The organism is Agrobacterium sp. rho-8.1 (assembly GCF_033957725.1).
Taxonomy (GTDB): domain Bacteria; phylum Pseudomonadota; class Alphaproteobacteria; order Rhizobiales; family Rhizobiaceae; genus Agrobacterium.
In genome coordinates this window covers 57672-143585 of the sequence record NZ_CP192792.1, presented here as the reverse complement: position 1 = coordinate 143585, position 85914 = coordinate 57672, and the positions used below count along the sequence as shown (strand labels likewise).

Here is an 85914-nt window from a genome sequence, read left to right as displayed (position 1 = left end):
GACTTCCTCTCGTACACACGGTAATTTTCGTAAACACACCTATTTACCGTGGATAGCACAACCGATTCCAGCACGGTTTGCAAGATATTTAAAGTTAATCAATAGTTAACGCGTTTTCGTTGTATCAGCGGCTTATCCCGATTCTTTGATTTGAATCTGTCACTTACATCTGTTTGCGCAAGTCGATCGCGTTAGGGCGAAATGCAGATTTGCACATGAATCTCCTCGTCGTAACTCACCACGCGCTGAAATTCTAAGAGGCGGGCCAGCGACTCGCTAGAATCACCTGAGGTGCAGATCTGCACATAGGCACACGTTGAAGGAGATGATCTCTGTCCGCATGACCTTGTTCAAGCGGAGATCATCATGCGGATATTGACCGTCGCGCCCGAGAAATACGAGCGCCATCGCGACTTCCTGAGACAGATGCACCGTCTTCGCGCGACGGTATTTGGCGGACGTCTCGCCTGGGACGTTTCCGTCACGGCGGGAGAAGAGCGCGACCAGTACGATGATTGCAGACCGACTTATGTTCTGGCAATTGCCGACGGTGGAACGGTCGCAGGTTGCGTTCGTCTCCTTCCAGCTTCTGGTCCCACAATGCTGGAACAGACCTTCCTCCAGCTTCTCGATGCAGGTTCGCTTCGCCCTCATCCTGGGATGGTCGAGAGTTCACGCTTCTGCGTCGATACCTCACTTATCTCGCAGAGGGAGGCGAGCCAACTGCATCTTGCGACGCTCACCATGTTTGCCGGGATCATCGAATGGTCGATGGCAAGCGGCTACAGCGAGATCGTCACGGCCACCGATCTCCGCTTCGAGCGCATCCTGAAGCGAGCGGGATGGCCGATGCAGCGTCTCGGTGAACCGGCCACAATTGGTAACACCATCGCTATCGCCGGAAGCCTGCCGGCCGACCGTAGCAGCTTTGAGCAGGTTTGCCCAAAGGGTTACCATTCGAACCCGAAGATCGATGGGTCATTGCTCAGGAGCGCTGCGTGACCCACCTCCGCTCCCATCCCCGCCTGGTCCGCAAACTACAGGACGCGCTTGGCGACCAACTGTGCACCGCCCTCGATGACGCAACCGTCGTCGAAATCATGCTCAATCCGGACGGACGCCTCTTCATCGAACGGCTGGGGCACGGCGTGGCACCGGCCGGCGCAATGAGCACCGCCGCAGCTGAGGTCGTCATCGGCAGCGTTGCGCATGCCCTGCAGTCGGAGGCCGACGACGAGCGGCCGATCATCTCTGGCGAACTTCCGATTGGTGGACACCGCTTCGAGGGGTTATTGCCACCGGTGGTATCCGGACCGGCATTCACGATCCGCCGTCGTGCCTCGCGTCTCATTCCACTGACAGAGTATGTGAAATCGAAGGTGATGACGCAAGCCCAGGCGTCCGCCATTCGAAGCGCGATCGACGCTCGGATGAACATCGTCATCTCGGGTGGCACGGGCTCGGGGAAGACCACACTCGCGAACGCCATCATCGCAGAAATCGTCACTGCGTCCCCGGACGATCGAATGGTCATCCTCGAAGACACCGCCGAAATCCAATGCTCGGCCGAGAACGCAGTGTCGCTGCACACCAGCGATGCCATTGACATGGCCCGCCTCCTCAAGAGCACGATGCGCTTGCGTCCCGACCGTATCATTGTCGGCGAGGTCCGCGACGGCGCGGCACTGACGCTGCTCAAGGCCTGGAACACCGGCCATCCCGGCGGCGTCACCACGATCCATTCCAATACGGCGATGTCAGCCTTGCGCCGGCTCGAGCAACTGACGGCGGAAGCCAGCCAGCAGCCGATGCAAGAGGTCATCGGAGAGGCCGTCGATCTCGTCGTCTCTATTGAGCGAACGGGGAAGGGGAGGCGGGTCCGTGAGGTCATCCACGTCGAAGGATACCGCAACGGCCGCTACCAGACCGAACATTATGCCCAGATCGATGAGGACAGCCATGTCGCATAAAACCTCCATTCTTCTCAGCGGCGCGACGCTTGTCGTCGTTTGCCTCAGCCTCACAGACTCCGCACTCGCTTCCTCGGGAGGCGGCGGTCTTCCGTGGGAATCGCCGCTGCAACAGATCCAGCAATCGATCACGGGGCCAGTCGCCGGGTTTATCGCGCTGGCTGCTGTCGCCATTGCCGGCGCCATGCTGATCTTCGGCGGCGAGCTGAATGATTTCGCGAGACGGCTTTGCTATGTCGCGCTGGTGGGCGGGGTACTCCTCGGTGCTACCCAGATCGTTGCTCTCTTCGGCGCCACCGGAGCCTCCATCGGCGAGGCTCATGCACAGGCCGAGCAAAACACTCCTGAACCGCCGATAACGGCGGCCACTGCGGGGGAGGGGGCTCATGGCTGAGGCCGGCTCATCTCTGGCACGCTCGCGTGTGCACAGGGCATTATCGCGTCCGAACCTGTTGATGGGTGCTGACCGCGAGCTCGTGCTGCTGACGGCGCTGGCCGCCATCATCCTGATCTTCGTCGTACTGACCTGGTACGCGGCACTGTTCGGCATCGCGTTCTGGCTGGTCGCGGTCGCGGCACTCCGCATGATGGCCAAATCCGATCCGCTAATGCGCCGAGTCTATCTCCGGCATATTTCCTACAAGAACTTTTACCGCGCGACGTCGTCGCCGTGGCGCAAGTTCTGAGGGATTGGAGATGGTCGCCCTCAAATCATTCCGCCATTCCGGACCGTCATTCGCCGATCTGGTGCCTTATGCCGGCCTCGTCGATAATGGGGTCATCCTGCTGAAAGACGGCTCCCTGATGGCGGGTTGGTATTTCGCGGGCCCCGATAGCGAGAGCTCGACCGATGCCGAGCGCAACGAGGTGTCGCGACAGATCAACGCCATCTTGTCGCGGCTGGGTTCCGGATGGATGATCCAGGTCGAGGCTATCAGGGTGCCAACCGGCGATTATCCGACTGAGGCCGAATCCCACTTTCCCGATGCGGTAACGCGCGCCATCGACGACGAGCGGCGAGCGCATTTTCAGAAGGAGAGGGGGCATTTCGAGAGCCGGCATGCGCTGATCCTGACCTGGCGACCGCCGGAGCCGCGACGCTCAGGCCTGACGCGGTATATCTATTCGGATGCGGCCAGCCGCTCGGCCAAATATGCAGACAAGGCAATCGAAAGCTTCCTGACCTCGATCCGCGAGGTCGAACAGTATCTCGCCAATGTCGTCTCGATCCGCCGGATGATGACACGGGAGACGCCGGAGCGCGGCGGCTATCGCGTCGCGCGCTACGACGAGCTGTTCCAGTTTATTCGCTTCTGCGTCACCGGCGAGAACCATCCGGTTCGCCTGCCGGACATCCCGATGTATCTCGACTGGCTGGCGACCGCCGAGCTGCAACATGGCCTGACTCCAATGGTCGAGAACCGCTTTCTTGGTGTGGTGGCGATCGACGGTCTGCCAGCCGAAAGCTGGCCAGGAATTCTCAACACGCTCGACCGCATGCCGCTCACCTATCGTTGGTCTTCCCGCTTCGTCTTCCTCGACGCCGAAGAAGCACGGGCAAGGCTCGAACGCACCCGCAAGAAGTGGCAGCAGAAGGTGCGGCCGTTCTTCGACCAGCTGTTCCAGACGCAGTCACGCTCGGTCGATCAGGACGCCATGATGATGGTGGCGGAAACCGAGGACGCCATTGGCGAAGCCTCCTCCCAGCTCGTCGCCTATGGTTATTACACGCCGGTCATCGTGATCTTTGAAGAAGGTCCGACCCGGCTCCAGGAAAAGTGCGAGGCGATCCGCCGCCTGATCCAGGCGGAAGGTTTTGGTGCCCGGATCGAAACGTTGAACGCCACGGATGCGTTTCTCGGTAGCCTGCCCGGGGTTTCTTACGCCAATATCCGCGAGCCGCTGATCAACACCCGCAATCTCGCCGATCTCATCCCGCTGAACTCCGTCTGGTCGGGCAGTCCGACCGCGCCTTGCCCGTTCTATCCGCCGGCCTCGCCCCCCTTGATGCAGGTGGCATCCGGCTCGACGCCGTTCCGGCTGAACCTGCATGTCGAGGATGTCGGACACACTCTGATCTTCGGGCCGACCGGTTCTGGCAAATCGACGCTGCTGGCGCTGATTGCGGCGCAGTTCCGGCGTTATGCCGATGCCCAGGTGTTCGCCTTCGACAAGGGCGGCTCGATGCTGCCGCTGACGCTGGGCCTCGATGGCGATCACTACCAGATCGGCGGCGATATCGGCTCTTCGGCAAATGGTGAGGTGAAGGCGCTCTCCTTCTGCCCGCTCGCAGAACTGTCGACCGACGGCGACCGCGCCTGGGCATCCGAGTGGATCGAGATGCTGGTGGCGCTGCAAGGTGTGACGATCACGCCGGACTATCGCAACGCCATCTCCAGGCAGTTGGCACTGATGGCGGAATCCCGCGGCCGCTCGCTATCGGACTTTGTCTCGGGCGTGCAAATGCGCGAGATCAAGGACGCGCTGCATCACTATACCGTCGACGGTCCGATGGGACAGCTGCTTGACGCCGAGCAGGACGGCCTAGCGCTTGGCGCGTTCCAGTGCTTCGAGGTTGAGGAGCTGATGAACATGGGCGAGCGCAATCTCGTCCCCGTTCTCACCTACCTGTTTCGCCGTATCGAGAAACGCCTGACCGGCGCACCCAGCCTGATCATCCTCGACGAGGCCTGGCTGATGCTTGGCCACCCGGTGTTTCGCGACAAGATCCGCGAATGGCTGAAGGTGCTGCGCAAGGCCAATTGCGCCGTAGTGCTCGCCACCCAGTCGATCTCGGATGCCGAGCGGTCCGGGATCATCGATGTGCTGAAGGAATCCTGCCCAACGAAAATCTGCCTGCCGAACGGGGCCGCACGCGAACCGGGCACGCGCGAGTTCTATGAGCGCATCGGCTTTAACGAGCGGCAGATTGAGATCGTCGCGACCGCCATTCCAAAGCGCGAATATTACGTCGTCTCACCGGAGGGCCGAAGGCTCTTCAACATGGCGCTCGGTCCGGTCGCACTCTCGTTTGTCGGGGCGACCGGCAAGGAAGACCTCAAGCGCATTCGCAGCCTGCATTCCGAACACGGGGCCGTATGGCCTCTCCATTGGCTCCAGCAAAGGGGGATCGCCCATGCCGAGACACTTTTCCCGACATCTTGAAACCGTACCTATGGTCGTCGTCGTTGCGAGCGCCCTTGCGATTGCTTTGCCAGCTCCGGCCTCGGCCGGTGGTGTGACGGGTCAGGCGACCGAATGGACGCAGATCGCCAACAATACCGAGCTGATCTCACTGGTCGGCAAGTCGGCCGAACAGGTCAACAACCAGATCACACAGATCTCGCAGCTTGCCGAGCAGATCCAGAACCAGATCAACATCTACAACAACATGCTGCAGAACACGGCGCAGTTGCCAAGCCACATCTGGGGCCAGGTCGAGAATGACCTCAAGAACCTGCAGAACGTCGTGGAGCAAGGGCAGGGCGTCGCCTTCTCGATGGGCAATATCGATGATGTGCTCAAGCAGCGTTTCCAGAGCTTTGCCGAGATGAAGAGCAACCTGCCTGATGCAGCAAGTTTCTCATCGACATACCAGAACTGGTCCGACACCAACCGCGATACGATCAGAGGCACACTGAAAGCCGCAAACCTGACGGCGGACCAGTTCTCGAGCGAGGAGAGCACGATGTCGTCGCTGCGGTCGATGTCAGAGACGGCCGACGGGCAGATGAAGGCGCTGCAGGTCGGACACCAGATCGCCGCCCAGCAGGTCGCACAAATGCAAAAGCTGCGGGGTCTGGTTTCCCAGCAGATGACGATGATGGGCACCTGGTTTCAGTCGGAGCAGGCGCAAAAGGATCTCGCCCAGGCGCGCCGGGAAAAATTCTTCAGCGGAAGCGAGCATGATATCCGTGGCGGGCAGACGATGGAGCCCCGCTGGTGAGCCCGCGCCTTGTCATCATCCTTGCTGTCGTGGGGACCATCGCGTCCGGTGTCGGCATCGCCAGGTGGATCGTCCAGCCGGGACCGACTCCCATGTCTGGACCGGAAGAAGCATCGCCAGAGGCTCCATCTGACGCCGACCGCCGGGCTCACCGGGAAAAGTTCTTTGGCGGCAACGCCGAGCGCGACATTCGCGGCGGCCAGGAGATGAAGCCAAGATGGTGATCGTTCATCCCTCCCGGTGCATCGAGCCCGCCCTTATCGCGATCGGCCTCGTCCTGGTCGCGAGCACGCCGGCCTTGGCGCAGCAAGGTCAAGTGCTGACGACCCTGGAAAACTCCGTCGTCGCGGCCGCTAAAGGCTGGGAGACGACGGTTATGAACGCGGCGCGGTCTTTGTTCTGGATCCTGGCGGGCATCGAGGTCGGCATCGCCGCTGTATGGCTGGCAATTAACGCCGCATCGCTCGACAGCTGGTTTGCCGAGTTGGTGAAGCGCATCATGTTTATCGGATTGTTCGCCTTCATCCTCGACCGGGGGCCGGCCTTCGCCAAGGCGGTCGTCGATAGTCTCTACCAGATTGGTGCTGGCGGCGGCTCGGCCTCGCCCGCCAACATTTTCGACGCCGGCATTCGTGTTGCGACCAAGATGTCGGAACAGGCGAAGTTCGGGCTTTGGGAAGATAACGCGCTGGCGATCGCCGCCGTCTTCGCCATGGTCGTGGTTGTCGTCTGCTTCTCGCTTGTCGCTGCCATCTTCGTCTCGGTGATGGTGGAAATGTATGTCGGGCTGCTCGCCGGCATGATCATGCTCGGATTGGGTGGTACGTCCTATACCAAGGACTTCGCCATCAAATATCTGGTCTATGCCTTCTCTGTCGGCATGAAGCTGATGGCGCTGGTGATGATCGCCAAGATCGGCTCCGACATCCTGCTGGGCCTGGCCGAGGCACCGACAGCAACATCAGAGCAGTTCATCACCACGCTGGCGATCGCCGGCATATCGGTCGTGGTCTTCGTCATCGCCATGTATGTGCCGCCAATCCTGCAAGGCGTGGTCCAGGGTGCCTCCGTAACCAGTGGCATGGAAGCCATCCGTCATGGCGGACAGGCCGCATCCTTTGCGGCGGGTGCCGGCTTTTTGGCGACGGCCGCAGCCAGCAGAGGTTTTCAGGCAGCAGGCGCGGCGAGGGCAGGGGGAGCATCCCTTGGCGGTGCCGCGATGCGCGGCATGGAGGCAGGCATCGGCGGTGCGGCAGGTGCCGTCGGTTCGGCCGCGAAGGAAAAAGCGGTCGGGTCACCCGGCGCCTATGCCGGATCCCTACTCGGGCTCGCCAATGCCAAACTCGACCAGCAGCCGGGTCGTACCGCATCGCCGCCTCCACCGCCGCCCCTTAACGAGACCAAATAACTGGAGGCCGATCCGCCATGACTGGGCCCAATCCGCTCGATAATCCCGATTTTGCCAATCCGTATATCGCCGCCCGCAACGAATGGAACGAGCGTTATGGCTCCTATGTCAGATCCGCCGCCGCTTGGCGCATCGTCGGCATCGCCGGCATGACCATGGCCGTGATCGGCTTTGGCTACGCACTGTACCAGAGCACGCAGGTCAAGCTCGTTCCCTATATCGTCGAGGTCGACAAGCTCGGCACGGCCGTCAATGCCGGCTTCCCCCAACAGATCGAATATGCCGATCCGCGCGTGGTGCGTGCGACCCTCGGCAGCTTCGTCTCCAACTTTCGGAGCGTCACGCCCGACGCGGTCGTGCAGAAGCAATATATCGACCGGACCTATGGTCTGCTGAGGACATCCGATCCGGCGACCGAGAAGGTCAATGCCTGGTTTCGCTCGAACTCGCCCTTCGAGAAAGCGAAGAACTCCACTGTCGCCATTGAGGTGAACAACATCGTCGCGTTGTCGAACCAGAGCTATCAGATGGACTGGACAGAATTCGAGCGCGACCGTCGCGGCAAGGAAACCGCAGTCCGCCGTTTCCGCGGGATCGCCACCGTGACACTGACGCCGCCACAGGACGAGGGGGGCATTCGCTTGAACCCCATCGGTCTTTATCTCCGCGACTTCGACTGGACAGCACAGCTTTGAAAGGCATGGCCCCGAACATGATCATCCCGCGCACAAGAACACGGGCCACGCTGACGGGCGTTCTCGCCTCGGCACTGTTGGCGTCTTCATTGGTTGCTCCTCTGCGTGCTTTTGCGGCAGACGGCGTCACCGCCAACGAAGCAAAGGGCATGGGGATCTCGACCCAGTGGCGCGGGTCGCGCGGCTTGGTGACCAAGGGCGCCGATGGAAAGGTGATCTTCCTCTACGGCGAGGTCCAGCCCTCTGTCGTCTGCTCGCCGCTACAGGTTTGCGATATCGAACTGCAAGGCGGCGAGGTGGTCCGCGACGTGCTGGTCGGCGACACCGTGCGTTGGAAGGTAGAGCCCGCGACTTCGGGTGCCGCTGGCGGGCAGGCCATCCATCTGATCGTCAAACCGTCGGAGCCGGGTCTTATGACGTCGATGGTCGTGACGACATCCAGGCGGACCTATCACATTCAGCTCAAGTCCCATCCGACGCAGTATATGGCGCGTGTCGGCTTCGAATATCCGGAGGATGTTTCGACAAAGCTCGCTGACATCAATGCGCGGCTCGAGGCGAGCACCATCCCTGGCGCTGGCGTTCCGGCCGAGCAGCTGAACTTTTCCTATTCGGTCTCGGGCAGCGCTGGTTGGCGACCAACACGGGTTTATTCCGATGGGCTCAAAACCTACATTCAGTTCCCCCGCTCGATTTCTGGTCAGGATGCACCCGTTCTGTTTGTCACCTCCGGCGGACAGAACCGGATCGTCAACTATCTTATGAAGGGCGACATGATGGTCGTCGATTACCATGTCGATCGCGCGGTGCTTGTGTCGGGGGTCGGTTGGAAACAGGAAAAGATCACCATCAAGCGGGGAGGGCGGTAATGAACATTCCTCTCTCCCATTCGCGCGCCTTGCAACGCCTCCGTAATTTTGCCGCAGCCTACGCCCTAGCCGCCCTTCTTTCCGGATGCCAGTCGACCGGAACAGAAGGGCTCGTTTCCAGCACTGCGCCACCGGAAATCTCCGGTCCCGCCGCCAGTGCAATCGCCGGCGACATGGTGAGCCGCCTTGCCGAACAAATCGGGCCGGGAAAAGCGACCGTTGCGCTCAAGACTGGTACCTCGCCGTTCGGACAGGCGGTGGAAGCAGCACTGAAGGGATGGGGCTATGCCGTCGTCACCGACCAGAAGACAGATACCGGCGCGACGGTCATCCCGCTCGCCTATGTGATCTTAGACGTCGATGGTCAGGTGCTGGCCCGTCTATCGACAAATAGCGTCGAGCTCGGCCGCGCTTATTCCGTCACGGCAAGTGGCGCGACGCCAGCGAGTGCCTTGTCGCTCATGCGGCGCGGGTGAGGGAGGAACATATGGTGCAATCTCTCAATCTCGGCGGCGCCCCAAACAGCCAGGCCCCATCCACTATCCGGCGGATCAACCGCCTGCCGATCATCGTTATTGTCGTCTTGGCCGTCACGTTTCTTGGCGTCATCTTTTATGGGCTTGCCTCGCGCGGACTGTACTTCGGCAAGGACACCGGCCCGGAGACCAGTTCGGGCAACCCGGCCTCAACCTTTGCCGACCAGATCAAACGCGGCGTCACCGACGGAATTATCGGCGAGCCACAGCAGCAGACCATCTTCCAGCCGACGCCCGTCGAGACGAAACAAGGCGACGAAAAAGCCAGCAATCCCTTCACGCCACAGCCAGGGCAACGCGAGGTGCAGCAGCGCGGTCAGGACCTCGAAGCGGAAGCGGTCTGGCGGGCTCGTCTTCAGCGAGAACAACAGGAACAGCTTCTGCGTGAGCAGCAGCGCCAGCGGATGGCCCGCCTGCAGGCGAACAACGCTGCCTATGATGCGCCGCTTGCCATCAATCGCGGCAAATTGGATGGGCGTGCTGAAACGCATGATGCGACCGCGGACACGGCTGCAAGAGCCGCAACGACGTCGACAAACACTGTAAGTGGTCCTGATCTCTACGCGGCCGCGTTGCGCGCCGGGCTCGGTGGTCAAAACGTTGATCCCAATGCCCAAGGCGCCAAGGAGGACTTCTTCAACGCGGACTTGAAAGAGCTTGGCTACTTGCCGAACCGTGTCGTGCCCCAACAATCGCCCTTCGAGCTCAAGCGCGGCTCTGTCATTCCGGCAACTCTGATCACAGGCATCAATTCAGATCTGCCGGGGCGGATCACCGCCCAGGTGAGCCAGAGCGTTTACGACAGCGCGACAGGCCATCGTCTGCTCATTCCGCAAGGAACGAAGCTGTTCGGCCGTTACGATAGCAAAGTGTCATTCGGACAGAAGCGCGTGCTCGTTGTCTGGACCGACATCATTTTCCCGAACGGCTCGACTTTGCAGATCGGCGGCATGTCGGGGACAGATGCGCAAGGGTACGGCGGTTTCAGCGACAAGGTGAACAACCATTATTTGAAAACATTCGGCTCGGCGGTGCTGGTCGCCCTGATCGGGACAGGTATCGATATGGCCGTTCCGGAAAGTTCGACGCTCGCGACCCAGGACACGGCCTCGGATGCGACGCGGCGGAATTTCGCTGAAACATTCGGTCGTGTCGCAGACCGGACCATCCAGCGTAACATGGACGTTCAGCCGACGCTCGAAATTCGTCCCGGCTACAAGTTCAATGTGCTGGTCGATCAGGACATTGTGTTCCCGGGCAATTACCGAAATTAACCGCTGGCGGGGTGGACCTTGCCGCGGCCAATGGCGCGTCTAAGCGGCAGTGCTGTTAGTCAGTTAGTCAGTATCATCGACGGATACGCAGCACCCGTCGTATCTTATCAAATCGTGACAAGAGCATGGTGGATCTCCTCCAGCCGCGTGCTGGCTCGAGGAAGACGACATCGTTTTTGAAACTGCACCGGTACCATATAACGATCGGAGGTAGCCAAGTCATGGTCCGAAGCTAGGGAGGACGCCTCCATTTCCCGGAAGCCGTACAAGAACCGCGTGGTCCAAAACTCGGCTCCTCCGTCAAATTCCGCGTGTATCGTTCAAGGGTCTGTCAATTTCGTTCCAGAGATAGTCGCCGGTCAGGGCGATGTGAGCCCATGGCAGCGGTGCGACCTGGGAAAGTAGCTCATCGGGAATGACGATGCCTTGGCCTTGGACATAATCCACTGCCCGGCTGAGATAGACTGTATTCCATGGGACGATGGCGTTGATGACTAGGTTGAGGCCGGACGCCCGGTTAGCCATGGTTTCAGCGACCCGGTTGCGCAGTTCGCCGAGTTGGTAAAGGAAGATGGCGCGTGCGAGGGCATGGCGGCTTTCTCCCTTATTAAGGATGGCGTGGGACCAGCGTCGAACTTTGGTATAGAGCAGTCAGTCGCAGATAAAAGTCGAGCGCTCGATCCACCCCATCTCGCGCAGTGCCAGATTGAGCCGGTTTTGTTTGGGGGATGCCGCCAGCTTCTTCAGGATGACGGATGACGGATGACGGCACCAAAGATCACGACTGGTTTGTCGGTGACCGTTCAGTTGATGCTCAAGTCGGCGGCAGTCCACGGTGTCTCGCAGCCACCGAGAGTGCGCCTTCGCGACTAAGGCCCCAGTCTCCGTCGGTGCTGCGGATGTGAAGGCCCACTTTTGAGATTCTGGATTCAAGATCGCTCCTCGGCGGAGGCGTCCATTGCGTCGGCGCGATCCTGGCGAAAATCCGTCGGCCGGCGTTTAATTTGACCTGACGCTGCGGCTCGCTCATCGATGTGTTGCGATACTGAAGGCTTTCTTCAGCGCCTACCCAGATCGCCGGATCCGTCTCGCTCGCTGGTTGCCAAACGATTGCGGAGAGCGCTGCTTGTGCTGGCACCTGGGCTGCAAGGATTGGCTGAATATGTGCCTTGAGGACGTCGGCAAACCGCTGTCGCTCGGCCTTGATCTCAGCTTTTGTCGCCCCATCGGCCAGCGTGTATGTTTTGGCGCCACTGCGATGACGCCAGTCGAAGGGGAGCGCTTCTGGCCCAGGATAGTGAGCCGCGTTGGCGACAAGAACTATGCGTCCTTTTGTGATCGCGCGCTCGGCGTAGCCGAGTTCCGACATGACATTCGGGTTCTGAAGATATTTGGGCTCGGGTCGCTTATCGGGGACGACACTAGGCTGCAGGGCAGCCGGGTCTGTGATGCCAACTGGTGTCATGTCCGCGACAAAGACATTCGCTGACGCGATCTTGGAGAGAATGGTCGACGCAATGTCCTCTGTACCGGGCACATTTTTCATATCATGGTCGACTTCCGGCCGTTCTGATTCCTGATAGTCGGGATCGCTTGCGATCAGCTTGCATGCATCCTTCAGGGAATCGCGAACAAAATAGTGGTGGAGCGTCTGATCACGGTCGCTCTGCCAGGACCAAAATACCTTCATTCCCAATCCTTACTCCATTGCGAGCGCACGTCGTGCTGGGCAATATCAGCCGCGAGCCCAATTTTCTTGCAGCTTGACTTGGGCCTGGCCAAATCCATCCAACTGCCATTGCTCCAGTATCCGGTCGCCGATCTGCGGCATTCCCTTGACCAGCTGTCGAACCCAGACAGCTGCGATAATATCCAAGTCGGAAGAGCCCGACTTTCAACATGGACTGGCCAATCATGCCGACGACAGCAGATCAAGCTCAAACACAGACCGCTGCCCCGATTGAACTCGAAGCAGTTTCCGTCTCGTTGTCAGTCACCTACCGCCCAACTTGTGACAGTTCGGTTCATCGTCGAGCGGTGAAGTTCTGACTGCGGCAAATGCCCTTCTGTTTCCAGCAGGCCTAACTAAAATTTATGTTCAGCTTGTCTTTGTACACGCCGATCCGCTTTCGCGCGCGATCCACCACATCATCAAAGAACAAAATCTCCGAATACGTCTCGCCGAGTTGTTGTCGCGACACGGGGTCACGCAACTCGCCGGATTGGAACCAGCCTTGACCGACCGGAAACTGGGTCCAGCCCGGCCCCATCCGCAGTGGGTTCAACGTATCACCGATCAAGTAGCAGTAGAACCGCTTCAGTTTGCCGCCAGACTTCGCCGCGAGCAGATGTGCGTATTCAGTTAGATCACCGATGTGGTCATCCATCGCGACGCCGGGCGCCTTGAATTCAACGATAATCGCCGACCCCTCCTGACTGAACAGTGCAATATCCGGGCGCTTCTTGCTGTTGTCGTCGGTGCGCTTGGCGAGAATCTCTTGGAAGCTCACATCGATGTCCTCGTCGAAGACCTTCTCGCCCCCATTCCAGGTGATATTGGCCAGCGGCATGTCCGATGAGATGTAATCGTAGTAGTGATACTCCTCGCTAAGTAACCAGATATCGTGATCAGACACACCAGCACTGTCCTTCTGCATCGGGAAGAAAATGCTATGGATGATGCGTTCATCTTTGCGCCGTTCACCTTTCACCACCGCCTGAACCAACAGTTCCTTCTTGCAGGCGAGGCTCAGAATTTCCACGATCGCTGTCCGGCGAACGATCAGCTGCGACAGGTTAGCCATATCAAAATTCTTGAGCGAGGCGGTATACTTCCAAGATAGCTCATGAACCTTGGTTCTGAACTCCTCTGAATCCGGCTCGGCCTTTAATATCTCTTCCTTTAGCGAGAAAATCTCTGCCGTCTCGTCGATTACACGCTCTTGATACTTTTTTAGGACGCGTTCGACGACCGCTTTAGCTGGCTCTCCGTATCGAATCCGGGTCGTAGTGTCGGCGAGCATCGCCTCGTTCAAGCCGAACTGCTCACTGATTTCGTTAAGCACCTCCTCCTTATTCCAGTCTGCTGGGACAACCATTTCTTCGATTATTGGATCGATTGCTGCATGGATGTCGGCATATGATATGCGATCGGAAGAAAACATGTCTGACGGAATCTCGTCAGGGATGTTCTCGAAGTCGTCTCGCTGCTCGTTGACACGATCGTCAAGAAACGGGCTCTCCACAAGCACAATGTGATGGAAACCGCTTACCGGATTATTCTGCTCGGCTCGGGTGCGAAGATAATGGGCCGTGATGTCTCTGACCGGCGATGACTTCGCGCATAGTGCGATCGCGTTCTTGGGAAGGTCATACTGACTCGGATCGAGCTGGTAGTGCGAAAGGTCGAACGTTTGAAACGTGGTGAGCCCGTTGCCGGTTAGCGGGTCCCGCTCCTCGACCAGCACAGATCGCTGCGCCGTGACCTCGGGCAAATTGGTTCGACGCAGGTACTCGGTCTCCACCTCTTCTTTGTCCCAGCGCTTTGAGGTGAAAACTATCTCGAATTCGCCAAGGCGGGTTTGAAGTCCCACCAAGCGCTGAAGAAATGCGACGAGCATCTCCCTCTTCAGCGCAGGCGCGGAATACAGTGCACTCGGTGCTTCCCCGCGCAATGCTCGGCTTCGCGCGGAGTCCTTGAATTCGCTAAGCCTAATCTCTGTACCGATATCGGATTCATCGCCGACGCTGTCTGCGAAATCACCGAAGTCGATTTGCTTCTGCGGTTCAGCATACCGCATCTGCCGACGGACAATAGCGTCGTCGCTTGGGAAATTGCTGTCGATCGAGAGCTGGGCGAAATGATGGAAGAACTGGATTCGGCCCGCCCCCTTGCACTGGGCGATGCCGGGAATGTCCAAGTCATCCTTGTAGGAAGTGTCCTTGGTCAGGAAAGCTCGAAGCTGGGGGTCGCCAAGGCCACACCCGTTGTCTGTGCATGAGATGGCAAGCCCCTCATGGTCTCCGAGTAGATCGCCGCGTGTAAACTCAACCTTGATGGCTACCTTCAGCTGAGCCACCGACGGCTGGGCGCCTTTGCGTATCAAGAAGGAGTCAATCGCATTTGAAAGAAGCTCTTCGAAAACGACATACGGATTCGAGCTCAGCTTGGTGTTCTTGATGCTTCCCCTGATATCAAGTGTCATGTCGTTCGATAATTCCCAAAAAACTGTCCCCGCATCTTTGGCCAGTGGCGACTGCGCGCGTCAAGATACTGCAGCGTAATATCTGCGCTATCCCTTGCTCGCCGTCGCGCTCCCGATTTTAGCGTCGCACTGACGGTTCGTACCTAACGGATATGTGGCGAACGTCAGCGTGTCTCAATACAAGGTAGTGCAATCGTCGCATTTTCTGGCAGCGCGACGTGATCTTTGATCCAATTTGGATGCGAGAACGCTTGGCGAGCCTTTGTAGCATCAAGGACGTCATTGGTCGCACCGGCATGGTCCTCGAACACGAAGCACAAGTCATCGACTGCCCACCACGGGTCGGGCGAAGCGTCAACTTCGCGCTTAGGCCTGTCCGGCCTGCCTCTGCCGATGCTGAGACCCGAAAGCGCTCTCCTGCTGGAAATTGAGCCTGACACTCGAAAGCTGACCCCATGAGCAGCGAGGGAGGTCTAGGTCAACCTGATTTCAAGGGACGCCACAGTGAGCTCATTCTGCGCCTAAAGACCGACGAAGAATGTGTCCGGCAAAAGCTCCCGGCCTTTCGTGAAGATATAACCCCACAGAATACATGCCAATAAATTTCGACTTGGACTAATGGCTCTAATTGAGAAAAATTAGGGATCAAGAAGAGACATGGCCAAGTCGTGGCTGGTGAGGGGTTTGTATGCGCAGAATTGGAATAGACGTAGGCGGCACATTCACTGACTTCGTCGTGCAGAATACAGCTGACGGGACTGTCCAATACTACAAGCTGCCGTCCACTCCCTCTGACCCGTCTGAGGCGATCCTTACCGGTCTTGCCCGGATCGTGGAAGATTTCGGTTTTGCGGCCAGTGATGTCGAATATATTGGCCACGGCACGACCGTAGCAACCAATATGATCATCGAGGAGCGAGGAGCCGCAACGGGTCTCCTCACCACACGTGGATTCAGAGATGTACTCGCGATAGGAAGGCAGAACCGCCCGTCGCTCTACGATACCTCAGTACCGAAAGCCTCTCCCCTCGTTGAGCGATATCGGCGTCTTGATGTGGACGAACGAGTGGCTGCGAACGGGGAAGTGATCGTTCCGCTTGACGAGGAGCAGTTGCGAAGTCAGGCGGAGCGTCTGGCACGATCAGGGGTCGAGGCAGTTGCGATCTGCTTTCTGCATTCCTATCGAAACCAGGATCACGAAGAAAAGGCTCTGGCCGTTGTCCAGAGCGTCATGCCCGACGCTTACATCAGTATCTCGTCCAAGGTTCTCCCTGAGTTCCGGGAATATGAGCGAACCTCCACGACTGTTCTCAATGCCTATATCGGTCCGAGGATGGACCGGTATCTCAGTCGATTGAGCGGGGGCATCAAGGAGATCGGCATTCCGGTCGAACCGATGACGATCCATTCGAACGGTGGTGTGCTGTCGCTCGACAGTGTTCGACGCCTGCCGGTGGCTACCTGTCTCTCCGGGCCTGCGGCGGGCGTGGTCGGTGCCGCGACGGTCGGTGTTCGCGCCGGCATGCCCAATCTTGTCACATTCGATGTCGGCGGAACCAGCACTGACGTCGCACTGATATTGAATGGCCGTGCCCTTTTCACTTCGGGTCGTTTGGTCGCAGATCATCCTGTAAAGCTGCCCATGGTCGACATCCATGTCATTGGCGCGGGCGGCGGGAGCATCGCCGGCGTCGACGATGCTTCGGCGCTCAAGGTTGGGCCGCGAAGCGCTGGCGCTGCTCCGGGTCCTGCCGCCTACGACAGAGGCGGTGTGGTGCCAACGTTGACCGATGCGAACATCGCGCTCAATCGCCTCGACCCCGTCGCGCTGCTGCGCGGCAGGATGCCGATTAATCGTGAGCTGGCACTAAAGGCAATCAAGGAGAATGTTGCCGATCCGCTGGAGCTAACGGTCGAAGAAGCCGCTTATGGCATTCTCCAGGTGGTGACCGCGAACATGAGCCGAGCCATCCGGGCGGTCACAACCGAACGGGGCTACGATCTCGACGACCTGACCCTGTTTGCGTATGGCGGCGCTGGTCCGCTTCATGCGACGGAGGTCGCCAGGGAATGCGGTATCAAGCGCGTTCTGATCCCTCAGGAGCCCGGCACCATGTGTGCTCGGGGGGCGCTCCTGTCGGATGTCAGCCTTGATTTCGTGAGAACGTGCCTGACGGTGGTCGATACAGTTAGCTGGACAGAGGTCTGGACCTTGTTGCGTGAACTGCGGCGGGATGGCGAAACCTGGCTTGCAAGCGAAAAAGTTCCCGAAGAAAACCGGCGATACAATCTCGCCGTTGACGCCCACTATCGAGGCCAGAACTTCGAAATCACCGTCCCGGTCAGCGATCTCGATGAAAATGGACTGGAGATATTCAAGAAAACGTTCGGCGCCGCCCATGAGGCAGAATATGGCTACGACATTCCAGGCCGGGACATCGAAATTGTAAATTGCCGCGTTCAGGCGGTCGGCGTCACAGCCAAGTTCGAGCCTGCAACTCATCGTGGCGGCACATCTTTCGAAGAAGCAAAGATTGGGCAACGACAAGTCTATTTTGGCAGCAGCGGTTGGGTCGATACGCCCGTGTACGAACGATCGGCGCTTCCGGTAAATCAGTCGCTGGCAGGACCAGCGGTCATCGACGAAATGAGTTCGACGACGATTGTGCTTCCGGGCCAACAGGCTTCGGTCGACTCCTCCGGCAACATCATCGTTCAAGCATAGGCGGCGCTCATGACTTCGGCTCTCAACACTCACACTCCGGCACGCAAATTCGACGCGATCGCCATGGAGATCTTCACAAACCGCCTGCTCTCAATCACGGAGAACATGGCAATTAACATGATGCGGGCGTCGTTTTCCACGCAGATCAAGGAGCGCCGCGACTTTTCGGTGGGTCTCTTCGACGCGCGCGGCCGCCTTCTCGCCCAGGGGACACATATCCCGCTACATCTTGGATCGCTTATGGGAAGCATGCAGGCCGTCCTGGATGCCTTCCCGATCTCCGAAATGATCGAAGGCGATGCGTTCATCTGCAACGATCCCTATCTCGCGGGCGGAACCCACCTTCCGGACATTTCCGTGGTCACCCCGATCTTTATCGATGGCGTCGTCCGGGCGTTCGCGGCCAATATCGGGCATCATTCGGATGTCGGTGGCGCGGTGCCCGGATCGACCTCGGCGAAATCAGCCACGATCTTCGCGGAGGGCATCCGGATTCCAGCGATGAGGGTTGTCCGGGGAGGAACGGTCGATCACGGCCTCATCCGGCTCATCGCAGCGAATTCCCGCTTGCCCGAAGAGCGCCAGCTCGACCTTAACGTCCAGATCGCCGTCAATCTGAAGGGTGGCGCTGCGGCGAGCGCCCTGTTCGTGAAGATGGGACTGGATGAAGTCGACCGCGCGATCGACGATGTCCTCGACTATACCAATCGGCGCTTGCGTCGCCGCATCTCCGATCTAAAGCACGGTCGCTACACCTTCTCAACGCAACTTGACGACGACGGAAATGGCGGTGATACCGTACCCATTAAGGTAACCGTCACGGTTTCGGACGATCAACTTCACTTCGACCTCGATGGCACGGGACCACAGGCCCGCGGTGCGTTAAACGTCTCAACCAGTGCACTTCGCGCCACGGTTTACTACTGTGTCAAGGCGCTTCTGGATCCGGAATTGATGCCGAACAGCGGCATGTTCGAAGCGATCACGATCGATGCTCCGGCGGGATCCATCGCTAATCCCATTCATCCTGCAGCCTGCGGTGCGCGATCAATCACCTGTCAAAAAATCGCCGGTGCCGTGTTTGGAGCTTTCCGCGGGCTTTTGCCGGAAAACAAGATTATCGCTTCCGGTAACGATGTTCTTCCGTCCATTAATTTTTCAGGGGCGCGAAGTGGAAGCAATAATCTCTATGTCTGCGGCGAGGCTCTTGGCGGCGGCGGGGGGGCGAGAACCGATCGCGACGGGATGGACGGAGCACATGTCCACGTAACCAACAGCCTGAACATTCCAACGGAGGCTCTCGAGAACGAGTTCCCTCTTCTGGTCGAGGAGTATGGGCTTGTAGAGGATTCGGGGGGCGCCGGGCGCCATCGCGGTGGATTGGGGATTGCCCGGCAGATCCGGGTTTTCCAAGACGGAACGATCTTTTCGGCACGATCCGACAGCCACAAACAGGGCGCCGAAGGCGCGCTTGGGGGGCTTGAGGGCGGTAGGGGTACCTTGAAGCGAAACCCTGGCCGGGAGAGCCAGGACATCCTTCCGTCCAAGGTTGCCCACGTCGTGCTTCAGGCGGGCGAAACCATGCGGATGGAGACGCCTGGTGGTGGAGGTTTTGGCGTCCCGGCCGAACGCCCCACGCCGGATCTTGCCAGGGATCTTCGCGACGGCGTCGTTTCCGAAACTTCGGCCATTCGGGATTACGGCAAGGAGAAAACCGAGGAAGCTCTGCGCAGCTTGCAGAGCGTTTGATTGAGCGCCGGCCTTTGGGCCGAGGCTGACTGGAAACGAAACACAAAAACAAGGAGTGGAACGATGTCGCATGCTCTCTATGACCCAACCGGGAGGTTTCTTTCAAACCGCCGCACTTTCCTTCTTGGAAGCGGCGCCGTCGGCGCAGGCCTTCTTGCACCGGGACTGTTTGCTCGCCCTGCACGAGCGGCCACTCCCGGGACTGTCACCTATGCTCTCTCGGCCTATCCGCCCAACCTCAGGCCATTCGAACACTCCGGCGCGGCATCCCGCACCGTCAAGATGCTCCTGTTTCGGGGGCTCGTCACCTTCAACAGTGAGGGGAAGGTCCAGCCGGAGCTCGCCGAGAGTTGGGAACTGACCGACCCGCGCACCTATCTGTTCAAACTTCGCGCCAATGCAACCTTTCAGAACGGGGAGCCGGTCACGGCGGACGACGTGAAAGCCTCGTTCGACGCGATCCGCGCCGAGAAATCGACGGCCTATCTCCGCCAGTATTTTCAGGAGATCGAGGCGATCGAGGCCGTCAATCCCAAGACGGTTCGCATCACCCTGAAACGGCCCACTCCTTCCTTCGCCGCGATTCTCGCCAGTCCCCATGCGCCTATCGTCTTCTCCAAACAGATGGACAAGCCGGACACAATGATCGGTGCCGGCCCGTACAAGCTCGAAAGCTCCGAAAAGGGTGTGTCTTTGATCTTCAAGGCTCGCACGGACTTCTACAAACCGGGCCTTCCAAAGACCGAGAACCTTCGCTTCGTCGTTTATGCCGATGACAGCCTGCGTGTCGCAGCTCTCGATGCCGGCGATGTCGACATCATCGAATACGTGCCCGCCCAGAGCATGAAAAGTCTGTCCGAGAAGCCCGGCATCCAGATGCAGTCGGCGCTCGGGCTTTTCATGTACGTCGTGTTCAACCTGAAACAAGGACCTTTCACCAATCCCCTGGTTCGCCGCGCGGTCGCCCATGCGATCAATCGTGATGACTTGGTTAAGGGGGCTTTTCTCGGTTTCGGCAAGGCCCTCGATGGCGTGCCGCTTCCGGAGACCTCTCCATACAGGAGCAAGGAACTCGAGCATCTGTGGCCGTACGATCCGGATCGCGCCAAGGCGCTTCTGAAGGAGGCCAATGCTGAGAACCTCCAGGCAACCCTTCTGGCCACGAGCACCTACAGCTTCCACAAGGACCCCGCCGAGATTATTCAGGCGCAGCTTTCGGCGATCGGCATGGACATCAAGCTGAGCCTTCCCGAATGGGGCGTGCGTGTCAGCCAGGGCAACGAAGGGCGCTATCATTTCGCCATTAATGGCGGAGCATCGGAGCTTGGCGATCCAGACGAACTGACATCCCTTCTGGGTTCCGGTGGAGATTCCTATCGCCGTTCCGTTGGACTTGCCGATCCGAAGCTGGATGACCTTTTGCTGCGCGGCCGCTACGAGGCGGACCAGGCCAAGCGCGTTCAGATATATGGCGATCTGCAGCGGGCTGTCCAGGAAATCACACCTGTGACATTCCTCAACTATCGTTCGCAGGCCTATGCCCTGCATGACGGTGTAAAAGACTTCAAGAGCTTGCCTGATTTTCTGATCAACCAGTCCGGGATCGCATTCGACGAAGTCTATATTGGGTGAGCACGCGCTCAGAATTGGAGGAGCGCGATGCTCAGTTATGTTGTGAGAAGATGTGCGGTGGCGGCCGTAATGATTTTTCTGGTCGCCACTGCCGTCTTCATGATCCTGCATGTGGTCCCGGGCGATCCGGTCGAGGTGATGTTGTCTGCGGACGGCATGGCGCCCGATCCGGAGGCTGTTGCCGAGATGCGTTCGCGTCTCGGCCTCGACCAGCCATTGCACCAGCAATATGTGAACTATCTGTCGAGGCTGGCCCGAGGCGACCTCGGCACCAGTTTCCAGGACGACGAGGACGTTTTGGGCAATATCGCCCAGCGGTTGCCGAGAACGCTCGAGCTGATCGGCATGGCGACGCTTCTGTCGCTGATCGTCGGCATTCCGCTCGGCGTGCTCGCGGCCAGAAATCGGGGCGCCTGGATCGACCGCATCCTTAGTGGAGCCACCAGCGTTGCGCTTTCGATCCCGACATTCGTGCTCGGAACCGTGTTTGTGCTGGTATTCGCCCTAATGCTGCGCCTCGTTCCCGCAGGTGGGTTCGTGCCGTTCAGCGTCTCGCCCCGCGCTCATCTGATCCTGCTGCTGATGCCCTCGGCAGCGATTGCCGTCGGTTTCTCGGCGGTCATCATTCGCATGACCCGATCGACCGTTCTGGATGTTCTTCAGCAGGACTGGGTTCGCACAGCGCACGCCAAGGGACTGCATGAGAGGCGGGTCCTGCGCCGGCACGTCGTGCGCAATGCGCTCGGCCCGGTCCTGACGGTGACCGGCTTGCAAATGGGCACGATGCTCGGAGGCACCGTGCTTGTCGAATACATCTTCAATTGGCCCGGGATGAGCGGTTTCCTCGTGCGGGCGGTCGAGAGCCGGGATTATCCGGAGGTTCAGGGCATCGTTCTGGTGACGGCATCGCTGTTCATCCTGCTCAACCTGCTCGTGGATGTCCTCTACTCCCTTCTCGATCCACAGGTGCGCAAATCATGAGACGTCTTTCCTCGATCTGGCACAGCGCCAAATTCCGTCACCTCGCACTGCCATCGATTGCCCTTTGCCTGCTTGTGCTCGTCGCCATTTTGGCGCCCGTCATCGCTCCCTCCGATCCACTCGCCATGGATATTAGCGGCCGTCTCGGTGCACCGTCGACAAGCCACTGGCTCGGCCAGGACGAGTTCGGCCGCGATGTGCTGAGCCGACTGCTCTATGGCGCCCGCGTCTCGCTCAGCGTCGCGATCGCGACCGGCGTCGTGGCGGCCGTCATAGGGATTGCCGCCGGCATGGTCGGCGGTTACTTCGGCGGCCTTGCCGAAGTCCTGACCGTTCGCGTCGCCGAGTTCATGCTGTCGTTTCCCCCGATTCTGCTGGCGCTCCTCGTCATCGCCTTCACCGGTCCGGGTACGATCACGCTCATTGCAACGCTTGCCATCTTCTATGCACCAGAGTTTGCACGTATCGCCTATGGCGAGGTGCGCTCGGTAAAGGAGAAGGAATATGTCGAGGCGATGCGGTCACTGGGTGCGGGACCGTTGCGCATCATGCGCAAGACGATCCTGCCGAACATCGCCGCCCCCCTTTTCGTCCAGTTCTCGCTGGTGGTGGCGTCCGCGATCGTGGTGGAGTCCGGCTTGAGCTTCCTCGGGCTTGGCATCGTCCCGCCCACGCCGTCCTGGGGCCTGATGATCCGTGGAGCGCGAAGCTATCTTGAGCTGGATCCGATGGGTCTCGTCTGGCCCTGCGTGGCGCTCGTCATCACGATCTTCATCGTCAACTCGCTGTGCGATGCGGTGCGCGACGTCTTCGACCCGCGCACGACCAAGCTCAAGCCCTTTCCCAACAAGGCACGTGAGAGCAAGGCCTCCGAAGAGGCAGGAAAGTCCATGCCTTCCGACGTTCAGCTGTCAGTCGAAGGTCTTCGAACTGAGTTTGCCACGCCGTCCGGCACCTTCGCTGCGGTCAACGGCATATCGTTCGATCTGATCCGGGGGGAGACATTGGCTGTTGTCGGCGAATCCGGCTCCGGTAAGTCGGTTACAAGCTTATCAATCATGGGCCTGTTGCCCCAGAAGGTCGCGCGCGTCGCCGATGGCAGGATCAAGTTCGCCGGCAGTTCCGGCAAGGTTCATGACCTTGCGCGTGTGCCCGACGAGACGGCACGCTCGCTGCGGGGCGGCGACATGGCGATGATCTTCCAGGAACCCATGACCAGCCTGAACCCGGTCTACAAGATCGGGAAGCAGATCGCCGAGGCCATCCTGGCGCACCGGGACTGTTCGCGCGGCGAGGCGCGACAGATCGCGCTCGAGATGTTGCGCAAGGTCCATATCTCCGACCCGGAGCGGCGTCTCGAGCAGTATCCCTTCGAGCTTTCGGGAGGAATGCGCCAGCGCGTGATGATCGCAATGGCGCTGGCCTGCAAGCCGAAGCTTCTGATTGCCGATGAGCCGACGACGGCGCTCGACGTGACGATCCAAGCCCAGATCCTCGAACTCATCAAGGAACTGCAGAGACAAGAGGATATGGCCATCCTCTTCGTCACCCATGACATGGGCGTGGTCGCTGAGATCGCCGACCGCACCGTGGTGATGTACAAGGGCGAAGTGGTGGAGGCTGGCCTCACGGCCGATATCTTCGCTCAACCGAAGCACCCTTATACGCGTGCCCTGCTCTCGGCGGTGCCCAGGATCGGCTCGATGGAAGGGCGCAAGCATCCGATGCGTTTCCCGGTCGTCAACCGTATCACGGGCGAATCCGACGTCCCGATCGAGGTGCCGGACACCGTTCAGGAAACCGGACGTCCCGTTCTCGAAGTCAAGGGTCTCACGACACGCTTCGACATCCGCTCCGGGGTATTCTCCTTAGTCAAGGGGAGGGTGCACGCCGTCGAGAATGTCTCGTTCGACCTCAAGGCCGGTGAGACGCTGGCTTTGGTCGGAGAATCCGGTTGCGGCAAATCGACGACCGGCCGTTCGATCCTGCGCCTCGTCGAGCCGCACTCCGGCTCCGTTATGCTGGACGGCATCGACGTCCTGAAGCTCGGCGCGACTGGCCTTCGTGAGCAGCGCAAGCGGATGCAGATGATCTTCCAGGATCCCTTCGGCAGCCTCAACCCCCGCCAGAACGTCGGATCTGCCATTGCCGATCCGCTGATCATCAGCAAGCTCGCGACACATGCCGAAGCGCGGGACAAAGTAGCGGAACTGCTCAGGCGAGTCGGATTGCAGCCCGACATGGCCAGCCGCTTCCCGCATGAGTTCTCGGGCGGCCAGCGTCAGCGCATCTGCATCGCACGGGCGCTCACCCTGGAGCCGCGTTTGATCGTCGCCGACGAAGCCGTCTCCGCGCTCGACGTCTCGGTCAAGGCGCAGGTGGTGAACCTGATGCTCGATCTTCAAGCTGAGATGGGCCTCGCCTATCTCTTCATCAGCCATGACATGGCCGTCGTCGAGCGCGTCAGCCACCGCGTGGCCGTAATGTATCTCGGGGAGATCGTCGAAATCGGACCGAGAGCGGCGATCTTCCAGAATCCGCAGCACCCTTACACGAAACGACTGCTCGCCGCTGTCCCGATTGCCGATCCGGCAAGGCGTCTACAAAAGCGCCCTATCTCCAATGCCGAACTCAGGAGCCCTGTGAGGCCGGCAGATTACGTGCCACCTGTCCGGCAATATCGAGAGGTTTCGGCGGGGCATTTTGTCATGAACTGGGGCAATGAGTGGGAGTAGCCTCATAGCCAGCGCGACGCAGGTCGCGCTGGCTGACCGAACGATGTTACAAGCACAATGGTGAAGCTTTCCCGGTCCAACCTAGCCAGCGTTGCTCTTAGACCTCAGAGATGTGCCTCGACCTCGACAATCTCGGAAAATACGCGCGCGGTGGCAAGTCGGGCCTGCGAGATGAATGCGTCGACGAGCTTGACATCTCGGGCTTCACGAGACCGGCACAGAACCATCCCGTAGGAGATTTCCGGACGAAATGGACGCGTCGTGACCCGGCCACTTACCGGGTGGGCGAGCAAGGGATGGACAATTGAGATGCCGCGGCCGGCGGCAACAAACTCACACACGGTTGGCGCGGTCCCGGCTTCCACAACCACGTCCACCCGAATGTTGTGCGCGTCAAGACTCGCCTCCACCAACTGCCTCGTCTGACTTTCCGGAGCGAAGGAAATAAACCGCTCTCCGTTGATGTCCGATGGCGAGATTGTTTCCTTCGCCGAAAGGCGATGTCCCAAAGGCAAAATGCAGGCCATCGGACTATCGAGCAGCGGGCTGGATGTCAGGTTCGGGTTGTCGAAGCGCTCACTTATGATACCTATATCGATCTGCCGGGTAGCTACCCAATCTGCAATATATCTCGAAGCGCCGTCCTTGATGATCACATAAGTCTCTGGATACGCGAGCAGAAAATCTGCGACGACTCGTTGAATGAACTGGCCCGACAGGCCAGGCATTACGCCGATCGTCAATCGCCCCTGTTCCTCACGCCGAATGGTCTCGGCCGCGCGCTCCACTTGTCTGATGCCCGCAAAGATTCGCTGCACTTCATCATAAAAGCGCATGCCTTGCTTGTTTGGCAAAAGTCGGCCGCGCTGCCTGTCGAAGAGGCTTAAGCCGACATCATCTTCGAGATGGGCGAGTAGCTTGCTGGCCGCGGGCTGTGATATTCCCATGAGTTCGGCCGCCCGGCTGACGGAACCGCATTCGATCGTCGCTTTGAACGCCTCGATCTGACGTAGATTTATCTGCCGGACCATTCCATCTGCCTTCTAATCATATGCTAGGAAGGCCGTGCAACGAGCTCGGCATACTCCACGAACGGAAGTATGCCCGGCATAGGGTTGTCCGCGCGCCAGGCGATTCCGATGGAAATTTCCTGGCCAAGATCTTCTACCCTTCGCAAAACGACATCGCTGCCAACGATACCTTCGATCCACTCGGGGAGAAAAGTAATACCCAGTCCGGCCGCCACCAACGCCAGCGCTGCTGTCGTGTTTGACACCTTGATTCCTGAATCCAGAACAATGCCCGTATCAACGATCTGGTCGTGGATTGCCCTGAAACTTGAAAGCTCAAACCGGTCGAGAGTGAAAACGTCATGCCCGACAAAGTCCGAAAGTCTCAAAGTCGATCGGCTAGCCAAAACAGATTGCTTCGGGATGACGGCGACAAAACGATCCGACATCAGAGGTCGGTAGCGGATAACATTGCCGTTGCTCGGCGGCCTCATAATCCCCACATCATATTCGCCGCGCTCGAGGGCACGAAGTATCTCGGATGAATCGAATATCCGGACATCGAGCCGCGTTTCGGGGAAACGCTTTCGGAACCGACGCAGAATAAGGGGAAGCAACCTGTGAACAGCCGGATCTATCGCGCCAATTTTGAGCTGTTCACCTCCGGGGGACATGCCGCCGGCGGCAAGCTTGGAAAGGAGCACAGCCTCGTCCAGCTTGGTCAAAGCTTCGCGCGCGAGCGGCAGGAACGTTACGCCGGAGGGCGTAAGCTCGACACTTCGCGTCGAACGAATGAACAGTTGGACACCAAAATGGGATTCCAGCTTCCTGATCTGCTGACTGAGCGTAGGCTGGGTCATGTTCAAGCGCTTCGCGCCGCGACCGAAATGTAGTTCCTCGGCGAGCACGATAAAACACTTCATACTCCATAGTTCCAGCGACTGACTCATAATAAGTTGGCCATGCTCCATCGTCATTGTGGGTCGTCAGGGCGCGCGCCTTGATCGTTCAAGCAGGTTGGGAGAACCGTCCGAGGCCTGTAACGAGATAGCGTTTAGACATAGCTGTCAAAGTCGAATTTTTAGGGGGTATATTCTCTACGGTTATAGAACTGTACGGCGCGATTAAGAAGGCATCTGAAAACGCAGCGCGCCCAACGACAGACGGACTGGCTTCATACAGTCTCGGCCAAGGAGGGCGGATGGCATGGCGGGCGTTCTATTGGCCCGCCATGGTTTTGGTTCAAGCGGATTAAGGCGTGTGTGCCCGATTTCCGGAAAGGCGAGCGGCCTCCTCCTGAACAACACTCTGTAGTGTGGCGTCATTCACCTGAGTTCCACCAGCGAGCATGCGTTTGTGAACGTTGCCAACGAGTTGGCTCCGAATGCGAAGTTCATACGAAAGCGCCATCGTGGCGAGTTTGCGGCGCACGGCCATAGGCCAGACGTGATCCTGGCGCTCACGCTCCGCACAAAAGGTGAAGTCGGGCAGGTCACGCTTTTTTCTTTCCCTCCGTCTCGCCTCGGTTCCAGCTGCATCAATCTGCCCCTGAGCGTCAAAGACGACAGCATACGCGTCGATCGCTCGCTCTTTCGACAGCATGCCGTTTTCGATCTCTCTGGCGATCGCGCCAAGATCGCGTTCCATCGGATCTCCAAAGCCGCCTCCCGTCGGACTCGTGATCCTGACCACGTCACCTTGTCCCATTTCCAGCACCGAGATCTTGCCGATCGACCGCTCGTCCGGCTGGCCCGGGTTAACGATGGTCTGTCCGAGAAGGCCTTGCTCTCCACCTCGGAAGCCCCACGGGGCAAACACGAAACGGTTCATGTTGCGGACCGTCATGACAGCACGGTTGGCTGTGTTTTCCATCTCCATTTCGAGTGATGCGCCGCTTGCAAAGCGTCCGGCGCGCCGGCTGTCAGGAACGATCCGGATCGCCCGCATGATCATCGGTGTTTCGACTTCGATCACTTCAACGGGCACCATGCGTTGTGAATAGCGCACCTCGGTTCCATCGACACCATCGCTGATCCGACGACCACCACCGCCTCCGTGGATCGTGTTGATGACGTTGACCCGGTCGCGACCCGTCCGGGGGTCGGGAGCAGAAACGACGATAACCCCCGCCATACCTGCACCGGCCGCGCCGACACCCTCGGGGAGCGCCTGGTTCAGGCATCCCATGATAATGTCGTACGCACGTGTCGCCGACGCTGCACGCGAACCACCCGATGCAGGGAAAACGGCGTTCAAGACAGAGCCACGGGGCGCGTGGGCGTGGATCGCGCGCAGGATTCCCGAATTGCGTGGCGTGAGCGGATCCATGGTGAGGATGAAGGTGATCAGGCACTGCACGACGTATGGATGGGTGGTGGCACCCGTGACGAGATTATAGGCAGCGGCGAGTTGGGGATCCGTTCCGGTGAAGTCGACATCGAGTTCACCGTCTCGCACCGTCAGGGTGACGCTGAAATAAGCAAGCTGTCCCTCATTGATCCCCTCGAGATAATCCGCGAAGCTATAAACACCTCGGGGAATTTTCCTGATCACCTCGCGGGCCTTCGTCTCGGCATAGCCAATGACGTCAAGCATCCCTTCTTCCACCATTTCACGGCCGTAGCGGTCGCAGAGCTCGTTGATGCGCCGGTCCATGCTCTTCAGGCCGGAGATCATAGCCTGAATATCACCCCAAAGCTCCGCCGGAATGCGGCTATTGTCCTCGAAGATCGATTTGATCGTCTTATTGAGGACCCCTTCCTCATAAAGCTTTGTCGGTCTTACTCTCAGACCTTCCTGGAAAATCTCGGTGAATGCGGGGGAAATACTCCCAGGCACGGCCCCCCCGATGTCCGAGGCATGGACAAAAGACCAGCCCACCGCAATCAGCTTGTCGTCGCGGAAAATTGGATAGAGGAGTGTGACGTCCATAAGGTGTGTCACAAGCCCTCCCGTACTGAAGGGATCGTTGGTTATGATGATATCGCCGGGCTTCAGATTTTCGCGGCCGATCGCGTCAAGCGTCGGACGAAGCGGAGAGCCGATGAAAACGTTCACCCCCGACATCATCGGATAGGCAAACATGTCTCCTTCCGCGGTAGCCAATGCGCACTGGTAGTCCTGCACCAGCTTCACAAAAGTCGTATGAGCGGTGCGGTAGATCGCGGCCGAGGCCTCTTCGACAATTGCATTGAAACGGTTGCTCATAATGGCAGTTCGAACAGCGTCCATAGTAGTTTAGCTCCGGCTCATGAAAATCGCGCCGTAGGCGCCAGTACGGGCGATGAAGTCCGGCGGAACGACGATCGTGGCTTCTGCCTGTTCGATGACGGCAGGTCCGTGGACAGCCTCGTTGAGACCCAGATTCGCCCTCTCGTAAACGCAAACCTCGGGATAGACGCGGCCCTGGAAACGCATCGGTCGGACGCCCTTCACAGGGTCTCCGGTCGTCACCGATTTCGGTGATGCAGGCTCGGGAATGGCCATCGCCCCCCGCACTCGCATACGCAGATCGACAAACTCGACCGGCGCCGCCGGATCGGCATGGCTGTAGATGCGTTCGTGCTCTTTGTGGAATGCATCGTGCATCGCCTTGATGTCCTTGTTCTCGACGGCGGAGTCGGGAAGCCGTACGTCGACCTGGAACGACTGGCCCACATAACGCATTTCGGCCCAGCATTCGAACCTCTGCGATACGAGGCGATCGGGAGATGCCTGCCGCCCCAGCCATTCCGCTGCTTGCTGTTTGAGAGCCGAGAACTTCCGCGCGATCAATTCGCCGTTTACATCGAGCCCGTGAACGGTTTCCAGCGTGTCATTGCTCAGCTCGGACACAAGTCCGCCGAGCGCGCAGAAAACAGATGGCGTGCTCGGGACAAGAACACGGTTGACGCCGATCTCTGCGGCAAGAAGAGGCCCCTGGATGGCTCCAGCTCCACCGTAGACAAGCAGAGTGAGCTCCTCGGGATCAACGCCTTGCCGTGCAAGATATGGCAGTACGCCGGCGACCATATTCGAGCTGGCGACCGTAACGCACATCTCCGCGGCCGTTGCCACATCCGTCCCGAGCCTCTCGGCAATCGATCCCATTGCTTTCTCGGCGGCATTCCGATCCAGCTCCATCGCACCACCAAGGAGCGTTTCCGGCAGATAGCCCGCCAGGAGATAGGCATCGGTAAGCGTCGGGGCGGTCCCGCCGCGACCAAAGCAGGCAGGACCAGGGAAAGAGCCCGCGCTTTGCGGTCCGATCCGCAGGACACCACCGTCGATCGATGCGATTGAGCCTCCGCCCGCTCCAATCGCCTCTATACCGGTGACCGGCATGACGACCGGGAAATCACCAACCTCTGCAGCCGTTGACGTAAGAGCTTCTCCGTCGCGGACAAGCGAAATGTCCGTGCTGGTACCACCCATATCCATCGTCAGGATGTTCTGTTCACCGATCGATCGACCGAGATACTGCACGGCAGTGACGCCCGAAGCAGGGCCAGAAAGAAGAGTGTGAATGGGGAGAGTGCGAGCTTCGGCCGCTGCCATTGCCCCACCATTGGAACGAGTAACGAAGAGCTGCGATCCTGGCAGCCTGTCAGCAACGTAGCTTTCCACCGCGCCGATATACTCGTTCATGCGGCGACGCACGAACGCATTGAGGACGCTGACGGTTGCCCGCTCGTATTCGCCGATCCGTGGCCAGATTTCGCTCGAACGACTGACTTCTGCCTCTTTGCCGGCGACGCGTCGGATCGCGCGTTCGACGACTTTTTCATGATGAGGATTGGCGTAGCTATGGAGAAGAGCAACCGCGAAGCCGGCAGCACCGGCCTCTACGGCTTGTTTTGCGAGGACCTCGACCGCGTCTTCATCGATGGCTGTCTCGACGGCGCCGCCTCGAAGGAGCCGCTCCTCGACCTCGAAGACCATTGCACGGTCAATCAGCGGCTTCGTGCGATTCTCGAAAATATTAAGAGGATTGCGTACGCCCATCCGCTGGAGCTCGAGCAAGTCCCGGTAGCCTTTCGTCACGAAAAACGCAATTTTCGGGCCTTTACGCTCGATCACCGCATTCGTGCTAACGGTCGTGCCGTGCATAACCAGTGCGCGCTCGCCGCTTTCAGGGCTGAGGCGTTCAAGCAGGCGCTCAAAGCCCTGTTTGAACCCGTTTTCAAAATTTGGGGGAGTGGAAGGGACTTTAAGACTGATGATGTCTTTTTCACCTTCACGCCATCCGCAGAAGTCGGTGAATGTACCGCCAATGTCGACGCCGATCCTAAGCATATCTTGCTATTTCTCCTTGTACGAAGCGCCTCGCTGGCGTTGGAGAAACCTTAGCTTTCCTTCTTTTGGCGAGAGAAGTTGCGATTTACCAACATTGATTTGCGCTTCGAATAAGTCGGCCCGAAGCAACTGCTCGCCTCCAGCGGAATACGCCCGTCAAATGGCTCAGGTAGACCTGATCGATTTGGAGGTGGAGAGTTGGCCGTTGCTTGCAGGAAGCCCCCGTCGCGGCACTGAACCCGGCTCTGCGATGTCGCCAAGCAAGATCCGCTACGTCGGAGAACGACGGCGAACTTGTTTTCTGCCGTCTGCAATTACCGAAGATTACTTCAGCGCTTGCCCTCACAGGCATTAGCGATCAGACGGTCGACGGCTTCATAAAGCAGCACCACGCCCTGACTTTCTATAAGCGCCGTAGCCAATGCCGAGCGGATTTGCACCCCTGCCAGACGTTCGTGTTTGGCGAGTACCCCGGCTTCGTCTAAGCTGAGGTTCGCCAAGTCAGACGGGTCGCTCGCCTTGACGTCAACTTTGAACGGTCGACCTTTTGTCGTAGTCACCGTCAACGACCTCTCTTCAGAAAGATGGAAAGCAAACCTGCTTTTGTAACGAAGTTCGGGAGAGCCGTTTTCGACTTCATCCCACTGCGAGCCAGGTTCCACATTTGAGATCAGGAGGCTGAAGGTTGCCGGCAAACTGAAAGCCACATCCGCTGGCGAAAATACCTCCTGCTGGCAAAACTTCTCGATCTCGGCGGGACCGGCGACCTCGATTGCTACGATTTCCTCGTTCTTGGTCAGTTGCTGCAAGATGGAAGATAACGCTTTTAGATATTCCTGCAGGTGCCAGCATGCGGGGAAGTGCTTGAAGCCGACGCGCAAAACAGCAGGTAGATTCTTGCGCGTCTTTGTCAGTTCCAGTTGATCGGAGCCGGCCATCCGCCACATTCCCGAGAGCCCATCGAGCGCGTTCGAAACACCAGTCTGCCCTGCCTGGACAAGATCGAGAGACATAACCGCGCCAGCCGCAGCCCAACCGAGATTATTCTTCAAAGCCGGCACCGGGCGTTCGTACCATTTTCCGGTATAGGGGAGCAGCGAGTGAGAGACCGCCACACCGATGAGACGCTCGATATACTCGGAGTTCCTTCCCAATGATACGGCGGCTCCAATGCTGGCCGCGACCGTATCCCAGACGCCAACGGAGCGCACCAACGCTGCTCTTTCACGCGAAGGGATTGACGAGGACGCGAGGATCCAATGCGCCTCGTAGCCTGCTGCGATACCCCGTAGCAGTCGATCCATTGAGAGGCTTTGCCTCGCGCCTACGGCGAGGACGGCGCCTATGATCGGAGCGCCGGGGTGGCCAAGCAGTGTGTCATCGTAATCCAGCGCATTCGCGGCCTGGCCGTAAAGATAAGCAGTCAGAAACGGTGAGGCGCGGATGCCGCTATTGCTGCCAAACAATGAAGACGCGACAACGGCGCTTGGCTTGAAATGCTTTAGCCCAAGGCCGGACGAAAAACAGGTGATACTGTCAATGAGGCACAATTCGGTCCGCCGGCGTGCGGCAGTATCCCAGTTGGCATTCAGAAAGTTGCCAGTCCGATTCAGGAGCTCGGCAATAACGGTAGCTTCGCTCACGAGAGGTCCTCCATCGTGATTGTCTGTTGCGAGCGGCTCTCATCACGATGAGGAGCACTACGCACTCCTGGTCACGTCGAGCCGCGGATCCAGACGGTCACGCAATTGCTCACCGAGAACGTTTACGAGTGCCACTGTCACCACAAGTGCGGCCCCGGGCAGGGTCGCGATCCACCAGGCTGTACTGATCAGCGCGCGGCCCCCTGCCGCCATCCCTCCCCATGAGGGTTCTGGCGGCTGAACGCCCAGCCCGAGGAAAGACAAGGATCCCTCCGTCAGCATCATCAATCCGAGGTCGAGGCTGGCAAAGACGATGACGGAGGGAATAATGTTGGGAAGGACGTGCTTGACGATGATGCGAAAGTGCGATGCGCCAAGCAATTGCGCGCTGGCGATATACTCCTGTCTTCGGACGACAATGACCTGACTGACGACCAGACGCGCATAAAGAATCCAGCCGGTGATCGCCAGAACGAGGATGACGTTGGCCGTGCTGGGTCCGAGCGCTGCGATCACGCCGATGGCGAGAACGAGTGTCGGCAGGGCCAGTTGGATGTCACCAAGCCGCATGAAAAAGGTCAGGACCGGCCCGCCGAAATAACCGGCTACGAGACCGATAATCACACCGGAGACCATTCGGCAGATGACGGCGATGGCTCCGATGCTGAGCGAGACCCGCGCGCCATACATGATCCGCGTCAGGACATCTCTTCCAAGGTCGTCCGTCCCCAGAAGGTGTTTGGTGGATCCGCCCGCTTGCCAGAATGGCGGCAGGAGACGCGCCGAAAGATCCTGAGTGTTGGGGCCGTAGGGGGAAATCCAGGGAGCCAGGCAGGCAATTACCACGATAGCCCCCAACAAGGCAGCCGGAATCAGGAGCCGTAGATTGATCGGTCGAGCCCTTGATGACGATTGCGGGTCAGGACTCTGGGACAAAGAGGCGGCATCAGTCATTATCTTGCTCCCCTCGTGCGAGGATCGAGAATTACATAAAGCATGTCGATCACGAGATTGGTGATGACAACCAGGATACCAACGATGAGAACAAAAGCCTGAATGACAGGCATATCGCGCGAGGTAATCGCCGACAGCGCCAAAGTGTTCACACCTGGCCAGCTAAAGACTGTTTCGGTAACAACCGCCCCGCCGTACAGACCGCCTAGTTCGAGTCCGATGACGGTGATGATAGGCAAAGCTGCGTTCGGAAGCGCGTGGCCGAACACGACGGACGCGGCTGACGCCCCTTTCGCGCGCGCGGTGCGGACGAAATCGGAATCGAGCACTTCAAGCATGGAGGAGCGCACTATCCGCGCGAAGGTTCCCACCTGAAAGGTGGCAAGTGTCACCGCGGGCAGAATGAGATATGTCGGCCCACGAAATCCCGACGTTGGAAGAAGCCGGAGCGTCGCGCTGAAAATGAGTATCATCACAATTCCAAGCCAGAATGACGGCAGCGACTGAACGAAGACCGATCCCATGATGACGCAGCGGTCAAATTTGCTGCCGCGGAACGTTGCTGCCAAAACACCAACGATCACACCGATTGAGGCCGACAACGCCAGCGCGCAAAAAATCAACAGAAGCGTGTTGGGCAGGGCCTGAAGTACGAGTTCCAACGCGGGGCGCTGGCTTTGATAGGAGACACCCAAATCTCCCCGAATGGCGTGCCATAGCCAGTCGAGGTACTGGACAACGATAGGTCGATCGAAACCATATGTCTGTCGGATCTGTTCGATTTCTGCTGCGGTTGCATCTTCAGACGCGAGGAGAGCGGCAGGATCACCAGCCAGGAACATCAACAGAAACGTGATGGCCGAAACTCCCAGCATCACGAGGATGCTGAAGATGAGACGGTTCATAAATCGGCTGCGCATATTACTCGCTCCCCTCGCGTTCAGATCAATGGCTCTTGTTGACGTTGGCGAGATAGATCGCGCCGTCAGGCCTGGGCTTCCAATCGATCCGTTTGCTGACCCCGTATATCGAGTTCGTGCTATAGAGGAACGTGACCGGAGCAAGGCTATGGAGGGTTTTGTTGAGCTCGTCGTACGCGACCTGCCGTGAATTAACGTCGGCTTCACCACGGGCTTTGGCGATCTGCGCATCCGTTTCGGGTGAGTTGAAATACATTCCACGGCGGGTGCCATCAAGCTCCAACCCAAGAGCGAAATCAGCATCCATCAAGAGATTGTTGTTCGATCTTATAATTATCTGGTTCCGACCCATTTTCCCCGGCTGCCATGTATCGACGAAGAAGTTGGGGTCAAATCTCGTCGTTACACCGACACCGACATCTGCGAGGAAAGACGCGATGCTTTGCTGGACCGGATTGAGTTCGGCACGGAAATTATAAAACTCCAGCTTCAAAGGTTTGGAACTGCCATATCCCGCTTCACTCAGAAGGCTTTTCGCCTTTTCCGGGTCGAATGGATATGGAGACACCGCTTTCGTGTACCCGAAAACACTTTCTGAATAGACTTGACCGACAGGGGTCGCAAACCCACCAAGAAGTTGTTCCGCAATTGCAGTTTTGTCTATTGCGTAGTTGAGTGCCTGGCGGACTTTTGGATCGGCGAGCGGTCCGTCTTTCGTATTCATGCTCAGCCAGAATGTCTGGTTGCCATCGATCGACTGAACGGCCACATCGCTCGAAGACTTCAAGGCAGCGGTCAGATCCGAAGTGACCTGCGTCGCAATGTCGATTTCGCCACTCTGGAGGGAACTGATCTGCGTCGCCGGCTCCGAGATAAAGCGGAATTCGACCTTGCTCGGTATTGGCTTGTCACCGCGATAGTCGCAGTTGGCCGCGAGAACGACGCTGTCTCCGACGTTCCAGGCCTCAAACTTGAATGGTCCTGTCCCAACGGGCTTCTTGCCGAACTCGACATTGCCGAGTTTCTCGATCGCGGACTTTGGCGTGATATAAACGATTGTCGCCAGGGTCTTGATGAACGAGCTGTCCGGCTGTTTCAGAACGAACCTGACCGTATGGTCGCCTTCTGGCGTCACTGATTTGACATTGCTCACGTAGCTACGCTGCTTCGAAGCAAGCTTCTGGTCGTTCACGATGCGGTCGAATGTCGAGACGACATCTGCGGATGTGAACGGTGTTCCATCATGAAACACGATGTCTTTTCGCAAATCGATTTCGTAGGTCAGATTGTCAGGCTGCTTGTAGCTTACCGCCAGGTCGGGCTGGATCTTCATGTTGTCGTCGAGCCGGAAAAGCCCATCGAACATGTTTCGGCTGATTTGTGCGAACATGACGAGAGTTTCGACATTCGGATCCAACGTGTTCGGCTGCGTTGGCCAGAGAAGATTTACGCTTACGGTTTGCCCGGATCCGCAAGCGGCACCAGACTTCGTATCTTGTGCTTGAATATGAGTTGCGGCCCCGGCTGCGAGAACCACGATACTGGCGGCTGCGAGCCATTTTTGTTTTGGCATAATTTGTTACCCCCTTTTCTTAAGCGTTAAAGTGCTGCCTTCGACGGTCTGGTCTGGATGTCCGCGCCCAGGTTGGAGGACGCCGGTAGTGCAATCTCCTCGGTCTTTCACCGGTTGTGTTCTGTTTGGACTGGGTACGAACTGTGTGAACTGACAGCCAGGTTCGCATTGTTTCGTCCGTGCGATCGGACCATGAAACCGATGCAACAAATCCGGTTCGTGCGCTTTTCACGGGCATCACTCTGTCGCCTTAGCTCCGTTGTTGCGATTGAATTCCAGCGGCATCTCCGGTACTGCGGCCCGCAGCGCCTTGGTGTAATCCTGGGTTGGTCGATCAATCACAGCAGTTGCTTCGCCCGCTTCCACAACGCGACCCTGGTTCATCACCACGACGCGGTCTCCGATCTGCCGCGCCAGAGCGATGTCGTGGGTTATGAACAGGTAGGCAAGACCCTCGCGGTCCTGAATATCCGTCAACAGTTGAACGATCTGAGCCCGCACCGAGACATCCAGCGACGTGACAGGCTCATCGCATATGAGCAGCTTCGGTCGAAGGGCGAGTGCCCGAGCGATCGCGATACGTTGTCGTTGACCGCCTGAGAACTGATGCGGATAGCGATCACCGTGAGACGCTTTCATGCCGACCATTTCGAGGAGTTCGGTCGCGCATCGACGCAGTTCTGACTTCGAGGATGTAATGCCGTTGATAAGGAGACCTTCGGCAACAAGCTCCGCGACCTTCATTCGAGGGTTGAGTGACGCATAGGGATCCTGGAAAACCATTTGAATGTCGCGGCGAACACCACGCCATACTTTCGCGTCGGCACCTACGAGCTCGTGACCATCGAAAAGAATGCTTCCGTTGTCCGGTGCGATGAGACCTGCAACGCATCGCGCCAGGGTCGATTTCCCGCTGCCGGATTCTCCCACCACGCATACGGTCTCTCCTTCCCGAGCGGAGAGTGAAACGTCGTCAAGGGCAAACGGTGCGATCTTTCCACCATTCCCCCAGATGAAGGAGTGCCTGACACTGCTCACCTTAAGAAGATCTTTGCTGGATGAACGACCGTCAGTCCGACGCGTGGCGAGGGCTGGCCGCAATGGTGCCCGCAACGTCGGGGTCGCTTTCCAAAGCTGTTGCGTGTAGGGATCAACCGGATTCCGTACGACCTGCTCAGTCGCCCCATACTCGACGACCCTGCCATGGCGCATGACGACGATTTCGTCTGCCAGGCTCGAAACGAGTGCGAGATCGTGACTTATAAAGAGCAGGGATGTGTCGAATTCACGGACGGCTTCGCGAAGTAGATCGACGATCTGCTTCTGAACAATGACGTCCAGGGCGGTCGTTGGCTCATCCGCCACCAAGAGGGCCGGCCTGCATGCTAGGGCCATCGCGATCATCACGCGCTGGCGCATGCCTCCGGACAGCTCGTGTGGATATTTTTCGAATATCCCCCGGCTCCGCGGTAACCCAAGTCGCTCGAAAAGTTGCTCGACCCGTTCACGCACCTGGTCGCGGTCAATTCTACCCTCGTGGATCCGAATCGCTTCTGTGACCTGGTCACCGCATCGCCGCACAGGGTTCAAAGCGGAGAGCGGGTCCTGAAACACATAGGAAATGCCAGCTCCTCTTATAGAACGCAGATCGCTTTCCGGCATCGAGATGAGATTTCGGCCACGAAACTCAATCGCGCCACCGATGACGACCTTGGCGGACTTGGGGAAGAGGCGGGTGATCGCGAGCGATGTTACGGACTTCCCAGAGCCGCTTTCTCCAACCACACCTAAGGTCGCCGAGCGGGCGACATCGAAGGAAACGTCGGAAACAGCGCTCCCCTCGCCAAACCGCACAGAGAGGTTCCGGACGGACAAAAGCGGGGGCGCTGGATCCGGGTTCGAAAGCTTTGTCGCAGACATTCTAATATCCATATCCCCGTTCGTTCTCCCTGCTTCATCCAGCAAAGGTCGCCTGAAGGCATCCGGGAGAGGTTTTGCATCCCGCTCCTGCATTGAAGGTCAAAGCCGAAAGGCCCGCTGTAAGATCATTGAAGATGTGAATATTATGCGGATCCGCCGGATTAAATGACCGGCAGTACAAAGTAGAACGATCATATTTGGCACGCTGATCGCACGCATAAGTTCATCCTCTCATTCGTTTTTTGTTAAGAAAACCATACAGAACAGTGCGCCACAGCAACCAATTGGAATTCGGCTGCATTGATAGAGGACGCTTATCAATAGAGGCGGAAAGGTCGTCAGCGATCCTGTCTTCTCGCATCTAACCGACTGAGATATCTTTATTTTTACCGGTTCGGAGGCAACGGCGGCAGCGCTGACACCTTGGCAATGCCGTCATCCTCCTGCGGCATCCTCGTTCGACCCGTGCGAAGGGACGCTGCCGCCCAAGATGGCAATCTGCTCGACCAAACATCGCAGGCCCGGTCGCGAATTGCATCGCCGAACTCGTCGTGGTCGCAAACTTGGGTGCACAACACCGACGACGAGAAGCGCGGTCCCGTAGTGGTGATGAAGGTCGAAAAGCGGCCAGAGAAATAAGGTCATGACGGTGGCTTTCCAGGCCGAAGGTCGATCCCCACGCTATAACCTGTACAAATATACCTCTCAAAATATCGACTTTGACACTTATAGAAAACTCCAATTAATTCGCTCAGAAAATAAACAATGGAGCGGAACATGGCTTACAAAATCGGGAAGAGCATACTCGCGGCATTCGCAACATCGGCGTTCTTAGGTCTTGCATTGTCGGGCACGGCCGATGCGGCATCGCTCCGCGTGGGGGTCAATGCCGCTGACATTGCGACCCTCGACCCTGCCAGGGCGAGCAATACCCAGGACATGGCAATTGTATCGTGGGTCTTCAACGGCCTTGTTCGCTTCGCCCCCGGCAGCGCCGACCCCACCAGGATCGAGGCCGATCTAGCGGAGAGCTGGACAAGCTCCGAGGATGGATTGGTCTGGACTTTCAAGCTTCGCAAGGATGTCAAGTTTCACGGCGACTACGGGACACTCACCGCTGACGACGTTGTCTTCTCCTTGCTGCGTGCCAAGAACCCTGACACGTCGTCCTATTCGAGTGACTATGCCGGATTTAAGTCAGTCGAGGCGATTGATGCGTTGACAGTCCGCATTACACTGAGCGAACCCGTTCCTGGCTTCCTCGGCCTCGTTGCCAACTACCATGGTGGTAACATCGTCAGCAAGAAAGCCGTGGAAGCTCTCGGCGCCAAGTTCAAGGTGAACCCGATTGGCACAGGCCCCTTCATGTTCGACAAGGCTGTCACACAGCAGTCAGTCTACCTCAAAGCCTTCCCAGGCTATTTCCGGGGGACGCCGAAAATCGACGACATCAGGGTTGACCTTATCCCCTCGGATTCAAGCCGCGAACTTGCGTTCCGATCGGGCGAGCTCGACCTTATCCATGGCAAGCGCGAACAGCGCTGGGTTGAGCAGGCTAAAGCCTGGGATAACGCCGTTGTCGATATTTTCGCCCCGGGCGAATATCGTACCGTCTTCATAAACATGGCCCGAAAACCGCTCGATAACGTCAAGGTGCGCGAGGCCATCGCTCAGGCGATCAACGTGGACCAGATTGTGCAGTTCGTCGGCGCTGGCGTGGCTGTAAAGGGCTGCTCGGTCGTGCCTAACGATTATCTGGGTGAAGACTGCAGCTGGACCTACCAATACGATCCGGAAGCTTCGAAGAAGCTGCTGGCTGAGGCCGGCTTCAAGGACGGTCTAACCTTGTCGGCGGTTGTCTCATCCAACTCTGCTCAACAGCCGATCATGGAGGTTATTCAGGCCCAGCTTGCCGAAGCGGGTATCAATATGCAGATGCAGGTGGTTGACCATCCGACCTATCACGAGCAGATCCGCAAGGATCTAAGCGACGTGGTGTTCTATGGCGCTGCGCGCTATCCAGTGGCCGACAGCTATCTGAGCCAGTTCTACCACTCGGATGCGTCGGTCGGCAAACCGACTGCGGTAACGAACTTCGCCCATTGTGACGCGGCTGATGCGGATATTGCGGCCGCTCGGAAAGCCACGACGGACGCTGAGCGTCTGAAACTCTGGTCGGCTGCCCAAAACAAGATCTACGATCAGGTTTGCAGCGTTCCTCTCTTCAGCCTGATGCAAGTCTGGGTTCACAGCAAGGCCCTGAACTACGGTTACGAGCTGAAGGGCTCGCTCAACCTTGCTCCGCCCATCACTGAACAGACGACCCTCAGTCGCTGAGCGGTTTCCCCGCCTTGCCCCGACTAAGGCAAATCGAATGTCGCAATTGGTCGGGGTACTTCTTCTTACAATGCGATCTTCGGCGTCTTTGCCGCGTTATGTATTTCTTCAACGAAGTCAGCGACGAGATGCCTGTTTCTGGCGCGGACGGGGTGGATAAGTACGTAGTCAAAATCGATGACGGGCGAAAACGGGCGCGGTGTAATCCGGCCGGCGACATGCTCCAGCGCTAGCGGGTCGGCCACCGTTACGCCCAATCCCGCCGCGACTAGCTCCGCGACATTCGGGGCGGTCGTCGCCTCGATGGCGACATTCGGCTTCAGCCCGAACTTTTCAAAGGCGGCATCGACCTTGTGACGCATTGTTCCGGTCGACGCGAATGCGATGAACGGTTCGTCCTTGAGATCGATCGGAGACAGCTCGGACTTCTCCGAAAGCCTGTGTCCTGGCGGCAGTGCCACCACGGCCGGCGGACATTTTACCTGCTCGACCTGAACCGACGAGTGTTCGAGGCCGCTGATTACAAGAGCCAAATCGAGACGACGAAGCAGGACAGCTTCCGTCAAAAACTGGGAGCTGCGCGCTTCAATGGAAATAAAGACATCCGGATGTCGCTCCTTAAAACACGCAATCACTCGCGTAATGAACGGTCCTGACAAAGCCGGCATAGCGCCGATCAGCAGGTGCCCATGTTCCTCACGCCGGATTGCATCCACCGCGCGCGCTAACTGGTGGACACCGCCGAAGATGCGTTCGACTTCTTCGTATAGACGCATTCCACGGCCTGTTGGCACGAGCCGGCCACTCTCTCGCTCAAATAGCTGCAGCCCGGTATCGGCCTCGAGATCCTGGATAAGCTTGCTCGCGGCCGGCTGCGAGATGTGCAGCACGTCGGCCGCACGGCTCACCGTGCCGGCTTCCACGACAGCCATGAGCGCCTCAAGTTGCCTTAAGCTTGGATCTCTCATCAGCTATAACCTTTACGAATACGCTATCGAACTAAACGACTTTGACTTTCTATCCTTGTTTCCTAATCTCGACAATAACGAATGGAGATAAAGGTGGACGCAGAAGTTATCGTTATTGGGGGAGCCGTCGTAGGTGCCGCGCTTGCCTATGGATTTGCCAAACAGGGACGCCGAGTGGTTGTCCTTGACGGGGAAGACCAGGACATGCGCGCAGCACGGGCCAATTTTGGGCTGGTCTGGGTTCAGGGAAAGGGATCGAACGCCCCAGCTTACCATCAACTGAGCCGGCAAAGTGCAGACCTTTGGCCAGTCTTTCTTCGCGAGCTCACCGAAATGATCGAGATGCGAGTCGATTATTCTCGCCCCGGCGGCATGACTTATTGTTTGAGCGACGCTGAATATGAAGCTCGCGAGGCGCTGAACAAGCGGACACACAACTACGTGCCGCAGAACGACACGCGGATGGTCGATCGCCGCGAACTCGAACGAATGATGCCGACAGTCGCCTTCGGTCCAGAGGTCGTTGGAGCCAGCTTTTGCGAGGCCGACGGCCATGTGAACCCTTTACAGCTTCTCGCCGCTCTCCAGCGAGGTATCGCGGCTGCGGGTGGAAAGATTATTTTTCGTAACACAGTCTCATCGATCAAACCGGGCGCGAATGGTTTCACCGTGACGGCAGCGCTTGGCACCTACACGGCGCCACGCGTCGTGGTTGCCGCCGGACTGGCAACGCCCTCTCTGACGGACCCTCTCGGCTTCAAGATCCCCTTGAGATCAGAGCGCGGTCAGCTTCTCGTCACCGAACGGCTTGAACCCTTCCTGCCTTATCCCGGGAGTGGACTGAGACAAACGGCAGACGGCACCGTCATGATCGGCGCGACGAAGGAAGATGCGGCCGATCGCGGTGTGACGGTTGCTTCCGCGACAAAACTGGCCCTTCGTGCGACGAGAATAATTCCAGCGCTGGCATCGGCGCGTCTGGTCCGCCAATGGAGCGGCTTTCGCGTCATGCCACCCGACGGTTCACCAATCTATGCCGAATCCGCGGACTACCCCGGCCTCCTTGCGGCGGCTTGTCATTCCGGCGTGACGTTAGCAGCGGCTCACGCCGCGATTGTGGCACCTGCGATGCTTGAGGGAAGGCTGTCGACAGACCTTCCCGCTTTTTCAAATGGAAGATTCGATGTTCAAAAGTGTGCTTGAGCGGCCAGGCAAGCCGTCTGATATGACGGTGCTCGTCAATGGTGTGGAGACGCCCGCCTGGGATGGCGAGACCGTCGCCAGCGTGCTGTTACGCGTCCCGAACGCGGGGCGCAGGTCTCCCGTCAGCGGGAAGCCGAGGCTTCCTTATTGTCAGATGGGGGTATGCTTCGAGTGTCTGGCGATCGTGGACGGCATCTCGTCCACGCAGGGCTGTCTGGTTCCCGTTCGTCCGGGGATGCAAATTGAAAGCCAGCGCGGCCCACGGGAGATTTCGCGATGAGCTACGATGTCGCAATCGTCGGGGCAGGCCCGGCCGGTATGAGTGCCGCGATACGTCTGCGCGAGCTCGGCGCTTCCGTGGTTGTCATTGATGAACAACCCTCACCGGGGGGCCAGATTTTCCGAGGGGTCGAGCGGAATGTCTCAAGTCCGCTTTTTCCCGCGCTTGGCACGGATTATAAAAAAGGACAGGCGCTCACGGCCGCCTTCCGCTCCTCTGGAGCTGAATACTTCGCGTTGACACAGGTCTGGCAGATCGAGGACAGCTGGAATCTGTTTCTGACGTCGGAGGGCAAAGCACGGCGTATCACCGCTCGCGCGGTATTGCTTGCCAACGGCGCGCAGGAACGGCCGGTACCATTCGCAGGCTGGACGCTGCCGGGCGTGATGACGGTCGGAGCCGCCCAAATCCTTCTTAAGTCCGGTGGGATGTTGCCCGAAGGCAAGGTCTGGATTGCCGGAGCGGGGCCATTACCGCTTCTTTATGCGACCCAGCTCCTCAGCCTCGGCGGACGAATTGCCGGCTATCTCGATACCTCGGCATCGCCGAGATTGTCGGCGCTGAGCCGGTTGCCCCGAGCCTGGCGTGATTTCGGCAGTTTGCTCAAGGGACTGCGCTGGCTTCGCGACGTGAAACGCAGCGGCATGATGGTGCGAGGTTTCTCGGACCTGCGGGCGGAGGGCGACCAGCGTCTCGAACATCTCACATGGGAGACAGGGGGAAAACGTCATCGCGTCGAAGCCGACGTGCTGCTGGTTCACGAGGGCGTCGTGCCGCGTATCCATGAGACGCTGGCGCTGGACTGTGCACATCAATGGAATGACGAGCAAGGATATCTGGCGGCGAAGCTCGACCGATGGGGAGAAACCAGCCGTGAAGGTCTTTTCGTTGCAGGTGACGCGGGCGGTATAGGCGGCTGGCTGGCCGCGACCATATCCGGAGAGATTGCGGCGCTCGGCATTGCCGGCCGGCTTGGAATCTCGTCCGAGACCGACAAGCTTCGCCAGCGGGCGCATCTCGATCAACGTCGTGACAGGGCCATCGCATTGCGGCCGTTCCTCGATGCTGTGTATCCGCCTCCGCGAAACCGCCTCGCCGATGAGGTTGTGGCGTGTCGGTGCGAAGAAATCACCGTCGGCACCATCCGCGCTGCCGCCCGCAACAGCCCTGCCGATCCGAGCGCGGTCAAGGCTGCGACACGCTGCGGAATGGGCCCCTGCCAGGGACGCCAGTGTGGCTACACGGTTCAGGCGCTGCTGGCGGAGGTCCATGACCTTCCGATCGGAGACGTGAATTTCTTCCATATCCGTCCGCCGCTCAAGCCGATCACTCTTGGCGAAATCGCTTCGCTGGAAAACGCGGAGGGCGCGACATGAATGCCGACGTTCTGATCATAGGAGGCGGCCTTCACGGCCTTTCAGCTGCTCTGCAAGCAGCACGTCGAGGTGTATCTGTGCAACTCGTCGAGCGGCATTTCCTCGGACGCCATGCTTCTGGGGCAACTGCCGCCGGCGTGCGCACACTCGGGCGAGATATGGCGGAACTGCCTCTCAGCCTCGAGGCAACTGAAAACTGGCATAACATGAAAGATCTCGTCGGCGACGACTGCGGTTTCGTCGCCTGCGGCCAGTTGCAGGTTGCCGAAGACGAACATGCGCTGAGCAAGATCGAGATGCGCGTCAAGCGGCTTCAGGCCATGGGCCATGTCCATGAGCAGCTTGTGGATCCCCACGAGATGCGAAGCCTCCTGCCTGGTATATCTGCCCATTGCCTGGGCGGGGCATGGGTGTCGAGCGACGGGTCGGCAGACCCGCATCGAACCATCCGGGCCTTTCGGGATGCGGCCATCGAGGCCGGCGTGAAGATCACCGAAGAATGCCTCGTGACCGCCTTGGCTCGATCCGCAACGGGTTGGCGTGTCCAGACCACGCGTGGGATATTCGAGGTCAAACTCGTCGTCAATGCGGCAGGCGCCTGGGCAGACCATGTTTCGGCTCTCGCGGGAGATTCCCTACAGCACGCGATCCGCACCTCGATGATGATCGTGACCGAACGCACCGCCCCCAAGATCAAACCCGTCGTCGGCTCGTTCGGCAAGAAGCTTTCATTGAAACAGACATCCCAGGGAACGCTTCTCATCGGTGGAGGGTCGCAAGGCAAGCTTGCCGCGGACAGGCAATCAGCAACTGTTGACGTCGTCGCGCTGGCGGCATCGGTTCAAGCGGCGGTCCGGGTGTTCCCCGAACTGCAGGGAGTACGGATCGTCAGGACCTGGGTGGGTATGGAGGCAATGACTTCCGACCACCGTCCGGTCATCGGATTTTCGCAAAAAATCGAGGGCCTGATCCATGTCTTCGGCTTTTCCGGACATGGGTTTCAGCTTGTACCGTCCGTTGGGCGGGTTGTCGCCGACCTGATCTGTCAGGGTCATACAAACCACAATCTGGACGCCTTCTGCGCAAGCCGCGTCTCCATCGAAAGGGTTGCCGCATGATAGGCTATGCGATCCGAAGACTCCTCCTCGCGATCCCGACATTGATTGCGATGCTCACCATGGTTTTTGTTCTGGTGCGCCTGGTGCCCGGCGACGCCGCCGTTGCCATGCTCGGTGACCGTGCCAGCGGCGCCGCTCTCCAGGCGTTGCGAACACAGCTCGGCCTCGACCAGCCCATCGGTGTTCAATACCTGCACTTCATCTCGGACATGCTGACCGGAAAATTCGGCACGTCGATGGTGAGCGGCCGCACGGTGCTTGAAGAGGTGGCGCTGGTCCTGCCCTATACACTCGAACTCGCCGCAGCCGCGATGATCATCGGGACGTTGCTCGGAGTACCACTAGGAGTGATAGCTGCCGTTCGCCGCGATCAATGGCCGGACTATCTCAGCCGCATCCTGTCGCTCGTTGGCTTGTCCTTCCCGGGGTTCGTCTCCGCGATCCTGATGCTCCTGGCTTTCGCGGTTTGGCTACAGTGGCTGCCGGTGATGAGCCGCGCTACCAGCGACCCGGTCGATCATCTTCGTAACCTCTTGCTTCCCGCGCTGAACCTCGGGCTGATCATGACGGCTTACATCGCACGAGTCACCCGCTCCTCCATGTTGGACGTCATGGGCGAAGACTATATCCGCACCGCCCGCGCCAAGGGTGTCCGCACACGAAACCTCATTCTCCGGCACGCCCTTGGCAACGCCCTCATTCCGATCGTAACGGTTGTAGGTCTGTATTTCGGCACCCTGATAGGCAATTCGGTTCTGACCGAGATCGTCTTCACCCGCCCCGGCCTTGGCAAGCTCATCCTGGGCGCGCTGCAGTCTCGTGACTACACGATGCTCCAGGGACTGATGGTCGTTTTTGCAACCTTCGTCATCATCGTGAATACGATCACCGATCTCATTTACGCCCTCGTGGATCCCAGAGTGAGTCTTGCCCAATGACCGACGTCACTGTTTCTCAAGCCGCGCCCGAGCGGCAACCAAACCCGGTCCTGAAGGCATTCCGTCGAAACCGCTTTTCGTGGATCGGCATTGGCCTTCTGACCTTGATTATTTTGCTCGCCGTTTTCGCGCCGCTTATCGCGCCATACGATCCCTTGAAGCAGAATATTCTTCATCGACTGACCCCGCCGTCCGCGGAGTTCTGGCTCGGAACCGACAGCTACGGCCGGGATGTCCTTTCCCGCCTTCTTTACGGAGCGCGTATCTCGCTATCCATCGGATTCCTTTCCGTCATGATTGCCATGGTGGTCGGATCTGCCCTTGGGATTCTGGCGGGCTATATCGGCGGGATATTCGATCAGATTGTGATGGGTATCGTCGACGTGATGCTGTCGTTTCCCACCCTTCTGCTAGGTTTGATGGTCGCCGCGATGCTCGGTGCCAGCTTCGAAAATCTCATTATCGCGATCGCCATCACGGAGACTGCTCCGTTCGCTCGTGTCGCGCGGGCGCCGACAATTGCCATGAAACGACGGGACTTTGTCGAGGCGGGCCGGTCGCTCGGCTTTTCGCCGCTCCGGATTATGGGCGTTCATATCCTCCCGAACATCCTGTCGGACATTGTGGTCGTCGCGTCGCTCTGGATGGCCTCCGCCATTCGAACGGAGGCGTCGCTGGCCTTCATCGGCCTTGGCGTCCTTCCGCCGACCGCTACATGGGGCGGCATGATCCGCGAGGGTTTCGAAAACATCCTGAGCGGATGGTGGCTCGTGGTGTTTCCTTCGCTTGCCATTCTCCTGACCGTACTCGCCCTCAACATACTTGGTGACGCGCTCCGTGACGCGATCGATCCGAAAACAAGGAGCGCGCAATGACCTTTGCAATTGCAGAAACCGTCACTGGCCGAACACCGCCATCCTTGGCCCCGATTCTCTCTGTCCAGGACCTCACAACCTCGTTCAAGGTCGAAAATGGCTGGAAGGATGTCATTCGGAATATCTCGTTCGATATCGCACCGCGCGAGACAGTCGCGATCGTCGGAGAGTCCGGATCCGGCAAATCCGTCACTTCGCTTTCCATCATGAGGCTTCTGGCGGCACGATCGAGCCGAGTAGAAGGAAAGGTCATGCTTTCCGGAAGGAATCTCCTCTCGCTTCCGGAAGAGGAGATGCGTCAGGTCCGCGGCAACGAAATCTCTATGATCTTTCAGGAGCCGATGACCTCGCTCAACCCGATCATCCCGATCGGCAAGCAGATCGCGGAGGCGCTCACTGTCCATAAGGCAATTTCCACGGCTGAAGCGAAGGGCGAAGTCCTGAGATTGCTCGAGAAGGTTCGGATTCCCAACGCCAAGGGCCGGTACGACGAATACCCGCATCAGTTCTCGGGGGGCATGCGTCAGCGCGTTATGATCGCCATGGCGCTGGCCTCTAAACCCAAGCTGCTGATCGCCGACGAGCCTACCACGGCGTTGGATGTGACCATCCAAGGCCAGATTCTTGATCTCATCAAAACCTTGCAGGAAGAGGAAGGGACGTCGGTCCTCTTCATCACCCACGATATGGGTGTCGTTGCGGAAGTGGCGGACAGAACGATCGTCATGTTCCGCGGAGACGCCGTGGAAACGGGACCGACTGGCGACATCTTCCATCGAGGAAAACATCCTTACACGCGTGCGCTGCTTTCGGCTGTACCGCGGCTTGGCTCTATGGCGGACCGGAAGCTGCCGTTGAGGTTCCCGATCGTCGACAACAAGACTGGAGAAGAGCAGCCGCTCGCTGAGGTGAACGATACTGTCGCCCGGCACAAGGCGCCGATCCTCGATGTCAAAGACCTGACTATGCGATTCAATATCCGCTCTGGCCTCTTCAGCCGAAAAGCAGGTGCGGTGCACGCGGTAGAGAAGGTCTCCTTCAACCTCTTCCAGGGTGAAACCCTTTCGTTGGTCGGAGAATCGGGGTGTGGCAAATCGACGACCGGTCGATCAATCACACGTCTGGTGACGCCGACCGGCGGAAACGTCGTCATTGATGGTCACGACGTCATGAAGCTCGATCATGCCTCGCTTCGCAAAATGCGTCGCTCGATACAGATGGTGTTTCAGGATCCGTACGCCTCGCTCAATCCGCGACTGAGCATCGACAGCGCTCTCGTGGAGCCATTCATTCAGCATCGGCTGGGAACGGCCTCGCAAGCCCGCGACAAGGCCGCCGCACTGATGGAAAAAGTTGGGCTGTCGCCCGACATGATGCGGCGCTTTCCCCACGAGTTTTCTGGCGGCCAGCGTCAGCGCATCGCCATTGCCCGCGCGCTCATGCTGGATCCCAAAATCATCGTTGCCGACGAGGCGGTTTCCGCGCTCGACGTGTCCATCAAAGCGCAGGTTTGTAACCTGTTGCTTGACCTGCAACAGAGCCTCAACCTCGCCTTCCTGTTCATCTCCCACGATATGGCGGTCGTCGAGCGTGTGAGTCATCGCGTGGCGGTCATGTATCTGGGCGAGATCGTCGAAATCGGCCCGCGCGCGGCCGTATTTGAAAATCCGCAGCATCCTTACACCAGAAAGCTTATGGCGGCGGTGCCTGTCCCGGATCCTGCCCGACGCAGGATCCGGCGGGGCATCGCAGGTGACGAGCTAAAGAGCCCAGTTCGACCGATCGGGTATGAGCCGCCTCCAAGGCAATATCGTGAAGTGTCGGAAGGGCATTTGGTCAGGATCGATGAGACGAACTGATATGACCTGCCCATCGAAGGGTGCGTCAACACCATGAAATCCGAGACACAGACCGACCACGGGATATCGTGGTCGGTCTGTGGTCAGAAAGGTCTTTTTTATCCAATGAAGGTATCAATCGCCGGGGCAGGCGCAATCGCCATGGGGTATGCCGCGTTTCTGCAGCAGCGTGGCCATGAGGTCACTGTTTGGTCTCCCTCGGGCCAAAGGACGAAAGCGCTTGCCGAAGGTGCCCCGTTGAAAGTCACCGGTGCGATCACCGGAGAATTTCGCCCGAATGTTTGCCGTGATGCTAAAGAATTGGCTGAGAGCGACGTCATTGTCCTGGCCCTACCTGCTTACGGCCATCGCTTCGTTCTCGACAGCGTGATCCCTCACCTTGAGCAACGACATACGGTCATAATCAGTGCACACCTCTCGTTCTCGGCTCTTTATCTTTCGAAGAAAATGGCAGAGCGCGGAATTGTGATCCCCGTAATTGTTTGGAACACGACCGTTCTGACATCCAAAGCCCAATCTCCGACCGAAATAAAGGTTGGGGCTATTCGTAACAAAGTCGACATCTCGACAGTCCCCGCATCGCTTGCTTCCCCCTCCCAAAAGACATGTGTGGAGCTGTTCGGCGATCGCTTTGTCGTCAAGGACGACATCCTCACGATCGTTCTGAGCAACATCAACCCTGAAAGTCATCTTGCAACGGCTCTTTGCAATCTCACCCGCATAGAGCGAGGTGAGCCCTGGGGGCAGCGCACAAATGTGACTCCAACGGTCGGCAGGCTTGTCGAAGCTCTCGATCGGGAACGCCTGATGATTGCAGAAGCGTTCGGAAAACCAGTCCCGTCCATCCTGGACCATTTTTCGAAGTCCTTCGGTCTCGCTGCGGGAAGCGTTGCGGAAATTTCCGCCATTCTTGTAGAGCGCGGCAATGATCCAATGGGACCGAAAGATATCGACACTCGGTATGTGCTTGAAGACGTTCCGTTCGGTCTCATTCCTGCGCTTAAACTTGCAGAAATGGCTAATGTCGACGCACCTTTGCACAAAAGCGGCGTCGAAATTCTGAGTGCCTGCTATGGCCGGAACTTTATTGACGACAACGACCTGCTCGGCGAGCTCGATCTCAGGGACGCCGAAGCGATGCAAGATCTGATTGTGAAAGGCTACGAGCCGTTGACGCATACCAGCGGTAGAGAACCCTGAACGCCGACCCCGAAAGCAAGATCGATCCCGAACGGGTGCCTCGGTTTCCGCGATTGGCGGACCACGAGAGACCGAAACCCGAGCGCCCAGCTATAATTGGTGAGCCTGAAACCGATGACTAGAGTTCCACAACCTTTGAGGTCGATTGACTGTCGGTGATTATAGCAAAGGGCGAGATACCGACAACGCTCAAAGGAGATAGAGAATGCAGCACTGGCTGGACAAGCTGACCGATCTCGCCGCAATCGAGGGCGACGAATGCATCCTGAAGACTGGGCTCTCCGACTTCGCCGAGCATTTCGGCTTCTCAGGTTATGCCTATCTCCATGTCCAGCACAGGCATATCACTGCGGTGAGCAATTATCATCTTGAGTGGCAGTCGGTCTATTTCGACAAGAAGTTCGACGCGCTCGACCCGGTGATCAAACGCGCAAGATCCAAGAAACACGTCTTCGCCTGGTCCGGTGAGCGGGAAAGGCCGACCCTATCGAAGGAGGAACGCTCCTTCTACGCCCATGCGGCCGATTTTGGCATCCGCTCCGGCATCACTATTCCGATCAAGACTGCCAACGGCTCGATGTCGATGTTCACCCTGGCATCGGAAAAGCCGGCCGTCGATCTCGATCGGGAGATAGATGCAGTTGCAGCAGCGGCGACTGTCGGCCAGATCCATGCCCGCATTTCATTCCTTCGCACCACGCCCAGTGCCGAGGATGCCGTATGGCTCGATCCCAAGGAAGCGACCTATCTGAGATGGATCGCCGTCGGCAAGACGATGGAAGAAATCGCCGACGTGGAAGGGATCAAATACAACAGCGTCCGCGTCAAGCTTCGCGAAGCCATGAAGCGCTTCGACGTTAGGAGCAAGGCTCATCTAACCGCGCTCGCAATCCGAAGAAAACTGATCTGAACCCTTGGCGATTTCTAACCAGCTCAGTTCACAACGATTTTCGGAATAAATCCGAGAATGCTGATTAGCGTGCTTACGGCGCTCATCTGCGCATGCATCTCGATGCTCGCTTCGATGTAGCGGATATGCTGAGGACCGCCAGCTTCTTTTCCCGTTTTGTAGGCTTCAGGAAGCGCCTGAAACAGTTCGTCAGCTTTCTCCACCAAATGCCGGTGCGTCCGGATAGCATCAATCGTGATGGTTTCCAACTCCGCCGGAGGTAGTCCGCGCGTCAGCCCGACCAGCGGGCGAAGCTCAACCTTTTTCGTCAATGTTGCATCTTTCGATTCCATTCGTGACCTAACCCTGGTTTTGTCCGCGGTGCGCCCCCGCTGACGTTGAACCCTGTGAACCCTTGCCCGGGGGTTAGAATCCGAGATGAATCGGCCCTGCGACCTTTAGCCGGAGCCTGGACATACGTCACAGGCCCCCGGACACAAGGTCAGAGGGTTCCTGGCGCCATTCCGGTCAGCGCCAACCGTTCATCTGCGGATTCTAAGCCGCAATGCAGCACGTACTGCATGCCCCTCTTATAAGAAAAATTTCAGAACGACGCCAGTGAGGATCGAAATCGCCGTGGTGCAAATCTTCACGTGCGATCTTCTGCTAAAGGCATCCTAGACCATGCCACGCTCTTATGGGACAAACCTGTTCCATCCTTAGGACAAGAGATGGACATTCCTTCTCATCTGAACTGGACATTGACTGCGGTTGAAGAAACACACCATTTCGCCGGGCTCTACTGCCGCATACACAGTCTCGCCGCCGCAGCGCCGGCTGGTGAAACGCGGGCGGGCGTGAATTATCGCGATGGCCCAAGGCAAACGTTCAACGCTAAGTGACCGGGACCAACATTTGTGCTAATGTGGGTTTGTGACAATATCAGGAGCTTGTTGTATGAGCCGACTGACAATCGATATTACCGACCAGCAGCATCAAGATCTGAAGGCAACTGCCGCTTTACAGGGAAAAACGATCAAGCAATATGCGCTCGAACGCCTGTTTCCCGGGGACGCGGATGGTGAAGTGGCATGGCAGCAGTTGAAATCGCTGCTGAGCGATCGCATCGGTGAAAGTCTGGCGGGAAAAGTGTCCACCCGTAGCGTAAGCGAGGTTCTTGACGAGGAACTGGCTAAGGATAGCCGCGGTTGACCACAACCTATGTTCTGGCGAATGGCGCGGAAACCGACATGCGCGAAATTATCCGATACACGCGCAAGCAGTGGAGCGATGCGCAGGTGCGCCGCTATATTACCAAGCTAGAGCAAGGTTTTGTCGCACTTGCCTCGGGACAACCACCTTTCAGGGACGTGGGCGTGCTTTACCCCACGCTACGCATGGCACATTGCGAACACCATTATGTGTTCTGCCTGCCGCGCGACAACGCGCCCGCGCTGATTGTCGGGATTTTCCACGAGCGCATGGACCTGATGACGAGGTTGAGCGAAAGACTGGGTGTGACCACCACATAAAATCCAGGGCCAATCCTATGGTTTGCGAGCGCCAATCCCCGACAGATCGATGCGAATGCCGGCACTGTTCGGATCGGACGGAGCATCGTCCTGTTTTGCTCGTTCGACGTCGTCACCGGCCGGAGCCTCAATGCTGGCCGGCTCAGTTCCGTCCTTTTTCACAGGCCCTGGATCGGCAAGTTTCATCTTACCGGGATCCTCCGCCCGAAACACCGCCGTTCCCTCGAAATATCCCGTCTGCCAGGCGATGATCGAATCGTTGAACACTTGCGGTAGAACATCGCTGGCCGTCGGATACCCATACCATTTGGTGACAATACGGTAGACCTTGGCGAACAATGCAGTGCCCATGCGAATGTTCTCGCAAGCATCGACCAGGTCCGGCTTCATCTGGCCCGCCTCCACGATGCCGAGCCCGGCGGGATATTGTGTGATCCCGACGCGAACGGTATTGCGACCGACGTTGTTTCTGATAAGCACCAACGCCTCCTCCGCTGTCTTCGGCCTGGGCACCATTATGACGCGGTTTCCGGAGCGGACCGTGACCGCGAGCGGGTCCGATGCCCCTGCTTGTTTGATGAACTTTTCGACAATCGCCGGCTTCAGGCCGGGATCGCTGCATTCCTTGATGAGGGCGGCATCGACCATCGCAAACAATTCCTTATCTGTTGAAAGCCGTGACGACGGGCAGTCCGAACAGCTTCGCCCAAGCGATCACGCTCGCGTTCTGAATGGCGACGATCGACGTTCCCGCGGTCCACCATCCGTTGCCCGGGGCAACGAGCGCGGTCGGGGAATGCAGCATCGACTGCAGGACCGGCCAAAGGAGGAGCTGTTCGTAGCAGATCAGCGCGGCGAGCTTCTGGCCGTCGCTTTCCACAACTGGATTACCGAAGAGGTTGGCGCGGGCTCCACCGCCCTGCCCGGTCCATGCCCGCCATGGCTGCCACATGGACACCGGGACCGGCATGCGTTGGCGATAGAGAATTCGTGCTTCGTCAGCCGAAATTGCCACCAAGACATTGTCGTAGCCGCCCGGATCGATGACATCAGCGCCGGCGATCACAGTGATCTCCGAGCCTCGCAAACCTTGGCTCCAGAGCTTTGCCACGGTCGGCGTCAAGAAACCGAGTGCACTTTCGGGAAGAACGATGAAGCGGGTTTTCACCGAGGCCGCCGCGCGCACCGTTGCGATCAGAACACGGTGGTAGTCGAGAGAGCCGTCTCGTCCGAGGCTCGGGCCCTGTTCGAGGTCGACGCCCTTCCATCCCTCGGGTATATCAGGTAATGTCCACGTAGCGGCGGACCAGAGCCAGAACCCTCCCAGGACGATGGCGGCAGCCGGCCAATATCGCGATGTCATCATCGCGAGGCCGGCTGTCATCGCGACCAGCCCCCACCATCCCGATCCCGGAAAGAGCACACCAGTAGCGGTGAGCGGATGTGCCCAGCCGATTATCCCGAGTGGCGGCAGGCCTAAGAGCATCGCTGCCGCCAGATAGCGTGGCGCCATTTCCGTTCGACCTTCTCCCGGAGACTTGCCTTCGGGTCGCCCCTTCCAGAGCGCTGCATGCACGCCGGCGAAGGATAGCGACGCAGCTATCCAGAGCAGAAGCCCAGGCCAGAGATCGGCGGCATAGAAGTTGGCGACGCCCTGCGGCAGCCCACGCGAGGCAGCCAGAAAATATCCGGCCGACACGAGCACCGCCATCAGCCGCGACGGCGACATCGCCCAGAGCGTCGGGAACAACACAGCGACAGGAAGGGCCAACACATGACCGCTCCAGGCAGTCCAGCCGCAAGCGACGGATACCGCAATGAGCAGGCAGGAACGCCACCAGTTATGGTTCGAACGTGAGGACCGGCCGCGCCAGGCCGAGAAGGCCCGTGTCGGGAACCGGCCCAAAGTACCGACTATCATAGGAGCTCGCAAATGATGAGTGAAGAAACAGATTTCTCAGTGGCACGATGCCGGTTTTGAACGGTGTGATCGGCCTGCCTTCTCCATCGCTCGCGCGAACGATCGATGAGGCAAGAGGCGTGCGATCGACAGTGATATTCCCGCCGATTTCGACATGCTGTCCGGGAAGTGCCACCACTGTCTTGATCAGCGGCGCATAGCCACCAGGGCAGAGGCCACGCCTGACATAGCCGCGGTGCCGTGCCTCCTCGAATGAGGCGGTCGCCGGTGGGCAGATGAACACGAGATCGCCGGCCTCGACCCGACGCTGCAGGGTCACGATACGCCAGAGCCCAAGCGGCTCGCTCGGCGTCAGGTTCAACCGAAAGCCGCCGAAGTATGCGATTGCCGCCAGAGCGGCGATCATCCCGCTCAAGCCGGCCGGGAATAGGAGAACGCGCCGCCTCATTGTTTCATCACCGGAGTCTGGCGCTGGGCGAGATGCAAATCCTCGACTTGGCGCAAGGTCTGGACGGTGCGCTCGTGAGCACTAAGCTGCTGAGCCGTGCGCATAACCGGCCAGGCTTCTTTCAGCCGCTCCTTCAGGTCTGCCTGCATTCCGTCGGAGAGTTTGTCGAAGAGTTTTCCGGACGGTTCACGCGCGGCATTGGTGAGCAGTGTGCGTTCCCCGAACCGCTCAGTGACGGCCTGGTTGAACCCGTCGATCTCAGTCTTGGTTTCGCGATTACTGAGTGCATAGGCCATGGCCGCCGGCAGATCGTTGCGGTCGATCGCATCACGCACACGCTCCAGCACCAGATGTGCTGCCGGCGACAATGCTGGGATGTCGATCGACACGCGCTGACGCAATACCTGCTCGTCAGCCCGCAGCCGCTGCGCGGCGGTCTCGCGCATCCTCAGATACTGCTCAAGATCGCGCTTCAAGGCCGGAACATTGAGGTCTGCGACACGGCGGTCCTCGCGCTCAGTCTTGCTGGCAAGAATGCCGGTCTTGCCCCTTAGCGGTCCGATCGACGCCGGGGCGGTCGTCAGCGTCTGAAGCGCCAGTTTGGCCGTTTCCTTATCCTCTAGCACCGCATCGAAGTTCATCGCCCGGAAGGCGGCCTCGGGATCGGCAAAGACGTAGGCAAAACGGGTCGAAACCTCTTCCCATTGTCGTCTGAGGGCTGGATCGGTGTCGAGCTTGTTCTCTACAGTGTCTTCAACGGAACCGGAAAATGTCTTGATGCCTGCGACCATGGGCACGGCCTCCATCGTTTGGGTTTTTAAGGGGTGGTGCAGACCGAGACGCTCTGCAAAGTCTGCAAGGCGCTGGCCAAGCCCGACCAATTTCGTCTTCTGGCGTAGCGTCCAGTCGAGCCGGTCGCGCACGAGCGTGCGGGCCACCTGGACGATGTTAAGGCCGCGACTTTCCGCAAACCGCAGCGCCTCGCGGTAAAGCTTTCCGCGCTCATAATCGAGCGTGGTCTCCTTGGCTTGTCTTCGGGAGAGTACCTTGGCCAGGCCACCATTGAAGGCGAATGACCGGCGTCCGTAGTAGAGCTGCAGATCCTCGCGATGGCGGGTCATCGCAACATAGGTCAGATGCCGGTCCAGCGAGAGGCTTGCCAACACCTTCACGCGGTCGACGGTAGCGCCTTGGCTTTTATGGATCGTCGTAGCGTAACCATAATCGAGATTGCTGTAGAAGCGTTGCTCGACGATGACCTGCCGCCGCTGATCACCCTCTCCGATGACAGCAACGATCCTGTTCGGTGCGGCCTCAGTGACATGAGCGATCATGCCGTTCTTGACGCCGAGCGAGGTCTCGTTCTTCAAGAAGACGATCTGGTCGCCTGCATCGAACTGGCGAATACCGTCAGCCGTCTTGAAGACGTGGCCATCACCCACAATGCCGCGCTCGACCAGTTTTTCGCGGGCCATGACGTTCAGCATGCGGACATCGCGGCGCAGATGCGCGAGGATCAACGTTGTCTTCGTCTGATCGTAGTCGTGGTTCCAGTCACCGATCAGCCGCTCGACCGCCTCGGCCTTGAGACGCGTTCCCGTGATCCTGACATTGGCATCATAGACGGCCAGCGCCTTTTCCACGTTGCCTCGCGCCAGATCGAGTGACGCCTTGCGCATCCAGTCCTCGCGCTGGCGATAGATTGTCTCGAGTTCGGCGTAACCGATGCGGTCAACGATGGCGCGGAAGGCAGCCCCCGCCTCGATCGGCTGGAGCTGTTCGGGATCGCCGACCAGAACGATCTTGGCACCTGCCCTGACGACGGCATCGACAAAGCCGGCCATCTGTTTTGATGCGACCATGCCCGCCTCGTCCATGACGAAGACTGTCTTCTCATTGAGAACGTCACGGCCACGGTTCCAGCGCAGTTCCCACGACGCAAGCGTGCGGCTCTGGATCCCGGCTTCCTTTTCCAGCCCCTCCGCTGCCTTACCAGCCAACGCGCCACCGACCACACGATATCCGGCCAATTCCCACACCTCGCGGGTAGCCTTCATCATCGTGGTTTTGCCGGCGCCGGCGCGTCCAACCACGGCGGCGATCCGAGCGGGACCGGCGATCCGCTCGATTGCGGTTTTCTGCTCGCCAGACAACCGCTCATGCCGCCGGAACGTTGCGTCCAGAGCAGCTTCAGAGACAGCATGCCCGTCCCGGTTCGACAGCCAGATTGCCTGCCGCACCATCGTCGCTTCCAGCCGGATCATCGCCCGGGTCGAATAACGGGCCGGCACCTTTTCTCCGGTCGCGAACTCGATCGTGTCGCGCTGCAAACGCAAGACTTCCGGGTTCAGGATGATGCGTAACATCAGCTGCTGAAAAACAGCCGGGTCATCGACATAGCGATGCAGAACCTTGGCGACATCGCGCTCATCGAAAACGCTCTTCTCTCGCATGATCAGATCGAGCACGATGGCTGGATTGTTCAGCATGCGGCGGGTGTTTTCCGACCGCCGCTCTTCGTTCAAATCCATGCGCTCAAGCTCTGGCCGGACGCCCTGTTCCCGCGCCTTGCGCTCGATCGCCTTGGCACCAACGCCGAGATGGATCGTCGGCTCGAGGTCGATCCCCTGCTTATCGTAGGAACGGCCGTCGATCTTGAGATCGATCCCGCCAAGCGCCAGATGATGGTTCAGCCGCTCGAACCATCCATCGCGCAGCACGTTGAAGTCATCCGTCGACCCGGCCCAGAGCTCATAGAGGATTTTGCCGGACTGCGTGCGGACCGGCTGGCCATCCTCGCCATTGACCGCAACCTTCTTTGATCCGAACCCTTCCTCGGTCAGCGGGCGCAATGTGGTCATCAGATGGATGTGCGGATTGCCTGGATTGTCGTGGTAGACCCAGTCGGCCACCATGCCCTTGGCGAGGATATGTTTTTCCACAAAATCCCTGACCAGGGCGATGTTTTGCTCGTGCGTGAGCTCCAGCGGAAGAGCGATTGTCAGGTCCCGGGCAAGCTGCGCATCGGAGCGCTTCTCGAACGCCTCGACCTTGTTCCAGAAGGCTTCCGAAGCTCCGGCAACAGAGCGGTCGGCAACTATCGCGCGGACCCATTTCGGGGCATCGGCCGGGAGCAGAAATTCCTCATGCACAAGCCCCTGTTTGCGGGTGTAGTCTATAGTACGGGCCTCGCGCTCGTATTCCATCTTCGCGCAGTGCCGGTAGGCCGCAGACAGCACCACGCTGCGGCCGCCGCCGCGGCTGACGATGCTGGCTGAGAAATGGGCGATGGCCACGGCGCAAGAAACTCCCTGTTCGAACTGCGTTCGTCAGGAGTGGTGGTCACCACGCGGCCCCCGAACCGGGGTCTTGAGCAAGCACGTCGCATCGCGACGTATAATTGCGCCCTTGGATCCGCTCCTTCGGAACGGCGGGATCATCCTCCAAAGTGTCGGCTTTGCCGACGTGCAGATCTGCACATTCCTTCGGAAGCGCTTTTGAGGAAATCTTGCAGCGTGACAAACGCCACAAGATTTCCAGGGAGATGCGACCGGAATGAAGAAACCATCATCGAAGATCAGGGAAGAAATCGCCAGATTGCAGGATCAGCTGAGACAAGCAGAAACACGCGAGGCCGAGCGCATCGGCCGTATCGCGCTGAAGGCAGGACTTGGTGAGATCGAGATCGAGGAAAACGAACTACAGGCGGCGTTCGAGGAGATTGCAGGGCGGTTTCGCGGAGGTAATGCCGCTTCGACCGGAAAGAAAAATGCAGGTAACGGTAGGACCGCAGGCGAGACGGTCACGACGATCGAAACTGGCGCGCCTGCGGGCAGGCCTGGTGAGGCTTGAACGCATGGCCCGCACGATGACGGCTGACGCACGCAAAAAAGACACCCGCGAAAAAATCGAACTCGGTGGCCTGATCGTCAAGGCAGGACTGCGCTACGAGAAGCGGGTACTGCTGCTGGGCATACTGATCGATGCAAGCCGCCGCATCAGAGGCGACGATGCCGAGCGATCGCGCCTGACAGTGATAGGAGCGGAGGCGTTCGACCGTGAGGGCGAGTAGACTGGTCCTAACTGCCTTCCCGGCCACAACGATGATCGCCGTGGTGGTTTTTATGCCGGGGATCGAACACTGGCTGGCCGCGTTTGGGAAAACCGCGCAGGCCAAGCTGATGCTCGGGCGGATCGGCCTCGCGCTGCCCTATGCGACCGCGGCTGCTATCGGCACGATCTTTCTGTTCGCGGCAAGTGGCGCGATGGGTATCAAGGCTGCAGGATGGGGCGTCGTCAGCGGAAATGGAGTGGCAATCCTCATCGCGGTGATACGTGAAGGGGTCCGCCTTGCCGGGATAAGCGGTGACGTTCCAGCAGGACAGTCCGTTCTCGGATATGCTGACCCCGCAACGATGCTTGGCGCATCGACAATTTTCCTCGCCGGCGTCTTCGCACTGCGCGTCGCGATGAAAGGTAACGCAGCTTTTGCCAAGGCCGCGCCACGGCGGATCGGGGGAAAGCGAGCGGTGCATGGCGAGGCCGACTGGATGAAGGTGCAGGAGGCTGCGAAACTTTTTCCCGATCCTGGCGGCATCGTCGTCGGCGAACGGTATCGCGTCGATCGCGACAGCGTTGCGGCTGTGTCGTTCCGCGCCGATGATCCGTCGACCTGGGGCGCGGGAGGCAAGAGCCCGCTCCTATGCTTCGACGGCTCTTTCGGCTCCTCGCATGGCATCGTCTTCGCCGGATCCGGTGGCTTCAAGACGACGTCGGTAACGGTCCCGACCGCGCTCAAGTGGGGTGGCGGTCTCGTCGTCCTCGATCCATCGAGCGAGGTCGCGCCGATGGTATCGGAGCATCGCCGCAAGGCTGGCCGAAAGGTGATCATTCTCGATCCCTCGGCGTCAGGCGTCGGCTTCAACGCGCTCGACTGGATCGGGCGACATGGCAGTACGAAGGAAGAGGACATCGTCGCCGTCGCGACCTGGATCATGACCGACAGTCCGCGCTCGGCGTCTGCCCGCGACGACTTCTTTCGGGCATCGGCCATGCAGCTTCTGACGGCCCTTATCGCCGACGTCTGCCTGTCCGGTCACACGGACGAGGAAGACCAGACGCTGCGCCGTGTGCGTAAGAACCTTTCGGAGCCTGAACCACAACTACGGGCGCGCCTGACAAAAATCTACGAACAGTCGGAATCGGACTTCGTGAAGGAGAACGTTTCGGTCTTCGTCAACATGACGCCGGAGACGTTCAGCGGCGTTTACGCCAATGCGGTGAAAGAAACCCACTGGCTGTCCTATCCCAACTATGCAGCGCTCGTCTCAGGCGACAGTTTCTCGACCGACGATCTCGCCGATGGCGGAACCGACATCTTCATCGCTCTCGATCTGAAGGTACTGGAAGCCCATCCCGGGCTGGCGCGTGTGGTTATCGGATCGCTGCTCAATGCCATCTACAATCGAAATGGCGATTTGAAAGGTCGCGCGCTCTTCCTGCTCGACGAGGTCGCCAGGCTCGGCTATCTGCGCATCTTGGAGACCGCGCGCGACGCCGGGCGCAAATACGGCATCACGCTAACGATGATCTTCCAGTCCATCGGCCAGATGCGCGAGGCCTATGGCGGGCGGGACGCGACGAGCAAGTGGTTCGAATCCGCGTCGTGGATTTCGTTCGCCGCGATCAACGACCCTGATACCGCCGACTATATCTCGAAACGCTGCGGCGATACGACGGTCGAGGTCGACCAGACAAACCGCTCGTCAGGGATGAAGGGTTCATCGCGCTCACGCTCCCGGCAGCTCAGCCGCCGGCCGCTGATCCTCCCGCATGAAGTGCTGCGCATGCGCAGCGACGAGCAGATCGTGTTCACATCAGGCAATCCGCCGCTCAGATGCGGACGCGCCATCTGGTTCAGACGCAAGGACATGAGCGCCTCTGTCGGAGACAACCGCTTTCACAAGCAAACCACAGAAGGGGTGAGAAGCTATAAGGCCGCTCCAACGACAGCCTCTGAGGAAACATGACATTGAGACATTTTGCGGCTATTGCAAGCCTATCCCTCTTCGCCGTTGGCATCCTTGCATCTGTTGCCTCAGCGTCGCCAAGCAGCGCAAGTGAAACCTTCTCGATGTGCAACGGCGGCCATAGGATCACCTGCGTGGTGGATGGCGATACCTTCTGGTTTCGAGATGAAAAGATACGGATTGCCGACATCGACACGCCGGAGCTAAGCCCGCCGCGATGCCAGCGTGAACGCGAGCGTGGCCTTGCGGCGAAACAGCGTCTGCTCAACATCCTCAATTCGGGTCCGCTCTCGTTCAAGACGACCGCCAGGGATGAGGATCGCTTCGGTCGCAAGCTCAGGATCGTCTACCGCGAGCGACGATCGGTCGGCGATATTCTCGTCGCCGAAGGCTTGGCTCGGAAGTGGGAAGGATCGCGCCGGAGCTGGTGCGAATGATCCGGGCGCCGGCGGATCACTGTCGTGAATCGATAATGCCCGTCCGATTCAAAACTCTCATTGGACGACAGAATCCGAACGCGCGATTCTGCGGGCATGATCACGCAGCCCTACCACCTCTATATCGAGCGTATCGCGCCTGAAAAGAACATGGCGCGGTTTTACGCGCTCGCCGTTCAGCCGACGTTGTTCGGCGAGGTGTCGCTTGTACGCGCCTGGGGGCGGATTGGCACCCGCGGACAGCAGATGGTGCATCTATTTGACAACGAGAGCCAGGCCATCAACCTGTTCCTCGACGTGCTTCGCGAGAAGCGCAAACGAGGTTATCGGCCAAAACGACCTGTGGACATCAAGCGGATCTGACACTCGTCTTCATCATCGCCGATGACAACTTGGTCAGAAGCTGACACGGATTTTATCTTTGATAAGAAGATGAGGAATTCCATGACCACCACCAACGAAATCGCCGACAAGATCGCAGCTGACAACGGCCTGACCAAGGTTCAGGCCAAGGGCATCGTAGAATCCGTCTTTCAGGCTATCGCCGATGCTGCAGGCTCCGACGCTGAAACGTCGATCCCAGGCTTCGGAAAGTTTAAGGTGAAGGCTTCGCCTGAGCGCGAGGGTCGCAATCCGGCGACCGGAGAGAAGATGACGGTCGCCGCATCGAAGAAGCTGACCTTTGCGCCTGCCAAGGCGCTCAAGGATGCGCTGAACAAGTGATCCCTGACGTGGAGAGCCCCGCCTTGGCGGGCGGGGCATCCAGTCTCAGTCCCGGTTCGACCGGGACCAGATGAGAGAGAGACCTTCCTCGCCTTCGACCTCGATCAGCGTTGCGTAGATCGGGGCCGGGAAGCTCGGGTCGTCGAGCTTGACGGAGAGGTAGTCGCGACCTTCGTTGGAGGTCTTCTTCCAGGCTGCGCCGAATTCCGTGGCTCCCGCGAGGATGCGGTAGTCAGGGCCTTTGTCGGAAGTGCGCTCGACGGTGCGGATGGTTGCCTTGACGTTGAGGTTGAGGGTCTTGATGGTGCCGGAGAAGCCGTTGCTGGAAGCGGTGAAAAAGCCCATGGTTGCCATTGTCGTATTCCTTTTCGGTTGTTCGGGCCGCGTCCATCGCGGCCTCGATGGCAGTCGATTGGACCAGAGGCGATCGGCCTGCACCTGAAAGGCCGAAACGGAGTGGAGGACGGCCAGGAAAAGGCTTTCTTGTGTCGCGAGGAATGGGCGCTTCAGCGCACAGGGGAAGAAAACGACCCGGCCGTTGCGGATGCCGATCGAGCAGAGCATCGCGAGGCGGTCTTTGGTCAGACATGCCCCATCGAGACCGCAGTGGACGTGCCAGCTGGCGGATCAAGGGATACGGAAAGGGCACCATCGGGTGGCGACAATGGGAATTGATGCATAACGCTGACAAGCCCGAACGATTGGTCGAAGCCAATGACAATGACTGCATGTGGGAGATTGTTTCCTGACACAGCGACGAAGGCGTTCGGGATGCACAGGTCCGACCCGACCGATGCGGGCAAGCGTAGCGAGTAGGGTACATCAGTCGACGCGTACGCCGGCAACTTCGTTCCCACCACGATAGCTCTGTTACTCTATTGGTCGAACATCGACTTCAGGTTCTCGGGGAAGCGCGCACCTTCGATCTGGATGTGCGCCGCTGCTTCGTCGATTCTCTGCAGATCCTGAGACGTTAAATCAAGGTCGATAGCGCTTAGATTTTCTTCCAGTCTATGTAGCTTGGTAGTGCCCGGGATCGGCACAAACCACGGCTTCTGCGCTAGCACCCAAGCAAGCGCGATCTGGGCCAGGGTCGCCTGTTTGGCGGTCGCGATCTGCTGAAGCAAGTCGACCAGCGCTTGGTTGGCTTGCATGGCTTCGGGCGTAAAGCGGGGCAGCAGACGGCGTAGATCATTGTCGGCCAACGGTGTGCTGGCATCCATTTTGCCCGTCAGAAAACCCTTACCGAGCGGGCTGAAGGGTACGAACCCGATACCGAGCTCCTCGAGCGTTGGAATGACTTCCGCTTCGTGATCTCTCATCCAAAGAGAGTATTCGCTTTGCACGGCGGTCACACGTTGCACGGCGTGGGCGCGGCGAATGGTCGTCGCACTGGCCTCTGACAAACCGAAATGTGTGACTTTGCCCTCTGAAATCAGATCTTTGACTGTCCCAGCAACATCCTCGATAGGGACATTTGGATCGACGCGGTGCTGATAAAGCAGGTCAATGCGATCGGTTTTGAGGCGCTTGAGCGACGCTTCCGTCACCTGACGGATATGTTCGGGTCTGCTGTCCAAGCCCGAGAGAGGGGTTGGACCATTCTCGCCATGCCTGATGCCAAACTTCGTTGCGATCACCACTTGATTTCGTACAGGCGCCAGCGCCGAGCCCAGTAATTCCTCATTGGTGAATGGGCCATAGGTTTCGGCAGTGTCAAAGAACGTCACGCCGCGATCGACTGCCGCGCGCAGTAAGTGTGTCATTTCAGTTGGGGCGGGCGGCGTTCCATAAAAGAAGCTCATGCCCATGCAGCCCAAGCCCATGGCAGAGACTTCGAGTTCTCCAAGTTTGCGAAATTTCATTTGCGATTTCCTTCGTGTGTGGTTGTGGGCCGACTGTTTCCACCTTTGCTGAAAGCTGACGGTCTCAGGCCCCACGCGGTTCCTGCTTGAGTTGGTCACCACGGACCTTGCTCTGGAACTCGAATACCCAGCCGGGATATTCCGCGGGCAGCTTGCTGACCTCGTCGAGTGTTTTCAGTTCGGCGTCGGTCAGCGCCACCTTGGTCGCGGCGATGTTATCATCGAGTTGCTCTGGCTTCTTGGCACCGATGATTACGCTGGTGACAGCCTTCTGGTGGAGCAGCCAGGCGAGTGCTATCTGGGCGATCGAGACGTCCTTGGCTTCCGCGATCGGCTTCATTGCGTCGATGACGTTGTAACCGCGTTCCTCATTCACTGGCGGGAAATCGAAGGTGGCGCGGCGGTTGTCGCCTTCCTTGACGCCATCGCGGGTATATTTGCCTGACAGAAAACCGCCAGCCAACGGGCTCCACACCATCAGACCAAGGCCTTCGGATTCCATCATCGGCACAAGTTCACGCTCTAGGTCGCGTCCGGCGATCGTGTACTGTGCCTGAAGCGACGCGAAGCGGGCCAGGTTGAACTGGTTGGAGATACCGATCGCTTTCGAGATCTGCCAGGCGGCCCAGTTGGAGACGCCGATATAACGGACCTTGCCCTGTTGGACGACAGTTTCGAGCGCACGCAGAGTCTCCTCCATCGGCGTGATCTGGTCGAAGCCGTGGATCTGGTACAAATCGATATGGTCGACCTGAAGGCGCTTGAGGCTCGCCTCCAGGGCGTAGAGCATATGCGAGCGAGACGTGCCGCGCGCATTCGGGCCGTCGCCCGTAGGCCCAAAGAATTTGGTGGCGACGATCACATCTTCCCGTGAGATGCCGACGTTCCGCAACGCTTGGCCCGTGATCTGTTCGGAATGACCTTTTGAGTAGACGTCGGACGTGTCGATGAAATTGATGCCAGCATCAATCGCCGTCTTAACCAGACCGTCAGCCTCTTTCTGCTGTAGGCCGCCCATGCTGCTGTAAATGCCGCTCCCGCCACCGAAGGTCATGGTGCCGAGGCAGAGTTCGGAAACGAACAGGCCGGTGCGGCCGAGGATGTTATAGCGCATGAAGCTCTCCTGAGTGAAACGAAACGGGTAGGCGTATGTCCCATTTATGGCACCCGCCCCCGGCTTCTTCGCGCCCGATTGTCGCAGATTTTTGCCTGATCCGATCATTGGCCGTTTTACTCCGGCGGAATCTTGCGCGGACGCTCCGTGAAATCTATATAGATTTAATGCACGAAACTCTCGCCGATCTAGCATATCGTCATGCCACCCAATTGGGAGGAGCGTCGATCCCGCGCGTTAGCGTCCATGCCGCGCAGAAGGAGAGCTGGCCGGTTGGGGTTCTATATCAGCCGATGCTTGGCATCGTCTTGCGAGGCACCAAGCGAGTCGTCATCGGGGACCGCACACTGCGCTACGATAGCAATCATTTTTTCATCGCTTCGATCGACGTGCCCGCATCGCGCGTCACCATTGAGGATTTGCCCGAGGCGCCCTACGTGGCAGTACGGCTTGCGATCGACCAAGAAATCCTTTCGAATCTGGTTGTTGATACACCGTCCAAAGCCGATGGGGATACCATAGCTTTTGCCGTAGGCGCTATGACGCCCGAATTGCTCGATGCTTGGTCAAGGATGCTGCGGTTGCTAGATGCGCCAGATGAAATCGATACGCTGGCACCAATGATTGAGCGCGAGATCCTGTTTCGCCTTTTGCAAGGCCCGCAGGGGGCGCTGCTACGCCAGGCAGCCCGAGCCGGTAGCAGGATCTCACAGGTGCGGGACGCTATTGCCCGTTTGCGCACCAACTTGGATCGCGTTGTCAAAATTGAAGAACTGGCGGAAATCGCCGGGATGAGTGTCGCGACATTTCATCGCCATTTCCGAGCTGCCACTGCCATGAGCCCCTTGCAATATCAGAAGACTCTCCGCCTGCAGGAGGCGAGGCGGCTACTGCTCGCTGACACCGACACGACAAGCGCAGCATTTGCGGTCGGATATGAAAGTGCGTCCCAATTCAGTCGGGAGTACTCGCGGATGTTCGGCACACCGCCAGCGCGCGATGCTGGAAGGCTTCGGGCTGGTAGAGACTGATGTCACCGTTCATTTGGCGTGAATCCGGTCGATCCTGTCATTGACGATGTAACCGAGTCGCCCAAAACAACATCGTTTGCGGGGAAGCTGCGATATCACTAACAAAGGAGCCTTTTTCGCCGCCTGTGCGGTCTTGCTAGCGCTGAGTGTGGATCTAAGTCCGGTTTTCGACCTTCATGCTAGATCAACTCACCACAATCGGTGGCTGCGCAAGTCTCCGTTGATCACCTGGTAGTGTTCGCCCGAAAAGCGCGCCGAAAAGATGCCGGAACACTGGGTTACGTTCCTTCAAGCCACGAACGCATAGCTGCACTGCACAAAAATTAGGTGCATGGCGATGAAAATTCATGCATACAGGCGTCAGCTGATGCACATGGCGGCTTCCTCCCAGTTCCGCCGCAGCAGCTGTTCCCCTCTGGAGGTCCATGACTTTCGCACTTTATGGGCCGCGGTTTTCCGTCGGCCCTTTTTTCTTTTTCCGAACCAGGTCGCAACGACGTTGCGGACGCTGGAGGAAGGCGGGGCCGAAGCCCCGCGATCGTCCTATTCGAATGCTGCCATTTGGATTGTTGCGGCCTTTTGATCGACGGAGTTCGCGGGCTGCTCGACCGTGCGCTCGTAGGGCTTCCAGGTTTCGCCTGTGATGTCCTCATAAGCCGAGACCGCGCCTTCGGCTGCCATGCGAAGCACGTGGGCCTGCAGGCCCATGTCGGCTGCGAACTCGCGCTTGCGCTGGGCGCGGCTGTCGAAGCCTACCGGGCCGTCGAGGTCCTCGTCTCTGGTATCGTTGGAGAGTTTTGTGGTGAGATCGCGGGCCTCTGTGACCGCGCGGGAGTAGAACTGCCCGGCGCCGTAGGCGGAGCCGACGAAGGATCCGACGATGCGCTGCATGTGGATCTGCATGGCCTTCTCGGCGAGCCCCTCCTTCAGGGCATCGGCGCTTTCGATCAACTGACCGCGGTGGAGGTCGCGGATCCCGTCGCTGTCGATGAGGGCAAGGCCGAAGCTTTCGGAAATGCGCAGTGCCTGGGCTGTATCGGGGCAGGCGTGCCTCACCATTTCGAGTGTGGTGGCGCGCTGGGACTTGACGGAACGGTTCTTCTGGGTGGAGCGGTTGAGCGGTGCCATGATCGGATCCTTTATGAGCGATGTTTCAGCGAAGCCCGGGGTGCCGGTTGTCGTCCGGCTCAGCCCCTCGGGTGCGGGCAAAAGGACATGGGCACCAGCGGCCCGGCCCAAGGTCAGGGCATTGCCAGGAGGAGCGGGGAAGGTTTGCGGGTGGTGCTGCCCGCACTTGCGGGCTGCGATAGACGCGGGCCTGCCTTGCGACGAGGCGATGATCCTGCCGCAACGCGGCGCGCCAGCGGCCTTTGACCGGGACGCGCCCATGTCAGACCGCAGCAAAACCGAGGTGCTGTGCCGGCCGACGATCTGGTCCACGACAGCATGATGCAATCGCCATGGCGATCCGACCTTGGCAACGCCGCGTCACCCACAAAAGGGCACTGACAAATCTCGGGGCCAAGCACACGCCATTGTAAGCCGGTTGCCCCGTGCCATGTCTTCCGCGCTTCGATCAACGCTTTATCGCAGCCTCACCTTGGCCGGGCTTTCCGCTCTCACCCGGCTCCGTTGATATGCGTGCAGTAGTCGATGTTGGGCTATGCCGTGCCTTGCATTTCCACCGCGCCTTCGTTTGTCGTGTCAGCTCAGCCCGCCGGGAGCGATAATCCCGCTGCCGTGACCAGATCCTGCGATAGAGTTCGGTGAAATCGATCACCTGATTTCGAGGTGGGTCGCTGTCAGTGAACGCGACAGTCATCGTTGCGCCGCCCAGATCACGAAGCTGGACGGACCGTCATAGGACTGGTGCTTCACTGGATCGATGACGAAGCCATGCCGGCCGATCACGTAGTCGGAGCGTGGAACCAGGAACCGTCGTTCGCCGGTCTCGCCCCGGATCCCGCCCAGCGTCGCGATGCACTCGACAAAGCTAGGCTGATGATCGGAATTGAGGGCTGCGATCACCACCCAGTCGTTGCGATGGCGACTCTCGAATTCCTGTCTGTCCCGCATGTGAGACTGACTGCCGTTCAGTATTGCGCCCGTGACGCGCTCGTAGGCATCAGGGAAATAGTCGCGAAGCGTCCGATCGGCCAACCGACGTTCATAGGTCGTGAATAGATCCGGGAAAGCATGGGCAACCTTCGCCCGTTCACAATCCTCTTCGTAAAATTCGGTGTCATTACGATAGAGGGCATGGATGGTGGTATTGGCATTCTCGGCGAGATGGAAACCACCATGGCCGGCGGTGGAATGCAGAACGATTCCGTCGGCATATCGTCGCGAGACCTGTGCCGTGCCCCAAGGCGTCGACGCTCCTGCTTGTATCGTCGGCCGGTCCAATGCCCTTAGTTCAGCCTGATGCACTGCTTTTTCTGTGGCCATGTCATCATGGATTACCGCCATGACAAACTCCTTCTGATTGCTGGAAACGAAAACGCCGCCGGCATCAGCCAGCGGCGTCGGCTCAGATCCTGGTGCCTGGCGTTATTCGGCGGCCTCGCGGAAACCCTCGCCGGCCTCTTCCTCGGCGGCGGAATGGTCAACCAGGTCACCACCGACAAGCTGATCTTCGAGAGTATCGGGATCGTGAGGGGCATCCTCCAATCCGCTGTCGACGCTGCTGTAACGTCCAACCCACGACCGCACGTCATCAGTGGAGGGCGCGAGCAGCGCTGCCGGATGCACCAGCTTTCCGTCGGCAAAATGCTCGACCAAAGCCACCCGGGTGTCCTTCACCTTGATCCGGCCAGGCACGCCCGCCGTTTCCGCCGCAGCCTCCAGAGCATTGCGCGACAGGCATGAGAGGAAGTCTTCGGTTGCCATATTGGGCAGGAATTGATCAGCGCCGACAGCGTCGCCGGCAATACGGGCGATCAGTCCGCTATCGGAGCGATTGCGCCGCAGAGACAGGACTTCGATGAGCACCGAGCGCGCAGCCTGCACCAGCGTCTCGCGATCGAGGGACAGCTTGCCGTCCTCGCCGATCAGCCGGGCAGCATGCGGGCCGCATTTCGCATGACCATAGGGATTGTCCGATGCGCCGCTGGCAATGCTGACGTTCGTGCCGGTGAAGGCCAGAATGAGCAGAGCCATCAGCGTGTCGTCCTCGATCGGCGCGCGAGCGAGCGCCTCGTGCAGAGCATCGGTGCGCAGGTCGCCGATCATGTCGAGACCCTTCTGGGTCACATCGGGCCGCGATTTCGGCGCCTCGACTTCCTCGACGACAGTCTCAACGCCATCGGCATCCTTGACCAGCCGGGGCTTCTTCGCCTCCGGCATGCGATAGGCAACCGATTGAACTGAGCCGTCGCGCGCGTTGATATACCAGCCGGTCAGGTCACCCTTGCCCGGCTTCCCGTAGACCTGTTGTGCCTTGGACGGTAACTTGGCCTGGCCATATTCATTGGCCTCGATGACCGATCCGCGCTTGGGCAGATTGTTGGCCAGCCACTCCTGCTGGGCGCCGAGGAACGCTTCGACATCCGTGGTGTAGCGGCTGTCTTCGTCGGCGGGGGCAAACAGATCCTCGACCCAGGTGATGCCATAGGCCTGGGCCAGTTCGTCACCGAAGCTTGCGTGCTTGGCCAACATCCGGGTCGTGGTTAGTGCGCGAGCCACCTCCCACCACGACACCTGCGGACCCTGCTTCTTCGGCTTGTATTTCTTCCAGACCTCGGCCTGCTCATCCTGCCCGGCGGCGGCGATCGTGCGCAGTTGCTGCTCGTTCGGCATGTCACCGCGCGCCATCTGGTCGAGCATCGCGGGCAGGATATTGGCCAGAAGTCGGAGTTTGCGGATCTGCCGACCGGGGAGCGCCAGCGCCATGGCGATCGACTCTTCGGTCCATCCGAGAGCCACCAGCCGCTCGATAGCGCGCCACTGGTCGACCGGGTTCAGCGGTTCGCGGGCGATGTTCTCCGCAAAGGACTGCATGGCGCCGAGATCGTCGGATGGATCGGCCAGCAGCAGCGGGATTTCCAAGAGATCCGCAGCAATCGCCTGTGTCGCGCGGCGGTGACCGAAGACGATGATGTAGCTGTTGCCGCCTTCCGGATCGAGTTTGACGATCGGTGGCTGAACGACGCCGATGGCCCTGATCGATGCGCACAACAGGGCGTCGGATTGCGGCGAAGATTTCGACTGACGGGACCGGTCAGGATTGTCCTTCAGGCTGCGCGGATCGGCGGTAATCAACTGCATGGGAATGACCTCTTGAGCTTCGGGCGGACGGACTGTCCTTGCCTCCTCATCTTCTTCTCGAAGACATCTCCCGAACCGCAGGACGGACCGGCGGCTGCAATTGCGCCGGAGCAGACCTGGCTTGCGGGAGAGCGAGGCACACCTGCCTTGCGAGGCAAGCTGGCCCGGTCTCGGCGACCGGCGCGATTGAGGGAACCGTCAGCCGTTGGACCGTCCTTGCGAACCGGTTTCCGTCTCCTTTTCCTCCCCCGTCTTTTCCTCCCCTTCTCCATTCCCAGATGATGTCACACGATTTTAAGCAATTGCTGCTGAACTCTGGCTATGACAAAGCCGCCGCGCAAAAAACCTCAGCCGCTTTTGCGGGAGACGGACGCTCCAATCCGCTCGCGACCGCGCAAACGACGCGACCCGGCGCAGCCGCAGCTTCCCTTCGACCCGATGCCAGATCGCATCGAACCGTGCCTGGCGTTGTTGAAGGCAAAGCCGCCGTCCGGACCGGACTGGATCTACGAGATCAATGGGACGGCTATCGTATTGCGGTTCACATCGAACCAAACTCGGTGCGGATCATCAGACGTGGCGGTCATGACTGGACCGACAGGTTTCCGGCGATCGCCGCCGCTGCGCGCAAGCTTGGCGTCGGGACCGCCATTCTGGATGGGGAAGCCGTCGTGCTCGATGCAGCGGGACGTTCGGATTTTGGGGCGCTGCAACGGTCACTGGGCGGACGCGGAGGCAGACAAGCGTCAGACGATGCCATCCTTTACGCATTCGACCTGTTGTATTTCGACGGTCATGACCTGACCAAGATGGAGTTGTCCGGACGTCGTCACCTGCTGGAAGACCTGATCGGCGAAAGCGAGGGAGTAATCCGCGTCTCCGAGGCGCTCGAAGCCGATGGCGCGACACTTCTGGCGGCCGCGCGCGAGCACGGCCTGGAAGGCATCATTGCCAAGCACCGCAACAGCACCTACCGCTCTGGCCGGCTTGGGGACTGGCAGAAGATCAAATGCATCCAGAGCGAGAGCTTTGTGATTGTCGGATACGAGCCGTCCGCTCTAGCACGCGGTGGGATCGGCAGCCTGCTGCTGGCGGCCTATCAGGCCGACACGTTTGTCTATGTCGGCTCGGTCGGGACTGGCTTCAAAGAGAAAGATGCAGTTGAACTCCGCCGGACGCTGGACACGCTGAAGACCAAGCGTGCTCCGGTAGCGGTCGATAAAAAGGGTGTCGTCTTCGTTCAACCGACACTGATCGCCGAGATCGAATACCGCGCCTGGACCGACGATGGCAAGTTACGGCACGCCTCGTACAAGGGCCTGCGGGAACTGCAGGACAACGCGGCGATCTACAAACTCAGCGAATAGCGTCTGGATGCCATAAACGAAAGGGCGCTCGACCCTTTCGGGGAGCGCCCTTCCAACCCGGACAGTTTCAAACGCGCGGCAATCGCCACTGCAGGAAACTATCGAAACGGGTGATGACCGATAGATGTGTATGACCCGATCGCGTTTCAAGTGGCCGTTGAAATGCCGCTGTTTACGCAGCTTCCTTGCGATCCTCCTCTGGTTCGTCGGCGGTTGCCGCCAGGTCCCTCTCGATCTCGTCCAGTTGGCTCAGCTTGAGTTCAAGCTCGGCTTCGAATGAGAAGCTTTCCCCCAGACGCGGTGTGTAGGAGGCGAGGCGGCGTTTCGCATCGGCAAGGCGAATGCGATGGCTCTCGCGTTCCTGTTCAAACCCGCCAAGCGCATGCTCGAGCCGGGAGATCGCGCCGATCGGCGTGGTGGTGACGGCCAAATCGATCTCGTAGTCTCCACCTGTGCGTTGGAGCAGGGTGTCATAGCGATAACCATCCTTGCCAAACCGTTCGCCCTGATAGGCGAGATCGAAGCCGCCGATGGTGGCGATGATCACTTCTTTCTCCTGCTGAAGCTGAACCAGCGTCAGGATTTCCTTCATCAGCGCGCGGCCAGCGAGTTTGCGCTCGTCGAATGTGTCTTCGCCAACTTGCATGACAAAGGCGTCGCCAGATGTTGGGGCCAGCAGCTCGATATCCTTGCCCACATCCTCGCTCCGGCGGCTGGAAAATTCGATGTCCCGTTCGGCGTCGCGGATCTGCCGGCGGATCGCGTGCTGATCGTCGATATGGGCGGCACGCAACCGGTCGAGACGGGCGATCTCGGCTTCCAGTCCCGCCTTCTGCATGAGGCGTTCGTCGCCGGATGCGATGGCCTTGGCCATGGCAAATTGGTTGGCCTGCCCCTCACCCATATCCTCAAGACGCCGAACGCTGGTGTCGCCGGACAGAGCCGCCGCAATGAACCTAGCCTTGCGCTCGTTGTTCTGCCACATGGTGGCATCGAGACTGCCGAGTGTCGCATAGGCGAAGACATCGACCTCGTCATGCTGGTTACCCTGGCGGATGATCCGGCCCTCGCGCTGTTCGATCTGCGATGGCAACCACGGAACATCGAGATGATGCAGGGCTTTCAAACGAGCCTGGACATTGACGCCGGTACCCATGGTTTCCGACGAGCCGATCAGCACGCGGACCTTGCCGGCATTGAAGTCGTTAAATAGCCTCTGCTTGGCATCCGACTTCTTGTAATCCTGCATGAAAGCGATTTCGGAAGCCGGCGCACCCAATCGGACCAGTTCATCGCGAATCCAGCGATAGGCGGAAAAGCCGCGCGTCGCCTCGACGGAGATGGTTCCCAGATCGGAGAAGATCAGCTGACCAGCGCCCGGCCGGTCAAATGGCTTGCCGTCCTTGCGACGATACTCCGCCTCTCCTGTTTCCTGCCAGATCCGGTGGGTGTTCGTCACCAGCGCATTCAGCTTGTTGGTGGTCTCATTTCCCATGACCTGATCGACCAGGCGCAGATCGATCGCCGCATGGCGTCCGTCGGTGATGACCGAGAGCAGGATATCGTCGCCGGGCTTGGCCGGACCGTCGCGCATTTCGATTACCTTGATCCGCGCGTCAAGTTGCTTCTGGTACGCCTTGAAAGCAGCGGTAGGCTCTGCGGTAACGATCTGGCGCTTGCCGCCGGAGACATCAGGGACTTTCACATAGGTCCTGAGATCGGCGGGCAGCACGACATCGGCAAACGACCGGAACATGGCGATCAGTTCCGGAACGTTGACGAACTGGCTGAAGCGCGTGACCGGCTTGTATTTGCCCGACGGCTGCAGTTCGAGTTCGGTCGAGGTGTCACCGAATGTCGAGGCCCAGGCGTCAAACTCGTGCAGACCACGTTCCGACAATGCTGCCGGACCCATCATCCGCTGTACGGAGAACATCTCACCGAGAGTGTTGGTGATCGGCGTGCCCGACGCCAGCACCAGCGCCCTGCCCGGGTTCTTCGTCTCGACGAAGCGGGATTTAACGAACAGGTCCCAGGCGCGCTGCGAGCCGTTCGGATCGACACCGCGCAGGGTCGACATATTGGTGGCGAAGGACAGCTTGCGGAATTCCTGCGCCTCGTCGACGATGATCTGGTCGATCCCAAGCTCGGAGATGGTCAACAGATCGTCCTTTCGGGTGGCCAGCGCCTCGAGCCGTTCCTTGTGGCCCTCCTTCATGCGTTCGATGCGCTTGCGCGACAGCCGATCGTCGCGTTCGACCTTGGTGAGCAGCTCCTCGTAAAGCTCGAGCTCATCCTGGATCATCTGCGCTTCGAACGCCGATGGCACCGCGATGAACCGGAATGCCGAATGGGTGATGATGATGGCATCCCAGTTGGCGGTTGCTGCGCGGGACAGGAAACGATGGCGCTTCTCCCTGACGAAGTTGGTTTCGTCAGCGACCAGGATGCGGGCATTGGGATAGAGTGCCAGAAACTCGCGGGCAGCCTGCGCCAGGCAATGGCCGGGCACCACCAGCATCGCCTTGTTGATCAGGCCCAGCCGCCGTTGTTCCATGATGGCGGCAGCCATGGTCAGCGTCTTGCCGGCGCCGACGGCGTGGGCGAGATAGGTGGCGCCGGCGGAGATGATCCGCCAGATGCCGCGTTTCTGATGTCCATACAAAGAAAAGGCGCCTGAGGCGCCGGGAAGCTGGAGATGATCGCCGTTACAGGCGCGAGGTGCGATGTTGTTGAAAGTGTCGTTATAGACGCGCGCCAGCCGGTCGGTGCGATCTGGATCCGACCAGATCCACGACTGGAAGGCGGTCTTGATCTTGGCGAGCTTTTCCTTTGCAGCCTCCGTCTCCACCGTGTTCAGCACCCGACGCTCGCTCTCGCCATCGCGTATCGTATCGAAGATCTGCGGCACGGACGAGTTCAGCGCGTCGGACAGGAGCTGGCCGGCATGGCGGCGGTGCGTGCCCCATTCTGTCGTGCCGGATGCCGACCATTCCAGCTGACGGGCATTGACCGTCCAGGTCGCCAGTTCCGGCAGGTGGTGGATGGAGATCTCGGCCTCCATCGTTTGGCTGACGAAGGCAACGACGTCATCGGCCGGGATCCACGGCGCGCCGAGGCGTGCGGTGATGTCCGAGGGCCTGAGGTCAGCAGGCTGGACACGTTCGAGCGCCGTGACGTTTCGCGCGAAGACCGGATCGAGCTGGGCGGCAGCCCGGGCAACTGTGAGCTTCGAGCGGACTGCGCCGGATAGGTAGGCGTCAGCCATCTGCCAGGAGCCATCGGACGGATCGCGGAAGATGGCCTCCCCCAGTTCGCCGATGACATCGTCGACGTCACGATGCAGCAACTCGGCAATATGATCGGGGTCGACATGACCGCGTTCGTTGAGAACCACAGCGAGCGCGTCTATTGCAGAGGTGATCAGGGGTGTGGGCGGAGGCGCGATCACCCGCTCGGTAAAGATCGGTCCTGGCTTCGCGGTGTTGGTCTCCAGATCATAGTCCTCGATGGAGGCGACCAACCAGCAATCGGGATCGTCGAGGAAAGGCGCAAGATTCGGCCGGCGATGGACCTCCCTGACCTCACCGGTTTCCGGATCCTCCGATGTCAAGACGGAGGTGAAGTTGATCGGACCGAACTCGCGCACGAAACTGGACCAGGCGATGCGCAGCGAGACCTGCGCCTGAGTCCACGGCTGGTCGCGTTCCTGAAGCTTGAGAATGAGCCGGACCGCATCGCGGATCGGGATCAGCTTTCGGATGATCAGGGCGTGCTTGGCAAAGATGCCATCAGTGCTGCGGCCCTTCCTGACCTTGACCGGGACAGCGATCCCATCCACCAACTGCATCAGCGCCGTGGCCTTGCCAATGAAATAGCTTCCCTCGCGCACCTTGGGATCGTCTGGCCGCTCTGCCGTCGCCTCGGTCACCTCGTCCTCGAGCGCGAAATCGATCGGCGTGACGTCACCGTCGTAGAGGTCGGCCGATAGCCGACTGATCGCGTCGTTCAGGCTCGTTTCGAGATCATTACCGAACGGGAGGCAGGTATAGGTCTCGCCGAATGGACCTGACGTCATCGCATGGCGGCCCAGCACCATGTCGGGGTGATCAACGAACCACCTGTTGATACGGACGCTGTCGCCCTCACCTGCGGACTGGACATCCGCGAGATCAAGCCAGTTGCCGCTTCCAGCCTGGTCGTCGGCTCGTCGCTTCCGGAAAAAGAGAATATCGACGACCACATCCGTTCCGGCGTCGGCGCGAAAGCTGCCTTCGGGCAGGCGGATTGCACCAACGAGATCGGCCATGCCAGCGATGTGTTCGCGGGCGCGGGCGTCGGCCTTGTCCATCGTGCCGGACGAGGTCACGAAAGCGGCAAGACCGCCCGGCTTCAGCCGGTCGAGGGACTTGGCAATAAAGTAATCGTGCAGCCGGAAACCGAGAGACCGGAAGGCCGGATCGCTCTTCACCGTCCTGTCAGAAAACGGCGGATTGCCGATCGCCAGATCGAAATGGGCTGGCAGATCCGTCCGGGCGAAATCACTTGTGATGATCGTGGCCCGCGGTTGTAGCAGCCGAACGATGCGGGCAGTGACGGGATCGAGCTCGACGCCGGTGACGTGGCTCACCTTGGAGAGCGCCTCGGGCATGAGCGCCGGAAACATGCCCGTCCCGATACCCGGCTCCAGGATCCGACCGCCCTTGAACCCCATGCGGATTAGGCCCGACCAGATGGCACGAACGATAAATTCCGGAGTGAAGTGGGCATATTGCGTGCACCGCGCCAGAGACGCGTAGTCCCCTGCCGCAACGGCACTTTCCAGATTGCCGCCGAGCTCCTCCCAGCCTTTGCGAAACGCCTTGTCGCCGGGACGCCGGAAAATGCCGTTGGCCAGATCCGATGCACCGAAACCGGTGAACTTGATCAACCTTTCCTGCTGGTCAGGTCGGGCCGGCAATCCGTGACGTTCGATCTCGTTCGCCAGCAGGATGGCGGCGATATTGTCGCGCGCACGGTCGCGCCAGGTTTTGGCGAGACCGCGAAAACCCTGCAGCCGGAAATCCACCTTCGCCCGCATCTCCGGTGTGGGCTTCGGTACTTTGCGGACCGGAGCGGCTGGCGCCGGCGTCGATGGCGGCGGGTCGATATCTATATCGGTCCCGAACTCTGCTGCGAAACTCGGCACTCCGAGATCGAAACCGGACGCGAGAGCTGTATTACCGAACAGGTCTATGGTGAAAGGATCGTCATGCGCCATTGGAAAACTCCTGTGAGTGGGCGCGCCGAGGCACACTCGCCGGAAGAAGCGGTGTTGCCAGGCTGCTGATGGTGGAAGGTTGGAAATGAAGGCCGCCGTCAGGCAGCGATGGTTTCCGGCAAAAGACGGAATTGCACGGGCAGCTTGGCGGCGATCTCCTCGTCGGTCAGATCATCAAGCAGCTTCCAGATCTTGCCCTGAGCAGAGGGGTAGACGAGCACAATCTGGCGATTGCGCAGGTCAGCCGGAAAGCGACCGTCGGCATAACCACGAAAATCGGGACCGGTCGCGCTCCAGATATGATCGAGTTTTTCCTGTCGGTTCATCGCGCGCACCGGACGGGATTCGCGGGTGATGATCTCGGCGCGTGTGCGGTCGGGTGACTGTCGATCACTTAGATCGCAATAGCCGTGAAACCATCGGGACCGATTATCGATCGTCAGCGCGAAGAAAACACTGGTGACGCTGGCGGCCAGAAACTCGCGCATGGCGAACATGTCACCGCGGTAAAACAGCGGCGGGAGGATCTCGAACATGTGGTCGTGATCGGCTTCGGATATCTCAAACCACTCGCCGACATATCGCCTGCCGGAAATACGGTCATCGTCGAACGGCGATTGGCTATGGCGATTGAACAGAGTGTACATTTCGTGGCGACTGGCGACACCTTCGAACACTTTACGGATGGTGGGAGGATTGAACATCGGCTGCACCTTTGGGGTTGGGGACCGAAGCGGAAGCCTGATCGACCTCTTCTTTCAGTCCTTTGATCACCCCTCCTCAGCCGGCGCCTCGCGGGCAGCGGGTCAAGGGCCGCCGGCAGGCGGGCGGCAGCTTCACCCTTGATGCGCTGGCCGCGTATGCGGCAGCTCTCCTCTCTCCCTCCTCTCCTTCAATTCCTCATTCCAATCCTCAGCTTCCGGCCTCAGCCGCGAGAAATCGCAAGCAGCGCGATCCGCCATCTGGCGCAGGCGATCGGCAAAGACCTCACCCTGAACATTGTTGTCGGTCGCGGCCACAAGCCACGCGCCCACCCCGGACGCTAAGTTTTCCAACGCGAGCGCGGTTAGCGGCGACCACCCGCCTCCAGTGCTGACATAGAGCGTGTCGGATCGTGTCTGCTCGATCGCGGCCAGGCTGAGCGCATCGATCGCCGCCTCCGTCACACAGATCCGATGAGCGTCATTCATCCCAAACTGGAAGAGCGCCTTGGCGCCGCCGGTGGAAAACCCGCGCCAGTCCGGACCGCGCTCCTCCCAGCCGATGACGGCACCAGCCTCATCGACATGCTTTGCCCAAATTGAGCCATATGGGCCTTCCCGAAGAACGTCTGCATCGATCGCCGCGGAGATGACTTGCCATGGCAGCGTCCGGCATCGCTGGAGGTAAGTCCACGTCGCCGATCCGCGCCACGGCCGTTTTCGGTGGTTCCAGCGGTCAGCGACCGAAGCAATTGGCTGCGTTTGATGTTGAGGCTTCTCCCATGTCGGTGCGGCTGGCTGGAACGCGATGAGAGCCCCGACAACTGCCAGGGCCTCGGCAAATCCGATCCCCTGCAGATAGCCTGCAAGAGCGAACACATCGCCCTTGGCATCCGAACGAGCGTCGAACCAGCCCCTGTCGTCGTGGATTACGATGACGATGTCGTCGTCGCGCCGGAATTTGACCGCCCGGCGCGTGCTCTCTTTTCTGTCTATCGCGAAGCCCTCATGCTCAAGGACGACTGCGCAGCCCACCCGGGTACGCAGCTCTTCGATGTCATTCTTTTCCATATCACTTCCTTTAGCTTTCCTGACTGTTCTGGCTGTCAGCGCCCAGGCCGCGAAGATGGAAGCGCGCAAGGGCGCGGTTCGCAATGTGCAGATCTGCCGGGAAAGATCGCGGCGAAGCCTCCCTTGCGCGCGCATCAGCGCAAGCGGCACGCCTTCCCCCCGAAGGGGTGATCGGCTCAATGAGCCGATCCATAGGCAAAGGGGTCATATTCGTTGATGATGGCGTCTTCATCGCCGTCATACTCGGCGGAAGGCATGACGCCGATCTCGCCATCGATTTCGAAGAGGGTGACCGGGACCATCAGGGTCCGGGCAAGATCGAGTGCGTGGTTTTGTGCGAGGCTGAGATCCGACATGTGAGGCTCCATCCAGTGGCGGGGCCAATCCCCGCTCGATGGCGCCCGTTCGATCCGGGCCCGGCCGCGGTCACCTCCGCGGTGCAGCCAGAGAGGTCGCAGGAACTGCGAACCCCCTGCGGGTTGACCGTCCAAGGACGGGACTGGATTAGGGATGCCAGACAAGAGAGCTAGGTTTGGCAACGCTGGCGGGTGAAGCACGTTGATAGAAACGACCGACCAAAGTCTTGCTTCGAATGTAGCGGACTCGGCTCCGGACGGAGTTGGTAGTCATGACCGGTGGACCCTGCCGCTCAATGAGGGAAAAATGAGAAAGGTTGATTGTATGGCCTGCTCGGCTTTGTCAGCCTGTCAGGTGCATGACGCACGCTACCGACCAACGTTGGCAGTTCTGCGTTTGCAGTGGCGCGGTCTAACTCAAACTGAGATCGGCCAGGAGAGTGTCCAGGAAGAGCTCCACGACTCGGACCTGCGCAGGCCACCTGCGGCGATCGTCGCCACGTCTCTTTCAGCTGGGATTTGCGTTGTTTAGCTGGTCCACTTCGCTGCCGAAGCGGTCAGCGTAAGGCGCTCAGGTGGGTGTCAATATCGGTTGACGAGAGAGCCAGCCAACACTATGTTGATAGCTAACAACTAACCCAGCATCCTGAGAGACATGCGCTCCGGGCGGTTGGGGAAAAAAGCCGGCGCAAGCCGGTTTTTTTATGTCTTGGGAGCAAGGGGTGCCAGCGTTACGAACAAGAGTCTACATCGACGGCTACAATCTCTACTATGGTTGCCTTCGCAAGACCGCATTCAAATGGCTCGACGTCCTGACCTTGTTCGAAACGCAAATTCTGCCGTCGATCCTTTTCCGGCCAGCGCCGGACGCCAATCCTGCAACGATGACGCTCCATCCGGACTGCGCGATCAAGTATTTCACCGCGAAGATCATCGAAAGCGCGGCCAAGGGCGAGGATTCCGTATCGTCACAAGCCCAATATCACAATGCCTTGACGACGCATTGCGGTGGTCGGCTTTCCTTCGTGATGGGCAATTATTCGCTCTACAAGGCCAATCAGCATATTGTTCCAGCCGACGATCCGAAGCGCTGGCCACGCGACTGCGACAAGATCCAGGTCTGGAAGCTCGAGGAGAAGCAATCAGATGTCAATTTGGCACTTCATCTCTATGACGACGCCCTGAGCGGCTACGTAGACCAAGTGGTTCTCGTCACCAACGACACCGACCTTACGCCGGCGTTCGAGATGTTGCAGGCGCGTTGCCCGCAAATCATCCGCGGCTTGGTGATCCCAACGCGCAAAGTCGGTGAGGGCGGGGATGTTGAACGCGAGGCAAACGTGTCGCTGGCGAAGCTGGCACATTGGGTCAGGCGCCATATCTCCGATGACGAGCTGCGGGCGTCGCAATTGCCGGATGTCGTTGCCGGGCGTCGGCGGGCCAGCGTCAAACCGTATTCATGGTACGCGAAACCGGATCACCTCGCGAGGATGCTGGAGATGGCTCGCCCGGTGCTGCGCACCGATGGCGAAATCCTTAAATGGGCTCGCAGAGAGAGCGCACGTCTCAACGGCCGTCGCCCGATCGATCTGATCGAGACGGATGCCGGCGCGGTCGAGGTCTTCGAGTACATCGAAGCCTACATCCGCGTCCAGCTCGACAAATCCGGCGATCAGAACGATTTGTCGTCGAAAACCTGAATTCGCGGGTGGGAAGGGCGTGCGGGCAATGGGGCTTCGGGGCACCCTTGTCCCAGCACGCGCCGCTTGGATAGCGGGTGAGAAACAGATAAACGGCAAACATCGGTGGCCAGGACTGATCATCTCGCAGGTACAAGCAACCGAGCGATGCACAGCCGCCCCCGGAGCTGCCGTTGAGCATGGGCGACCCGCGTGAAGGAACGCGAATCGCGAGTTCTCTACTGTCTTGATGCTCGTCTAGCGAATGACGCGCGGCCGCGAACCAGGTTCCTTCAACGGGGCTCCCCTCACTAGGGCTGGTAACGCTTTGCCATATCAGCAAGAGGAATGGGCTTTATAGAAGAGGCATGCCCTGCGGCGCCGAACTGCTCGTAGCGATCGCGGCAGATCGCTGCCATGGCTTCGATTCCTGGGGCCAAATATTTGCGCGGATCGAATTCGGCGGGATGAAGGGCAAACACGCGCCGGATCGCCCCGGTGAAAGCCATTCTGAGATCAGTGTCGACGTTCACCTTGCGAACGCCGTAACGGATCCCCTCCTGGATTTCCTCGACCGGAACACCAAAGGTCGGTTTGAGCTCTCCACCATGGGCGTTGATGATCTCCTGTAGTTCCTGGGGAACGGACGACGACCCGTGCATCACGAGATGAGTGTCCGGCAGGCGCGCGTGGATCTCCTTCAGGCGCTTGATCGAAAGGATGTCGCCGTCCGGTTTGCGGGAGAATTTGTAGGCGCCGTGGGATGTGCCGATGGCGATGGCCAGTGCGTCCACTTTCGTTAGGCGCACGAATTCGGCTGCCTCCTCGGGATCGGTCAGCAGCATGTCGCGGCTCATGTGACCGTCAAAACCATGCCCATCCTCAGCTTCGCCGCGGCCGCTCTCTAGCGAACCAAGATGACCGATTTCACCTTCGACCGAAACTCCGACTAGATGCGCCATCTCAGACACTTTTGTAGTGACGGCGACATTATCCTCGAAGCCTAAGGGCGTGCGTCCGTCTTCGGACAGAGATCCGTCCATCATCACCGATGAGAAGCCGGCCAGAACGGCGGACAGACAGGTCGCCGGGGAGTTGCCATGGTCCTGGTGCATGCAGACAGGGATATGAGGATACTTCTCGATCGCTGCACGTATCAGGTGCGAGAGCGTTTCGTCGCCGGCAAAGAGACGCGCACCGCGGCTCGCCTGCATGATGACCGGACTGTCCGTGTGATCAGCCGCCTTCATGATGGCGAGCATCTGCTCCATGTTGTTCACGTTGAAGGCCGGGACGGCGTAGTGGTTCTCGGCGGCGTGGTCGAGTAGTTGACGTAGGGTAACGAGAGCCATTACGAGGCGATCTCCACTTGAGCCTGATTAAACTGTACCAGGCGACGGACCTCGTCACTTGAGCCTAGCAATACAGAGATGCGTTGATGGTGGCTTTGAGGCTGAACAAGAAGAATATCTTCATACCCCGTAGAGGCTAGGCCTCCGGCCGCATTCACGAGAAAGGCCATTGGATTGGCCTCATACATTAGGCGGAGTTTGCCTCCACTACTGCGATTTGCTTCGTCCGCAGGGTATAGGAAGATCCCTCCTCCTGTGAGAATACGATGAACGTCAGCGACCATGGAAGCCGTCCATCGCATGTTGAAGTTCCGACCGCGAGTCCCCGCAGACCCAGCCAAACACTCATCGACATAACGACGGATCGGCTCGTCCCAGAAGCGCCGGCGCGAAAGGTTCACCGCAAACTCCCCCGTCTCCGGGGGAATTTGCATACGCGCATTGGTCAACTTCAACGAACCATCGGAAGGATCAAGCGTAAAGCCGGCGACACCGACCCCAAAGCTGATGACGAACAGCGTCGACGGCCCGTATATTGCATATCCGGCGCAGAGATATTCCCGCCCTTGTCTGAGGACGTTGCGATCACCATCCGCATGGACTTGGGCCACAGCGAAAATCGAACCAACCGAGAGATTGACTCCCAGGTTGGATGAGCCGTCGAGAGGATCGACATAGAGAATGAGATCCCCTCCAACGGGGTCCTTTAGCCAGGTGACATCCTCAACCTCTTCGGACACGTAGGCCGCCAGCGACGGTGCTTGCGCACATGTTTCCCGAAACACACAATCTGCCAGGACGTCGAGCAACTTCTGGTCTTCACCCTGGATATTCGTGGTGCCAGCGCTTCCAATCTGGCTATGCAGCGCTGCCTGGTCCAGATGTTGAGCGACTGCGACCGAAGACGCCGCAATCTTCTCAACCAGGAAGGTAAGAGCAGGATCGATTTTCTTATGGTGCAGATACGCATCAAGCGAAATGTCAGGTATTGTGTTCATCGCTGCCAGTCACCCCCTACGCCGATGGCAACAGAGCGGTCACTGGTCGGCTGGGCTTCCAGGTCAGGCCGGACAGCTAGATATTCGAACAGCCGGGCAACGGCCTCCGCACCGGGATCGACATGACCTTGGAGTTGCTTGGCATTGACATATGCGGCACGCCCCGCCTTCGCATGGAGGAGCGTGGCCGTGAGGTCAGCTCCCGAACGCGCCGCTTCTGCCGCGGCTGCAAAACCTTGTTCGAGTGCGTCAAGTGCCGGGGAAAGAGCATCGACCATTGTACGATCGCCGAGACCCGCGCCGCCGATCTCCTGCATCCGGGAGAGACCTGCTTTCAATGCGTCCCGAATTGTCAGCCCGCTGGACGCGCCGTCGCCGGCGGCGGCAAAGAAGATCGCGAGCAAAACGCCGGACGAGCCCCCCATGGTCTGGCTGAGTTCCTGACCCATGGCGCGGAAAAGCTGCGTGTGATCGGAAAGAGGAAGACGGTCAAGCGCGCCGATGAGAGCACGGGCTGCCCCCGCCAATGTCGAGCCGGTATCACCGTCACCAGATTTCGCGTCAAGGGCATTCAAATCCTTTTCCGCTTGGATCAGGAGAGAGCAGCAGTCATCGAGAAGTTGGCGGGTCGGCTGGTGCTTTGAAGGAACCGGTGCAATTGGCGTCAGGCCATCCGGGAGGGCAAGGATCGAAACGGGTTTGACGGCTCCCAGCCCGGGCCAGGCCGGAAGCGCAACTGGCGCAGACAAAAGCGCGAGCTCCGCCTTTTCGGCGGGAAATATGGTGATCGAAAATCCCTGCATGTCGAGCGATGTCATCATCGGCGCCGGACCAATAATGTGGGAAAGCCGTTCACCGATCGTCGATTTCATTAGCTCGTGAACCACAACGGACATTTCCAAGAACGAGGTGCCGCCAAGGTTGTTTACGAGGGCCACGTGCGGTCGGTCGGACATGGACGCAGCAAGACGCTCAACCATTGCCGCAACGGCACCCTTGGCGCCGGAATATTCGATCTGCTCGACACCAGCTTCGCCGTGAATGCCGAGGCCGAGTTCTGCATAGCCCGCGGGAATCCGGTTCTCCTTTGGCGAGCCCGGCACAGTGCATGTGTCGAGCGACATGCCAATAGAGTTGGTGTTTTCGATGACCCGGCGGGCGGCCTTCGTTATCGCTTCGAGATCGGCTCCGCGCTCCGCAAGCGCACCAGCAATTTTGTGGACAAGCAGTGTTCCAGCGACACCTCGAGCCTGCGGCAGTTCCGGAAGTGCGATGTCGTCATCGACTATAACCATGCTGACATTCAAGCCGTAAGCGCGGGCACGTTCGGCGGCGAGACCAAAATTGAGACGGTCGCCGGTATAGTTCTTGACGATGAGCAGGCATCCGGCCGGTCCGGTTACGGAGAGGATGCCGGCGAGGATCGCATCCACGCTCGGCGAGGCAAAGACGTCGCCACAAACGGCTGCGGTGAGCATTCCCTTTCCGACAAAACCGGCATGTGCGGGCTCATGCCCCGATCCCCCGCCCGACACGAGCGCCACCTTGGCCTTGTCCCAATCGGATCGGACGATGACGCGAATATGAGGATATCCATCCAGGCGGCTGAGCGCACCGTCAGACGCAGCAAGCAGGCCCTCCAGTGCTTCTGTGACCGCATTTTCCTTGCTGTTGAGGAACTGTGACATTCTAGCCTCCCTTAAACTAAACGCATGCCGGCCGCGTCGAAATAGAGCGGCTTGTTCGGCTGGATCTTGATGGTTTCGCCGCCCTTGAGCTCGGTATGGGCGTCGGTGACGGTGATCAGGTTGTGTGTCCTAAACAGCAGGTGCAGACGAGTTTGATCGCCGAGATGTTCGACGCGTGTGACCGTTGCATCCTGGCCGTCGCCCTGATCGATATGTTCCGGTCGCAAACCAAGGGACTTGGCCTTGGCGGGCACGCCCGGAAAGAGCTCGGCGGGGACGATATTGATGCGTGGTTGGCCTAAGCGGGTCGCCGCATAGATGCTGACGGGTTGTTCGTAGATGTCCCGCGGTGGGCCGAACTGGACCAGCCTACCTTCGTGAAGAACGCCAACATGTGTCGCCATCGTCATCGCCTCGACCTGGTCATGCGTGACATAGAGCAGCGTCGCACCAGATTTGGCCTGGATCTTCTTGAGCTCGATGCGAAGATCGGCCCTGAGCTTGGCATCCAGCGAGCTCAGGGGCTCATCCATGAGGTAAATCTGCGGGTTCCTGACCAAGGCGCGTCCGATGGACACGCGCTGCATTTCGCCGCCCGAAAGTGCTGTCGCCTTATTATCGAGCTTGTGTGAGATCTGCAGGATTTCGGCGATCGCGTTTACTTTTTCGTCGATGATATTTTGCGGCGTCTTCAACAGCGGCGACTTCAGGGGAAACTCGAGATTCTGGCGCACCGAAAGGTGCGGATAGAGCGAATATTGCTGGAACACCATCGCAACATTGCGCTGAGCCGGCGTCAGCCCGCGCATTGATCGCCCACCGATCAGGATCTCTCCATTATCCGGGGTGTCGAGCCCCGAAACCATGCGCAATGTCGTCGTCTTGCCAGCTCCCGTCGGCCCGAGAAGAACCACAAACGATCCGTCCGGAATGACCATCGAAACCTCGTCGAGTGCCCGATGGTCGGCAAAGGATTTCGTAATGTTGTTCAGGATGACTTCAGCCACGGTGCAA

General features: G+C 59.1%; 71 protein-coding genes and 3 pseudogenes (1 of these 74 cut by a window edge). 40 read left to right on the top strand and 34 right to left on the bottom strand.

The features are described 5' to 3' along the window. The first annotated feature begins 366 nt into the window (after nt 1–366). Genes traI through trbI form a run of 12 tightly spaced genes read left to right on the top strand, consistent with a single transcriptional unit; the run spans nt 367 to nt 10698 of the window. Nucleotides 367–1002 carry an acyl-homoserine-lactone synthase gene (traI, locus tag RMR21_RS25495; RefSeq protein ID WP_320188011.1) on the top strand — a complete coding sequence of 212 codons (636 nt, stop codon included), beginning with the start codon at nt 367–369 and terminating at the stop codon, nt 1000–1002. Beyond that, nucleotides 999–1970 carry a P-type conjugative transfer ATPase TrbB gene (gene trbB / locus RMR21_RS25490; protein WP_320188010.1) on the top strand — a complete coding sequence of 324 codons (972 nt, stop codon included), beginning with the start codon at nt 999–1001 and terminating at the stop codon, nt 1968–1970. Before traI ends, trbB begins: the two co-directional genes overlap by 4 nt. Then, a complete protein-coding gene (gene trbC, locus RMR21_RS25485) occupies nt 1960–2364 on the top strand; it encodes a conjugal transfer pilin TrbC (protein ID WP_320188009.1) in 405 nt (134 codons plus the stop codon). The genes trbB and trbC overlap by 11 nt, the downstream gene beginning before the upstream one ends. Then, nucleotides 2357–2656, top strand: a complete 300-nt coding sequence (locus RMR21_RS25480; protein WP_320188008.1) for a conjugal transfer protein TrbD — start codon at nt 2357–2359, stop codon at nt 2654–2656. Before trbC ends, RMR21_RS25480 begins: the two co-directional genes overlap by 8 nt. Before the next feature lie 10 nt (nt 2657–2666). Further along, a complete protein-coding gene (locus RMR21_RS25475) occupies nt 2667–5135 on the top strand; it encodes a conjugal transfer protein TrbE (RefSeq protein WP_320188007.1) in 2469 nt (822 codons plus the stop codon). Between the two features lie 10 nt (nt 5136–5145). Continuing rightward, nucleotides 5146–5916 (top strand): P-type conjugative transfer protein TrbJ, encoded by a 771-nt coding sequence (trbJ, locus tag RMR21_RS25470; protein WP_320188020.1) that lies wholly within the window; start codon nt 5146–5148, stop codon nt 5914–5916. Beyond that, entirely contained in the window at nt 5913–6140 is a 228-nt protein-coding gene (gene trbK / locus RMR21_RS25465) for an entry exclusion protein TrbK (protein ID WP_320188006.1), read from the top strand. Before trbJ ends, trbK begins: the two co-directional genes overlap by 4 nt. Then, nucleotides 6134–7324 carry a P-type conjugative transfer protein TrbL gene (gene trbL / locus RMR21_RS25460; RefSeq protein ID WP_320188005.1) on the top strand — a complete coding sequence of 397 codons (1191 nt, stop codon included), beginning with the start codon at nt 6134–6136 and terminating at the stop codon, nt 7322–7324. Before trbK ends, trbL begins: the two co-directional genes overlap by 7 nt. A 17-nt stretch (nt 7325–7341) precedes the next feature. Then, nucleotides 7342–8019: a conjugal transfer protein TrbF gene (locus tag RMR21_RS25455; protein WP_320188004.1), complete on the top strand. Its 678-nt coding sequence runs from the start codon at nt 7342–7344 to the stop codon at nt 8017–8019. 17 nt (nt 8020–8036) lie between these two features. Then, a complete protein-coding gene (gene trbG / locus RMR21_RS25450; protein WP_320188003.1) occupies nt 8037–8888 on the top strand; it encodes a P-type conjugative transfer protein TrbG in 852 nt (283 codons plus the stop codon). Then, entirely contained in the window at nt 8888–9364 is a 477-nt protein-coding gene (gene trbH / locus RMR21_RS25445) for a conjugal transfer protein TrbH (RefSeq protein WP_320188002.1), read from the top strand. Before trbG ends, trbH begins: the two co-directional genes overlap by 1 nt. Nucleotides 9365–9375: 11 nt before the next feature. Continuing rightward, on the top strand, nt 9376–10698 hold the full coding sequence (trbI, locus tag RMR21_RS25440) for an IncP-type conjugal transfer protein TrbI (protein WP_320188001.1): 1323 nt from the start codon (nt 9376–9378) through the stop codon (nt 10696–10698). 300 nt (nt 10699–10998) lie between these two features. Here the strand turns inward: trbI and RMR21_RS25435 are convergent. The 4 genes and pseudogenes from RMR21_RS25435 to RMR21_RS25420 form a co-directional block, all read right to left on the bottom strand. Beyond that, nucleotides 10999–11460: pseudogene (locus RMR21_RS25435) on the bottom strand (Tn3 family transposase); the annotation flags it as partial. A 52-nt stretch (nt 11461–11512) separates the two neighbouring features. Then, nucleotides 11513–12388 (bottom strand): hypothetical protein, encoded by an 876-nt coding sequence (locus RMR21_RS25430; protein ID WP_320188000.1) that lies wholly within the window; start codon nt 12386–12388, stop codon nt 11513–11515. A gap of 45 nt (nt 12389–12433) precedes the next feature. Then, nucleotides 12434–12574 carry a hypothetical protein gene (locus tag RMR21_RS25425; protein WP_320187999.1) on the bottom strand — a complete coding sequence of 47 codons (141 nt, stop codon included), beginning with the start codon at nt 12572–12574 and terminating at the stop codon, nt 12434–12436. A gap of 205 nt (nt 12575–12779) precedes the next feature. Further along, nucleotides 12780–14903, bottom strand: a complete 2124-nt coding sequence (locus tag RMR21_RS25420; protein ID WP_265615130.1) for a hypothetical protein — start codon at nt 14901–14903, stop codon at nt 12780–12782. 688 nt (nt 14904–15591) lie between these two features. On the opposite strand from RMR21_RS25420, the gene RMR21_RS25415 reads away from it, so the two are divergent. From RMR21_RS25415 to RMR21_RS25390, 6 genes and pseudogenes are all read left to right on the top strand, one after another. After that, nucleotides 15592–17628 carry a hydantoinase/oxoprolinase family protein gene (locus tag RMR21_RS25415; protein WP_265615129.1) on the top strand — a complete coding sequence of 679 codons (2037 nt, stop codon included), beginning with the start codon at nt 15592–15594 and terminating at the stop codon, nt 17626–17628. A 9-nt stretch (nt 17629–17637) separates the two neighbouring features. Further along, on the top strand, nt 17638–19377 hold the full coding sequence (locus tag RMR21_RS25410) for a hydantoinase B/oxoprolinase family protein (RefSeq protein WP_320187998.1): 1740 nt from the start codon (nt 17638–17640) through the stop codon (nt 19375–19377). Between the two features lie 63 nt (nt 19378–19440). After that, on the top strand, nt 19441–21009 hold the full coding sequence (locus RMR21_RS25405; RefSeq protein ID WP_320187997.1) for an ABC transporter substrate-binding protein: 1569 nt from the start codon (nt 19441–19443) through the stop codon (nt 21007–21009). A 27-nt stretch (nt 21010–21036) separates the two neighbouring features. Further along, entirely contained in the window at nt 21037–21990 is a 954-nt protein-coding gene (locus RMR21_RS25400; RefSeq protein ID WP_320187996.1) for an ABC transporter permease, read from the top strand. Beyond that, nucleotides 21987–22805, top strand: a pseudogene (locus RMR21_RS25395) (ABC transporter permease); the annotation flags it as partial. The gene RMR21_RS25400 and the pseudogene RMR21_RS25395, both read left to right, overlap by 4 nt. 75 nt (nt 22806–22880) lie before the next feature. After that, nucleotides 22881–24725: an ABC transporter ATP-binding protein gene (locus RMR21_RS25390; protein ID WP_320188018.1), complete on the top strand. Its 1845-nt coding sequence runs from the start codon at nt 22881–22883 to the stop codon at nt 24723–24725. A gap of 104 nt (nt 24726–24829) precedes the next feature. On the opposite strand, the gene RMR21_RS25385 is transcribed toward RMR21_RS25390, so the two are convergent. From RMR21_RS25385 to RMR21_RS25345, 9 genes are all read right to left on the bottom strand, one after another. Further along, entirely contained in the window at nt 24830–25756 is a 927-nt protein-coding gene (locus tag RMR21_RS25385) for a LysR substrate-binding domain-containing protein (protein WP_320187995.1), read from the bottom strand. A 23-nt stretch (nt 25757–25779) separates the two neighbouring features. Beyond that, nucleotides 25780–26712, bottom strand: coding sequence for a LysR family transcriptional regulator (locus RMR21_RS25380; protein ID WP_265615124.1), 933 nt, complete (start codon nt 26710–26712; stop codon nt 25780–25782). A gap of 274 nt (nt 26713–26986) precedes the next feature. Continuing rightward, the gene (locus RMR21_RS25375) at nt 26987–28966 is read right to left on the bottom strand and encodes a hydantoinase B/oxoprolinase family protein (protein WP_265615123.1); all 1980 of its coding nucleotides are present in this window, start codon (nt 28964–28966) and stop codon (nt 26987–26989) included. 6 nt (nt 28967–28972) lie between these two features. Continuing rightward, entirely contained in the window at nt 28973–31009 is a 2037-nt protein-coding gene (locus RMR21_RS25370; protein WP_320187993.1) for a hydantoinase/oxoprolinase family protein, read from the bottom strand. A gap of 329 nt (nt 31010–31338) precedes the next feature. After that, nucleotides 31339–32652 (bottom strand): MmgE/PrpD family protein, encoded by a 1314-nt coding sequence (locus RMR21_RS25365; RefSeq protein WP_320187992.1) that lies wholly within the window; start codon nt 32650–32652, stop codon nt 31339–31341. 57 nt (nt 32653–32709) lie between these two features. Beyond that, nucleotides 32710–33510: an ABC transporter permease gene (locus RMR21_RS25360; RefSeq protein WP_416409730.1), complete on the bottom strand. Its 801-nt coding sequence runs from the start codon at nt 33508–33510 to the stop codon at nt 32710–32712. A 95-nt stretch (nt 33511–33605) separates the two neighbouring features. Further along, entirely contained in the window at nt 33606–34526 is a 921-nt protein-coding gene (locus tag RMR21_RS25355; RefSeq protein WP_265615119.1) for an ABC transporter permease, read from the bottom strand. A gap of 25 nt (nt 34527–34551) precedes the next feature. After that, nucleotides 34552–36099 (bottom strand): ABC transporter substrate-binding protein, encoded by a 1548-nt coding sequence (locus RMR21_RS25350; RefSeq protein ID WP_320187991.1) that lies wholly within the window; start codon nt 36097–36099, stop codon nt 34552–34554. A gap of 237 nt (nt 36100–36336) precedes the next feature. Next, on the bottom strand, nt 36337–38019 hold the full coding sequence (locus RMR21_RS25345; protein ID WP_320187990.1) for a dipeptide ABC transporter ATP-binding protein: 1683 nt from the start codon (nt 38017–38019) through the stop codon (nt 36337–36339). A gap of 777 nt (nt 38020–38796) precedes the next feature. Here RMR21_RS25345 and RMR21_RS25340 point away from each other — a divergent pair. Beyond that, a complete protein-coding gene (locus tag RMR21_RS25340; RefSeq protein WP_265615116.1) occupies nt 38797–40356 on the top strand; it encodes an ABC transporter substrate-binding protein in 1560 nt (519 codons plus the stop codon). A gap of 65 nt (nt 40357–40421) precedes the next feature. Here the strand turns inward: RMR21_RS25340 and RMR21_RS25335 are convergent, their stop codons facing one another. Then, nucleotides 40422–41324 carry a LysR substrate-binding domain-containing protein gene (locus tag RMR21_RS25335; RefSeq protein WP_265615115.1) on the bottom strand — a complete coding sequence of 301 codons (903 nt, stop codon included), beginning with the start codon at nt 41322–41324 and terminating at the stop codon, nt 40422–40424. Nucleotides 41325–41417: 93 nt separating this feature from the next. Between RMR21_RS25335 and RMR21_RS25330 the strand changes: the two genes are divergently transcribed. From RMR21_RS25330 to traR, 9 genes are all read left to right on the top strand, one after another. Beyond that, the gene (locus RMR21_RS25330) at nt 41418–42527 is read left to right on the top strand and encodes an NAD(P)/FAD-dependent oxidoreductase (RefSeq protein WP_265615114.1); all 1110 of its coding nucleotides are present in this window, start codon (nt 41418–41420) and stop codon (nt 42525–42527) included. Continuing rightward, on the top strand, nt 42508–42807 hold the full coding sequence (locus RMR21_RS25325) for a (2Fe-2S)-binding protein (RefSeq protein ID WP_265615113.1): 300 nt from the start codon (nt 42508–42510) through the stop codon (nt 42805–42807). Before RMR21_RS25330 ends, RMR21_RS25325 begins: the two co-directional genes overlap by 20 nt. Beyond that, nucleotides 42804–44183, top strand: a complete 1380-nt coding sequence (locus RMR21_RS25320) for an FAD-dependent oxidoreductase (RefSeq protein ID WP_320187989.1) — start codon at nt 42804–42806, stop codon at nt 44181–44183. Before RMR21_RS25325 ends, RMR21_RS25320 begins: the two co-directional genes overlap by 4 nt. Further along, nucleotides 44180–45301, top strand: a complete 1122-nt coding sequence (locus tag RMR21_RS25315) for an NAD(P)/FAD-dependent oxidoreductase (protein WP_265615111.1) — start codon at nt 44180–44182, stop codon at nt 45299–45301. The genes RMR21_RS25320 and RMR21_RS25315 overlap by 4 nt, the downstream gene beginning before the upstream one ends. Further along, the gene (locus tag RMR21_RS25310) at nt 45298–46239 is read left to right on the top strand and encodes an ABC transporter permease (protein ID WP_320187988.1); all 942 of its coding nucleotides are present in this window, start codon (nt 45298–45300) and stop codon (nt 46237–46239) included. Before RMR21_RS25315 ends, RMR21_RS25310 begins: the two co-directional genes overlap by 4 nt. Continuing rightward, nucleotides 46236–47114 (top strand): ABC transporter permease, encoded by an 879-nt coding sequence (locus tag RMR21_RS25305; protein ID WP_265615109.1) that lies wholly within the window; start codon nt 46236–46238, stop codon nt 47112–47114. The genes RMR21_RS25310 and RMR21_RS25305 overlap by 4 nt, the downstream gene beginning before the upstream one ends. Continuing rightward, nucleotides 47111–48973, top strand: coding sequence for an ABC transporter ATP-binding protein (locus RMR21_RS25300; protein ID WP_320187987.1), 1863 nt, complete (start codon nt 47111–47113; stop codon nt 48971–48973). Before RMR21_RS25305 ends, RMR21_RS25300 begins: the two co-directional genes overlap by 4 nt. A 105-nt stretch (nt 48974–49078) precedes the next feature. Then, on the top strand, nt 49079–50173 hold the full coding sequence (locus tag RMR21_RS25295) for an NAD/NADP octopine/nopaline dehydrogenase family protein (RefSeq protein ID WP_320188017.1): 1095 nt from the start codon (nt 49079–49081) through the stop codon (nt 50171–50173). A gap of 205 nt (nt 50174–50378) precedes the next feature. Next, complete coding sequence (traR, locus tag RMR21_RS25290) at nt 50379–51083, top strand: autoinducer-binding transcriptional regulator TraR (protein ID WP_320187986.1); 705 nt, start codon at nt 50379–50381, stop codon at nt 51081–51083. 23 nt (nt 51084–51106) lie between these two features. On the opposite strand, the gene RMR21_RS25285 is transcribed toward traR, so the two are convergent. Further along, nucleotides 51107–51415, bottom strand: a complete 309-nt coding sequence (locus RMR21_RS25285; RefSeq protein ID WP_320187985.1) for a transcriptional repressor TraM — start codon at nt 51413–51415, stop codon at nt 51107–51109. Nucleotides 51416–51793: 378 nt separating this feature from the next. On the opposite strand from RMR21_RS25285, the gene RMR21_RS25280 reads away from it, so the two are divergent. Genes RMR21_RS25280 through RMR21_RS25270 form a run of 3 tightly spaced genes read left to right on the top strand, consistent with a single transcriptional unit; the run spans nt 51794 to nt 52594 of the window. Further along, complete coding sequence (locus tag RMR21_RS25280) at nt 51794–51964, top strand: hypothetical protein (protein WP_320188841.1); 171 nt, start codon at nt 51794–51796, stop codon at nt 51962–51964. A gap of 55 nt (nt 51965–52019) precedes the next feature. Further along, nucleotides 52020–52274 (top strand): type II TA system antitoxin, ParD family, encoded by a 255-nt coding sequence (locus RMR21_RS25275; RefSeq protein ID WP_320187984.1) that lies wholly within the window; start codon nt 52020–52022, stop codon nt 52272–52274. Then, nucleotides 52271–52594, top strand: a complete 324-nt coding sequence (locus RMR21_RS25270) for a type II toxin-antitoxin system RelE/ParE family toxin (protein ID WP_320187983.1) — start codon at nt 52271–52273, stop codon at nt 52592–52594. The genes RMR21_RS25275 and RMR21_RS25270 overlap by 4 nt, the downstream gene beginning before the upstream one ends. Before the next feature lie 15 nt (nt 52595–52609). Here the strand turns inward: RMR21_RS25270 and RMR21_RS25265 are convergent, their stop codons facing one another. From RMR21_RS25265 to traA, 4 genes are read right to left on the bottom strand one after another with little or no spacing between them, the layout of a single operon-like run. After that, nucleotides 52610–53242 (bottom strand): TraH family protein, encoded by a 633-nt coding sequence (locus RMR21_RS25265; protein ID WP_320187982.1) that lies wholly within the window; start codon nt 53240–53242, stop codon nt 52610–52612. Between the two features lie 13 nt (nt 53243–53255). Beyond that, nucleotides 53256–54419 carry a conjugal transfer protein TraB gene (locus RMR21_RS25260; protein WP_320188016.1) on the bottom strand — a complete coding sequence of 388 codons (1164 nt, stop codon included), beginning with the start codon at nt 54417–54419 and terminating at the stop codon, nt 53256–53258. Between the two features lie 16 nt (nt 54420–54435). After that, nucleotides 54436–54963 carry a conjugative transfer signal peptidase TraF gene (gene traF, locus RMR21_RS25255; protein WP_103660263.1) on the bottom strand — a complete coding sequence of 176 codons (528 nt, stop codon included), beginning with the start codon at nt 54961–54963 and terminating at the stop codon, nt 54436–54438. Then, the gene (gene traA, locus RMR21_RS25250) at nt 54960–58259 is read right to left on the bottom strand and encodes a Ti-type conjugative transfer relaxase TraA (protein WP_320187981.1); all 3300 of its coding nucleotides are present in this window, start codon (nt 58257–58259) and stop codon (nt 54960–54962) included. The genes traF and traA overlap by 4 nt, the downstream gene beginning before the upstream one ends. Before the next feature lie 259 nt (nt 58260–58518). Here traA and traC point away from each other — a divergent pair, with 259 nt between their 5' ends. From traC to RMR21_RS25220, 6 genes are all read left to right on the top strand, one after another. Beyond that, the gene (gene traC / locus RMR21_RS25245; RefSeq protein WP_077122605.1) at nt 58519–58815 is read left to right on the top strand and encodes a conjugal transfer protein TraC; all 297 of its coding nucleotides are present in this window, start codon (nt 58519–58521) and stop codon (nt 58813–58815) included. Between the two features lie 4 nt (nt 58816–58819). Further along, entirely contained in the window at nt 58820–59035 is a 216-nt protein-coding gene (traD, locus tag RMR21_RS25240) for a type IV conjugative transfer system coupling protein TraD (protein ID WP_077122606.1), read from the top strand. After that, nucleotides 59022–60992: a Ti-type conjugative transfer system protein TraG gene (gene traG / locus RMR21_RS25235; RefSeq protein WP_320187980.1), complete on the top strand. Its 1971-nt coding sequence runs from the start codon at nt 59022–59024 to the stop codon at nt 60990–60992. Before traD ends, traG begins: the two co-directional genes overlap by 14 nt. Further along, nucleotides 60989–61429, top strand: coding sequence for a thermonuclease family protein (locus RMR21_RS25230; RefSeq protein WP_320187979.1), 441 nt, complete (start codon nt 60989–60991; stop codon nt 61427–61429). Before traG ends, RMR21_RS25230 begins: the two co-directional genes overlap by 4 nt. A 96-nt stretch (nt 61430–61525) precedes the next feature. Continuing rightward, nucleotides 61526–61792: a WGR domain-containing protein gene (locus RMR21_RS25225; protein WP_320187978.1), complete on the top strand. Its 267-nt coding sequence runs from the start codon at nt 61526–61528 to the stop codon at nt 61790–61792. Nucleotides 61793–61873: 81 nt separating this feature from the next. After that, on the top strand, nt 61874–62152 hold the full coding sequence (locus RMR21_RS25220; protein WP_003518435.1) for an HU family DNA-binding protein: 279 nt from the start codon (nt 61874–61876) through the stop codon (nt 62150–62152). Nucleotides 62153–62197: 45 nt separating this feature from the next. Here the strand turns inward: RMR21_RS25220 and RMR21_RS25215 are convergent, their stop codons facing one another. The 3 genes from RMR21_RS25215 to RMR21_RS25205 all read right to left on the bottom strand — a co-directional run bounded on the left by RMR21_RS25215 (nt 62198) and on the right by RMR21_RS25205 (nt 65131). Further along, nucleotides 62198–62506 (bottom strand): DUF736 domain-containing protein, encoded by a 309-nt coding sequence (locus tag RMR21_RS25215; RefSeq protein WP_080803823.1) that lies wholly within the window; start codon nt 62504–62506, stop codon nt 62198–62200. Nucleotides 62507–63027: 521 nt separating this feature from the next. Next, nucleotides 63028–64017, bottom strand: coding sequence for an aldo/keto reductase (locus tag RMR21_RS25210; RefSeq protein ID WP_320187977.1), 990 nt, complete (start codon nt 64015–64017; stop codon nt 63028–63030). A gap of 64 nt (nt 64018–64081) precedes the next feature. After that, nucleotides 64082–65131 carry an aldo/keto reductase gene (locus RMR21_RS25205; protein ID WP_320187976.1) on the bottom strand — a complete coding sequence of 350 codons (1050 nt, stop codon included), beginning with the start codon at nt 65129–65131 and terminating at the stop codon, nt 64082–64084. 107 nt (nt 65132–65238) lie between these two features. Between RMR21_RS25205 and RMR21_RS25200 the strand changes: the two genes are divergently transcribed. Further along, on the top strand, nt 65239–66162 hold the full coding sequence (locus tag RMR21_RS25200) for an AraC family transcriptional regulator (RefSeq protein ID WP_320189035.1): 924 nt from the start codon (nt 65239–65241) through the stop codon (nt 66160–66162). Between the two features lie 543 nt (nt 66163–66705). Here the strand turns inward: RMR21_RS25200 and RMR21_RS25195 are convergent. The 3 genes from RMR21_RS25195 to RMR21_RS25185 all read right to left on the bottom strand — a co-directional run bounded on the left by RMR21_RS25195 (nt 66706) and on the right by RMR21_RS25185 (nt 70428). Continuing rightward, nucleotides 66706–67290 carry a hypothetical protein gene (locus RMR21_RS25195; RefSeq protein WP_320188015.1) on the bottom strand — a complete coding sequence of 195 codons (585 nt, stop codon included), beginning with the start codon at nt 67288–67290 and terminating at the stop codon, nt 66706–66708. A gap of 690 nt (nt 67291–67980) precedes the next feature. Continuing rightward, nucleotides 67981–68631 carry a DUF7007 domain-containing protein gene (locus RMR21_RS25190; protein WP_320187974.1) on the bottom strand — a complete coding sequence of 217 codons (651 nt, stop codon included), beginning with the start codon at nt 68629–68631 and terminating at the stop codon, nt 67981–67983. Nucleotides 68632–68712: 81 nt separating this feature from the next. Beyond that, complete coding sequence (locus tag RMR21_RS25185; RefSeq protein ID WP_320187973.1) at nt 68713–70428, bottom strand: ParB/RepB/Spo0J family partition protein; 1716 nt, start codon at nt 70426–70428, stop codon at nt 68713–68715. 321 nt (nt 70429–70749) lie between these two features. Here RMR21_RS25185 and ligD point away from each other — a divergent pair. Next, nucleotides 70750–71795: pseudogene (gene ligD, locus RMR21_RS25180) on the top strand (non-homologous end-joining DNA ligase). Nucleotides 71796–71967: 172 nt separating this feature from the next. On the opposite strand, the gene RMR21_RS25175 reads toward ligD, so the two are convergent. The 4 genes from RMR21_RS25175 to RMR21_RS25160 form a co-directional block, all read right to left on the bottom strand. Continuing rightward, nucleotides 71968–77055, bottom strand: a complete 5088-nt coding sequence (locus tag RMR21_RS25175) for a helicase-like domain-containing protein (RefSeq protein WP_320187972.1) — start codon at nt 77053–77055, stop codon at nt 71968–71970. Between the two features lie 98 nt (nt 77056–77153). Next, entirely contained in the window at nt 77154–77759 is a 606-nt protein-coding gene (locus RMR21_RS25170; RefSeq protein WP_320187971.1) for a DUF1419 domain-containing protein, read from the bottom strand. A gap of 132 nt (nt 77760–77891) precedes the next feature. Further along, nucleotides 77892–78827 (bottom strand): DUF3991 and toprim domain-containing protein, encoded by a 936-nt coding sequence (locus RMR21_RS25165; RefSeq protein ID WP_416409728.1) that lies wholly within the window; start codon nt 78825–78827, stop codon nt 77892–77894. Nucleotides 78828–79003: 176 nt separating this feature from the next. Continuing rightward, on the bottom strand, nt 79004–79183 hold the full coding sequence (locus RMR21_RS25160) for a hypothetical protein (RefSeq protein ID WP_020046815.1): 180 nt from the start codon (nt 79181–79183) through the stop codon (nt 79004–79006). A gap of 722 nt (nt 79184–79905) precedes the next feature. On the opposite strand from RMR21_RS25160, the gene RMR21_RS25155 reads away from it, so the two are divergent. Continuing rightward, a complete protein-coding gene (locus tag RMR21_RS25155; RefSeq protein WP_320187969.1) occupies nt 79906–80883 on the top strand; it encodes an antitoxin Xre/MbcA/ParS toxin-binding domain-containing protein in 978 nt (325 codons plus the stop codon). A gap of 290 nt (nt 80884–81173) precedes the next feature. On the opposite strand, the gene fba is transcribed toward RMR21_RS25155, so the two are convergent. The 5 genes in view from fba to RMR21_RS25130 are tightly spaced (at most 11 nt apart) and all read right to left on the bottom strand, a layout consistent with a single transcriptional unit that may run on beyond the window. Continuing rightward, a complete protein-coding gene (gene fba, locus RMR21_RS25150; RefSeq protein ID WP_320187968.1) occupies nt 81174–82214 on the bottom strand; it encodes a class II fructose-bisphosphate aldolase in 1041 nt (346 codons plus the stop codon). Continuing rightward, nucleotides 82214–83212 (bottom strand): class 1 fructose-bisphosphatase, encoded by a 999-nt coding sequence (locus tag RMR21_RS25145; RefSeq protein WP_320187967.1) that lies wholly within the window; start codon nt 83210–83212, stop codon nt 82214–82216. Before RMR21_RS25145 ends, fba begins: the two co-directional genes overlap by 1 nt. Next, the gene (locus tag RMR21_RS25140) at nt 83209–84900 is read right to left on the bottom strand and encodes a dihydroxyacetone kinase subunit DhaK (RefSeq protein ID WP_320187966.1); all 1692 of its coding nucleotides are present in this window, start codon (nt 84898–84900) and stop codon (nt 83209–83211) included. The genes RMR21_RS25145 and RMR21_RS25140 overlap by 4 nt, the downstream gene beginning before the upstream one ends. Before the next feature lie 11 nt (nt 84901–84911). Beyond that, nucleotides 84912–85907 carry an ABC transporter ATP-binding protein gene (locus RMR21_RS25135; RefSeq protein WP_320187965.1) on the bottom strand — a complete coding sequence of 332 codons (996 nt, stop codon included), beginning with the start codon at nt 85905–85907 and terminating at the stop codon, nt 84912–84914. Further along, on the bottom strand, nt 85900–85914 hold the 3' portion of the coding sequence (locus RMR21_RS25130; RefSeq protein WP_320187964.1) for an ABC transporter ATP-binding protein. It continues 1083 nt past the right edge of the window; 15 of the gene's 1098 nt are visible here — the last part of the coding sequence; its start codon lies off the right edge, out of view — the gene reads right to left on this strand; it ends in the stop codon at nt 85900–85902. Before RMR21_RS25130 ends, RMR21_RS25135 begins: the two co-directional genes overlap by 8 nt.

Excerpts from the sequence above, each read along its gene's own strand:
- traI (WP_320188011.1), top strand. The coding sequence starts at position 367 with ATGCGGATATTGACCGTCGCGCCCGAGAAATACGAGCGCCATCGCGAC.
- trbC (WP_320188009.1), top strand. The coding sequence starts at position 1,960 with ATGTCGCATAAAACCTCCATTCTTCTCAGCGGCGCGACGCTTGTCGTC.
- RMR21_RS25480 (WP_320188008.1), top strand. The coding sequence starts at position 2,357 with ATGGCTGAGGCCGGCTCATCTCTGGCACGCTCGCGTGTGCACAGGGCA.
- RMR21_RS25475 (WP_320188007.1), top strand. The coding sequence starts at position 2,667 with ATGGTCGCCCTCAAATCATTCCGCCATTCCGGACCGTCATTCGCCGAT.
- trbJ (WP_320188020.1), top strand. The coding sequence starts at position 5,146 with ATGGTCGTCGTCGTTGCGAGCGCCCTTGCGATTGCTTTGCCAGCTCCG.
- trbL (WP_320188005.1), top strand. The coding sequence starts at position 6,134 with ATGGTGATCGTTCATCCCTCCCGGTGCATCGAGCCCGCCCTTATCGCG.
- RMR21_RS25455 (WP_320188004.1), top strand. The coding sequence starts at position 7,342 with ATGACTGGGCCCAATCCGCTCGATAATCCCGATTTTGCCAATCCGTAT.
- trbG (WP_320188003.1), top strand. The coding sequence starts at position 8,037 with ATGATCATCCCGCGCACAAGAACACGGGCCACGCTGACGGGCGTTCTC.
- trbH (WP_320188002.1), top strand. The coding sequence starts at position 8,888 with ATGAACATTCCTCTCTCCCATTCGCGCGCCTTGCAACGCCTCCGTAAT.
- trbI (WP_320188001.1), top strand. The coding sequence starts at position 9,376 with ATGGTGCAATCTCTCAATCTCGGCGGCGCCCCAAACAGCCAGGCCCCA.
- RMR21_RS25430 (WP_320188000.1), bottom strand. The coding sequence starts at position 12,388 with ATGAAGGTATTTTGGTCCTGGCAGAGCGACCGTGATCAGACGCTCCAC.
- RMR21_RS25420 (WP_265615130.1), bottom strand. The coding sequence starts at position 14,903 with ATGACACTTGATATCAGGGGAAGCATCAAGAACACCAAGCTGAGCTCG.
- RMR21_RS25415 (WP_265615129.1), top strand. The coding sequence starts at position 15,592 with ATGCGCAGAATTGGAATAGACGTAGGCGGCACATTCACTGACTTCGTC.
- RMR21_RS25410 (WP_320187998.1), top strand. The coding sequence starts at position 17,638 with ATGACTTCGGCTCTCAACACTCACACTCCGGCACGCAAATTCGACGCG.
- RMR21_RS25405 (WP_320187997.1), top strand. The coding sequence starts at position 19,441 with ATGTCGCATGCTCTCTATGACCCAACCGGGAGGTTTCTTTCAAACCGC.
- RMR21_RS25400 (WP_320187996.1), top strand. The coding sequence starts at position 21,037 with ATGCTCAGTTATGTTGTGAGAAGATGTGCGGTGGCGGCCGTAATGATT.
- RMR21_RS25390 (WP_320188018.1), top strand. The coding sequence starts at position 22,881 with ATGCCTTCCGACGTTCAGCTGTCAGTCGAAGGTCTTCGAACTGAGTTT.
- RMR21_RS25385 (WP_320187995.1), bottom strand. The coding sequence starts at position 25,756 with ATGGTCCGGCAGATAAATCTACGTCAGATCGAGGCGTTCAAAGCGACG.
- RMR21_RS25380 (WP_265615124.1), bottom strand. The coding sequence starts at position 26,712 with ATGACGATGGAGCATGGCCAACTTATTATGAGTCAGTCGCTGGAACTA.
- RMR21_RS25375 (WP_265615123.1), bottom strand. The coding sequence starts at position 28,966 with ATGGACGCTGTTCGAACTGCCATTATGAGCAACCGTTTCAATGCAATT.
- RMR21_RS25370 (WP_320187993.1), bottom strand. The coding sequence starts at position 31,009 with ATGCTTAGGATCGGCGTCGACATTGGCGGTACATTCACCGACTTCTGC.
- RMR21_RS25355 (WP_265615119.1), bottom strand. The coding sequence starts at position 34,526 with ATGCGCAGCCGATTTATGAACCGTCTCATCTTCAGCATCCTCGTGATG.
- RMR21_RS25350 (WP_320187991.1), bottom strand. The coding sequence starts at position 36,099 with ATGCCAAAACAAAAATGGCTCGCAGCCGCCAGTATCGTGGTTCTCGCA.
- RMR21_RS25345 (WP_320187990.1), bottom strand. The coding sequence starts at position 38,019 with ATGTCTGCGACAAAGCTTTCGAACCCGGATCCAGCGCCCCCGCTTTTG.
- RMR21_RS25340 (WP_265615116.1), top strand. The coding sequence starts at position 38,797 with ATGGCTTACAAAATCGGGAAGAGCATACTCGCGGCATTCGCAACATCG.
- RMR21_RS25335 (WP_265615115.1), bottom strand. The coding sequence starts at position 41,324 with ATGAGAGATCCAAGCTTAAGGCAACTTGAGGCGCTCATGGCTGTCGTG.
- RMR21_RS25325 (WP_265615113.1), top strand. The coding sequence starts at position 42,508 with ATGTTCAAAAGTGTGCTTGAGCGGCCAGGCAAGCCGTCTGATATGACG.
- RMR21_RS25320 (WP_320187989.1), top strand. The coding sequence starts at position 42,804 with ATGAGCTACGATGTCGCAATCGTCGGGGCAGGCCCGGCCGGTATGAGT.
- RMR21_RS25315 (WP_265615111.1), top strand. The coding sequence starts at position 44,180 with ATGAATGCCGACGTTCTGATCATAGGAGGCGGCCTTCACGGCCTTTCA.
- RMR21_RS25310 (WP_320187988.1), top strand. The coding sequence starts at position 45,298 with ATGATAGGCTATGCGATCCGAAGACTCCTCCTCGCGATCCCGACATTG.
- RMR21_RS25305 (WP_265615109.1), top strand. The coding sequence starts at position 46,236 with ATGACCGACGTCACTGTTTCTCAAGCCGCGCCCGAGCGGCAACCAAAC.
- RMR21_RS25300 (WP_320187987.1), top strand. The coding sequence starts at position 47,111 with ATGACCTTTGCAATTGCAGAAACCGTCACTGGCCGAACACCGCCATCC.
- RMR21_RS25295 (WP_320188017.1), top strand. The coding sequence starts at position 49,079 with ATGAAGGTATCAATCGCCGGGGCAGGCGCAATCGCCATGGGGTATGCC.
- traR (WP_320187986.1), top strand. The coding sequence starts at position 50,379 with ATGCAGCACTGGCTGGACAAGCTGACCGATCTCGCCGCAATCGAGGGC.
- RMR21_RS25285 (WP_320187985.1), bottom strand. The coding sequence starts at position 51,415 with ATGGAATCGAAAGATGCAACATTGACGAAAAAGGTTGAGCTTCGCCCG.
- RMR21_RS25280 (WP_320188841.1), top strand. The coding sequence starts at position 51,794 with ATGGACATTCCTTCTCATCTGAACTGGACATTGACTGCGGTTGAAGAA.
- RMR21_RS25275 (WP_320187984.1), top strand. The coding sequence starts at position 52,020 with ATGAGCCGACTGACAATCGATATTACCGACCAGCAGCATCAAGATCTG.
- RMR21_RS25265 (WP_320187982.1), bottom strand. The coding sequence starts at position 53,242 with ATGGTCGATGCCGCCCTCATCAAGGAATGCAGCGATCCCGGCCTGAAG.
- traF (WP_103660263.1), bottom strand. The coding sequence starts at position 54,963 with ATGAGGCGGCGCGTTCTCCTATTCCCGGCCGGCTTGAGCGGGATGATC.
- traC (WP_077122605.1), top strand. The coding sequence starts at position 58,519 with ATGAAGAAACCATCATCGAAGATCAGGGAAGAAATCGCCAGATTGCAG.
- traD (WP_077122606.1), top strand. The coding sequence starts at position 58,820 with ATGGCCCGCACGATGACGGCTGACGCACGCAAAAAAGACACCCGCGAA.
- RMR21_RS25230 (WP_320187979.1), top strand. The coding sequence starts at position 60,989 with ATGACATTGAGACATTTTGCGGCTATTGCAAGCCTATCCCTCTTCGCC.
- RMR21_RS25225 (WP_320187978.1), top strand. The coding sequence starts at position 61,526 with ATGATCACGCAGCCCTACCACCTCTATATCGAGCGTATCGCGCCTGAA.
- RMR21_RS25220 (WP_003518435.1), top strand. The coding sequence starts at position 61,874 with ATGACCACCACCAACGAAATCGCCGACAAGATCGCAGCTGACAACGGC.
- RMR21_RS25215 (WP_080803823.1), bottom strand. The coding sequence starts at position 62,506 with ATGGCAACCATGGGCTTTTTCACCGCTTCCAGCAACGGCTTCTCCGGC.
- RMR21_RS25210 (WP_320187977.1), bottom strand. The coding sequence starts at position 64,017 with ATGAAATTTCGCAAACTTGGAGAACTCGAAGTCTCTGCCATGGGCTTG.
- RMR21_RS25205 (WP_320187976.1), bottom strand. The coding sequence starts at position 65,131 with ATGCGCTATAACATCCTCGGCCGCACCGGCCTGTTCGTTTCCGAACTC.
- RMR21_RS25195 (WP_320188015.1), bottom strand. The coding sequence starts at position 67,290 with ATGGCACCGCTCAACCGCTCCACCCAGAAGAACCGTTCCGTCAAGTCC.
- RMR21_RS25190 (WP_320187974.1), bottom strand. The coding sequence starts at position 68,631 with ATGGCGGTAATCCATGATGACATGGCCACAGAAAAAGCAGTGCATCAG.
- RMR21_RS25185 (WP_320187973.1), bottom strand. The coding sequence starts at position 70,428 with ATGCAGTTGATTACCGCCGATCCGCGCAGCCTGAAGGACAATCCTGAC.
- RMR21_RS25175 (WP_320187972.1), bottom strand. The coding sequence starts at position 77,055 with ATGGCGCATGACGATCCTTTCACCATAGACCTGTTCGGTAATACAGCT.
- RMR21_RS25170 (WP_320187971.1), bottom strand. The coding sequence starts at position 77,759 with ATGTTCAATCCTCCCACCATCCGTAAAGTGTTCGAAGGTGTCGCCAGT.
- RMR21_RS25165 (WP_416409728.1), bottom strand. The coding sequence starts at position 78,827 with ATGGAAAAGAATGACATCGAAGAGCTGCGTACCCGGGTGGGCTGCGCA.
- RMR21_RS25160 (WP_020046815.1), bottom strand. The coding sequence starts at position 79,183 with ATGTCGGATCTCAGCCTCGCACAAAACCACGCACTCGATCTTGCCCGG.
- fba (WP_320187968.1), bottom strand. The coding sequence starts at position 82,214 with ATGGCTCTCGTTACCCTACGTCAACTACTCGACCACGCCGCCGAGAAC.
- RMR21_RS25145 (WP_320187967.1), bottom strand. The coding sequence starts at position 83,212 with ATGAACACAATACCTGACATTTCGCTTGATGCGTATCTGCACCATAAG.
- RMR21_RS25140 (WP_320187966.1), bottom strand. The coding sequence starts at position 84,900 with ATGTCACAGTTCCTCAACAGCAAGGAAAATGCGGTCACAGAAGCACTG.